This window comes from Pseudomonas fluorescens NCIMB 11764, from assembly GCF_000293885.2.
GTDB classification, from domain to species: Bacteria; Pseudomonadota; Gammaproteobacteria; order Pseudomonadales; family Pseudomonadaceae; genus Aquipseudomonas; species Aquipseudomonas fluorescens_B.
On record NZ_CP010945.1, the window covers coordinates 6,302,406 to 6,416,714 of the forward strand.

111 protein-coding genes, 4 tRNA genes and 2 pseudogenes (2 of these 117 running past the window's edge) are annotated in these 114,309 nt (G+C 60.4%); 34 read left to right on the top strand and 83 right to left on the bottom strand.

All coding sequences use genetic code 11. From position 1 onward, the window contains the following. Positions 1-358: the end of an NAD(P)-dependent alcohol dehydrogenase gene (locus tag B723_RS28595; RefSeq protein ID WP_017340083.1), read on the top strand. Its footprint begins 695 nt before the window's first position; the window shows 358 of its 1,053 coding nt (coding positions 696-1,053); the start codon falls outside the window, past its left edge; the stop codon is at positions 356-358. Here the strand turns inward: B723_RS28595 and B723_RS28600 are convergent. The 6 genes from B723_RS28600 to B723_RS28625 form a co-directional block, all read right to left on the bottom strand. Then, positions 355-1,158, bottom strand: coding sequence for an IclR family transcriptional regulator (locus B723_RS28600; protein ID WP_008152270.1), 804 nt, complete (start codon positions 1,156-1,158; stop codon positions 355-357). The two genes, B723_RS28595 and B723_RS28600, sit on opposite strands and share 4 nt — an antisense overlap. A gap of 60 nt (positions 1,159-1,218) precedes the next feature. Then, positions 1,219-2,529: an MFS transporter gene (locus B723_RS28605; protein ID WP_017340084.1), complete on the bottom strand. Its 1,311-nt coding sequence runs from the start codon at positions 2,527-2,529 to the stop codon at positions 1,219-1,221. A gap of 191 nt (positions 2,530-2,720) precedes the next feature. Continuing rightward, positions 2,721-3,869, bottom strand: coding sequence for a galactonate dehydratase (gene dgoD, locus B723_RS28610; protein WP_008152275.1), 1,149 nt, complete (start codon positions 3,867-3,869; stop codon positions 2,721-2,723). 49 nt (positions 3,870-3,918) lie between these two features. Beyond that, positions 3,919-4,539, bottom strand: coding sequence for a 2-dehydro-3-deoxy-6-phosphogalactonate aldolase (locus tag B723_RS28615; protein ID WP_017340085.1), 621 nt, complete (start codon positions 4,537-4,539; stop codon positions 3,919-3,921). 19 nt (positions 4,540-4,558) lie between these two features. Then, positions 4,559-5,551 (bottom strand): 2-dehydro-3-deoxygalactonokinase, encoded by a 993-nt coding sequence (locus tag B723_RS28620; RefSeq protein WP_017340086.1) that lies wholly within the window; start codon positions 5,549-5,551, stop codon positions 4,559-4,561. Between the two features lie 175 nt (positions 5,552-5,726). Then, positions 5,727-6,209, bottom strand: coding sequence for a GNAT family N-acetyltransferase (locus B723_RS28625; protein ID WP_031319060.1), 483 nt, complete (start codon positions 6,207-6,209; stop codon positions 5,727-5,729). 320 nt (positions 6,210-6,529) lie between these two features. Here B723_RS28625 and B723_RS28630 point away from each other — a divergent pair, with 320 nt between their 5' ends. From B723_RS28630 to B723_RS28645, 4 genes are all read left to right on the top strand, one after another. After that, positions 6,530-7,732, top strand: a complete 1,203-nt coding sequence (locus tag B723_RS28630) for an MFS transporter (protein ID WP_017340088.1) — start codon at positions 6,530-6,532, stop codon at positions 7,730-7,732. Positions 7,733-7,816: 84 nt separating this feature from the next. Continuing rightward, positions 7,817-8,155 (top strand): hypothetical protein, encoded by a 339-nt coding sequence (locus B723_RS28635; protein ID WP_017340089.1) that lies wholly within the window; start codon positions 7,817-7,819, stop codon positions 8,153-8,155. A 46-nt stretch (positions 8,156-8,201) separates the two neighbouring features. Beyond that, a complete protein-coding gene (locus tag B723_RS28640; RefSeq protein WP_017340090.1) occupies positions 8,202-8,456 on the top strand; it encodes a hypothetical protein in 255 nt (84 codons plus the stop codon). A 101-nt stretch (positions 8,457-8,557) separates the two neighbouring features. Further along, entirely contained in the window at positions 8,558-8,938 is a 381-nt protein-coding gene (locus B723_RS28645) for a Rho termination factor N-terminal domain-containing protein (RefSeq protein WP_017340091.1), read from the top strand. A 128-nt stretch (positions 8,939-9,066) separates the two neighbouring features. On the opposite strand, the gene B723_RS28650 is transcribed toward B723_RS28645, so the two are convergent. From B723_RS28650 to B723_RS28780, 27 genes are all read right to left on the bottom strand, one after another. Further along, entirely contained in the window at positions 9,067-9,996 is a 930-nt protein-coding gene (locus B723_RS28650) for a PfkB family carbohydrate kinase (RefSeq protein WP_017340092.1), read from the bottom strand. Further along, positions 9,989-11,455 (bottom strand): purine-cytosine permease family protein, encoded by a 1,467-nt coding sequence (locus tag B723_RS28655; RefSeq protein WP_017340093.1) that lies wholly within the window; start codon positions 11,453-11,455, stop codon positions 9,989-9,991. The genes B723_RS28650 and B723_RS28655 overlap by 8 nt, the downstream gene beginning before the upstream one ends. Positions 11,456-11,615: 160 nt before the next feature. Further along, entirely contained in the window at positions 11,616-12,614 is a 999-nt protein-coding gene (locus tag B723_RS28660; RefSeq protein WP_017340094.1) for an ADP-ribosylglycohydrolase family protein, read from the bottom strand. Next, complete coding sequence (locus tag B723_RS28665) at positions 12,611-13,324, bottom strand: GntR family transcriptional regulator (RefSeq protein ID WP_017340095.1); 714 nt, start codon at positions 13,322-13,324, stop codon at positions 12,611-12,613. The genes B723_RS28660 and B723_RS28665 overlap by 4 nt, the downstream gene beginning before the upstream one ends. Before the next feature lie 115 nt (positions 13,325-13,439). After that, positions 13,440-14,408 carry an L-arabinose ABC transporter permease AraH gene (gene araH / locus B723_RS28670; RefSeq protein WP_031319061.1) on the bottom strand — a complete coding sequence of 323 codons (969 nt, stop codon included), beginning with the start codon at positions 14,406-14,408 and terminating at the stop codon, positions 13,440-13,442. Positions 14,409-14,420: 12 nt separating this feature from the next. Further along, positions 14,421-15,965: an L-arabinose ABC transporter ATP-binding protein AraG gene (gene araG / locus B723_RS28675; protein ID WP_017340097.1), complete on the bottom strand. Its 1,545-nt coding sequence runs from the start codon at positions 15,963-15,965 to the stop codon at positions 14,421-14,423. A 64-nt stretch (positions 15,966-16,029) separates the two neighbouring features. Next, the gene (locus tag B723_RS28680; RefSeq protein ID WP_017340098.1) at positions 16,030-17,034 is read right to left on the bottom strand and encodes a substrate-binding domain-containing protein; all 1,005 of its coding nucleotides are present in this window, start codon (positions 17,032-17,034) and stop codon (positions 16,030-16,032) included. A 115-nt stretch (positions 17,035-17,149) separates the two neighbouring features. Beyond that, positions 17,150-17,968, bottom strand: a complete 819-nt coding sequence (locus B723_RS28685) for an SDR family oxidoreductase (protein WP_017340099.1) — start codon at positions 17,966-17,968, stop codon at positions 17,150-17,152. A gap of 198 nt (positions 17,969-18,166) precedes the next feature. Next, complete coding sequence (locus tag B723_RS28690; protein WP_017340100.1) at positions 18,167-19,042, bottom strand: SMP-30/gluconolactonase/LRE family protein; 876 nt, start codon at positions 19,040-19,042, stop codon at positions 18,167-18,169. Positions 19,043-19,167: 125 nt separating this feature from the next. After that, positions 19,168-19,884 (bottom strand): FadR/GntR family transcriptional regulator, encoded by a 717-nt coding sequence (locus B723_RS28695; RefSeq protein WP_017340101.1) that lies wholly within the window; start codon positions 19,882-19,884, stop codon positions 19,168-19,170. Between the two features lie 96 nt (positions 19,885-19,980). Continuing rightward, complete coding sequence (locus B723_RS28700; protein WP_017340102.1) at positions 19,981-20,541, bottom strand: DUF1285 domain-containing protein; 561 nt, start codon at positions 20,539-20,541, stop codon at positions 19,981-19,983. Positions 20,542-20,556: 15 nt separating this feature from the next. Then, the gene (locus tag B723_RS28705; RefSeq protein WP_017340103.1) at positions 20,557-21,165 is read right to left on the bottom strand and encodes a DUF4823 domain-containing protein; all 609 of its coding nucleotides are present in this window, start codon (positions 21,163-21,165) and stop codon (positions 20,557-20,559) included. Positions 21,166-21,348: 183 nt separating this feature from the next. After that, positions 21,349-22,317 carry a GTP 3',8-cyclase MoaA gene (locus B723_RS28710; protein WP_017340104.1) on the bottom strand — a complete coding sequence of 323 codons (969 nt, stop codon included), beginning with the start codon at positions 22,315-22,317 and terminating at the stop codon, positions 21,349-21,351. A 138-nt stretch (positions 22,318-22,455) separates the two neighbouring features. After that, the gene (locus B723_RS28715) at positions 22,456-23,094 is read right to left on the bottom strand and encodes a TetR/AcrR family transcriptional regulator (RefSeq protein WP_008031613.1); all 639 of its coding nucleotides are present in this window, start codon (positions 23,092-23,094) and stop codon (positions 22,456-22,458) included. A gap of 395 nt (positions 23,095-23,489) precedes the next feature. Next, the gene (locus B723_RS28720; RefSeq protein ID WP_017340105.1) at positions 23,490-24,281 is read right to left on the bottom strand and encodes a TatD family hydrolase; all 792 of its coding nucleotides are present in this window, start codon (positions 24,279-24,281) and stop codon (positions 23,490-23,492) included. Between the two features lie 15 nt (positions 24,282-24,296). Continuing rightward, entirely contained in the window at positions 24,297-24,653 is a 357-nt protein-coding gene (locus B723_RS28725; protein ID WP_017340106.1) for a PilZ domain-containing protein, read from the bottom strand. 42 nt (positions 24,654-24,695) lie between these two features. Further along, entirely contained in the window at positions 24,696-25,682 is a 987-nt protein-coding gene (locus B723_RS28730; protein ID WP_017340107.1) for a DNA polymerase III subunit delta', read from the bottom strand. After that, entirely contained in the window at positions 25,675-26,307 is a 633-nt protein-coding gene (tmk, locus tag B723_RS28735; RefSeq protein ID WP_017340108.1) for a dTMP kinase, read from the bottom strand. The genes B723_RS28730 and tmk overlap by 8 nt, the downstream gene beginning before the upstream one ends. A gap of 19 nt (positions 26,308-26,326) precedes the next feature. Continuing rightward, entirely contained in the window at positions 26,327-27,559 is a 1,233-nt protein-coding gene (gene mltG, locus B723_RS28740) for an endolytic transglycosylase MltG (RefSeq protein WP_017340109.1), read from the bottom strand. A 3-nt stretch (positions 27,560-27,562) separates the two neighbouring features. Continuing rightward, positions 27,563-28,378 (bottom strand): aminodeoxychorismate lyase, encoded by an 816-nt coding sequence (gene pabC, locus B723_RS28745; protein ID WP_017340110.1) that lies wholly within the window; start codon positions 28,376-28,378, stop codon positions 27,563-27,565. Beyond that, a complete protein-coding gene (fabF, locus tag B723_RS28750) occupies positions 28,378-29,622 on the bottom strand; it encodes a beta-ketoacyl-ACP synthase II (RefSeq protein WP_017340111.1) in 1,245 nt (414 codons plus the stop codon). The genes pabC and fabF overlap by 1 nt, the downstream gene beginning before the upstream one ends. A gap of 108 nt (positions 29,623-29,730) precedes the next feature. Beyond that, positions 29,731-29,967: an acyl carrier protein gene (gene acpP / locus B723_RS28755; protein ID WP_003175607.1), complete on the bottom strand. Its 237-nt coding sequence runs from the start codon at positions 29,965-29,967 to the stop codon at positions 29,731-29,733. Positions 29,968-30,158: 191 nt separating this feature from the next. Continuing rightward, a complete protein-coding gene (fabG, locus tag B723_RS28760) occupies positions 30,159-30,902 on the bottom strand; it encodes a 3-oxoacyl-ACP reductase FabG (RefSeq protein ID WP_007942004.1) in 744 nt (247 codons plus the stop codon). Positions 30,903-30,918: 16 nt separating this feature from the next. Next, on the bottom strand, positions 30,919-31,857 hold the full coding sequence (gene fabD / locus B723_RS28765; protein ID WP_017340112.1) for an ACP S-malonyltransferase: 939 nt from the start codon (positions 31,855-31,857) through the stop codon (positions 30,919-30,921). 126 nt (positions 31,858-31,983) lie between these two features. Beyond that, positions 31,984-32,994, bottom strand: a complete 1,011-nt coding sequence (gene plsX, locus B723_RS28770; protein WP_080995167.1) for a phosphate acyltransferase PlsX — start codon at positions 32,992-32,994, stop codon at positions 31,984-31,986. A gap of 4 nt (positions 32,995-32,998) precedes the next feature. Continuing rightward, complete coding sequence (gene rpmF, locus B723_RS28775; RefSeq protein ID WP_003179396.1) at positions 32,999-33,181, bottom strand: 50S ribosomal protein L32; 183 nt, start codon at positions 33,179-33,181, stop codon at positions 32,999-33,001. A gap of 13 nt (positions 33,182-33,194) precedes the next feature. Further along, complete coding sequence (locus B723_RS28780; protein ID WP_017340114.1) at positions 33,195-33,722, bottom strand: YceD family protein; 528 nt, start codon at positions 33,720-33,722, stop codon at positions 33,195-33,197. A 105-nt stretch (positions 33,723-33,827) separates the two neighbouring features. Between B723_RS28780 and B723_RS28785 the strand changes: the two genes are divergently transcribed. Then, entirely contained in the window at positions 33,828-34,406 is a 579-nt protein-coding gene (locus B723_RS28785; protein ID WP_017340115.1) for a Maf family protein, read from the top strand. A gap of 95 nt (positions 34,407-34,501) precedes the next feature. On the opposite strand, the gene sppA is transcribed toward B723_RS28785, so the two are convergent. Genes sppA through rluC form a run of 3 tightly spaced genes read right to left on the bottom strand, consistent with a single transcriptional unit; the run spans position 34,502 to position 37,127 of the window. Continuing rightward, positions 34,502-35,491: a signal peptide peptidase SppA gene (sppA, locus tag B723_RS28790; protein WP_017340116.1), complete on the bottom strand. Its 990-nt coding sequence runs from the start codon at positions 35,489-35,491 to the stop codon at positions 34,502-34,504. A 24-nt stretch (positions 35,492-35,515) separates the two neighbouring features. Further along, positions 35,516-36,178: an HAD-IA family hydrolase gene (locus tag B723_RS28795; RefSeq protein ID WP_017340117.1), complete on the bottom strand. Its 663-nt coding sequence runs from the start codon at positions 36,176-36,178 to the stop codon at positions 35,516-35,518. After that, positions 36,165-37,127, bottom strand: coding sequence for a 23S rRNA pseudouridine(955/2504/2580) synthase RluC (gene rluC, locus B723_RS28800; RefSeq protein ID WP_017340118.1), 963 nt, complete (start codon positions 37,125-37,127; stop codon positions 36,165-36,167). Before rluC ends, B723_RS28795 begins: the two co-directional genes overlap by 14 nt. 701 nt (positions 37,128-37,828) lie before the next feature. Between rluC and rne the strand changes: the two genes are divergently transcribed. Beyond that, positions 37,829-41,059, top strand: coding sequence for a ribonuclease E (gene rne, locus B723_RS28805; RefSeq protein WP_017340119.1), 3,231 nt, complete (start codon positions 37,829-37,831; stop codon positions 41,057-41,059). 169 nt (positions 41,060-41,228) lie between these two features. On the opposite strand, the gene B723_RS28810 is transcribed toward rne, so the two are convergent. From B723_RS28810 to B723_RS28865, 12 genes are all read right to left on the bottom strand, one after another. Further along, positions 41,229-41,825, bottom strand: coding sequence for a nucleotidyltransferase family protein (locus tag B723_RS28810; RefSeq protein ID WP_017340120.1), 597 nt, complete (start codon positions 41,823-41,825; stop codon positions 41,229-41,231). Further along, a complete protein-coding gene (locus B723_RS28815; protein ID WP_017340121.1) occupies positions 41,822-42,805 on the bottom strand; it encodes an XdhC family protein in 984 nt (327 codons plus the stop codon). The genes B723_RS28810 and B723_RS28815 overlap by 4 nt, the downstream gene beginning before the upstream one ends. After that, positions 42,805-45,126 (bottom strand): xanthine dehydrogenase family protein molybdopterin-binding subunit, encoded by a 2,322-nt coding sequence (locus B723_RS28820; protein WP_017340122.1) that lies wholly within the window; start codon positions 45,124-45,126, stop codon positions 42,805-42,807. Before B723_RS28820 ends, B723_RS28815 begins: the two co-directional genes overlap by 1 nt. Then, positions 45,123-45,593, bottom strand: a complete 471-nt coding sequence (locus B723_RS28825; RefSeq protein ID WP_017340123.1) for a (2Fe-2S)-binding protein — start codon at positions 45,591-45,593, stop codon at positions 45,123-45,125. Before B723_RS28825 ends, B723_RS28820 begins: the two co-directional genes overlap by 4 nt. A gap of 245 nt (positions 45,594-45,838) precedes the next feature. Continuing rightward, positions 45,839-46,858, bottom strand: coding sequence for a UDP-N-acetylmuramate dehydrogenase (gene murB, locus B723_RS28830; protein ID WP_017340124.1), 1,020 nt, complete (start codon positions 46,856-46,858; stop codon positions 45,839-45,841). After that, positions 46,855-47,319 carry a low molecular weight protein-tyrosine-phosphatase gene (locus B723_RS28835; RefSeq protein ID WP_017340125.1) on the bottom strand — a complete coding sequence of 155 codons (465 nt, stop codon included), beginning with the start codon at positions 47,317-47,319 and terminating at the stop codon, positions 46,855-46,857. Before B723_RS28835 ends, murB begins: the two co-directional genes overlap by 4 nt. Next, entirely contained in the window at positions 47,319-48,083 is a 765-nt protein-coding gene (gene kdsB / locus B723_RS28840) for a 3-deoxy-manno-octulosonate cytidylyltransferase (RefSeq protein WP_017340126.1), read from the bottom strand. Before kdsB ends, B723_RS28835 begins: the two co-directional genes overlap by 1 nt. Further along, positions 48,080-48,265 (bottom strand): Trm112 family protein, encoded by a 186-nt coding sequence (locus B723_RS28845; protein ID WP_007945752.1) that lies wholly within the window; start codon positions 48,263-48,265, stop codon positions 48,080-48,082. The genes kdsB and B723_RS28845 overlap by 4 nt, the downstream gene beginning before the upstream one ends. 24 nt (positions 48,266-48,289) lie before the next feature. Next, positions 48,290-49,300 carry a tetraacyldisaccharide 4'-kinase gene (lpxK, locus tag B723_RS28850; RefSeq protein ID WP_017340127.1) on the bottom strand — a complete coding sequence of 337 codons (1,011 nt, stop codon included), beginning with the start codon at positions 49,298-49,300 and terminating at the stop codon, positions 48,290-48,292. Beyond that, complete coding sequence (locus B723_RS28855; RefSeq protein WP_017340128.1) at positions 49,300-49,731, bottom strand: ExbD/TolR family protein; 432 nt, start codon at positions 49,729-49,731, stop codon at positions 49,300-49,302. Before B723_RS28855 ends, lpxK begins: the two co-directional genes overlap by 1 nt. Next, positions 49,728-50,366: a MotA/TolQ/ExbB proton channel family protein gene (locus B723_RS28860; protein WP_017340129.1), complete on the bottom strand. Its 639-nt coding sequence runs from the start codon at positions 50,364-50,366 to the stop codon at positions 49,728-49,730. Before B723_RS28860 ends, B723_RS28855 begins: the two co-directional genes overlap by 4 nt. A 98-nt stretch (positions 50,367-50,464) precedes the next feature. Beyond that, the gene (locus B723_RS28865; RefSeq protein ID WP_017340130.1) at positions 50,465-52,687 is read right to left on the bottom strand and encodes a DNA internalization-related competence protein ComEC/Rec2; all 2,223 of its coding nucleotides are present in this window, start codon (positions 52,685-52,687) and stop codon (positions 50,465-50,467) included. Positions 52,688-52,823: 136 nt separating this feature from the next. Here B723_RS28865 and B723_RS28870 point away from each other — a divergent pair, with 136 nt between their 5' ends. Next, positions 52,824-53,342 carry a DUF2062 domain-containing protein gene (locus B723_RS28870; protein ID WP_017340131.1) on the top strand — a complete coding sequence of 173 codons (519 nt, stop codon included), beginning with the start codon at positions 52,824-52,826 and terminating at the stop codon, positions 53,340-53,342. A 184-nt stretch (positions 53,343-53,526) separates the two neighbouring features. On the opposite strand, the gene B723_RS28875 is transcribed toward B723_RS28870, so the two are convergent. The 4 genes from B723_RS28875 to B723_RS28890 all read right to left on the bottom strand — a co-directional run bounded on the left by B723_RS28875 (position 53,527) and on the right by B723_RS28890 (position 56,695). Then, on the bottom strand, positions 53,527-54,306 hold the full coding sequence (locus tag B723_RS28875) for an ABC transporter permease (protein WP_008152390.1): 780 nt from the start codon (positions 54,304-54,306) through the stop codon (positions 53,527-53,529). Further along, positions 54,303-55,235 carry an ABC transporter ATP-binding protein gene (locus B723_RS28880; RefSeq protein WP_017340132.1) on the bottom strand — a complete coding sequence of 311 codons (933 nt, stop codon included), beginning with the start codon at positions 55,233-55,235 and terminating at the stop codon, positions 54,303-54,305. Before B723_RS28880 ends, B723_RS28875 begins: the two co-directional genes overlap by 4 nt. 133 nt (positions 55,236-55,368) lie before the next feature. Continuing rightward, positions 55,369-55,992 carry a glutathione S-transferase family protein gene (locus B723_RS28885; protein ID WP_017340133.1) on the bottom strand — a complete coding sequence of 208 codons (624 nt, stop codon included), beginning with the start codon at positions 55,990-55,992 and terminating at the stop codon, positions 55,369-55,371. Between the two features lie 43 nt (positions 55,993-56,035). Then, the gene (locus tag B723_RS28890; protein ID WP_017340134.1) at positions 56,036-56,695 is read right to left on the bottom strand and encodes a transglutaminase-like domain-containing protein; all 660 of its coding nucleotides are present in this window, start codon (positions 56,693-56,695) and stop codon (positions 56,036-56,038) included. Between the two features lie 244 nt (positions 56,696-56,939). Here B723_RS28890 and B723_RS28895 point away from each other — a divergent pair, with 244 nt between their 5' ends. Further along, positions 56,940-59,387, top strand: a complete 2,448-nt coding sequence (locus B723_RS28895; RefSeq protein WP_017340135.1) for an acyl-CoA dehydrogenase — start codon at positions 56,940-56,942, stop codon at positions 59,385-59,387. Positions 59,388-59,461: 74 nt separating this feature from the next. After that, on the top strand, positions 59,462-59,869 hold the full coding sequence (locus tag B723_RS28900; RefSeq protein ID WP_017340136.1) for a PA2817 family protein: 408 nt from the start codon (positions 59,462-59,464) through the stop codon (positions 59,867-59,869). Positions 59,870-59,950: 81 nt separating this feature from the next. Here the strand turns inward: B723_RS28900 and B723_RS28905 are convergent, their stop codons facing one another. Then, positions 59,951-60,949: a LysR family transcriptional regulator gene (locus B723_RS28905; protein ID WP_017340137.1), complete on the bottom strand. Its 999-nt coding sequence runs from the start codon at positions 60,947-60,949 to the stop codon at positions 59,951-59,953. 91 nt (positions 60,950-61,040) lie between these two features. Between B723_RS28905 and B723_RS28910 the strand changes: the two genes are divergently transcribed. The 3 genes from B723_RS28910 (at position 61,041) to B723_RS28920 (ending at position 63,172) form a co-directional block, all read left to right on the top strand. Beyond that, entirely contained in the window at positions 61,041-61,667 is a 627-nt protein-coding gene (locus B723_RS28910) for a hypothetical protein (protein WP_017340138.1), read from the top strand. A 91-nt stretch (positions 61,668-61,758) separates the two neighbouring features. Continuing rightward, positions 61,759-62,529, top strand: coding sequence for a 2OG-Fe(II) oxygenase (locus B723_RS28915; protein ID WP_017340139.1), 771 nt, complete (start codon positions 61,759-61,761; stop codon positions 62,527-62,529). 1 nt (position 62,530) lies between these two features. Beyond that, positions 62,531-63,172: a LysE family translocator gene (locus B723_RS28920; RefSeq protein ID WP_017340140.1), complete on the top strand. Its 642-nt coding sequence runs from the start codon at positions 62,531-62,533 to the stop codon at positions 63,170-63,172. A gap of 114 nt (positions 63,173-63,286) precedes the next feature. On the opposite strand, the gene B723_RS28925 is transcribed toward B723_RS28920, so the two are convergent. The 4 genes from B723_RS28925 to B723_RS28940 form a co-directional block, all read right to left on the bottom strand. Then, positions 63,287-63,362: transfer RNA gene (locus B723_RS28925), tRNA-Gly, on the bottom strand. 3 nt (positions 63,363-63,365) lie between these two features. Further along, positions 63,366-63,441, bottom strand: a tRNA-Glu gene (locus B723_RS28930). Positions 63,442-63,545: 104 nt separating this feature from the next. Then, a tRNA-Gly gene (locus B723_RS28935) sits at positions 63,546-63,621 on the bottom strand. Positions 63,622-63,625: 4 nt separating this feature from the next. Next, positions 63,626-63,701 (bottom strand) — tRNA-Glu (locus B723_RS28940). Between the two features lie 393 nt (positions 63,702-64,094). Between B723_RS28940 and B723_RS28945 the strand changes: the two genes are divergently transcribed. Continuing rightward, on the top strand, positions 64,095-64,853 hold the full coding sequence (locus B723_RS28945) for a hypothetical protein (protein ID WP_017340142.1): 759 nt from the start codon (positions 64,095-64,097) through the stop codon (positions 64,851-64,853). 564 nt (positions 64,854-65,417) lie between these two features. Here B723_RS28945 and B723_RS34230 read toward each other — a convergent pair. The 4 genes and pseudogenes from B723_RS34230 to B723_RS28960 all read right to left on the bottom strand — a co-directional run bounded on the left by B723_RS34230 (position 65,418) and on the right by B723_RS28960 (position 70,367). Beyond that, complete coding sequence (locus B723_RS34230; protein WP_414885171.1) at positions 65,418-66,299, bottom strand: methyl-accepting chemotaxis protein; 882 nt, start codon at positions 66,297-66,299, stop codon at positions 65,418-65,420. Then, positions 66,279-67,382 (bottom strand): annotated as a pseudogene (locus B723_RS34235) (HAMP domain-containing protein); the annotation flags it as partial. The gene B723_RS34230 and the pseudogene B723_RS34235, both read right to left, overlap by 21 nt. A 108-nt stretch (positions 67,383-67,490) precedes the next feature. Further along, a complete protein-coding gene (locus tag B723_RS28955; RefSeq protein ID WP_017340144.1) occupies positions 67,491-68,873 on the bottom strand; it encodes a PLP-dependent aminotransferase family protein in 1,383 nt (460 codons plus the stop codon). A 732-nt stretch (positions 68,874-69,605) separates the two neighbouring features. After that, a complete protein-coding gene (locus tag B723_RS28960) occupies positions 69,606-70,367 on the bottom strand; it encodes an SDR family oxidoreductase (RefSeq protein ID WP_017340145.1) in 762 nt (253 codons plus the stop codon). A gap of 236 nt (positions 70,368-70,603) precedes the next feature. On the opposite strand from B723_RS28960, the gene B723_RS28965 reads away from it, so the two are divergent. Continuing rightward, positions 70,604-71,608, top strand: a complete 1,005-nt coding sequence (locus tag B723_RS28965) for an NADP-dependent oxidoreductase (RefSeq protein ID WP_017340146.1) — start codon at positions 70,604-70,606, stop codon at positions 71,606-71,608. Between the two features lie 139 nt (positions 71,609-71,747). On the opposite strand, the gene pyrF is transcribed toward B723_RS28965, so the two are convergent. Next, positions 71,748-72,446, bottom strand: a complete 699-nt coding sequence (gene pyrF / locus B723_RS28970) for an orotidine-5'-phosphate decarboxylase (protein ID WP_008029289.1) — start codon at positions 72,444-72,446, stop codon at positions 71,748-71,750. 293 nt (positions 72,447-72,739) lie between these two features. Between pyrF and B723_RS28975 the strand changes: the two genes are divergently transcribed. The 3 genes from B723_RS28975 to xopAW all read left to right on the top strand — a co-directional run bounded on the left by B723_RS28975 (position 72,740) and on the right by xopAW (position 75,330). Continuing rightward, a complete protein-coding gene (locus tag B723_RS28975; RefSeq protein ID WP_017340148.1) occupies positions 72,740-73,498 on the top strand; it encodes a response regulator in 759 nt (252 codons plus the stop codon). After that, positions 73,498-74,547: a sensor histidine kinase gene (locus B723_RS28980; protein WP_017340149.1), complete on the top strand. Its 1,050-nt coding sequence runs from the start codon at positions 73,498-73,500 to the stop codon at positions 74,545-74,547. Before B723_RS28975 ends, B723_RS28980 begins: the two co-directional genes overlap by 1 nt. Positions 74,548-74,685: 138 nt before the next feature. Next, positions 74,686-75,330, top strand: a complete 645-nt coding sequence (xopAW, locus tag B723_RS28985) for a XopAW family type III secretion system calcium-binding effector (protein ID WP_017340150.1) — start codon at positions 74,686-74,688, stop codon at positions 75,328-75,330. Positions 75,331-75,482: 152 nt separating this feature from the next. Here xopAW and B723_RS28990 read toward each other — a convergent pair whose 3' ends face one another. The 5 genes from B723_RS28990 to B723_RS29010 form a co-directional block, all read right to left on the bottom strand. Then, on the bottom strand, positions 75,483-76,538 hold the full coding sequence (locus tag B723_RS28990) for an AI-2E family transporter (RefSeq protein ID WP_017340151.1): 1,056 nt from the start codon (positions 76,536-76,538) through the stop codon (positions 75,483-75,485). A gap of 69 nt (positions 76,539-76,607) precedes the next feature. Then, on the bottom strand, positions 76,608-77,414 hold the full coding sequence (locus tag B723_RS28995; protein ID WP_017340152.1) for a DUF4892 domain-containing protein: 807 nt from the start codon (positions 77,412-77,414) through the stop codon (positions 76,608-76,610). An 8-nt stretch (positions 77,415-77,422) separates the two neighbouring features. Continuing rightward, positions 77,423-78,082, bottom strand: coding sequence for a glutathione S-transferase family protein (locus B723_RS29000; protein ID WP_017340153.1), 660 nt, complete (start codon positions 78,080-78,082; stop codon positions 77,423-77,425). A gap of 50 nt (positions 78,083-78,132) precedes the next feature. Further along, complete coding sequence (locus B723_RS29005; RefSeq protein ID WP_017340154.1) at positions 78,133-78,987, bottom strand: alpha/beta hydrolase; 855 nt, start codon at positions 78,985-78,987, stop codon at positions 78,133-78,135. Further along, the gene (locus B723_RS29010) at positions 78,984-79,790 is read right to left on the bottom strand and encodes an alpha/beta fold hydrolase (protein WP_017340155.1); all 807 of its coding nucleotides are present in this window, start codon (positions 79,788-79,790) and stop codon (positions 78,984-78,986) included. The genes B723_RS29005 and B723_RS29010 overlap by 4 nt, the downstream gene beginning before the upstream one ends. Positions 79,791-79,994: 204 nt before the next feature. Here B723_RS29010 and B723_RS29015 point away from each other — a divergent pair, with 204 nt between their 5' ends. Further along, positions 79,995-82,976: an RHS repeat-associated core domain-containing protein gene (locus tag B723_RS29015; RefSeq protein WP_017340156.1), complete on the top strand. Its 2,982-nt coding sequence runs from the start codon at positions 79,995-79,997 to the stop codon at positions 82,974-82,976. A gap of 30 nt (positions 82,977-83,006) precedes the next feature. On the opposite strand, the gene B723_RS29020 is transcribed toward B723_RS29015, so the two are convergent. The 5 genes from B723_RS29020 to B723_RS29040 all read right to left on the bottom strand — a co-directional run bounded on the left by B723_RS29020 (position 83,007) and on the right by B723_RS29040 (position 87,139). Next, on the bottom strand, positions 83,007-83,450 hold the full coding sequence (locus B723_RS29020; RefSeq protein WP_017340157.1) for a hotdog fold thioesterase: 444 nt from the start codon (positions 83,448-83,450) through the stop codon (positions 83,007-83,009). 32 nt (positions 83,451-83,482) lie between these two features. Next, positions 83,483-85,150 (bottom strand): AMP-binding protein, encoded by a 1,668-nt coding sequence (locus B723_RS29025; RefSeq protein WP_017340158.1) that lies wholly within the window; start codon positions 85,148-85,150, stop codon positions 83,483-83,485. Between the two features lie 146 nt (positions 85,151-85,296). Next, positions 85,297-85,749 (bottom strand): phosphohistidine phosphatase SixA, encoded by a 453-nt coding sequence (gene sixA, locus B723_RS29030; protein WP_017340159.1) that lies wholly within the window; start codon positions 85,747-85,749, stop codon positions 85,297-85,299. Further along, positions 85,746-86,093, bottom strand: a complete 348-nt coding sequence (locus B723_RS29035; protein ID WP_017340160.1) for a DUF4389 domain-containing protein — start codon at positions 86,091-86,093, stop codon at positions 85,746-85,748. The genes sixA and B723_RS29035 overlap by 4 nt, the downstream gene beginning before the upstream one ends. 20 nt (positions 86,094-86,113) lie before the next feature. After that, positions 86,114-87,139 (bottom strand): NAD(P)H-dependent glycerol-3-phosphate dehydrogenase, encoded by a 1,026-nt coding sequence (locus B723_RS29040; protein ID WP_017340161.1) that lies wholly within the window; start codon positions 87,137-87,139, stop codon positions 86,114-86,116. Positions 87,140-87,336: 197 nt separating this feature from the next. Here B723_RS29040 and B723_RS29045 point away from each other — a divergent pair, with 197 nt between their 5' ends. The 6 genes from B723_RS29045 to B723_RS29070 all read left to right on the top strand — a co-directional run bounded on the left by B723_RS29045 (position 87,337) and on the right by B723_RS29070 (position 94,875). Next, on the top strand, positions 87,337-89,460 hold the full coding sequence (locus B723_RS29045) for a TonB-dependent receptor plug domain-containing protein (protein ID WP_017340162.1): 2,124 nt from the start codon (positions 87,337-87,339) through the stop codon (positions 89,458-89,460). Continuing rightward, positions 89,461-90,393 (top strand): ABC transporter substrate-binding protein, encoded by a 933-nt coding sequence (locus B723_RS29050; RefSeq protein WP_017340163.1) that lies wholly within the window; start codon positions 89,461-89,463, stop codon positions 90,391-90,393. Next, positions 90,390-92,291, top strand: coding sequence for an ATP-binding protein (locus B723_RS29055; RefSeq protein ID WP_017340164.1), 1,902 nt, complete (start codon positions 90,390-90,392; stop codon positions 92,289-92,291). The genes B723_RS29050 and B723_RS29055 overlap by 4 nt, the downstream gene beginning before the upstream one ends. A 247-nt stretch (positions 92,292-92,538) precedes the next feature. Further along, the gene (gene fabA, locus B723_RS29060; protein WP_003179264.1) at positions 92,539-93,054 is read left to right on the top strand and encodes a 3-hydroxyacyl-[acyl-carrier-protein] dehydratase FabA; all 516 of its coding nucleotides are present in this window, start codon (positions 92,539-92,541) and stop codon (positions 93,052-93,054) included. Positions 93,055-93,065: 11 nt separating this feature from the next. Next, positions 93,066-94,286: a beta-ketoacyl-ACP synthase I gene (gene fabB, locus B723_RS29065; protein WP_017340165.1), complete on the top strand. Its 1,221-nt coding sequence runs from the start codon at positions 93,066-93,068 to the stop codon at positions 94,284-94,286. Positions 94,287-94,686: 400 nt separating this feature from the next. Then, the gene (locus tag B723_RS29070) at positions 94,687-94,875 is read left to right on the top strand and encodes a hypothetical protein (RefSeq protein ID WP_017340166.1); all 189 of its coding nucleotides are present in this window, start codon (positions 94,687-94,689) and stop codon (positions 94,873-94,875) included. 70 nt (positions 94,876-94,945) lie between these two features. On the opposite strand, the gene B723_RS29075 is transcribed toward B723_RS29070, so the two are convergent. From B723_RS29075 to B723_RS29110, 8 genes and pseudogenes are all read right to left on the bottom strand, one after another. Next, positions 94,946-95,488 (bottom strand): DUF2058 domain-containing protein, encoded by a 543-nt coding sequence (locus B723_RS29075; protein ID WP_017340167.1) that lies wholly within the window; start codon positions 95,486-95,488, stop codon positions 94,946-94,948. Between the two features lie 28 nt (positions 95,489-95,516). Continuing rightward, on the bottom strand, positions 95,517-96,350 hold the full coding sequence (gene mazG / locus B723_RS29080; protein ID WP_031319065.1) for a nucleoside triphosphate pyrophosphohydrolase: 834 nt from the start codon (positions 96,348-96,350) through the stop codon (positions 95,517-95,519). 121 nt (positions 96,351-96,471) lie between these two features. Further along, a complete protein-coding gene (gene relA, locus B723_RS29085; RefSeq protein ID WP_017340169.1) occupies positions 96,472-98,715 on the bottom strand; it encodes a GTP diphosphokinase in 2,244 nt (747 codons plus the stop codon). Positions 98,716-98,839: 124 nt separating this feature from the next. Further along, a complete protein-coding gene (gene rlmD, locus B723_RS29090; RefSeq protein ID WP_017340170.1) occupies positions 98,840-100,192 on the bottom strand; it encodes a 23S rRNA (uracil(1939)-C(5))-methyltransferase RlmD in 1,353 nt (450 codons plus the stop codon). Next, entirely contained in the window at positions 100,192-101,094 is a 903-nt protein-coding gene (gene cysM, locus B723_RS29095; RefSeq protein WP_017340171.1) for a cysteine synthase CysM, read from the bottom strand. The genes rlmD and cysM overlap by 1 nt, the downstream gene beginning before the upstream one ends. A gap of 127 nt (positions 101,095-101,221) precedes the next feature. Then, positions 101,222-101,553, bottom strand: a pseudogene (locus B723_RS29100) (DUF1016 N-terminal domain-containing protein); the annotation flags it as partial. Positions 101,554-101,830: 277 nt separating this feature from the next. Beyond that, positions 101,831-103,255 carry a sensor histidine kinase gene (locus B723_RS29105; protein ID WP_017340172.1) on the bottom strand — a complete coding sequence of 475 codons (1,425 nt, stop codon included), beginning with the start codon at positions 103,253-103,255 and terminating at the stop codon, positions 101,831-101,833. Next, a complete protein-coding gene (locus B723_RS29110; RefSeq protein WP_017340173.1) occupies positions 103,242-103,964 on the bottom strand; it encodes a response regulator transcription factor in 723 nt (240 codons plus the stop codon). The genes B723_RS29105 and B723_RS29110 overlap by 14 nt, the downstream gene beginning before the upstream one ends. 213 nt (positions 103,965-104,177) lie before the next feature. Between B723_RS29110 and B723_RS29115 the strand changes: the two genes are divergently transcribed. The 4 genes from B723_RS29115 (at position 104,178) to B723_RS29130 (ending at position 108,905) form a co-directional block, all read left to right on the top strand. Further along, positions 104,178-106,931: a response regulator gene (locus B723_RS29115; protein WP_031319067.1), complete on the top strand. Its 2,754-nt coding sequence runs from the start codon at positions 104,178-104,180 to the stop codon at positions 106,929-106,931. Between the two features lie 65 nt (positions 106,932-106,996). Then, positions 106,997-107,989 (top strand): 2-hydroxyacid dehydrogenase, encoded by a 993-nt coding sequence (locus tag B723_RS29120; protein WP_017340175.1) that lies wholly within the window; start codon positions 106,997-106,999, stop codon positions 107,987-107,989. A gap of 77 nt (positions 107,990-108,066) precedes the next feature. Next, the gene (locus tag B723_RS29125) at positions 108,067-108,501 is read left to right on the top strand and encodes a hypothetical protein (protein ID WP_017340176.1); all 435 of its coding nucleotides are present in this window, start codon (positions 108,067-108,069) and stop codon (positions 108,499-108,501) included. Further along, on the top strand, positions 108,501-108,905 hold the full coding sequence (locus tag B723_RS29130) for an META domain-containing protein (protein WP_017340177.1): 405 nt from the start codon (positions 108,501-108,503) through the stop codon (positions 108,903-108,905). The genes B723_RS29125 and B723_RS29130 overlap by 1 nt, the downstream gene beginning before the upstream one ends. Positions 108,906-109,072: 167 nt before the next feature. Here B723_RS29130 and B723_RS29135 read toward each other — a convergent pair whose 3' ends face one another. Further along, a complete protein-coding gene (locus B723_RS29135; RefSeq protein ID WP_017340178.1) occupies positions 109,073-109,540 on the bottom strand; it encodes a TlpA disulfide reductase family protein in 468 nt (155 codons plus the stop codon). Positions 109,541-109,654: 114 nt separating this feature from the next. On the opposite strand from B723_RS29135, the gene arsC reads away from it, so the two are divergent. The 3 genes from arsC to B723_RS29150 are packed head-to-tail and all read left to right on the top strand — an operon-like array spanning position 109,655 to position 111,028. Beyond that, positions 109,655-110,008, top strand: a complete 354-nt coding sequence (gene arsC / locus B723_RS29140; RefSeq protein WP_017340179.1) for an arsenate reductase (glutaredoxin) — start codon at positions 109,655-109,657, stop codon at positions 110,006-110,008. Then, complete coding sequence (gene wrbA / locus B723_RS29145) at positions 110,005-110,601, top strand: NAD(P)H:quinone oxidoreductase (protein ID WP_017340180.1); 597 nt, start codon at positions 110,005-110,007, stop codon at positions 110,599-110,601. Before arsC ends, wrbA begins: the two co-directional genes overlap by 4 nt. 1 nt (position 110,602) lies before the next feature. Then, positions 110,603-111,028 (top strand): DUF2069 domain-containing protein, encoded by a 426-nt coding sequence (locus B723_RS29150; RefSeq protein WP_017340181.1) that lies wholly within the window; start codon positions 110,603-110,605, stop codon positions 111,026-111,028. A 99-nt stretch (positions 111,029-111,127) separates the two neighbouring features. Here B723_RS29150 and B723_RS29155 read toward each other — a convergent pair whose 3' ends face one another. Both B723_RS29155 and ttcA read right to left on the bottom strand, forming a co-directional pair. Further along, entirely contained in the window at positions 111,128-111,802 is a 675-nt protein-coding gene (locus tag B723_RS29155; protein ID WP_017340182.1) for a DNA-3-methyladenine glycosylase I, read from the bottom strand. A gap of 67 nt (positions 111,803-111,869) precedes the next feature. Then, the gene (gene ttcA / locus B723_RS29160) at positions 111,870-112,694 is read right to left on the bottom strand and encodes a tRNA 2-thiocytidine(32) synthetase TtcA (RefSeq protein ID WP_017340183.1); all 825 of its coding nucleotides are present in this window, start codon (positions 112,692-112,694) and stop codon (positions 111,870-111,872) included. 422 nt (positions 112,695-113,116) lie between these two features. On the opposite strand from ttcA, the gene B723_RS29165 reads away from it, so the two are divergent. Both B723_RS29165 and B723_RS29170 read left to right on the top strand, forming a co-directional pair. Next, positions 113,117-113,719, top strand: a complete 603-nt coding sequence (locus B723_RS29165) for a Yip1 family protein (protein WP_017340184.1) — start codon at positions 113,117-113,119, stop codon at positions 113,717-113,719. A gap of 148 nt (positions 113,720-113,867) precedes the next feature. Next, a protein-coding gene (locus B723_RS29170) for a SprT family zinc-dependent metalloprotease (protein ID WP_017340185.1) crosses the window boundary here: on the top strand, positions 113,868-114,309 show its 5' portion. Its footprint extends 53 nt past the window's final position; 442 of the gene's 495 nt are visible here — the first part of the coding sequence; its start codon is at positions 113,868-113,870; its stop codon lies beyond the right edge, outside the window.

Genomic DNA, 114,309 nt, shown 5'->3' on the forward strand with positions numbered 1-114,309 from the left:
GAAGGCAGCAGCAGGCCATTTCGACTTTCTGCTGGACACCATTCCGGTGCAGCACGACCTCAATCCCTACCTCGACACGCTACGTTTCGACGGCGTGCACATTCTGGTCGGGCTGATCGAACCGGTCGATCCAGCGGTCCACGCCGGCAAACTGGTGATGAGCCGTCGCGTACTGGCCGGCTCGCTGATCGGCGGCATCGCCGAAACCCAGGAAGTGCTGGATTTCTGCGCCGAGCACAACATCACCTGCGACATCGAAATGCTCGACATCCGCCAGATCAACGAGGCTTACGCCCGCATGATTGCCGGTGACGTGAAGTACCGTTTCGTCATCGACATGGCGACGCTGAAGGTCTAAACCTTCGCACCCAGTTCTGCCGAAAGCCGGGCCGTGACCCCTTTGATCAGGGGAATCAGCTCGGCCATTTTTTCCAGCGGCATGTACGGCACGGTGCTGGCGATGCTGATGCCGGCAACGATGCGCTTGCTGGCATCACGAATCGGTGCCGCCACGCAGCGGATCGACGGTTCGTTATCTTCCAGATCGAAGGCGTAGCCGCCCGCCACGTACTCGACCATGCGCTGCTGAAACTGCTCCCAGGATTGCTCCGGGTGCTGCGGCCAGAACTGATTTTTCCCACCCGCAGGCAAACTGACTTCGTACAGCCGTTGCCATTCTTCCTGCGTGTCATCGAGCATCAGGGCCTTGCCGATCCCGGTGCGCGCCAACGGCATGCGATGGCCGACCCGCGAGCGCATTTCCGGGCCATTGCGCCCCGGATTCTTGTGCAGGTACAGGACCTCGTCGCCCTCGCGAATCGCCAGGTGGATGGTGTCGCCGGTCAACGCCGACAACTCATCCAGATATGGCCCGGCCAACGTCACCAGCGGCAATTCCTCGCGAGCCTGAAAACCCAACTCAATCAACTTCGGCCCCAACAGATACCCGACTTGCGGCACCACGCGCAGATAACGCTCGTCCACCAGGCAACTGGCCAGACGATGGGTGGTGCTGCGCGTCGTGCCGATCAGCCGGGCGATTTCCTTGAGATCGCGGGCGCCACTGGCCACGGCCTGAACCACACCCAGACCGCGAAGCAATGTCTGGGTGCCGGTCGGCGCGGCGTCCTTGGCGATTTTTGGGGCGTCTTCCTGCATATCCAGCCTTTACCGTTGAGCGAGGGAACGGGCGGCATTATGGTCGCCCGACGGCTGCAACTACAACTTGATACGCTCAACCTTCCCGACCAGCAGAATGTAGGAAAGCGCACCGATCAACGCTAGAACCGAGATGTAGGTAATCGCCGGGGCGAACGAATCACCGGTGGCGAGGAAACCGATGACAATCGGTGTGGTGATCGCCGACAGGTTGCCGATGAAATTAAACACGCCGCCGGTCAGCCCCAACAACCGTGCCGGTGCCAGCGTTGAGACCAGCGACCAAGTGATCGAAGCCAGACCATTGCCGAAGAAGGCCAGTGCGAGGAAGGCAATTACCAGCGGCGTCGACTCGACGAAGTTGGCGCCAATGATCGAGGTGGAAATCAGCAAGCCGCCAATGATCGGCAACTTGCGAGCGAAACCCACCGTGTACCCGCGGCGGATCAGGAAGTCGGAGAAAAACCCGGAACAGAGCACGCCGACGAAAGCCGCGAGAAACGGCAGCGACGCCAACAGGCCGGACTTGATGAAGTCCATGCCGCGGTATTTCACCAGGTAGGTCGGGAACCACGTCAGGAAAAACCACAACGTCGAGTTGAGGCAGAACTGACCGAGGTAGATGCCCCACAACTTGCGTTTGGTCAGCACGATGCCAAGGTCGGTCCAGCTGAATTTAGCCTTGACCTTCGCTTGCTCAGCCTGGATATCCACCAGCCCGCCGCCTTCGCGAATCAGCTCGATTTCAGCGTCATTGGCACCTTTGAAATCCCGTGGTTCGCGATACACCAAGTACCAGATCACCGCCCAGAGAATGCCCACCGCGCCGGTGCTGACAAACACCATGTGCCAGCCAAACTCATGCTGCAACCACGCGAGTACCGGGGTAAGGAACGCCAGGCCAACGAACTGGCCGGAGGTGTAGAAACCAATGGCTGTGGCGCGTTCGCGTTCGGGAAACCAGGTAGTGACCACGCGGCTATTGATCGGATACGCCGGGGCTTCCAGGGCACCGACTGCCATGCGCAACACGAACAGCGCGATGAAGCTGGCGGCGAAACCGAGCATCACCGTGGCGATCGACCACAGCAGCAACGCGACGCTGTAGAGAATGCGCGGCGGGACGCGATCCACCAGCCAACCGCCGGGGATCTGCATGGCGGCGTAGGTCCAGCCGAACGCCGAGAAAATCAGCCCGACGTGGATCGGGTCGATGCCCAGTTCGCTGGTCAGCGCCGGGGCGGCGATGGACAGGTTGCTGCGGTCCAGGTAGTTGATCACCACGGTGATGAACAGCAGGACCATGATGAAAAAACGCTTGCGGCTGGGCGCCACCAACGACGCCTGCCCGGTGAGGGTTTGCGGTTGCATGGGGATTGCCTCTTCTTATGTTTATTGAGGTCGATGTGAAACTGCAGATCTCCGTGTCCATGGAGATCAAACTGTGGGAGCCAGCCAGCCTGCTGGCGATCGCGGTGTATCAGTCACCATCCATGCCGGATGTGCTGACCGAATCGCCAGCAGGCTGGCTCCCACAGGGGTTGCGATGGGTCAGACAGAACTCACCACTCGGCAAAACTGCCATCGGCATGCCGCCAGATCGGGTTGCGCCAGCGGTGCCCGACCGCCGCGCGTTCGATCACGTACTCCTCGTTGATCTCGATGCCCAGGCCCGGACCATTCGGAATCTTCACGAAGCCTTTGTCGTAATCGAACACCCGCGGATCCTTGACGTAATCCAGCAGGTCGTTGCTCTCGTTGTAGTGAATGCCCAGGCTCTGCTCCTGGATGAACGCGTTGTAGCAAACCGCATCCAGTTGCAGACACGCCGCGAGGGCAATCGGGCCCAGCGGGCAATGCAGCGCCAGCGCGACGTCGTAGGCTTCGGCCATGTTGGCGATCTTGCGGGTTTCGGTGATGCCGCCAGCGTGAGAAGCATCGGGCTGGATGATGTCGACGTAACCTTCGCTGAGCACGCGCTTGAAATCCCAGCGCGAGAACAGGCGCTCACCCAGGGCGATCGGCGTGCTGGTCAGCGGCGCCAGTTCTTTCAGCGCTTCGTAGTTTTCGCTGAGCACCGGTTCTTCGATGAACATCAGCTTGTACGGATCGAGCTCCTTCATCAGCACCTTGGCCATAGGCTTGTGCACCCGGCCATGGAAGTCCACGCCGATGCCGACGTTCGGCCCGACCGCGTCACGCACGGCTGCGACGTTGGCCAGGGCGAGGTCGACTTTCTCGAAGGAATCGAGGAATTGCAGCTCTTCGGTGCCGTTCATTTTCACCGCAGTGAAACCACGCTCCACCGCCTCTTTCGCTGCACGCGCGGTGTCTGCCGGACGGTCACCGCCGATCCACGAATAGACACGAATCTTGTCCCGCACCTGACCACCGAGCAGATCGCTGACCGACACACCCAACGCCTTGCCCTTGATGTCCCACAACGCCTGATCGATACCGGCCAGGGCACTCATGTGGATCGCGCCGCCCCGGTAGAAGCCGCCGCGGTACAGCACGGTCCAGATGTCTTCGATGTTGCGTGGGTCTTTGCCGATCAGGTAGTCGGATAATTCTTCAACGGCCGCTGCCACGGTGTGGGCACGGCCTTCGACCACGGGCTCGCCCCAACCGGTCACGCCCTCGTCGGTTTCGACCTTGAGGAAGCACCAGCGCGGCGGAACGATGAAAGTGGTGAGTTTGGTGATTTTCATCTCTTCTCTCTCTCTTGTTAGATGCAGCGCGCTCGGCGCCAAAAAAGTCTTAACGCAGAGCGTTCCATGCAGCGACGTAGGCTTTGGCGTTGGACGCCACCTGCTCCGGCGTCATGCCCGGTTTGAACAGCCCGGACCCGAGACCGAAGCCTTTGACGCCGGCGTCGATAAACACCTGCATATTCTCCGGGGTGATCCCGCCCACCGGCGCCAGAATGGTTCCGGCGGGCAACACCGCCAGCCAGGCTTTTACAACCGCCGGCCCCATTTGCTCGGCCGGAAACATCTTCAGCACATCCGCCCCTTCGGCCAGTGCGGCGAAAGCTTCGGTCGGTGTCGCAACGCCCGGCGACAGGAACAGCCCCGCCGCTTTCGCTGCACGAAGCACCTTGGGATCGCTGTGGGGCATGACGATCACCTGCCCGCCGGCGGCTTTCACTTGCTCGACCTGCTCCGGCGTCAGCACCGTGCCGGCACCGATCAGGCAATCGGCGGGCAAAGTACTGCGCAGGATGCGGATGCTTTCGTACGGTTCGGGGGAATTGAGCGGCACTTCGATGACGCGAAATCCGGCTGCGTAAAGGACTTCTCCGATAGCCGCCGCTTCCTGCGGGCGCAGGCCGCGCAGGATTGCGATCAGGCCGTTTTGCGCCAGGGCTTGCTTGAGCATGTCAGACCTCCAGTCAGGTTTAACGGGATGGATGTGGGGTGACGAGTCCGGCAGCGAGCGCCAACTGCCACAGCCCGCGTTCGGTGGCGTGTTCGGCCAGCGTCACGCGAGCAAAACCGCAGGCGTCGAGGGCCCGGCTGTAGCGGGCACACAGTTGTGAGTTACCGATGAGGATGATTGCCGGCAGATGGACGCTGTTGCGCCGACGCCGCTGAACAGTGGCCAGCGCCGACAGCTCATGACCGATCAATAGGCCGGACAGATAGTCCGGTTGCGCGCTGCCGCTCAACTCGCCGGTCAGCCCGAGGCTGCGGGCGCTGAACAGCGTCGACAACGGGCCGACCTCGCCGTCCACCGACAGGGCCACTTGCACACCGCGGTCGAACGCGTCGCCATCGAAGGATGCGCCGCGCTGCTGAGTGCGTCCCAGAATGCTGTGTTCACTGAGCACGGCGAAGACTTCACCGGTCATGAAGGTATCGAAATGCACGATGCAGCCGTCGGCCACTTCCACCCATTTCGAATGACTGCCCGGCAGGCCGATCAACAGATCGCTGCCCGCCCCGCTCGGCAGGTTTTGCAGCACGCCGAGTACCTGGGTTTCTTCACCACGCATCACGTTCGGCAGCCGCGAACGTTGAATCACGCCCGGCACGATGTGCACATCGACACCGCGAAGACTGCGAATGGTTTGTAGGGAAGTTCCGAGATTGGCGACGTTCGCCGGTGTATCGCGGTAGGCCGCTTCGCGCCAGCCCTGCGCGCTGCCAACCATACCGCAGGCAATCACCGGCAAAGCGGGTTGTTCATCGAGCCAGTCACCGCAAGCCTCGTCAAAGGCCAGTTCAAAACCGTCTGTGCATACCTGACCGTTAATGATTCGCGGCGTCCGGGGCAGTTGCATGATCCCCGATGACAGCGAACGCTGTTCGAGCACCTGGCCACCCGCGGCGAGTTTGTAAGCACGTAATGAGGTTGTCCCCCAATCGAGCGCGATCAATTGCGCCAGCATCGCTTCACCTGTTTTGTTTATTGGCAGTGAGTGAGCTGGACTATAAACCCGAAAGCGGGAAAATCTCAATATATAAATATACATCCCATATTTTGGGATTCTGGCAAAAAAAGATCGCAGCCTCGATAGCGCCTACACCGGTAGGCGCTGCCGAAGGCTGCGATCTTTTAAGGATTCAATTGCCCGCGGCAAAATCCCTTAATACCGCGCCATCCATCCGGTACCGAACCCACTCTTCCTGCGGCTGCGCCCCCAGGGATTTATAGAATTCGATGGCCGGCTTGTTCCAGTCCAGCACGCTCCACTCGAACCGACCGCAATCATTGGCGCAGGCGATTTTCGCCAAGTGGCGCAGCAAGGTTTTTCCCGCGCCGCCGCCACGCTGTTCGGGGGTGATGTAGAGGTCTTCGAGGTACAGGCAGTTACTGCCGAGCCAGGTGGAGTAGCTGAAGAAGAACACCGCAAAACCAATCGGCAAACCGTCCCGCAGGCAGATCAGTCCGTGGGCCGTGGCGCCTTCGCTGAACAGACTGCGCTCGATGTCGGCGACGCTGGCGATGACTTCGTGGCGGGCACGTTCATAATCGGCCAGTTCAGTGATGAACCCGAGGATTTGCGGTGCATCGCTGGGGGTCGCCGGGCGGATTTCGATCGTCATGGACGTGCCTTCGTCAAAAGTGGAAAACGCCATACTAAGTCGGCTCGCAGTCTGTGGCGAGAGAGCTTGCTCCCGCTGGACTGCGCAGCAGTCCCTTCCCAGGTCGACCCCTGCCTGCCTGAAAGACCGCGTCGCTTGTTTTAGGGCTGCTTCACAGCCCAGCGGGAGCAAGCTCCCTCGCCACAAAAGCTACAAGGCGATCATGTACAGGCATTACTCCGGCCAGCACTAACCCTGAAATCGACAACCTCGGACCTAACATCCGCGCCTCGCATGATAGACAGATGACACTCACCGTTATCGGGTCAAGGAACCGCGTCATGTCCATCGCACCACCTCAAGTCTCCAGCAAGCTGTTCGGCCTGTTTTGCCTCGCCAGCTATTTGCTGTCGCTGTCTTACGGCGCGACGTTTTTGCTGTCGTTGCTGATCGGCTCCCGTGGCGGCAACGAACACGATGCCGGCAGCGTGATTTCGGCGGCGATGCTCAGCACGTTTGCAGCGGTGATTGTCTCTGGGCATTTGTCTGATCTACTCGGGGCGGCCCGTTCGATTGCGCTGTTCGGCGTGCTGCTGGTAGCGGCCAGCCTGGGCTTTGCGCTGACGCCGGGCTTCGGCCCTCTGCTGCTCCTGTTCGGGTTGCTGCTGGGGTTGGGCTGGGGCGTTTTCTACACGCTCGGGCCGATCATCGTCGCGAGCCTGGTGACGCCCGCGCAGCGTGCCAAATATTTTGCGCTGCTGTCGGGCAGCATGATGACCGGGATCGGCAGTGGCCCTCTGCTGGGGCGCGCAGCCAGTGCGCTCGGCTATCCGGTGACGGCGGCGTTTTACCTCGCAGCACTCGCCAGCCTGATCGGCGTTGTACTGTTCTGGCGCCTGGATGCGCAACTGAAAAAGGCACCTTCGCCCACCGCCTCGGTCGCGCGTATTTCCTGGCGTGCAACGGTTCAAGTGCTGTCGTCCAGAGCGGTGTTCCCGATCATCATGGTCGGCCTTGGCGGTTGCGTGTTCGGTGGCCTGTCGAGTTTTCAAACCAGTTACGCGGCGTCTCGCTCTCTGGATTACTCGCTGTTCTTTTTCGGTTTCATGGGCGCGGCGATCAGCAGTCGGATGTTGATTGCCGGGTTGGTGGTCAAGCGCGATCCGTTCCGCACATCCTGCCTGTTGTCGGGGCTGATGACAGGCTCGATCGTGATGTTCGGTTTCGTGGTCGACAGCGGCTTCAGCTACGTGCTGGCCGCGGTGATGCTGGGCGTCGGTTACGGGCTGACGTATTCGGTGATCAACGGCCTGGCCGCGAACGAAGCGCCGAGCGGCACCACTGCGCAATCGTTGCTGTTGTTCAGCCTGTCGTACTTCATCGGCGTGTTCGGTTTTCCGTTGCTGGCCGGACAGATCATCGTTGAATACGGGATGACCACACTGTTGCTCACCGTTCTCTGCGTCGCGCTGCTGAACTGGCTGATCACCGTGGGCCGCTTGCTCTGGCGCCGCTTCAGGGTCAAGACGCCGCAGCAGGCCTGAACCGTTCGTCGTTCATCAGGCACCAACCCGATGGGGGGGCGGACCAATATCAGGTAAGGACTCTAATTAAATGGAGACGACACCATGATCATGTCCCGACTGACCGCCCTCGCTCTCGCTACCCTGCTGTCCTCTGCTGCCCTTGCCGCGAACACCGCCTCCGGTACCGGCCCGACCGACCCGGTGGAAAAACCCAAATCCCCCGCCATTCAAAGCGCACCCGGCATCAACACCAATGGTTCCGGTGTCGATAGCAGCCTGCCGCCGTCCACGGGCACCGACCCGCGGATCCAGGGAAACGACGCGGGCCGTCAAGGTGGCATGAACATGCCCGACACCCAGACACCCGATAACGCCGGCACCGGCATCGGCTCGAAAACCACCACCGGTGGCTCGGGTTCCGAAGGCGGCGCCAGCCAATAAATCGCCCACGCGAGCTGTACCTGTCCACATCCATGAAGAGGTAACCATGAACGTCGATAAAAACCTTGAGAAAGAAGTCCTGACCCGTCTGCTGCACGCCCACCCGAACGGGTTGGGCAAGGAGGTTCTGGACAATTACCGGGGGGAGAAAGTCGTGGCCAGTGCCCTTGCCACGCTGCAGGATCGCGGGTTGATTCAACATGGGCATGTGATCTGCGACGAGACCGGCGAGCACTCGTTGAATTTGCCGATCAAACTCAGCGCGGCCGGGGTTGAGGCGGCGCGCAAGCTGGACGTCTAACCGTGTAGGAGCTGCCGCAGCCTGCGATCTTTTGACGTTGATTCAAGAAGACCAAAAGCTCGCAGGCTTCGCCAGCGCCTAAGAGCAGCAGGAGAAATCCCATGCCTCGTGGAAGCAAAGACAAATACACCGCCGAACAAAAGCGCAAGGCCGAGCACATCGAAGAGAGCTACGAGCACAAAGGTGTCTCGAAAGAGGAAGCGGAGGCCCGCGCCTGGGCGACGGTGAACAAGCAGTCGGGTGGTGGTGAGCGCAGCGGTGGTTCCGGGCGCAAGAAACCGGCGAGTGCGAAGGCCGAAGACCGCAAGGGATCTTCGCGGCGTGCGGTAGCCAGTCGTGAAGGTCACCCGCGTAACAGCAAGGCGTCGCGGCAGACGCAGACGGTGGACAGTTTGAGGAAGGAAGCCACGGCGAAGAAGATTCCGGGGCGTTCGAGTATGCGCAAGCAGGAATTGATCGAGGCGTTGCGCAAGGCTGGGTAAGGGTCAAAATTTATTCAATGTGCGGGACCTATCGCTGGCAGGCCAGCTCCCACAGTGATTAAGGTGTTCACAGTTTTTGTTTACACCCCGAATCCTGTGGGAGCTGGCCTGCCAGCGATAGAGCCAGATCAGCCGCAGAATGTTTTGCTGATCAGTGCATCCACCTCATCCGCCCCCGGCGAAGTCGCCGGCCCCCAGCGAGTCACTGCGAGTGCCGCCGCCGCATTCGCCCGCCGCGCCGCCTCGCCCGCCGACAGCCCTTGCGCCAACCCAGCCACAAATACCCCGGCGTGCGCATCGCCCGCGCCATTGCTGTCCACCGCCTCGACCTCGAAACCCGGCACAGGCTGACGCTCGCCATGCTGACTGATCCAGCAACCTTGGGGCCCATCGCGAACCACCATCAGCACCTCGGCGGGCAGATAATCGGTCAACCGATCCAGCGCCTCCCCGATGTCCGACGCCCCGGTAAACCGCAGCGCTTCGACACTGTTGCTGGTCCAAATATCGATGCGCGGCAACAAGGCCTGCATCAACGGCGCATCCGGTGACTCCACCAACGGGCCCGGATCGAACACCACGTTAATCCCGGCCGGCAACGCCAGCACCCAATCCACCAGCGCCTGAGCCTTGCCGACATGCAGCAGGCTGTAGCCGCTGACGTAGACATAATCGCCCGCCTCGGCGGGCACACTCGCCAGGTCCTCGGCAGTCACTTCGCCTTCGGCGCCAATGTAGGAAACGAAACTGCGCTCGGCCGAGGCGTCGGTGATCGCCACGCACAATCCGGTATCGCGCTCCGCGCTGTGAGCAATGCCTATGTGGATGCCTTCAGCCTTCATCGCCTCCCGCGCCAGATCACCGAAACGGCCGGTGCCATGCCGGCCGAGGTAAACCACCGGCAAACCATTACGCTGCGCCGCAGCCATCACATTGAAGCCGCCGCCCGCTTCGAAACTGGCGGACTGCGCCAGTACATCGCCGCCGGGCTGCGGCAGTTTATCCACGGCCATGACCAGGTCGATGATGACCTGGCCGGTGTGCAACAGCTTAGGCATGAGCATTCTCGAGCAATGCGGCGCGGCGATCCCTGGCGCCACCGAGTACGAAGTAAATCCCGCCAGCGACCAGGAACGTCACGATCCAGCCGAGGCCGTTGTGGCCCAGCCACGAATCGGAGAGGAACCCGCGGAACCAGACGGTTTGTTCGGTGGTGCCGATGGTGGTGAAGCTGAAACCCAGCACGATCGCCACCGCCCACGCACCGAAGGCGCGCCACTCGACGCCGCCGCGGTACCAGTAGGCGCTGCTCGGGCTGACGTCCAGCAGATCCTTGGGGCTGTAGTAATGACGGTGGATCAGGTCGACGACGAAGATCCCGACCCACGCCGTGATCGGCACGGCCAGCAAGGAAATGAAGGTAATGAACGGGCCGTAGAAACTGTCGGCGATCAGCATGAAGTAAATCGAACCGGCGAAGATCGCAACGATGTCGACCACCACGGCGTAGACGCGCTTGACCTTGAGGCCCAGGGTCAACGTGGTCAAACCGGCGGAGTACACCGACAGGTTGTTCGACAGCAGCAAGCCGCCGAAGGCGGTGATCAGGTAAGGCACGGCCATCCAGGTCGGCAGCATGTCGCGGATCGCAATGATCGGGTCAGTGGCCGACGCCAGGTCATTGTTACCCACCGACAGCAAGCCGCCGAGGGTGATCAGCAACACCAGCGGAATCCCCGCACCGAATGCGGCCGAGGCCACCAGGCGCACGGCTTTGACGCTGCGATGCTGATAGCGCGACATGTCGGCACCGGCGTTGGCCCAACCGATCCCGGTGCCGGCGGCCATGGTGCCGACGCCGATGATCATTGCGCTAAGCGGTGCAGGCGTGGCGTTGAACACGGCACTCCAGTCGATGGTGGCGCAAAGGAAACCGCCGACCAGAATGTTCAGCGCGCCGAACACGTAGGTCGCCCACTTCTGAATCACCAGCAACGTCGCGTGCCCAAGGCCAGACACCGACAAAGTCAGCAGCACGAAAATCGCGATGAACACCAGGGTCAACATCGGCGCACTTTTGGCCTCCACCGGAGAGCCGAACAGGATCGAGCACAACGACAACAACACGAAAGCGGCGGTGGTGGTATTGACGGTTTCCCAACCCAGCCGCGACATCAACGAAACCAGGGTCGGGCCGATATTGCCGCGCACACCAAAGATCGCCCGCGACAGCGTCAGGCTCGGTGCGCGACCACGGCGACCGGCGATGGAAATGATCCCGACCACCGCGAAGGATCCGGCCGCGCCGAGGATCGCGACGATGATCGCCTGCCAGATCGCCAACCCGCGAAACGCTACCAGCGTGGCGCCCAGCGGCAGGCCGAGGATGGAAATGTTGGCAGCGAACCAGACCCAGAACAGTTGCAGCGGATGACCGTTGCACTCTGCTTCCGGCACCGGTTCGATGCCACGGGTTTCCAGTTGCCCGGCACTTTGCCCGGCGTTCGATGAACTCATGTGAAATGCTCCTGTTGCCTTTGTTGTGGTTATGGGCAATGACGGAAGACGAAAACAACAGCCCGGCTGTCCTGGCCAAGTCAGTGCGATCCATTGCGGGTGAAAAATTCAAACAAGCGGCGCAGCCATCGCCGGCAAGCCAGCGATGGCGCCAGTCCGGTCAGCGAAGAGCCAACAGGCCTTTTACCAACGGTTCCAGCTCCAACGAGTTAACGGCTTTGACCTTGTCGATCATCCCGACAGGCCAGCTCTCAAGCCCCAGACAGGCCCCCAGCATGGCCCCCAGAATCGCCGCGATGGTGTCTGTGTCGCCGCCAAGACTGGCCGCCATGCACACAGCTTCGAAGGCATTCATCTCACCGATGGCCACTTGTTGGGCCAGGGCAAACGAAACCACCACCGACTCCTGTGACGCCACCGAAGTGCCGATCACGTCGTACATCAAGTCCGCCAGCAGCGCCTTGTCACTGTCGACGCTGATCGTCCGCGCCCAACTGATGCGCGAGGCGATGCGTCCGCCCGCGACCCAGTGGCCGTGACTTTCCGCTTGCAGAGCGATCTGCTGGCCGAGGTTCAGCGCTTCGCCCAGGTCCATGCCGTTGATGCCGGCGGACACCACCGCCGCCACCGCCGCCGCGCTGGAAATGCCCAGCGTGGTGTTGTGAGTGACCTGGCAGGCCTGCACCACGGCGCTGATGAAACGCTCGGGATCGCTGACATCCGCCGAAATCCCGACCGGCGTAATGCGCATCGCCGCGCCGTTGGTGGTGCCATAGCGTCCCGCTTCTTCCGGCGACTGGCCGGCGAGAATCATCTCGATCGCCCGTTTGGTCGATGGGCCGAGCAAATCCTGTGAGTCCTTGGCCTGCATCGCGGCTTCCCATTCGATCAACCGCTGGGCCAGCACCGACGGTTCGATCTTGCCTTTGCCGTCGATCAACAACTGACCGACCAGAATGGCCTGTTCGGTGTCGTCGGTGATCGAGCCTTTGGGCATGTTGGCCGCGATGGGTTGATCGGGACCAGCGTCTTGCAGATCGGTGATGTCGCCAAAGCGCGCCTTGATTTCAGCGCGGCTCAGGGATTGGGTCGGCATGCCCAGCGCATCGCCCAGGGCCAGTCCGTAAAACGCGCCCAGGGCACGATTGAACGCGGTCATTGCGGGTTTCCAAATTGCAGGTGCAGGCGAAAGTGCACCGGATCAAGCAGGCTTTCGACTTGCTCCATGAAGCGGTTTTGCCGGTCGTATGTGGTGCGCAAGGCTTTGAGGAAAACCGTACCGACCGGGCGGCCGAGCAGTTCGGCGTCTTCGGCGTTCAAGGGTTCGGCGCCGATCCATTGATCGCCGCGCTCGCCGATGTAGCCGTACGCCGCCAGGGTGATGGTCAGGGAATTGTCGATCAGGCCGACACGCGGCAGGCTTTCCAGGCCTCCGGTGGCGGGCATCAATGAGCGTTCGAGGGAAACCAGCTTGCCGTCGGTGGAACGACGTCGGCGGTCGAGGGTGATGAACTGGTCGGTGCCGAAACGCGGAAGCAGGTCAGGACGGGTTACCGCCTCGAGCCGCAGCACTTCGGTATTGATCAGCGCCCCGTTGTCGGCCAAGGCCTGCGCCCAGCCGCTGCGCTGATCAAGCACCACGCCGTCGAAGGTGACGATGGAACCGACACCGCTTTGCGTCGCGATGTAGTGGCGCCGTTTCAACTCGGCCAGGGCTTCACGCAGCGTGCCGCGGCTGACTTTGAATTCTTGAGCCAACTGATGCTCGCCCGGCAGTAAAAAACCGTCCTCCAAGAGGCCGCTTTCAATGCGCCGGATGAGTTCGTCGACCACCCGTTGTTTCTTGTCAAATCGTACCTGTCTAATCATGTACAAACTGATAACCGAAACGGGTTGTAGCAGGCAAGAAATATTTAGGGGAAGTGACGGAAGGAATGCATAACCGTGGCGAGGGAGCAAGCTCCCTCGCCACGAGAGACGGGTGTCAGCGTTGTTTGAGGCGGTCGATGACCACGGCCAACAACAGGATCGAACCGCGAATTACATACTGATAAAACGTATCGATGTTCTTCAGGTTCATCGCGTTCTCGATGATTGCCAGAATCAACACCCCCGCGATCACATGCCGGATCATGCCGATCCCGCCACTCAGCGACACCCCGCCGAGTACGCAAGCCGAGATCACCGTCAGCTCGAAACCCTGGCCGATCATCGGCTGTCCCGAGGTCATACGCGAAGCCAGGATCACCCCGGCCAATGCCCCGATCACGCCATGCACGGCGAAGATGATGATCTTGGTCCGGTCAACGTTGACCCCGGCGAGCAGCGCCGCTTCCTGGTTGCCGCCGATGGCCATGGTGTTGCGCCCGTAGGTGGTGTAGTTCAGCAGCCAGCCGAAAAACAGGAAGCAGACGATGGTGATCAGAATCGGCACCGGCACCCCAAACAACTGGCCGTTACCGAAGACGAAGAACGACTCTTGCGACACGCCCACTGCTTTGCCATTGGCAAAAATGTAGGCCAGACCGCGAACGATCTGCATGGTCGCCAGCGTGGTGATCAACGCATTGACCCGCAACTTGGCGATCACGATCCCGTTGATCAGCCCGACGATCAGCCCCATGAACAGCGCCGCCACCACGCCGAGAAAAACGCTGTCGGTGTCGCGCATCACCACTGCCGCCACCACGCCGGCGCAGGCAATCACCGAGCCCACCGACAAGTCGAAATGCCCGGACGCCAGGCAATACAACATGGTGCACGCTGCGATCCCGGTGGTCGAAATCGCCAGGCCCAGCCCGCGCATGTTCAGTGGTGAAAGGAAGTTGTCGATCAGCAAAGTGCAGAGCACAAAGATCCCGACAGCCGCCAGCAGCATGACCCAGTCATCGAGAAAGCGCCGCAGGTCCAGAGGTTTGCGCTGGGTGGGCAGAGCGTTGTTTTGGGTTGTCATCATAGTCACCTCTCAGTTCGCCACGCCGTCAGCGCGTTGGCGCGGCAAAGCCAGTTGCAGCAGGTTGGATTCGTTGGCCTCGTCACGGGACAGTTCGCCGCGCATCGCCCCTTCGCAGAGCACCAGGATGCGGTCGGAAATACCCATCACTTCCATCAGGTCGCTGGACACCACGATCACCGCGATACCGCTTTCAGCGAGGTTATGGATGATCTGGTAGATCTCGGCTTTCGCACCGATGTCGATGCCCCGAGTCGGTTCGTCGAGCAGCAGGATTTTCATCGGCATCGACAGCCAGCGGCCGAGAATCGCCTTCTGCTGATTGCCGCCGGACAGGTACATGATTTTCTGTTCAGCGCTCGGTGTTTTTACTTTCAGCGCCTTGATCTGCTTGTCGGCGTTGCCTTTCTCCCACAGTCCGCGCAACAGGCAACCGAAGGTGGAGTGGGCGCCGCGTGCGCTGATGTTGATGTTCTCGGCGACGCTGGAGAGCGGCATGATGCCCTCCTTCTTGCGGTCTTCGGGGCACAGCAGAATCCCCGCCGCAATCGCATCCCGGGGGGAGCGCAGTTTCAGTTCATGCCCGCGCAATTCCAGGCGCCCGGCGGTGTTGCGCTCAAGGCCGCTGAGTATGCGGAACAGTTCGGTACGACCGGCACCGACCAGGCCGAACAACCCCAGAATCTCGCCTTTGTGCGCGTCGAAACTCACCGGCTCACGCAAGCCCGGCCCGAGCAGACCGTCGACCCTCAGCGCCACGGCGCCTCGCTTGCGCGGGCGATAATCGTAGATGTCCTGAATGTCGCGACCGACCATGCACGTGACCAACTGATCATGGGTCAGCTCGCTCATGTCCTCGAAGGTGCGTACGTAGCGGCCGTCCTTGAACACCGTCACCGCGTTACAGATGCGGAACACTTCTTCCATGCGATGGGAGACGTAGAGCACCACTTTGCCTTCGTCGCGCAGGCGCCCGATGATCGCCATCAAGCGATCGATCTCCCGCGCCGAAAGGCTGCTGGTCGGCTCGTCGAATGCGATCACATGCGCGCCACGGGACAACGCCTTGGCGATTTCCACCAGTTGCCGTTGCCCCAGGGACAGACGCCCGACTTTCTCTTGCGGGTCGATTTCATCGGCCAGCCCTTTGAGGCAGGCCAACGCTTGCTGACGCAGTGCGCCGCGATTGATCAGGCCGAAACTGGCGGGCAGATGACCGAGGAACAGGTTTTCCGCCACGGTCATTTCCGGGACCAGGTGCAACTCTTGATGGATCACCGCCACCTTGTTGCCGATGCTGTCGGCGGTGGACTTGAAGACCATCGTTCGCTCGCCGATCTGCAGGTCACCGCTGCTCGGCGTATAGGCGCCGCCGAGGATCTTCAGCAACGTCGACTTGCCGGCACCGTTCTCGCCCATCAAGGCATGAACCTGTCCCGGATGGGCAACGAAGCTGATGCCGTCCAGCGCCTTCACCCCGGGAAAGGTCTTGCCGATCCCGTTGAAGCGCAGGCTGCCGCCGACGCTGTCGTGTTGTGTCTGTACTTGCGCGTGCATAACCCACCTCATCAACAGATCAGGCAACCCCGTCGCCAGGGCTGCCGATGAAATCAACCGCGCCTCAGTTCCAGAGGCCGATCTTTTCCAGTTCCTGCTTGAAGTTGTCGCGCGTGATCAGGGTCACGTCGTCCATGGCGGTGTATTTCGGCGGTTCTTTGCCGGTGGTGACCCACTCGTACATCATGCTCGCGGTGTTGTAGCCCTCGATGTGTGGGCTCGGCAGCATCGAACCGAAGAAGCCGCTGTTGGGCTTTTTCAGTTCGCCGATGGCGTCGGTGCCGTTGATGCCGATGCCAATCACGTTGGCGGCGGCAAAACCGGCACTCTCGGTAGCGCGCACGCCGCCCAGTACGGTGTTGTCGTTCATGCCACCGATGATCAGGTTTTTCGCCGCGCTCGGCAGTTTCACCAGCGCCGAGTTGGTGGCGTCCATGCTGCCCGGCACGTCTAGGGTTTTCAGCGCCGAAAACAGGATGTGGTCTTTCGGCATGCCGGCGTCTTCCAGCGCCTTGACCGAACCGTCGGTGCGCTTCTTGCCGGTGTCGAGTTCGTTGTAGGTGTTGATGACCGCGTAGGTGTCTTTCCAGTCCCAGCCGCGTTTTTTCGCTTCAGTGGCCATCGCCGCGCCCTGCTTCTGGCCGACTTCGAACGCTGCCATGCCCAGGTACGGGACGTCTTCCATGAACTTGCCGCTGGCATCGACAAAACGGTCATCCACGGCAATCACTTTCAAACCGTTGAGCTTGGCTTTGGCCATGATCGCCGGACCGAGGGACACGTCCGGCGGGCAGATCACGAAACCCTTGGCGCCGTTGGCGGCCAGGCTGTCGATGGCGGAAAGGGTCTTCTCGCCGTCCGGTACGGCGATCTTGATGACTGTGAAGCCTTTCTCTTTGCCGGCCTTTTCGGCGAAGGCCCATTCGGTCTGGAACCAGGGCTCTTCCGCCTGCTTGACCAGAAAACCGATCTTCACTTCCTCGGCCGCCAGCAACGTACTGCTCAGGCTGACCGCGGTGACCGCCAAAGCGGCACAGCACAGGGAACGGATCCCACGACGACGATTCATAAGCTGACTCCTTGTTATTTTTTTTGAGCGTTAATTTGAAAGCCGGTGCAGCAAATAGTCATATCATATGATGATTGGATTTCAAGCGGAATTCCGCGCCTGAAATGCGTTTTGCCTAGTCGTGATACATCACCGAGCGACCTCCATCGATAGTGATGCACGATGCGTTGATAAAGGGCGCTTCGTCGCTGGCCAGGAAAACCGCAGTCATCGCCACTTCAATCGGCTGGCCGATGCGCCGCGGTGGATGCAGATCGAGAGCGCGTTGGCGCTCGGCGTGCGGGTCGGCAAAACCGTTCCAGTAATCGACGTTCAGTTGGGTTTCGATGTAGCCCGGTGCGATGGCGTTGACGCGAATGCCCTTCGGCGCATATTCGATGCCCAGCGCGCGGGTCAGGCCCAGCAGGCCGTGCTTGGCCACCGGGTATGGGAAGCAGCCCGGAATGATGTGCGTGGAATGGGTAGAGGCAATGTTGATGATGCTGCCGATGCCCTGCTCGATCATTTGCGGCAGCACCGCTTTACAGCCGAACCAGGCGCCGTCCAGGTCAATGGCGAAACAACGACGCCAGTCTTCTTCGGTCATTTCCAGCGGATCGCGGAACACGTTGACCCCGGCGCAGTTGACCAGCACGTCGATGCGGCCGTGCAGGTCGACTGCCAGTCTGGCCATGGCGTGCAAGTCTTGCTGATTGGACACGTCAGCCTTTATCGCCTGAACATCAAACCCCTTGTCTCGCCAATGCGCCGCGACGTGTTCGACTTTCTCACCCTGGATATCACTGATGATCAGCCTGGCCTGCTGGGAGGCGAAGGTCGCGACAATCGCCTCGCCAATGCCCTGAGCCGCGCCGGTCAGCAACACGACCTTGTTTTTCAGGCGCTCACCCTTCGGTGGCTCGGGCACCGCTGGCAGGGAAAGAGGTTCACCCATGAATCAGAACTCCTTTTCGCGGGCACGACAAAAACCGGGCATCTGTCGATGTCCGGCCAAAAAGCTTTGTGGAAAATAGCTGCATCACTTCACCTGTTTTGTTTTTTTAAGTGTGAGTGCGTGTAACTGATGGAGCCGACTATAAACCCGACCGCCAAATAATCTCAATATATAATTTTACATCCCATATTTTGGGATCTAACCAGCAAATTTCGTACAGGTTTTTCCGGACACATCGACCTGAAGGGACAACACCGCCCCGTCCAGCGGATGGTTGAGCGGGCTCGCAGCGCTGGTGATGTAGAGGGTTTTCAAGTCCGGACCGCCAAACACACAACTGGTGGGGCGGCTGACCGGCAGCTCGATCACGCGATCGACCTGACCATCTGGCGTCAACCTGAGCAGGCAACTGCCGTCCCAGCGAGCATTCCAAAGGTAACCCTCGGCATCCATCGCCGAGCCGTCGGGTCCGCCGCGTTCATGGGGGCCGAACCAGACTTGCGCGGGCTCGAGGCCGCCGTCGGTGCGAATGAAATGCTGATAGAGCGTGCCATCCAGGCTGTCGGCGAAATAAAGCGTGGTGGCGTCGTCACTCCATAACAACGTGTTGGGAATGCCCAATCCGCGAAGCAGCGGCGTGACCCGGGCATCGCGGTCAATTCGAAACAAGCCGCCGGACCGTCGCACGATGGGCAGGTCTTCGCCGTTTTCGCCGATGTTGTTCTGCATGGTGCCGAGCCATAGCCGGCCCTGCGCATCGCAACGGGCTTCGTTGGCGCGATTGCCGGGTTGCGGGTCGGCGACGCAGCACAAGCTCAATCGTGGCTCAAGTCCCGGTGAATCGAGATCGAGCCGGTACACACCACTACTCAACGTCACCAGCGCATCGCCGCTTTCGCAGGGAATGAAGGCTGACACGTGCTCGGGCATCTGCCAGATTTGCACGTTGGCGCCGACCAGGCGCAACGCTTGTTTACCGGCAATATCCACCCAGTACAGCGCCTGCGTCGGCGCATCCCAGAAGGGGCCCTCGCCCAGGTGTGCACGGTGCTGGGTAACTGCGGTCCACTCCATGAAACCTCCTTCTTATTGCTTTTATGTGGGAGCGAGCCTGCTCGCGATTGCGGTGGGTCAGGCGAGATCAATATTGAATGTGCCAGCCTAATCGCGAGCTGGCTCCCACAAGGGGTCTGTGTTTTTTATCCGGCCTTTTTATCGGCCATGACTTTTGGGTAGAAACGTTTGATGGCCAGGTCGGCGTTGTCGATGAGCGTCATGCAGGCCCACACACCGCGCGCGGCATCGCGAGCGGCGATGGCATCGGCCATGTCTTTGTGAATCGGTAATGTGCGGCGCAACTCGTCCGGGTCAGCCGCGGAGACTTCGAAAGACACCGCCAGCAACGCGCCGAGGGCCGGGACCATTTGTTCGATGAATTGATTGTGGCTGGCCGCGAGAATGCACTCGTGGAAGAACTGGTCGGCGCGGTTGTAATCGATGCCGCTGTCTACCGCTCGCTCCAGCGCGTTGTAGGCCTGAAGCACTGCTTGCACCTGTTCGACGGTCGCTCGCTCGCAGGCCCAGCGCACGGCCATCGGCTCGATGGTGCGGCGCAGGTCGAGCAGGTCGTCGACGAAATTTTCCGGCAAGCCGCTGCGGGAAAGCCAGCCGACGACTTGCGGATCGAAGAGGTTCCAACGCCGCACCGGCAATACTCGCGTGCCAACCTTGGGCCCGACTTCGAGCATGCCTTTGGCGACCAGGGTTTTGATGGCTTCGCGGATGACCGTGCGACTGACGCCGAGTTGCTCGCCCAGATCGGCTTCGACCTTGAGGGTTTCGCCGGGTTTTACCTGGCCCGTCGCAATCCAGCAACCCAGCCAATCGACCGTCGATGCGTGAAAACTGCTGGACATGGGCACCTCAAAGCCGTTCGCAATGGGTGCCCACGCTAATCATCATACGATTGGGTGTCAATTTGATTTTCAGGGAAAAGCAAAATCTTGTGTGTGTTACGGCTCCAGGCCGATGGGGAAGAAGATGCCGCCGCTCCACACGCCAAGCCAGCGCTGCCCATCGATCTCGCGGGTCACCGCCAGTTCCACCAATTGGTAAAACACATTGCGATGGATCAGCGCTTCAAGGTTGGTGCGCACATGCACATACGGCGCAGGCTCTTGTGTCACCGGATCAATCACTACACGGATCGCATGTTCCGCACCGGCCTCGGCGGTTTCATCGACGTTGGTGGTAAAGCGCAGGACTTGTGCTTCGCCCTCGCCTTCCACCTCCACGGCGATCGCCACGAACGGTGCATCGTCGACCTTGATGCCGACCTTCTCGACAGGGGTGATGAGGAAATAATCATCGCCGTCGCGGCGAATGATGGTGGAGAACAGTTTGACCATTGGCTTGCGTCCGATCGGCGTGCCCAGGTAATACCAGGTGCCGTCGCGGGCGATGCGCATGTCGATGTCGCCGCAGAAGTCGGGGTTCCACAAGTGGACCGGTGGCAAGCCTTTGGTCTTGGGGATCTGCCCCAGAAGGTCGTTGGCTTTTTGCGGGCCACTCATGGCGTTCTCCTTGGATTACTGGTCGCTGAGCCCCAGCAGGCTGCGCGCATATTGTTCCAGCGGCGGGCCCATCAGGTCTTCTGGCTTTTTGTCGTGGAACGTCAGTAAACCGCCACGACTCTTGATACGTGCAGTATCAATCAAATACTGGGTACTGGTCTCGATCAACATGATCTGAATCACGCCGGTGTCGATGCCGAGGCGATCCACGGCTTCCTGATCGAGCCATTCGTCCGAGTTGCCGATGCGGTCATCCGACTTGGCGAAACGGGTATAGAGCAGGTAATGCGCGCCGACTGCACGGGCTTCGCCCATCGCCTGATCGAGGCCTTCCGGCGCACGCGCACGGCGGACCATCGGGAAATATTCGATAAAGCCGTCGAAGGCGACTTCGGCAATCACGTTAGGACGCGGGTAAACCGCGCTGCCCGGCGGAGCAAAGGCGCCCTGGGCGATATAGACGAACGAGTCCGGTTGAATGCGCAGATTGTTCACGCGGCGACTATCGCTGTGGTCGAGCAGACCCGCGTCACTCATGTGGTAGCGAGTCCCTTCAGCCAGATCGCTGACATTCATGCAGCCACCAAGCGCCAAAACGGCCAGCAGCAAAACCAGGCTACGCATCCTACCCTCCAGAGGCCGGTGACGGAAAACCGGCGAATGGCCATGGGATGCAGCTTCCGCGCCAGTCTTCAGGAGTGCGAACATTTGTGGCGAGGGGATTTATCCCCGTTGGGCAACGAAGCGGCCCAAAAAAATGGGACTGCTGCACAGTCCAACGGGATAAATCCCCTCGCCACAGCCCGATCAGCCGCCGATAATTTTCATGATGGTCGCCCCACCCGAGAACGCCACTTCCTGCTTGTCACCCAAGGCTTTCACCAGAAGACGCTGCAACGCCGGCAACGCCTGATGGCGCGGCTTGTCCAGCAGATCACCGACATAGTGACGATTGCTCGACGACAGACAGCCATGCAACCAGCCCGTCGACGACAAACGCAGTCGCGAGCAGGTACGACAGAACGGCACGCTTTCGTTGGCGATTACGCCGAAATAGCCCTGACCTGGAATTTCATAGCGCACCGCCGTCGCGTCGACGGGTGCATCGGCCTGCAGGTACTCATAACGATCACCGATCAGGCTCAGCAACTGCTGAAGGCTGACGAACTGTTGCAGAAAAGCGTTGTTGTCACTGGCCAGGTGCCCCATGCGCATCAGCTCGATGAAGCGCAGCTCGTAACCTCGCTCCAGGCAGTAATCGAGCAGCGGCATCACCTGATCGAGGTTTTGTCCGCGCAACGGCACCATGTTGACCTTGATCTTCATGCCGGCGGCACTGGCCTGATCCATGCCGTCGAGCACAGTCGCCAGATCACCGCCGCGGGCAATGCTGCGGAATGCACCGGCATCCAGGGTATCGAGGGAAACGTTGATGCGCCGGATACCGGCGTCGACCAGCAGGGGCAGTTTTTTCGCCAGCAGTTGACCATTGGTGGTCAGGCTGATGTCTTGCAGGCCCATCTGCCCGACGGCGGTCATGAAGGCTTCGAGTTTGGGGCTGACCAGCGGCTCACCGCCGGTGATGCGCAGTCGCTCGATCCCCGCCGCTTCGATGAGGTAGGCAACGCCGCGTGCCATGGCTTCGGCCGACAGTTCGTCCTGCGCAGCGACCAGCCGCTTGCCGTTGGGCACGCAGTAGGTACACGCGTAATTGCAGGCTGAGGTCAGGCTGATTCGCAGATTGCGGAAACGCCTGCCTTGACGGTCAACGATCATGGTCACTCCGGCACAAGGAAATCGGACGGCGTAAAACTTGACTTACAAATCAAGTTTTAGCAAGTCCCATGCCTGAGTATATTCCTGAGGTACTGCGCCATGTTGCGAAATAATGGCGCAATAAAGCAACTGAATGGCTTAGCTGCTTGGCGTGTCGGTGTCGCGCTTGCGCTTGTTGCCCATGCGCACGCCGATGTCCATCAGGAACTGGAAGAAACCTTCCTGATCTTCCAGCACGTTGCTCCAGAACGGCGAGTGGTACAGCGCCACGGCGCCGTGCACCAGCGCCCAGGACGCGCAGTAATGGAAGTAAGGCGGCACGTCTTCGAGCTTGCCTTCGCTGATCCGACCCTTGATCAGCAGGGTCAGGCGTTCAAAATTCGAGGCGCGGATCTTGTGCAGCTCCTCGATCATCTCCGGCACCTGGTTGCCCTTGACCACCTTTTCTTCGAGGCGATCGAACAAGCGGTAGCGTTGCGGATCGCGCATGCGGAATTCGAAGTAGGCCCGGGACAGGGCTTCCTTGTCCTTGTCGACGTCTGCCGAATGCAACAGCTCGTTCAAATCACGCTCGTAATCGAGCATCAGGCGCAGATAGATCTCCGCTTTCGATTTGAAGTGCTTGTAGATTGTGCCTTTGCCGATACCGACGGCATCAGCAATCATCTCGACGGTGACACTGTCTTCACCTTGGTCGAGGAACAGCTTGAGCGCGGTATCGAGAATTTCTTGCTCACGGCGACGAAATTCACGGACCTTACGAGGTTCTTTATGCATAAGAAAAGGTCTGTCGGGGTCAAAATTCGAAGCCGCGTATTATGCCTAACTTGCGGCAAAATGCACGGATCATCCATCCATATCTGTGTTTCTTGATGAATTCTGGAAGCGCCGCCATTTAATGAGAACGCTTCCGAAGCGCACGTATTCCAAAATTGTTTAAAAACCTCGACCGGTAAACTGGACTCGGCGCAATACTGATCAATACTTCAACTGTCGGCGGGGCATCTCCCCCAAGTGCCGCGTCGATATTGGTACCAACGGACCGCGTACCATTGTTTTACTCCTAATGGTCTTAACCCGGATTCACCCCCCAGAACCCGGGTTTTTTTTGCCTGCAATTCAGGGGGCACCGCCCCCGCAGGAGCTGCCGAAGGCTGCGATTTTTTCCGGCGTTATGCCGATGCCCTGACGTGCGCCAACGGAAACAGCCGTTTAAAGTTCTCGGTGGTCTGCTCGGCAAATCGTTCGTAGGACTCCCCCCGCAACATCGCCAGAAACTCTGCCACTTCCCGCACATACTGCGGCAGGTTCGGCTTGCCGCGATAGGGGATCGGCGCCAGGTACGGCGAATCGGTTTCCACCAGCAAGCGGTCCGCGGGCACCTTGCTGGCCACGTCACGCAGCGCATCGGCATTGCGGAAGGTGACAATGCCGGACAAGGAGATGTAATAACCCATGTCCAGCGCCGCTTTGGCCATGTCCCAATCTTCGGTGAAGCAATGCAGGACGCCGGCCTGGGGCAGCGCGGCTTCACGCAACAGGTTCAAGGTATCGGCCCGGGCGCCACGGGTGTGAATGATCACTGGCTTGCCGGTTTGCTGCGCAGCTTGCAGGTGCAGGCGGAACGATTCCTGCTGCAGCTCTGCCGCCTCAGGCTCGTAGTGATAGTCCAGGCCGGTTTCACCGATCGCCACCACACGCGGGTGGTTGAGCTCCCGCAATAGCCAGTCCAGCGCCGGGGCAGCGCCCGGCTGCACGTCCAGCGGATGCACGCCGACGGAACAGTCGACATCGTCGTAACGTTCGGCCAGGGCCTTTACGTCGGCTGCGTTGTCGACGCTGACGCCGATACACAGAAAGTGCCCTACCCCGCGCTGCCGGGCCGCATCGAGTGCGGCATCCAGAGAGCCGTCGTGGGCGGCGAGGTCGAGGCGATCAAGGTGGCAATGGGAATCTACGAGCATAAAAAGGGCTGCAACTTACATCGTATGGGTGGGACGGTCGGACTTCAGGGCTCCGGCCAGATGGGTTTCGATTCGACTGCGGGCGGTATCGTCGCCGTCGTTGAACTGCACGCCGACGCCGGCGGCGCGGTTGCCTTGAGCGCCTTTGGGCGTGATCCAGGCGACCTTGCCGGCCACCGGAATCTTCTCCGGCTCATCCATCAGGCTCAGCAGCATGAATACCTCATCGCCCAACTTGTAGCTTTTGTTGGTCGGGATAAACAGACCACCGTTCTTGATGAATGACATATAGGCCGCGTATAGCACGGACTTGTCCTTGATGGTCAGGGACAAAATACCGTTGCGCGGCCCCTGGTTGACGGCTTCATTCATGCTGACCTCCACTGCAGATGTTCAGAGGATAGGCCCAGTCGGTCACTTCTGGGTAGGCAATGACGCCCATTGCACCAGCAGCGCTTCGAGCAACAGCACCCGATTGAGGTTGGCCTTGCTCATGACTTTCTGGCGCTGGGCGAGGATCCAGTCCTGAATGTTCAGCACTTTGTCCTGAGCGGTTTTCTGCGCCAGGTACTGAATCACCTTGCGCATATCGGTCAATCCCAGACCTTCTTCATCCTGGGTCAGCTGATAACGCAGGATCAGGCTCGACCAATCGCAGAACCAGTCGAACAGCAGCAACAGCGGAATTGCGTTCCAGCCTTCGGCCAGTTGCGTCGGCGATTGCTGTTGCTTGAGCAATTTCTTCACACCATCGACCACCAACGCTCGCTGCTCGCGCACGCCCTGAGCCTGCAAGCTGACGGCAGCCAGCGGCGAACCGGCAGCGAGGGTCAGCAACTCGATGCGCTCTTCTTCGGAACAGTCCGGCAGCGCCTTCGCCAGCCACGCCAGGCTCACGGCCTCACTCGGCAGCGGGCAGGCCTGCTGCACGCAGCGGCTCTTGATGGTCGGCAACAGACGGCTGGTCTGATGGCTGACCAGCAATAACACCGTGTCGCCGGACGGCTCTTCAAGGCTTTTGAGCAAGGCGTTGGCCGCGTTGATGTTCATCGACTCGACCGGCTCGATCAGCACCACTTTACGGCCGCCCATCTGCGAGGTCTGCACCACGAAGCTGACCAGATCCCGCACCTGATCGACCTTGATCGCCTTGTCGGCTTCTTCCGGTTCCAGGATGTAGTTGTCGGGATGGCTACCGGCCTTCAGCAACAGGCAGGATTTGCATTCACCGCAGGCGTCCTCGGCTGTCGGACGCTGGCAGAGCAAGCTGGCCATCAGCCGTTCGGCCAACGCGCGCTTACCGATCCCGGCCGGACCATGCAGCAGATAGGCGTGTGCATGTTGCTTGCGACCCGCCAGTTGCTGCCAGAGGCTGTCCTGCCACGGATAGGCTTCAGCCACGGGTCAGCTCCAGCAAGCGTGGGAGCAAGGCGTCCAGCGACTGCTGAACCTGCGCCAGCGGTTGAGCGGCATCGACCAACACATAACGCGCCGGATCGGCTTCAGCACGCTTGAGGAACGCGCTGCGCACCGCATCGAAAAACGCCCGGCCTTCCAGCTCGAAGCGATCCAGGCGACCGCGAGCACTGGCGCGTGCCAGACCCACTTCCACCGGAAGATCAAAAATCAGGGTCAGGTCCGGGCGCAGATCGCCCTGGACGAACGTTTCGAGTGTCGCGATGCGCTCCAGCGACAAGCCGCGACCGCCGCCCTGATAGGCGTAGGTCGAATCGGTAAAACGATCACACAACACCACCGCCCCACGGGCCAGCGCCGGACGGATCACGCCGGCCAGGTGTTGGGCACGCGCGGCAAACACCAGCAGCAACTCAGTGTCCGGGTCCATGGTTTCATCGACCGGCGCCAACAGCACCTCGCGAATTTTCTCGGCCAGAGGCGTGCCTCCCGGCTCGCGGGTCAACACCACTTCGATACCGGCGGCGCGCAGGCGCTCGGCCAGGTATTCACGGTTGGTGCTCTTGCCGGCGCCTTCGGGACCTTCCAGGGTAATAAACAAGCCAGTCACAGGCAGTCCTTAGTCAGAATCATTGCGGGCTTTGCGGCGCGGTTGCGTCTGGTTCGGGCGCAGGCGCAGCAGCGGGCTGTTTGACAGGTTCTTCAGCCGGTTCGTGGGAGGGCTCTTGAACCGGTTCTTGCGGCGTCACTGGCGGCAAAGCCTCGGGGGCTGTGTCGGGCGAAGCCGCCGGGATCGGCGCCTGCTCATCCGTCGCTTCGGGTGCGGTGGCCGGTGCCGGGCTGGAGCGATAATCGGCGCGGCGCTTGAGCTGGAACTCGCGCACCGCGTTGTTATGGGCGTCCAGATCATCCGAGAACACATGGCTGCCATCGCCGCGTGCGACAAAATACAGGCTGTTGCCAGCCACCGGATTCAACGCTGCGTGGATCGCCTCGCGGCCGACCATCGCAATCGGCGTCGGCGGCAGGCCGGCGATCACGTAGGTATTGTAAGGGGTCGGTTCCTTGAGGTGCGCGCGGGTCAACTTGCCGTTGTAACGATCGCCCAGGCCGTAGATCACGGTCGGATCAGTCTGCAACAGCATGCCCATTTCCATGCGCCGCACAAACACGCCGGCGATCTGCCCGCGCTCTTGCGGTACGCCGGTTTCCTTTTCCACCAGCGAAGCCATGATCAGCGCTTGATAAGGTTCGGTATACGGCACGTCGGCTGCGCGCTGCCCCCACTCCTTGGCGAGGACCTCATCAAGGCGATCGTAAGCTTTTTTCAGCAGCTCGGCGTCCGTCATGCCCCGCACGAACCGGTAGGTGTCCGGAAAGAATCGCCCTTCCGGAAAGATCCCGGGGTGACCGAGCTTGTCCATCACTTCGCTATCGCTCAAGCCGTTCAACGTCTGCTCGAGCTTTTCATCCTTGGCCAGGGCCAAACGGACCTGATGGAAATTCCAGCCTTCCACCAGCGTCAGGCTGTACTGAACCATCTCGCCACGCTTCCACAGGTCGATCAGGCCTTCAACGGTCATGCCGGGCTGCATGCGGTACTCACCTTTGTGCAACGGCTGCCCGGCCAGATTGAAGCGCCAATACACGCGCAACCAGAAAGCGTCCTTGATGACGCCATCGGCTTCGAGTCGATAGAAAGTGCGAGTGGGTGTCGTACCTTTGGGCACGTCCAGCAGTTCTTCCTGGGTAATGTTCAGCGGCTGTTCCAGCGCCGAATGGATTTTCCAGGCCGCAGCGCCCAGACACAGCCCTGCCAGAACCAGGCCGGTTTCCAGCAACAGCAAGAATTTACGTCTCACGTATCAAGCATCCAGTAGCACACGGGCAATGGTTTGGAGTTTACGGGTGAGCGGCCCAATCGACCAGCTCAGTGCTGCGTAGGCGCGCACCGGCCAAACGCCATACACGCTATTGCAGACAAAGACTTCGTCAGCCCATTGCAGCTGATCGAGGCTGATGTCGGTGATTTGCGTGGGGATCCCCAGCGACTCGGCTTGAAACAATAATTCGGCACGCATCACGCCGGCAACGCCGCAGCGTTTGAGATCAGCGGTGATCAACACGCCATCACGGATCAGGAACAGATTACTGAACACGCCTTCGATCACGCGCCCGGCCTGATCAAGCATCAAGCCTTCGGCATGCTCGGTGTCTTGCCATTCGGAACGGGCGATGACTTGCTCAAGACGGTTCAGGTGTTTGAGCCCGGCGAGCAAGGGTTGTCTGGACAGTCGCGTGGTACAGGGGAAGAGGCGAACGCCGTGCTCTCCATGAACCGCAGGATAAGCAGCAGGACGATTGCCTTGCAGAATGCGTCGGGCCCGGGCGGCAGGATCAGGGGCGTAACCGCGCAAGCTGTCGCCGCGAGTAAGGATGAGTTTAAGCACGCCCTCACCCAGAGCTGCGGCGTAGGCCAGCAGTTCACTGCGGATCAGCGCATGGTCGGCCGTGATCGCCAGGCGCAAACAGCCATCGGCCAGACGCGCCAGATGCCGGTCCAGCAACAGCGGCTGCCCGCCGCGCACGGCGATGGTCTCGAACAGACCATCACCGTAGGCCAGGCCGCGATCCTTCAGCGACAGAGTGTCAGCCGGCTGACCGTCGACCCAGCTGTCCATCAGTCAGCGAACCGGCGGAACACCAGCGAGCCGTTGGTACCGCCAAAACCGAAGGAGTTGGACAACACCACGTCGATATCCATGTTGCGCGCAGTGTGCGGCACGAAATCGAGGTCGCAGCCTTCGTCCGGCTCATCGAGGTTGATGGTCGGCGGCGCCACCTGGCTGTTGATCGCCAGCACACTGAAGATGGCTTCGACCGCGCCTGCCGCACCCAGCAGGTGACCGGTCATGGACTTGGTCGAACTGACGGCCAGCTTGTAGGCGTGATCGCCGAACACCGACCTGATCGCACAGGCTTCGGCGAGGTCGCCGGCAGAAGTCGATGTGCCGTGGGCGTTGATGTACTGAACCTGATCGACATTGACCTTCGCGTCGCGCAGGGCATTGGTGATGCAACGTGCAGCACCCGCACCGTCCGCCGGCGGCGAAGTCATGTGGTAAGCATCGCCACTGGTGCCGAAGCCGATCAGTTCGGCATAGATGGTCGCGCCGCGAGCCTTGGCGTGTTCCAGCTCTTCCAGCACCAGCGCACCGGCACCGTCGGACAGGACGAAGCCATCACGACCCTTGTCCCACGGACGGCTGGCGCGGGTCGGCTCGTCGTTGCGGGTCGACAGTGCACGGGAGGCGCCAAAGCCACCCATGCCCAGGCCGCAAGCGGCCATCTCGGCGCCGCCGGCGATCATCACGTCGGCTTCGTCGTACATGATGTTGCGTGCCGCCATGCCAATGCAGTGCGTACCGGTGGTACACGCGGTGGCGATAGCGTAGTTAGGTCCCTGTGCACCCAGGTGGATCGACAGGAAACCGGAAATCATATTGATGATCGAGCCAGGCACGAAAAACGGAGAGATCCGCCGTGGACCGGAATCATGCAGGGTGCGGCTGGTTTCTTCGATATTGGTCAGACCGCCAATACCCGAACCCATGGCCACGCCGATGCGTTCACGGTTGGCGTCGGTGACTTCAAGCCCTGCATTACGCACAGCCTGGAAACCGGCGGCCAGACCGTACTGAATGAACAGGTCGAGCTTGCGAGCTTCCTTGACCGACAGGTATTCCTCGACATTGAAGCCCTTTACCGAGCCGCCAAAACGGGTGGAATAGGCAGAAAGGTCGGTGTGTTCGATCAGACCAATGCCACTGCGGCCAGCCAGAATGCCCTGCCAACTGCTCGGCACATCCGTGCCCAGTGGCGACAACATACCCATACCGGTGACTACGACGCGTCTACGCGACACAGCACTCTCCTTTTTCAAATGACGACTTTGCATCAGGCCTAAAGAAAAAACCGCACGCCATGATGGCAGTGCGGTTTTTCCATGACAGCAAGCAACGATTACAAACTATTACGCCTGGTGGCTAGTAACGTAGTCGATTGCAGCTTGTACAGTAGTGATCTTCTCAGCTTCTTCGTCAGGGATTTCGGTCTCGAATTCCTCTTCCAGAGCCATCACCAGCTCAACGGTGTCAAGGGAGTCGGCACCCAGGTCTTCAACGAAGGAAGCAGTGTTGACCACTTCTTCTTCTTTAACGCCCAGTTGCTCGGCAACGATTTTCTTGACGCGCTCTTCGATGGTGCTCATACCTTGTTTTCACTCCTAATGGACAAATTCAGGCAGCTGGCCAGTGGGTAAGTGTATAGAAAGACTTTTCAGTTTTTCAACTGAAAGCTTCACTCCTCAAACCCTGCGGCCCTCTGCCTATAAATAGATTGCAGCTTTATAACGGATTTTAGACAGCTCGTATGACATTTTTTTGAAGCAATCCGTCACATTTAACTCATGTACATCCCGCCGTTCACCGGGATTGTAGCCCCAGTAACGTAAGCCGCACCGTCGGACGCAAGAAAAGCGACCACAGACGCGATCTCTTGAGCTTGCCCCAGACGGCCCAGCGGAATTTGCGTCTGCAAGGCTTCACGCTGTGCCTCGGGCAGTTCGCGAGTCATATCGGTGTCGATGAACCCAGGGGCCACCGAGTTTACCGTAATCGAACGCGAACCGACTTCACGCGCCAGTGCGCGGCTGAAACCTTCCAGACCGGCCTTGGCGGCAGCGTAGTTTACTTGGCCTGCGTTGCCCATGGCACCCACTACGGAGCCAATACTGATAATTCGTCCCCAACGGGCTTTCGTCATGCCGCGCAAAACGCCCTTGGACAGGCGGAACAGACTGTTCAAGTTGGTATCGACGACGTCATGCCATTCGTCATCTTTCATGCGCATCATCAGGTTATCGCGGGTGATACCGGCATTGTTGACCAGGATCGCCGGCGCACCGAACTGCTCCTGGATGCTCGCCAGCACCGCCGCAACGGATTCGTCGCTGGTGACATTGAGTTCCAGGCCAGTGCCTTGAATACCGTTTTCCTTCAGGGTAGCGGCGATGCGTTCGGCACCCGAAGCAGATGTCGCGGTGCCCACAACGATGGCACCCTGACGACCCAGTTCCAGGGCGATGGCCTGGCCGATACCGCGGCTCGCACCGGTGACCAGTGCAACTTTACCTTGCAGACTCATGCAAGCTTCTCCTGATTCAGGCCAGCGCTGCGCGGGCGGCAGCAAAGGCGTCTGGGGTATTGAGGTTGGATGTCGACACGCCTTCGGCGCAGCGTTTGTTCAAGCCTGCCAGCACTTTGCCAGGACCGCATTCGACCAACTGGGTCGCGCCCTTGGCAGCCAGCGCCTGGACCGATTCGACCCAGCGCACAGGCTTGTAGAGCTGTTCAAGCAGATCGCGCTTGAGGGTTTCCAGATCCGCCGGTACGCCGGCGCTGACGTTTTGCACCACTGGAATCTGCGGTGCCTGCCAATTGATCGCAGCGATCGACTCGGCGAAGCGCTCGGCAGCCGGACGCATCAGCTCGCAGTGGGACGGCACGCTGACCGGCAATGGCATGGCGCGCTTGGCACCACGTGCCTTGCAGCCTTCGATGGCGCGCTCGACCGCAGCCTTGGCACCCGCGATAACCACCTGGCCCGGCGAGTTGAAATTGACCGCGCTGACCACTTCGCCTTGCGCCGCTTCGGCACAGGCCGCCAGTACGTCGGCATCGTCCAGACCGAGGATGGCAGCCATGCCGCCCTGCCCCGCTGGAACGGCTTCCTGCATCAACTGACCACGACGCTCTACCAGTTTGACGGCGTCGCCCAGGCTCAGACTGCCCGCCGCCACCAGAGCGCTGTATTCGCCCAGGCTGTGACCGGCAACATAAGCCGGACGCGCGCCGCCTTCAGCCAGCCACAGACGCCACAGGGCGATCGAGGCGGTCAGAATGGCCGGCTGGGTTTTATCGGTTTGATTGAGTTGCTCTTCCGGCCCCTGCTGGGTCAGTGCCCACAGGTCGTAACCGAGAGCGTCGGATGCTTCTTTGAATGTTTCAAGGACTACAGGATGTTGCGCGCCCAACTCGGCCAGCATGCCGAGGGACTGCGAACCCTGTCCTGGAAAGACGAATGCGAGGGAAGCAGACATGTAACAAGCCCCTAATGATCTTGTCGTCGGAGAATTGACGTCCCGCTTGGAGGACGCAAGAAACTGACAGTTTGGATGGCCAATTGAACTGAGCGGTCACATTTAAGCATTGTCCGACGAAAATGCCTAAAGCAACAAATCCTCCAGACGACCGTGAATCCGTTCCGGCAGGTTTTCCTGAATCTCGATCAAGGCTCGCGAGATGGCGCTCTGGAAACCCTGAACCCCTGCAGAACCGTGACTTTTCACCACAATCCCCTGCAAACCCAGAAAGCTTGCACCGTTATGCCGCGCGGGCGCCAGGTCCGCTTGCAGGCGTTTCATCAGTGGCAGCGCCATTGCACCGATTACTTTTGAGGCCAGGTTTTTTTTGAACAGGGCTTCGATCCGAGCCGAGATCATGGTCGCCAATCCTTCGCTGGACTTGAGCAGGATATTGCCGACAAAGCCGTCGCACACCACCACATCCGCTTCGCCCCGGTACAAGCCGTCACCTTCGACAAAACCGATGTAGTTGATGCCGCGAGCACTTTGCAACAAAGTTGCCGCCAGCTTGACCTGCTGATTACCCTTGATGTCTTCGGTGCCGATGTTCAGCAACGCAACACGCGGGCGAACGATGCCGAGGGTTTCTGCAGCGACCGACCCCATGACCGCAAACTGCAACAGATGCTCGGCACTGCAATCGACGTTGGCCCCCAGATCGAGCAACTGGCAATAACCCTTCTGCGTCGGAATCGCCGCGACCATGGCCGGCCGATCAATGCCCGGCAAGGTCTTTAGCACAAACCGCGACAAAGCCATCAGCGCGCCGGTATTGCCGGCGCTGACGCAGGCCTGGACCTTGCCGTCACGCAACAACTCGAGCGCCACGCGCATTGACGAATCGGGCTTGCCGCGCAAGGCCTGGGCAGGCTTTTCATCCATGGTGATGACTTCGGACGCCGGTGCAATCGACAGGCGCGAGCGATCCACAGCCGATTGGCCAGCGATCAATTCTTCAAGAAGGGAGGGTTGACCGACAAGGGTCAGGTGCAGCGAGGGCGTAGCATTCAGACAAGCGAGGCTGGCCTGAACAATGCTGCGGGGACCGAAGTCCCCGCCCATTGCGTCAATCGCGATGACTTGAGCGGACAAGTGATTACTCGTCAGCGCCCTTGTCGATCACTTTACGGCCACGGTATACGCCTTCTGGCGATACGTGGTGACGCAGGTGAACTTCACCGGTGGTTTTTTCTACAGACAGGGTGCTAGCCTCGAGAGCGTCGTGCGAACGACGCATGTCACGGGCAGAGCGGGATTTTTTGTTCTGCTGAACAGCCATAATTGATTAACTCCTAAACGTTTGGGTCACGCTTTAACTGCGCCAATACACTGAACGGGTTGGACCGCGTTACCTCGTCCTCGCTCGGTTCGGCCTCTTCGAGACCCCCCGGCTGCTGGCATTCTTCCGGATGATGAGCAGGCACAATGGGCAAGGCGAGCAGAAGCTCCTCCTCGATCAGTGACTGCAGATCCAATGGATCTTCGCCCAGTTCCAGCACGTCATAACCTTTCGGCAACGACTGGGTATTCGCACCCTCCTTCACCACAGCATAACTGCATTCGCTGTGGATCGGCAGGGTGACCAGCTCAAGACAACGCTGGCAAACCATTTTGACTTCGGTGTCGATAAAACTGTGGATTACCACAGACTTACGTTCATCTCGTTCAAAAACGAATTTAGCCTGCACCGTACCGACAGTATCGGAAAGCGGGTCGCAGAGTCTCTCCAAATCGGCCAGCAGCAGTTCACCTTGAAGGGTGGTGCCACGGTCAGCCAATTTGCGCGGGTCAACGTGAGGTGGAATCGGGTCATTCAACATAGGCGCAGCATTATAGGGATGCACCCGGCCATGTCAAAGGAAATTCAGCCCTGTCCGTCACCTGGAAGCCTCGCTAGAATTCGCGCCTGTCTTCTGGAGATGCGCATGCTGCCTTTATTACTCGCTTCAAGCTCGGTGTATCGCCGGGAATTGCTGGCCCGCTTGCAGCTGCCATTCACTTGCAGCTCGCCGGATATCGATGAAAGCCATCGTCCGGGAGAGCCCGCCATCGAGCTGGTAAAACGCCTCGCCAAAGAAAAAGCCCAGGCCCTGGCCGGCGACCATTGCGCTCATCTGATCATCGGTTCCGATCAGGTTGCGGTGCTCGGCGACAGAATCATCGGCAAGCCCCACACCTTCGAAAAGGCCCGTGAACAGTTGCAGGCTTCGAGCGGCGCCAGCGTGACCTTCCTGACTGGCCTCGCCCTGCTCAATAGCCAGACCGGACACTGCCAGGTCGACTGCGTGCCATTCACCGTACACATGCGCACACTCGACACCGCGCGCATCGAACGCTACCTGCACGCCGAACAGCCCTACGATTGCGCTGGCAGCTTCAAGGCCGAAGGTTTAGGGGTGAGCCTGTTTCAAAGCACCGAAGGTCCTGACGCCACCAGCCTGATCGGGCTGCCGCTGATTCGCCTGATCGATATGCTATTGGCCGAAGGCGTGCAAATCCCCTGAAAAGCAAAAGATCGCAGCCTTCGGCCGCTCCTGCAGGTGGACGTTAATCCATGCAGGAGCTGCCGAAGGCTGCGATCTTTTACGCGAGCGGGCAGTCAGCGCAGCGACGGACCGTGAAAACCCATCCACATCGCCAACTGCTCAGCCACACTGGCGCCAAGTTTCTTCGAGAAGCGATCGAACGGCGACTCCTGAACGGTGAAGTCAACGAGCTCCTTCTCGCCAATCACGTCACGCGCCACCGAACTGGCATTGCCCAGACCATCGATCAATCCCAGAGGCAACGCCTGCTCACCAGACCAGACCAACCCGGAGAACAGCTCCGGATGCTCCTTGTCCTTGAGGCGATCGCCTCGACCCTTCTTGACGCTGCTGATGAACTGCTGGTGCGTCGTATCCAGCACGCCCTGCCAGAACCGGGTCTCTTCGGGCTTTTGCGGCTGGAACGGATCGAGGAACGACTTGTGCTCGCCCGACGTGTAGGTCCGACGCTCGACACCCAGCTTCTCCATGGTGCCGACAAACCCGTAACCCGCCGCCGTCACACCAATGGAGCCCACCAGACTCGCCTTGTCGGCGTAGATCTGATCCGCCGCACTGGCGATGTAATAAGCACCGGAAGCGCCCAGATCCGAGATCACCGCGTAAACCTTGGTGTCCGGGTGCAAGCCACGCAACCGGCGGATCTCGTCATAAACGTAACCCGACTGCACCGGACTGCCGCCCGGACTGTTGATGCGCAGAATGACACCCTTGACCTTTTCATCCTCGAAGGCGGCACGCAGGCTGCCGACGATGTTGTCAGCGCTGGCGGGCTCCTTGTCGGCGATAATGCCCGTCACGTCGATCAGCGCAGTGTAATTGGCGCTGCGCGTGGCAGCTTTTTCCATGTCCATCAGCGGCGTGAACAGAATCAGCGCGCCAAACAGATACACAAAGGTCAGCAGCTTGAAGAAAATCCCCCAACGCCGCGACCGGCGCTGCTCCTGCACGCTGGCCAGCAGGGTCTTCTCCAGCAGCTTCCAGCTCTTCTCGTCACCGCTCTCTGCGCTCGCCTTGGCGGGCGCTTTCCATTCGTCGGTCATGACATCTACCCCAGCAAAAATCTATTAGGCCCGCTGACTCAGCCAGGCATGCAATTCTGAAAAACGATCGATGGCCAGTGCCGGTTCAAACAGTTTCAGCGCATCGATTGATTGCGCGCCGTAGCTGACCGCCACCGAATCCATGCCGGCATTGCGCGCCATCTGCAGGTCGAAGGACGAATCGCCAACCATCAACGCTTGCTCCGGGCGAACCTCGCAATGGGCGAGGATCTGCTCAAGCATCAGCGGATGGGGCTTGCTGGCGGTTTCGTCGGCCGCACGAGTGATGTCGAAATAATCTTCCCAACCGTGCGCCTGCAGCACGCGATCCAGCCCGCGACGCGCCTTGCCGGTCGCAACCGCCAAGTGATAACCCTCGGCGCGAAACGCCTCCATCGACTCGACGACACCTTCAAACAACGGCGAAGGCACGGCTTCCGAAGCGATGTAGTGATCGGCATAGTGCTGACGGAAAGCCACCAGTTCGTTGTCACCGATTTCCGGATACAACGTACGAATAGCCTCCGGAAGGCCCAGGCCGATGATGCCTTTGACAGCAAAATCATCGCGCAACTGGAAGCCGGAACGCTCGGACGCGACGTGCATCGCCTCGACAATCCGACCAATGGAGTCGGCGAGCGTGCCGTCCCAATCGAAAATCAGCAGCTTGTAATCAGAGGGGTGCACTCAGGCGCTCCACGGTTTTGGCCCACATCTCGTCGACAGGCGCCTGCAACTTCAGCTCGCCACCGTCCGGCAGAGGTACGGTCAGCATGTAGGCGTGCAGAAACAGACGCTTACCGCCCAGGTCGCGGATTTCCTTGCTGAAATCGTCGTCGCCGTACTTGGTGTCGCCGGCGATGCAGTGCCCGGCGTGCAAGGTGTGAACACGGATCTGGTGAGTCCGGCCGGTGATCGGCTTGGCTTCGATCAGGGTGGCAAAGTCGCCGAATCGACGCAGGACCTTGAACACGGTCACAGACTCCTTGCCCTCCTCCTCGTCGACCTCGACCATGCGCTCGCCGGAGCGCAGATTGCTCTTGCCGAGTGATGCACGAACCTGCTTGATCGAGGCCGCCCAGTTACCACGGACCAGCGCCATGTAGCGCTTATCGACGCCATCGCCGCGCAATGCCGTGTGCAAGTGACGCAGCATGCTGCGCTTCTTGGCGATCATCAGCAGGCCGGAGGTGTCACGGTCGAGACGGTGAACCAGCTCGAGCTCCTTGCAATCGGGACGCAACTGACGAAAGGCTTCGATCACACCGTAAGTCAGGCCGCTTCCGCCGTGAACCGCAATGCCGCAAGGCTTGTTGATCACGATCAGCCCCTTGTCCTCAAAGACAATCGAGGCTTCGAGGCGTTGCAGCAGACCCTGGGCCAGGGGCACCGGTTCGTCGCGCTCCGGCACGCGAACCGGCGGCACGCGCACGATATCGCCCGCCTGCAGCTTGTATTCGGGCTTGATCCGACCTTTGTTCACTCGCACTTCGCCCTTGCGCAAAATGCGGTAAATCAAGGTCTTGGGCACGCCTTTGAGCCGAGCGAGAAGGAAGTTATCAATACGTTGGCCGGCATATTCCGGCGAGACCTCCAGCAGTTGTACGGCTGGGGTCGAAGGGGCAGTAGTCGTCATGCCGCGGATGATATCAATTTTTTATGGAATTGAAGCACTTAATCATTACTGCTATAGTCGCGAACGCCGCCAAAAGCGGCCTGGACAGCGGACCAACGGTCAAAAACCGGCCCTGACCAATGCAATTCACCAGGACGCGAGGCCGTCCTACGGGGCTTTCGCTACGTAACGGTGGAGTTTGCAGGTGTAACGAGCGCAGGTGACATAAGGCCTGAATCACGCCGCAAAGCAGAGTTTTCACTCGCTACGCGAGCCAATATTCACGGCCAGTTCACAAAGTGCAGTCAGCTGCGAATGACCCCGAGCGAACGCTTCGGAAACACCGCCTAAATTAGCCATGATGCGTGACCTCCCCTTTCGGAGCTCACGGTAAATGCCAACCCGCTGCGGATTCTGCGCGCGGCAGCACCCGAATTATCAGGGATACGTGTAGGGTGGAGATGCACAACCGCTGGACTGTGTAGCAATAGGCTTTATCAAGACGCTTCATCTCGTCCACAGCCACTGGTTGATTCCTCCTCCTGACTGAGTGCTTAAGTAGCCACAGCAAGCAGGACGCGTACGTCGCGATGAAGGCCCACATTGGCCGGACTTCGCTGGACACGGGAATGGCCAACCACTCCCGACGCACCTGACACCGACCGTGAGAAGTCGTGTGTGCCGAACGCCGTTTCCGGCAGCCCGGAAACCGACGGTACTACATGAAAAGAATGCTGATTAACGCAACTCAACCCGAAGAGTTGCGTGTTGCACTGGTAGATGGCCAACGCCTCTACGACCTGGACATCGAATCCGGTGCACGCGAGCAGAAGAAGGCCAACATCTATAAAGGCCGGATTACTCGCATCGAACCAAGCCTTGAGGCTGCCTTTGTCGATTTCGGCTCCGAGCGCCACGGCTTCCTGCCCCTCAAAGAAATCTCCCGCGAATACTTCAAGAAAGCCCCTGAAGGCCGCGTCAACATCAAGGACGTCCTGAGCGAAGGCCAGGAAGTCATCGTTCAGGTCGAAAAAGAAGAACGTGGCAACAAGGGCGCCGCCCTGACCACCTTCATCAGCCTGGCCGGTCGTTACCTGGTGCTGATGCCGAACAACCCGCGTGCCGGCGGTATCTCCCGTCGCATCGAAGGCGAAGAGCGCAACGAACTGCGTGAAGCCCTGAACGGTCTGGTTGCCCCGGCCGACATGGGCCTGATCGTGCGCACTGCCGGCCTGGGCCGCAGTAGCGAAGAAATGCAGTGGGACCTCGATTACCTGCTGCAACTCTGGACCGCCATCAAAGAAGCCTCGCTGGATCGTTCCGCGCCATTCCTGATCTACCAGGAAAGCAACGTGATCATCCGCGCCATCCGCGATTACCTGCGCCAGGACATCGGCGAAGTACTGATCGACAGCGTTGAAGCCCAGGACGAAGCCCTGACCTTCATCCGCCAGGTGATGCCGCAGTACGCGAGCAAGATCAAGCTGTACGAAGACAGCGTTCCGCTGTTCAACCGTTTCCAGATCGAAAGCCAGATCGAGACCGCTTTCCAGCGCGTCGTTGAACTGCCTTCCGGCGGTTCCATCGTTATCGATCCGACCGAAGCCCTGGTGTCCATCGACATCAACTCGGCGCGCGCCACCAAAGGCAGCGACATCGAAGAAACCGCCCTGCAGACCAACCTTGAAGCCGCCGAAGAAATCGCCCGTCAGTTGCGCTTGCGTGACATCGGCGGCCTGATCGTCATCGACTTCATCGACATGACCCCTGCCAAGAACCAGCGCGCCGTGGAAGAGAAAGTCCGCGAATGCCTGGAAGCCGACCGCGCTCGCGTGCAAGTCGGTCGCATCTCGCGCTTCGGCCTGCTGGAAATGTCCCGTCAGCGCCTGCGTCCATCGCTCGGCGAAAGCAGCGGCATCGTCTGCCCGCGCTGCAATGGCACCGGCATCATCCGTGATGTTGAATCGCTGTCGCTGGCGATCCTGCGCCTGATCGAAGAAGAAGCACTGAAAGACCGCACCGCCGAAGTCCGCGCCCAAGTGCCGATTCCGGTTGCAGCCTTCCTGCTCAACGAAAAACGCAACTCGATCACCAAGATCGAACTGCGCACCCGCGCCCGCATCGTCATTCTGCCGAACGATCACCTCGAGACGCCGCACTTCGAAGTTCAGCGCCTGCGTGATGACAGCCCGGAAGCCGCGGTCGGCCAGTCCAGCTACGAAATCGCTGCTGCCGCAGCCGAAGTCGAAGAAGTCCAGCCAGCCGCTGCGACCCGCACCCTGGTTCGCCAGGAAGCCGCGGTCAAGACTGCTCCGGCCCGCGCCAACGCTCCGGTTCCGACCGAAGTCGTCGCCGCTCCGGTGGCTGCGCCGGCCGTCGCGCCAGAGCCAAGCCTGTTCAAGGGCCTGGTGAAGTCGCTGGTCAGCCTGTTCGCTACCAAAGAAGAGCCTGCCGCTCCGGTTGTGGTTGAAAAACCGGCGACCACCGAGCGTCCGGCCCGCAACGAAGAGCGTCGCAACGGTCGCCAGCAGAGCCGCAACCGTAACGGTCGCCGCGATGAAGAGCGCAAGCCTCGCGAGGAACGTGCACCGCGTGAAGAACGCGCACCACGTGAGCCGCGTGAAGCCCGCGAAGAAACCCCGGCAGTCGCTCGCGAAGAACGCGCTCCACGTGAAGAACGCGCACCGCGCGCCCCTCGTGAAGAACGTGCACCGCGCGCACCGCGCGAAGATCGCAAGCCACGTGGCGAGCGTGAAGAGCGGGTTCGTGAACTGCGCGAACCTCTGGATGCCACGGCTCCGGCCGCTGCGGCTACCGCTGAAGAGCGTCCAGCCCGTCAGCCACGCGAAGAACGTGCCCCACGTCCACCGCGTGAAGAGCGTCAACCACGTGCAGAGCAAGCCGCTGCCGCTGTTGCCGAAGAAGAACTGACCGGCAACGAAGAGCAACTGCAGGAAGACGGTCAGGAAGGCGCCGAAGGCGATCGTCCACGCCGCCGCTCCCGTGGCCAGCGTCGTCGCAGCAACCGTCGCGAGCGTCAACGCGATGCCAACGGCAATGTGATCGAAGGTTCGGAAGAATCGGAATCCGCTGAAGGTAGCGAAGCGGGCGAAAGCCGCGAAGCGCCAAGCGCTGACGATCTGGCCGCCGGCCTGGCTGTAACCGCAGCCGTTGCCAGCAGCGTGATCAGCGCTCCGGCCGAAGCACAAGCCAACGAGCAAGCCGAACGCGCCACTGCTGCCACACTGGAAACTGCTCCAGAAGCGCCAGTCGTTGAAGCAACGACACCTGTTGAAGCAACTTCCGCTCCGGAAATCGAAGTGGCACCCGCTCAAGAAGCACAGCCTCAGGTTGAAGCTGCCGCGGAACCGGCCTTCGTTGCTGAAGCGCCTGCCGTGGTTGCAGAACCGGTTGCTGAAACCGTTGCTGAAACCGTGACCGAAACGGTTCGTGAAGTTCGCGAAGAGCAAACTGCGTTCAACTGGGTTGCCGAGCCAGCTGTTGCCGAAACGCCAGCTCCAGCGCCAGTCGCTGAGAGCGAAACGACTGAAGCCACGGTTTCCGAGCCAGTAGTGGCTGCTGCCGAACCCGCTCCAGTGGTTGAAGCGCCAGTTGTCGCTGAAGTGGCTGCTCCCGCCGCTGAAGCTGCTCCTGTCAGCGCCCTGACGCCAAGCGGCCGCGCGCCAAACGACCCGCGTGAAGTGCGTCGTCGCAAGCGTGAAGAAGAGCGCCTGCAGAAGGAAGCCGAACAGGCTGCCGCTGCTGCTCCGGTCGCTGTCGAAGTGGCACCTGTTGTGGCTGAAGTCGCCGAGGCTGCTCCTGCCCCGGCTGCTGAAGTCACTGCCGAGCCCGTTGACTCCGTGATCGCTGAAGCACCACGCTCCGTTCAGGAAGCGGTAGAGCAACACGAGCAAGCCCTGGAAAAAGAACACGAGCCTAAACCCCTCGTCTGATTCCATCGGCCACTAAAAAGCCCCGCCTGGTGATCCAGGCGGGGCTTTTTTTTGTCTTCGAATCCACCGCCCCCTGTGGGAGCGAGCCTGCTCGCGATTGCGATTTAACATTCAACATTGATGCAAGCTGACCCACCGCCATCGCGAGCAGGCTCGCACCACAGGGGATTTATGCAGGTTTGAAAATCAGTGATTCAGGCACATCCACATCCCACAACACACCGGGATCATCGACTGTCACTTCCCATACTCGCCCCTGCGCAAACAGCGGCCGGGCTCCATGATCACCGGACAACGCCATCAGCCCCGGTCCGAAGTTGCGACCGAAGCCCACCGGATGCCCATACTCACCTTGATGCACCGGCACACTGACAGAGTCATCCGCAATCCCCGCCACCACCTGCGCGATACTGGAAGGCAAAATAAACGGCATATCCCCCAATACAATCAACCAGCCATCGAGCTGCGAGCACGCTGACACCCCGGCCGCAATGCTGTCGCCCATGCCGGTCGATTCGATCAGCACAACCTCGACACCATAAGCCTTGGCCAAGCGAATCACTTGCGGGCGGTCTGCGGTAGTGACCAGAACGCGCTTCTCAAGGCTGGCTGGCAAACTCACCAGCACCTGCTCGATTACCGAACGAACGGCGCCATCGCGTCCCGTACAGTCCGCCAACAGCTTATCCTTGTCGGCGCCCGCCACCTGCCGAAACCGGTCGCCCTGCCCCGCCGCCAACACGATGGCGCCGATTGCCTCACTCATACCTCCTCCCGCAGCGGCTTCTTTTGTTTCAGTTCGACGCCGTTCTTGATCGCCACGATTTCGGCTAGCAACGACAAGGCGATTTCCGCCGGGGAATGGCTGCCGATGTGGAGACCGATCGGCCCGTGCAAACGCTCGATGGCCTCTTGTGACAAGCCTAGCTGAGCCAGGTTATCCCGGCGCTTCAGGCTGTTGACCCGCGAGCCCAGCGCGCCGACATAAAAGGCCCGGGAGTCGAGGGCCGTGAGCAACGCCATGTCATCCAGGCGCGGATCGTGGGTCAGCGCAACGATGGCGGTGCGTTCATCGGTCTGGATGTTCAACACCGCTTCGTCGGGCATGCCGGGGACAAAGCGACCGTGCTGTTCTTCCCAGCCGTAGACGAATTCGGTGCGTGGGTCGCAGATCAGCACTTCGAAATCCAGCAGCCGCGCCATCTCGGCGACATAGCGGGACAGTTGCCCCGCACCGATCAGCAACAAGCGCCAGCGCGGACCATAGATCGCACGCAACGTGTGACTGTCGAAACTCAGCACATCGCTCTTGTTCGCCGGCTGTAACACCACCTCGCCGGTCGCAATATCCAGCGAGCGCGCAACGATTTCATGGGCCTCGCAACGCGCCAGCAATTGGGCGACCCAGGCGGGGTCACCGACGCGTTCCTCGGTGAGGCGCAAGGTGCCGCCACACGGCAAACCAAAGCGTGCGGCCTCCTCGCGGGTAACGCCGTACGTGATCAGTTGCACCGGCGGCCCGTCAGCCGGAATCCGCCCATCGTGCAACCGGGCAATCAGATCATCCTCGACACACCCGCCGGACACCGAACCGATCACCACGCCATCTTCGCGCAAGGCCAGCATGGCGCCAGGTGCCCGGGGCGCGGTGCCCCAGGTCTGGACCACGCTGTACAACACCACCCGCTGACCGGCGCGGCGCCATTCCAGCACGCTGCGCAGGACGTTCAGATCGACGCTGTCCATCAGGCCTCAGCCTTCTGCCAACCCTGCAACTGATAGCGAACCGGCAGGTTGCGGATACGTTTACCGGTGGCGGCAAAGATGGCATTGCACAGCGCGGGCGCGATCGGCGGCACGCCCGGTTCGCCGACACCGCCCAGCGGCACATTGCCCGGTGGCGTCACCAGATGCACGGCGACTTCCTTCGGCGCCAGGGACATGCGCGCCACTTCGTACATGTGGAAGTTGTCCTGCTGGACCTTGCCGTCCTTGAAGCTGATTTCGCCCAGTACCGCGTTGCCCAGGCCCATCACGCAGGCACCTTCGAACTGCGAGCGAATCCGCTCGGGGTTGATCTGCGGGCCGCAATCCACGGCAATATCGGCCTTGTGCACGATCAATGTGCCGTCGTCTTTGACTTCGACCTCGATCACCGCCGCCACATAGGTGACGAAGCTGTAATGCACCGCCAGCCCCAGGCCTCGACCCTTCGGCAACTGCCGTCCCCAGCCCGCGGCTTTGGCAGCGGTTTCCAGCACCGTGCGCATGCGCCCGGTATCGATCGGATAGCGCTCGGGCGACTCGCCGTAGTTCCACTCTTCACTCAAGGTGCGCGGATCGATCTGACGGTCCGGGCCGAGCAAGCTGATCTGGTACTTCAGCGGATCTTCGCCAGCCTTGTGCGCCAGTTCATCGACAAAGCTCTGAATCGCAAAGCCATGAGGGATGTTCGACACCGAGCGATACCAGCCAACCCGCGTATGTATCGCCGCTTCCGGATTCTCCAGGCGCACGTTGGGAATCGCGTAAGCCATGTTGGTAAAACCCATGCCCAGCTCGAAAGCGGCCTCGTGGTTCATGCCCGGTGCGAACAGCGCGGTGATGCTCGGCGCCACAGTACGATGCAGCCAGCCGGACGGCAGGCCGTCCTTGTTCAGACTGGCTTTCAGGTACTCGGCCGACACAGTGTGGAAATAGGAGCAGTGGATGTCATCTTCACGCGTCCACTGCACCCGCACCGCCTTGCCGGGGAATTCCTTGGCAAGGATCGCCGCTTCGATGATGAAGTCCGGCTTGGATTTGCGACCGAAACCACCGCCAAGCAAGGTAACGTTAAAGGTGACGTTATCGAACGGAATGCCCAGGCGCTCGCCGATTCGTTCACGGGTGACCTGCGGCGCCTGGCTCGGTGCCCAGGCTTCGCACACGCCATCTTTGAAGCGTGCGATGGCGACCATCGGTTCCATCGGCGCTTGCGTCAGGTGCGGCAGATAGTAGGAGGCTTCGAGGGTGCTGTTGGCGCTGCCCATGGCCTCATCGATGTTGCCGGTATTGCGCACGACTTTGCCGGGTTTGAGCGACGCGGCTTCAATTTCCTTACGGTAGGCGATCGAGTCGTAACTGGCGTTGGGGCCGTCGTCCCATTCGATTTTAAGCGCGTCGCGGCCCTTGATTGCCGCCCAGGTGTTGCTGGCCACCACGGCCACGCCACCCAACGGCTGGAACTCCGAGGGCAGCGGACGGCCTTCGATCTGGATGACCTTGATCACCCCCGGGACTTTCAGCGCGGCGCTGTCATCCACGGATTTGACCTTGCCGCCATAGACCGACGGACGCGCGATGGTGGCGTAAAGCATGCCGTCGAAATGCACATCGGCGCCATAGATTGCGCGACCATTCACGATGTCTGCACCGTCGATGGCTTTGGTGCCTTCCTTGCCGATGTAGCGGAACTGCGAAGGCTCCTTGAGCCGCAAACTGTCGCGCGCCGGTACCGCCAACGCACCGGCAGCCGCGGCCAGCGCGCCGTAACCCAGCTCACGCCCGGTCGGTTTATGGATGACTTTGTGCAGTTGCGCATGGCATTCGCCAACCGGGACTTTCCACTGCTCGGCGGCGGCTTGTTCGAGCATGGTCCGCGCGGCGGCACCGCAACGGCGCATCGGTTCGTACCAGTGGCGCATGCTGCGTGAACCGTCGGTGTCCTGGTTGCCGAAACGCACTTCGTCGCCCGGCGCCTGCTGTACTTTCACCAACGCCCAGTCGGCGTCCAGCTCATCGGCCACCACCATGGTCAGACTGGTGCGCACGCCCTGGCCCATCTCCGAGCGGTTGCAGACCACCGTCACCGTGCCATCAGTGGCGATGCTGACGTAAACCTTCGGATCATCGATCCAGCCGTTGGGCATGCCGTCGGCGCCGAATTTCTTTTCTTTCTCGGCAGCAAAGGCGTCCTGCCAGCCCCAACTCGCGGCGATGACCAGCGCACTGGTGGCGCCGACGCCTTTGAGAAAGCCACGGCGACTGAGGTTGCTCAGGGCGAAATCATTCGGTAACTGGCTCATGCCTTGGCCTCCTTCAGGTGGGTGGATGCCTGGCGGATGGCGGTCTTGATACGGTTGTAAGTGCCGCAGCGGCAAATATTGCCGACCATCGCCTCTTCGATCTGTTCGTCGCTTGGGTTCGGGTTGGTCTTGAGCAGTGCAGTGGCGGACATGATCTGCCCGCCCTGGCAGTAACCGCACTGGGCGACAGCAGTATCGAGCCAGGCTTGCTGGACGATTTGCCCGACCGGGTCCGCGTGCAGATTGTCGATGGTGGTGACGTTCTGGCCGATCACCGAACCGATCGGCGTGATGCAGCTGCGCGCCGGGGCGCCTTCGATATGAATGGTGCAGGCGCCGCACAGGCCCATGCCGCAGCCGAACTTGGTGCCGTTATAACCAGCCACGTCGCGGATAGCCCAGAGCAGCGGCATGTCCTCGGTGACATCGAGTGAGTGGTCTTGACCATTGAGCTTCAGGGTAATCATGGGCACGCCCGCATATTTATAGGGTGATGGGGTCGAGCAATCTGCCGCTGGGAAATGAACGGTTGGCATCACGCAGATCGACTCAGGCTAATGAGGCTCTCTTATGCGAACAGGAACGTCTGCATCGGGCCTTTGGTGAAGCAAATACTTGCATCGTTAGGTGGCTAAGTTAACCCAGCATTAACAAAAAAGCCCTGCACAATCGAAGATGTGCAGGGCTTTAAATGACTCTTGAAAGCTTAGCCTCAATACCGATTAGGCTCCATTTCCAGATCCACGTGGAAGCGTTCGGAAATGTCTTTTTGAATGCGTTGTGCCAGGTTCAACAACTGCAGCCCGGTCGCAGCCCCGTAGTTGACCAGCACCAGCGCCTGCAATTTATGCACGCCAGCGTCGGCCTCGCGAAAACCTTTCCACCCTGCCCGTTCGATCAGCCACCCTGCGGCCAGCTTCATTTGCCCGTCGGGTTGCGCGTAGGCCACCAGATCCGGGTATTCGCCTTTGAGCTGAGCGACCAGCGCAGCCGAGACCAAGGGGTTCTTGAAGAAGCTGCCGGCATTACCAAGCACCGCCGGATCCGGGAGTTTTTCATTGCGGATGCTGCAAATTGCGCGGCTGACGTCGGTGGCGGTCGGGTGATCGATGCCTTGCTCGGTCAAGCGCTGACGCACCGGGCCGTATTCCAGATGCAAAGGCGCGGCGCGGTCGAGGGCGAACCGGACCCGCAGGATCAACCAGCGTCCCGGCTCCTGTTTGAACAAGCTGTCGCGATAAGCGAAGTTGCACTCGGCCAGCGTGAAGTCCCGCAACTCGCCGGTCTGGCGATCCAGAGCCGTCAGACCGGCGAACACGTCCTTGATCTCCACGCCGTAGGCACCGATGTTCTGCATCGGCGCAGCGCCGACGGTGCCGGGGATCAGGCTGAGGTTTTCCAGCCCCGACAGACCCTGTGCCAGCGTGTGTTGCACGAACGGATGCCAAGGCTCGCCGGCCTCGGCTTCGATCACGACCTTGCTGCCGTCGTCGCTCAGGATACGAATCCCGCGTGTCGCCATGCGCAGCACCAGCGACTGGATATCGGCAGTCAGCAACAGATTGCTGCCACCGCCAATCACCAGCAGCGGCACGTCATGCTCCGCCGCATAGGCCAGCGCCTCACGCACGTCGGCATCGCTGCGGGCTTCGGCAAACAAGCGCGCCTGAACGTCCACGCCAAAGGTATTGAACGGTTTGAGCGAAACCCGGGGTTTAACCTGCAGACTCATAACCGGCCCTTCAATTCGATCACCAGCAAGTCGGTCGCGCGCTCGATCAGATCCAGCACGTACTCGAACCCCTGGTCGCCGTCATGGTAGGGATCCGGCACTTCATCGACATCCGACTGGTAGCGACGCAGGAACAGATCCAGCTCGGCCTTGCCCTTGGCCGGTTGCATCGACTTAAGGTTGTGCAGGTTACTGTGGTCCATCGCCAGGATCAGATCGTACGTGGCGAAATCGGCGCGGGTCACTTGCTGGGCGCGCTGCATGGACAGGTCGTAACCGCGCAGTTTGGCCGCCGCCTGGCTGCGCTGGTCTGGCGCCCTGCCGACGTGCCAGTCGCCGGTGCCGGCGGAGGCCACTTCGACCTGATCGGCCAGCCCCGCTTCACGCAATTTATGTCGCAGCACACCTTCGGCCGTCGGTGAACGGCAGATGTTGCCCAGACAGACGAACAAAACCCGCATCAGGCCTCCAGCAGGCGACGAACGCGCTCGAGGTCTTCGACGGTGTCGACGCCGGTAGGCGGCGCGATCAATGCGTCGGCGACGTGAATTCGCACGCCGTGCCACAGAGCACGCAACTGTTCCAGGGATTCGGTATTTTCCAGCCAGCACGGGCCCCAGCTGACGAAGTCATGCAGGAAACCGGCGCGGTAGGCATAAATGCCGATGTGGCGGCGATACGGCACGCCTTCCGGCAGCGCATCGCGACTTTTCGCGAACGCGTCCCGGGCCCACGGCAACGTCGCGCGACTGAATGTCAACGCAAGGCCATCGAGGTCGCTGACGACCTTGACCACGTTGGGGTTGAACAGGGTTTCAACGTCTTCGATCGGCTCGGCCAATGTGGCCATGCGCGCTTCGCTGTGGGCGGCCAGGTTGGCGGCAACCTGATCGATCACGCTCGGCGGGATCAACGGTTCGTCGCCCTGAACGTTGACCACGATGGCGTCAGGCGCCAAGCCGAGTTTTGCGGCGACTTCGGCCAGGCGATCAGTGCCGGAGTTGTGATCTTCGCGGGTCAGCACCACTTCGGCGCCAAACGCGTTGCACGCCTCGACAATGCGCGCATCGTCGGTGGCAACCACCACGCGCTCGGCGCTGCTTTTGCTCGCCTGTTCCCAGACGTGCTGGATCATCGGCTTGCCGGCGATCAGCAACAGCGGTTTACCCGGCAAGCGGGTGGAGGCATAACGCGATGGAATGACAACGGTGAAGGCTGTGGTCATTTATCCAGACGCTCGTCAGTGGTCAGGGTGCGGGCTTCGGTTTCGAGCATCACCGGGATGCCATCGCGAATCGGGTAGGCCAGGCCGGCGCCCTTGCTGATCAGCTCGGTTTTGTCGGCGCTGAGCTTGAGCGGGCCTTTGCAGACCGGGCAAGCGAGGATGTCGAGCAATTTGGTGTCCATGAGCATTCCCTGGAAAAAAACGGTTTAAGGCAAAAGACGAGCCGGCAACAGGCGCATCAGCTGCGTATCGAACCAGGCCACGAAGGCCGGCGATGGCGCAGCATCGACCGCCAGGTACCACCAATCGGCGGCGGCGAAGGCACGGCACTTCACCGCGTCCTTTTCGGTCATCACCAACGGCAATGACGGTGTGAAATTCAAGGCCTGCACGCTGTACTCGGCGTGGTCGGCAAATGCATGCGGGACTGGCTGCCAGTGTAGCGTTTCGAGGGTCGTGAAGAAACGCTGCGGATTGCCGATCCCGGCCACGGCGTGCAGCGCCTGGCCTGCGGGAAAGTGATCGAGGGCGCACCGTTCGCCGCTGCGCAGATTGACCAGTTCGGTGGGCTGCAACTGAAAGGCAAAACCGTCCGGGCGATCATCGGAGGCGCCGTTGTACAGCAAGGCGTCAACGCTTTGCAGGCGCTCGACCGGCTCACGCAACGGCCCGGCGGGCAGGCAACGTTTGTTGCCCAGGCCACGGGCGGCGTCGATCAACACCAGTTCAAGGTCCCGCGCCAGCCGGTAATGCTGCATGCCGTCATCAGACAGAATCAGGTCCAGCGGCTCGCTCGCCAGCAGCGCTTTGACCGCGCTGCTGCGATCCGGGTCGATCATCAACGGAACGCCGGTGCGCTGGACGATCAACAGCGGTTCATCGCCTGCCACATCGGCGCTTTGTTCGGCCTCGACACGCCACGGCAGGTGTGGCGGTTTGGCGCCATAACCACGACTGACCACGCCGACCCGCAAACCGCTGCGCTGGCAATGCTGAATCATCCACAGAATCAGTGGGGTCTTGCCTGTACCGCCCACGGTGATGTTGCCGACCACGATCAACGGCACCGGCGGCTGATAAATTTCGCCCTCACCCGCGAGAAAGCGTTTGCGCTTGTTCATGACCACGCGGCGATACAGCCACTCCAATGGCTGCAACAGCTTCAGGGCCGGATGACCGGCGTACCACGCGGCGAGCAAGCGATCGGACATGGCCATCAGGGCGCGGGCGGCGCCGCCTCGACTGTGGTCATGCGCAGGTGACTGAAACCGAGTTTGCCGGCGGCGTCCATGGCGATGATGACCGATTGATGCTGGGTCTTGCCGTCCGCACTGATCGACAGTGGCAGGTTGGTGTCACCGTTGGATTCTTTCTGCAAAGCGTCCATCAGGGTCGCCAGATCATTTTTCGGCAACAACTGATTGTTCACCGAGAACACGCCTTCGGCATTGATGGCGACATCCAGGTGTTTGACCTGCTGGTCTTCGGCAGGCGAACCGCTGACCGCTTCCGGCAGATCGACGCGCAACTGGGTTTCACGGGTGAAAGTGGTGGTCACGACGAAAAACAGCAGCAGGATAAACACCACGTCGATGAGCGACGCGAGGTTGATGTCGACCGTTTCCCGCGGTTTGCGGCGGAATTTCACGCTCTTTTGCCCTCAGCCAGGTCCACGTCACGATCACCCTGCACCACCTCGACCAACTTGATCGCTTCCTGCTCCATGCCCACCACCAGCTCATCGATGCGGCGTTGCAGGAAACGGTGGAAGAATACCGCCGGGATACCGACCATCAGGCCTGCGGCCGTGGTGATCAAGGCCTTGGAAATACCACCGGCCAGCACCGCAGCGTTGGTGCCCATGCCCGTGCCCATGAACGCGCTGAAAATATCGATCATGCCCAACACCGTGCCCAACAGCCCGAGCAACGGCGCCATCGCGGCGATGGTGCCGAGGGCGTTGATGTAGCGCTCGAGCTCGTGAATCACCCGCGCAGCGGCTTCTTCGATGCACTCTTTCATGATCTCGCGACCATGTTTGGAGTTGGCCAGGCCCGCCGCCAGAATCTCGCCCAGCGGCGAGTTGGCACGCAGTTCCTTGAGTTTTTCTTTATTGAGTTGCTTGTCCTTGATCCACACCCAGACCTGCCCGAGCAGATGCTCCGGGGTCACACGGCTGGCACGCAGGGTCCACAGACGCTCGGCGACGATCGCCATGGCCGCGATGGAACTCAGAATGATCGGCAGCATCATCCAGCCGCCGGATTTGACCAATTCCCACACAGTGACAGTCCCCTCGAAAAAGTGCGCCACTCTAACATAGGGGGGTGGCGCACCGAAGACCGTGATGTCGCATCCGGTCGGGCTTTAATAACGTGCGGTTATGGCAGGGAGCGCCAGAAACGCCGTTCCTGACGCATTGTCCATGCTGGCGTGAAGCGTCCGAGGTGCAGACGAATGGCGCCTTGCTCGGCGCTGTCATGGATCGCCATGCCGCGTTTTTTATAACGGGCCATGACCGTAGGATGCGGATGACCGAAGGAATTGCCGTTGCCGCGCGAGATCAGCACCGCTTTGGGCTGCAACGCGGCAAGCAGCGCCATCGACGACGAACTGCGGCTGCCATGGTGCGGCGCCTGCAACCAGTCGGTGGGCACGGCCAGCGGACTGTCAAGCAGGGCCCGTTCGGCGGCGCTGTCGATATCCCCCGTCAGCAGCATGCGTTCGCCATTGGCTTCGATCTGCAGGACACAGGATTTTTGATTGCTGTCCGAGGCAGAAGGCCATTGCCAGAGCTGAAACCTCACGTCGTCCCACGTCCATTGCCGGCCACTCTCGCAGGCCTCGGCGTGCAATTCGACGGGCAAGGCCACGGGGTCGCCGCTGAGCACTCGCGTCACCGGCAAGCCCAGGGCAACCGCTCGCGCACCGCCGGCGTGATCGGCATCGGCGTGGCTAAGCAACATCACGTCGAGTCCGTCCACGCCCAGTTTGTGCAAGGTGGGCAGCACCACTCGCTCGCCGAGGTCGAAGTCGCCGAAGCGCGGGCCGGTGTCATACAACAGCGTGTGATGGCGAGTCCGCACCAGGATAGCCAACCCCTGACCGACATCCAGTTGCCAGACTTCGGCGATCCCCTCTGGCAACAGTGGCCGGGGTGGCAAAACCAGCAACAGCAACAGCGGCCAACCCAGCGGGCGCAGCGGTACGCCACGCGGCATCAACAACAGAAACGCGCCAAGGGTGCCCAATGCCCATGTCCCCAATGGAATTGCCACGGGCACCCACGCGGGCAATTGGCCAGCCATCAGCCCAAGGCCCTTGAACAGCCAGTCGATCAACCCGCCCGCCAGCCACAGCAACCCCTCGCCCACATAAGGCAGCGGTAACAACAGGGTCCCCAGCAACGCCGGCGGCAAGACCAGCAAACTGATCCAGGGCACTGCAAGCAGATTGGCGACCGGCCCGCTGAGACTGATCGGCAGTCCCAGCACCAGCAGCAGCGGGCCCAGGCCGATTGCGATCAGCCATTGGGCACGGGTCCAGGTTTGCCACCACCGCCAAGGGCCTAGGCGCCCGCCGAAGGTGAAGATCAACACCGCCACCGCCGCGAAGGACAACCAGAAACCCGGTTGCAGACTCACCAGCGGATCCAGCAACAACACCGCGTTGAGCGCCAGCAACAACGGCCACCAGGCACCGAGGTGGCGAAATCGAAGGCGCCACAACAGCACCAGCCCGATCATTACGCAGGCTCGCCGCACCGGTACTTCGAATCCTGCCAGCAGTCCGTAACCAAGGGCAGCGACGAATGCCAGTCCGCACGCCCATGGCAGCCACGGCAAGCGATTCGGCCACATACCGTAGCGAGCCAGCCCGGCGATCAGCAGATACACCACGCCTGCCAGTAGACCGACGTGCTGCCCGGAAATCACCAGCAGATGCACGGTGCCGGTGTCTTGCAACACCTGCCAATCCTCGCGACCAAGCCCGGCGCCATCCCCCAGCACCAGCGCCGTCAGTGCACCGGTTCGCCCCTGAGCGTCCACGGCTTGCAAGCGTTGGCGGATGCCGTCACGCCAGGCCCACCGGGCTTCGGCAAGACGCTGGCCATCCTTGACGGTCCCGGTTGCACCGATGCGTTGCGCCAGAAGCCAGGCGTCGTAATCGAAGGCATGGGGATTGAGCAGCCCGGCAGGACGCTTCAATTTCACCGCCAGCCGCCAGCGTTCGCCACTGTTGACCGGTGATCCGTCGTACCAGGCCAGGCGCATCAGTGAAGGCACTTTTGCCTGTCGCGACCGGGCGTCCACCAACTCGAAACGCACAACACCTTCATTATTCTGCGGTAATCCCGTCACCCAGCCTTCGACCCAACGGGTTTCGCCATCGAGATTCGCCGACAGTCGATCATCCAGCGCCCACTGCGCATTCGCGCCCGCCCAACTGAAGCCGAACAGGAAAAACGCCACTGGATACGTCCGGAACGGAAGCACCATCAATCCCACTACAGGCAACACCAGCCATAACCAGACCGGCGGTAACACCGGCAAAAAACGCAGGGCCAGCAGACCCAACGCCAGCGCCATCATCCCTGTGCGCATAAGCCCGTCCTTGAGAGTCCACACCCTAGGCATAGCCGGCTCATGGCACGCGCATCGTTATTAATTGTCACAAAGTCTGAATGGGCGGCTCATAGAATCCAGACATACTTGCCGCCTTAACCGACCGAGAAGCCCTATGCCCCGGCGCTTATTCAAACGTTACATGCCAGACCCGACCAGCATCAGGGAACACAAATCCTTACGCTTTCTCGGCACTCTGCTGCATGACCCGAACCTCTGGCACCTCAACCGTCACTCGGTCGCGCGGGCCATGGCGGTGGGTTTGTTCGCGGCGTTCCTGCCCATTCCATTGCAGATGCTGGTGGCGGCCGTCCTCGCCATCGTCGTGCGGGGCAACATGCCGATTGCTGTCAGTCTGGTGTGGCTGACTAACCCGATTACCATGCCAGCGGTGTTCTTTTGTACCTATCAGACTGGGGCGTGGCTGATGGATGTGCCGGCTCGTCATTTGCCGGATGAGTTGACCTGGGAATGGATCAGCGGCGAACTCTCTACGCTCTGGCAACCGTTTTTGCTGGGTTCGGTGGTGGTGGGGCTGGTATTGGGCGCCCTCGCCTATTGCCTGGTGATGATGTATTGGCGGTGGTGGGTGGGTCGGCAGTGGGCTCGGCGGAAGAAAAAGCGGATGCAATGAATGTTAAAAGGCCTCCGTGTTGGGAGGCCTTTGTTGGTGGACTGGCTTGGGGTACATATCCGTTTCTTCGGTAATGGCTGCTATTGGTTCCGCCTTTACGGCGGGTTACTTGGAAAAGCGCCAAGTGACTCGCCGTAAGGGCGAAACCGTAATCAGCCGTTACCGCAGCAACGGATATGTACGCTTAAGTACGCATCCCCCGCCCACTCACCAACAATCGCGCACACCCGATATACAGCACCACCGTCGCCACCAGCATGAACGTGATCGCCACACTGATCCGGATATCCGAAACCCCAAGAATCCCGTAGCGGAACGCATTGACCATATGCAGCACCGGATTCGCCAACGACACCGTCTGCCAGAACGGCGGCAACAACGAGATCGAGTAAAACACCCCGCCCAGGTAAGTCAGCGGCGTCAGCACAAACGTCGGGATGATCGAAATATCATCAAAATTGCGCGCAAACACCGCATTGATGAACCCCAGGAGAGAGAAGATCGTTGCCGTCAGCACCACCACCAGAATGGTCACGCCCAGGTGATGCACCTGCAACTGAGTGAAGAACAGCGACAACAGCGTCACGATCAGCCCGACCATCAACCCGCGCAGCACGCCACCCAGGGTATAGCCGATCAGGATCGTATGCGGCGACACCGGCGACACCATCAACTCTTCGATGGAACGCTGGAACTTGCTGCCGAAGAAACTCGACACCACGTTGCCATAGGAGTTGGTGATCACCGACATCATGATCAGCCCTGGCACGATGTATTCCATGTAGGTGAAACCACCCATGTCACCGATCTGACGGCCAATCAGGTTACCGAAGATCACGAAGTACAAAACCATCGTGATCGCCGGCGGCAGCAGCGTCTGCGGCCAGATCCGGGTGAAGCGTTTGACCTCACGGTAAACGATGGTATTGAGCGCGACGAGGTTGGGTTGCAGCTCCGAACTCATACCGCCACCTTCGACAGATTTTTCTCCACCAGGGACACGAACAACTCCTCGAGGCGATTGGTTTTGTTACGCAGGCTCAACACTTCGATGTTCTGCTGCGCCAGTTGAGTGAACAGCGCGGTGATGCCCATGGACTTGTCGACCTGGACCTCAAGGGTATGAGCGTCGAGCAACCGGGTCGGGTAACCCAGCAACTGCGGCGCAACGCTCAATGTGTTTTTCGTGTCGAGCAGGAAGGTTTCCACATGCAACTGGCCGAGCAGCTGTTTCATGCTGGTGTTCTCGACGATGGTGCCGTGATCGATGATGCCGATATTGCGGCACAACTGCTCAGCCTCTTCCAGATAGTGCGTGGTGAGGATGATGGTGATGCCCTTCTGGTTCAGCTCTGTCAGGAACGTCCACATCGAACGACGCAGTTCGATATCCACCCCCGCCGTCGGTTCGTCGAGGATCAGCAGGCGCGGTTCGTGAACCAGCGCGCGGGCGATCATCAGTCGACGCTTCATGCCACCGGACAGCGAACGCGATGGCACATCGCGCTTGTCCCACAGCCCGAGCTGGGTCAGGTACTGTTCGGCGCGTTCCTTGGCGATTTTCGGCGGGATGCCGTAGTAACCCGCCTGGGTCACGACGATGTCGAACGTTTTTTCGAACTGGTTGAAGTTGAATTCCTGGGGCACCACGCCAATGCAACGCTTGAGCGCCGCCGGCTCTTTGTCCAGGTCGTGACCGAAGACGTTCACCGTGCCGCTGGTCTTGTTCACCAGGGTCGAAAGAATGCCGATGGTCGTGGATTTGCCGGCGCCGTTCGGGCCAAGCAAAGCGAAAAAGTCACCTTCGGCGACGTCCAGATCGATACCACTCAGGGCCTGGAAACCGTTGCCGTAGGTTTTGGTTAGCTGCCGGATGGACAGAGCGGAACTCATATCGGATTTATGCACCAAGAAGGGAAGAAAGGGATCAATAAGGGCGGGCGGCGAACAATGCAACCGCGGCGCATGAGCGCAATGGTGCTTGTCACCGCCACACAAGTACAGTCAAGCGTGTCGATAGTGAGTATTAAGTCAACGCGGTCATGACGGCTTTCCTGTACGCCGGACGCTGCTTCAGTCGCGCATACCAGGCCTCCAGATGAGGCTGTGACGCACGCTCGATCGGCATCTCGAACCAGGCATAAATGAAGCTGCCGAGAGGAATGTCGCCCATGCCGATTTCATCGCCTGACAAGTACGGTTTGGCCGCCAGTGCCTGATCGGCCATCGCCAGCAAACCTTCGCACTCTTTGATAGCGGCGTTGATTGACGGCCAGTCCTGCTGGTCTTCCGGCGTGCGCAAGACACCCCAGAACACAGTACGAAACGGGCCGGAAAAACTTGAAGTGGTCCAGTCCATCCATTTGTCAGCTGTAGCGCGGGCTTGAAGATTTTCCGGGTACCAGGCAGTGCCGCTGGCGTGCAGAGCCATCAGGTAACGAACGATGGCGTTGGATTCCCACAGCACAAAACCGTCGTCCTCGATGACCGGCACACGGCCATTGGGGTTCATCGCGCGGTACTCCGGCGTGTCGACGACCCCAAAGGCGCCGCCCGCATCGATGGCCTCATAGGCCAGGCCCAGTTCCTCGGCGGCCCACAAAGGTTTTCTGACATTCGACGAATTTTTCCGACCCCAGATTTTCAGCATGACCGCCTCTTTATGGATGAATGCGCAGGCAGCATACGCCGGATCAGGCGCGACTCAAATCGCTCTGCATGTCACCCAGCAGCGGCGGCAGCTGTTCGCTGAACAGATGCGGGTAGCACTTTTCCAGGTGCTCGAAAAAGAACGTTTCCGGCACGTCGGTGAACTGGCCGTGATCGATCAGGTATTCCATCAATTGCTCGCCGTCGCGATTGAAGGGGTGGAAAACACTGTCGTTGATCCCGTCGAATTCCAGCGGCGCCACGTTGAACAGTTCGCAGAGCTTCTGGTTGAACGCCGGCGTAGCTTTGACCCAGCGATCGTTCAGGTACAACTCTGTATAACCATGCATGGCGAACACGTCGCTCTTGAGCAATTCCAGCAAACGCGGGGTCGACAAATGATTGCGCACATCTGCCAGACCGATCCGCGCGGGAATCCCGCAGTGCCGGGCCGCACCGGCCAGCAGCGTGGCTTTGGGCACGCAATAACTTTCACCGGCCTCCAGCGCATAACTGCCACGCAAGGTGTCTGGATCGCGGCTGAACGTATAGGGGTTGTAACGTACGGCCTCGCGCACCGCGTAATAAAGATTGATCGCCTGCTCGAGGGGGTCGCGGTGACTGCCACGATGTTTTTCGGCGAACTCCACCACCGACAGGTGGTCACTATCGATGAAGCGGCCGGGACGCAGATACTCGTGCATGAGAACAATCTCCTGGGGAAGCCACGAGTCTAACGACAGGTTCAGCACAGAGATAACGACGTTTCGGCCAAACATGGACGCTTAGCCGCCCGCCCAACGAACGATCCGGACCGGTACCAACCGGTCCTGCAAAGCTCATCGAAGTTTCCCAAGATTTCAATCACATCGCTCTGACCACCCTGTTTTGCGGATGCCGTCTAAGCTCTGAAGGTTGTTTTTGCCCTTGTTTCACGGAGGATTAAATATGCTGCTGTTGTGGATACTGGTTCTGGTTGTCGGGATTGCGTATTTAGCCCACCGCCGTATCGCCCCGCTGCCCGCCCTGTGCATCGTCGCCGTTTATATGGTGGCGATGGGCGCCTTCAGCCGCGCGCCAGGCTGGTTACTGCTGGTGCTGTGGGTGTTGATAGCGGCTGTCGCGGTGCCCTTGTTGCTGCCCGACCTGCGCCGTAAATACTTCAGCGCGCCGCTGTTCAGCTGGTTCGAGAAAACCCTGCCGCCGATGTCGGAAACCGAGCGCGATGCCATCGACGCCGGCACGGTCTGGTGGGACGGCGAGCTGTTCAGCGGCCGGCCGGACTGGGACAAACTGCTGTCCTATCCAAAAGCTCAATTGACTGAAGAGGAACAGGCCTTCATCGATGGCCCGACCGATGAACTCTGCGCGATGGTCAGCGACTGGCAGATCGGGCAAGACATGGACCTGCCTGCCGAAGCCTGGGCCCACATCAAGGAAAACGGTTTCTTCGCCCTGATCATTCCCAAGGAATACGGCGGCAAGGGTTTTTCTGCCTACGCACACTCCCAGGTGGCCATGAAACTGGCCACCCGCAGCGGTGACCTTGCGTCCACCGTGATGGTCCCCAACTCCCTCGGCCCGGCCGAGCTGTTGCTGCATTACGGTACCGACGAACAACGCAACCATTACCTGCCACGTCTGGCACGCGGCGATGACATTCCGTGCTTCGCATTGACCGGGCCACTGGCCGGCTCCGATGCCGGTTCGATGCCCGACACCGGAGTGATCTGCAAAGGCGAATGGGAAGGCAAGGAAACCCTCGGTCTGCGCCTGAACTGGGAAAAGCGTTACATCACCCTCGGCCCCGTGGCCACCCTCCTCGGCCTGGCATTCAAGGCGTACGACCCGGATCACCTGCTGGGCGATGAAGAAGACCTGGGCATCAGCCTGGCGCTGGTTCCGACCGATACCGCCGGTGTTGAAATCGGCCGTCGTCACTTGCCACTGGGCGCAGCCTTCATGAACGGCCCGAATTCCGGCAAGGACGTGTTCATTCCGCTGGATTTCCTCATCGGTGGCCAGGAGATGCTTGGCAAAGGCTGGATGATGCTGATGAACTGCCTGTCGATCGGGCGCTCGATTTCGTTGCCCGCCGTCGGCACCGGCGCGGCGAAGTTCACCAGCCTGGTGACCGGTCAGTACGCGCAGATTCGTGAGCAGTTCAATGTGCCATTGTCGGCGTTCGAGGGTATTCAGGAAGCCATGGCGCGCATCGGCGGCAATGCCTGGATGATGGACGCGGCGCGGATGCTCACCGCCAACGCGGTGGACCTGGGCGAGAAACCGTCGGTGTTGTCGGCGATTCTCAAATACCACCTCACCGAGCGCGGCCGCGAATGCATCAGCCACGCCATGGACGTTCATGGCGGCAAGGCGATCATCATGGGGCCAAACAATTACCTTGGCCGCAGCTGGAATGGCGCGCCGATCTTCATCACCGTGGAAGGCGCGAACATCCTCTCGCGCAACCTGATGATCTTCGGCCAGGGCGCGATTCGTTGCCATCCCTTCGTCCTGAAAGAAATGGCCCTTGCCGGGCGTGAAGACAAGGATCAAGCCCTCATCGAGTTCGATGGCCTGCTGCTCCAGCACATCGGTTTTGCCGTGAGCAATGCGGCCAGCACGCTGGTGCTGAACCTGGGTTTCGGTCACTTCGAACATGCTCCGGGAGACAAGCTCAGCCAGGGTTACTTCCGTGCGCTCAACCGGCAGGCCGCTGCGTTTGCCATGCTCGCCGACTTGAGCATGATGTTGCTCGGCGGTGAACTCAAACGTCGCGAACGCCTGTCGGCGCGTCTGGGAGATGTGCTCAGCAACCTGTACCTCGCTTCCGCCGCACTCAAGCGCTATCACGACCTTGATTCACCCGGGCACATGGCGCCCCTGTTCACCTGGGCCATGGAAGAAAGCCTTGGTCAGTCGGAACGGGCACTGGATGAGTTGCTGACCAATTTCCCGAACAAGGTGCTGGGCTGCCTGTTGCGGGTGATCGTGTTTCCGTTCGGTCGCCGCCATAAAGGGCCGTCGGACAAACTCGGCGCCGAAGTGGCCGCAGTGATTGGCCGGGCCAAGGGCGATCCGACCCTCGAAGAATTGCTCGGTGGTTGTTTCCGTCCGCAATCGGCGGATGACGCCGTGGGTGCCCTGCAACACGCCTGCGACCTGCTGGACGCGGCACAGGCCGTGCAGAAAAAACTGCATGTGGCGCTCAAAAGCGGTCAGGTCAAACCGGTTGCCGGGGAAAACGTCATCGATGCCGCGCTGGAGGCTGGCGTGTTGCAACCCGTGGAGGCGCAAAAACTGCGTGAGGCGGAAGTGGCGCGGCGCAAGGTGATCGATGTCGATGATTTCGACAAAGAGGAGCTGACGCTGGCGGCAGGAAAAGTCCGCTGATCCAGCCAGTCATGTAAAAAGGTGCGCGGGCGCTTTATACTCCCGCGCCCGTTTTGCTCTTGAGGACTTATCTCGTGTCCAACGTCGTTGCCGATCATCTCGTCTTGCTTGACCACTTGCGCAGCATCCTGGTCGCCGTGGGTGAGGCCGAACAGGTTCCCGAAGAAAGCCATGCCTTGTTCCTGGAGCGCTTCGACGAACTGCGTGCGTTGCTGCCGGTCGACCCGATCGAAAGCCAATACCTGGGCCAGGACATCCTGTGTCAGGTGATTACCCGCTACCCGCAAATCGCCCACCTCGTCCCGCGCGACCTGCTGTGGTACTTCGCCGGTGACTGCCTGCATTACATGCCCGATGATGAAATCGACTTGTATCAGGCGCTGGAAGAGCGTCGCTTCGAAGCGGAACAGAACGATGAACCGTTCGACTGGAATCAGGAAAAGCAATTGCTGGCAATGTCGAACAATGACAGCAAGCACTGATTGCTGATCAGAAATGCAAAAGGCCCGCATGGTTGAACATGCGGGCCTTTTTTTAGATCACAAAAATCAAAAGATCTTGCTTTAAAGCAACCCATCACTCTCCGGCAACTCATACTCCGCTGCAACCTTACCCAGCGCACCAGGCTTGCCCGGTTTGCTCAGCGTCGGCTCCTTCTCCAGACACTCCACCAGATAATCGATCAACACCCGTAGCTTCGGCGGCAAATAACGTGTCGGCGAATGCAGCAGCCACGCACCGCCGTGGTATGACGCCAGAAACGTCCAGTCCGGCAGCACCTGCACAATCAAGCCCTGCTCCAGCGCATAACGCGCCGTGAAGTACGGCAAACTGCCAATCCCGATGTGCTGCAACACCGCGCCCAATCGCACGCCGGTGTGATTGGCGGCATAACGCCCGCGCACACCGACGGTGACAGCCTTTGTGCCTTTCTTGAATTTCCAGCGTGCATCACTCGGCGTTTCACCCAGGTAAATGCAGCTGTGGTTGAGCAAGTCGTGGGGATGAGTCGGCGTGCCGTGCTCGGCCAGGTACTGCGGCGTTGCGCAGAGCAGGTGGTCGATCGTCAGCAATTGCCGCCCCACCAGGCCAGCCGGCGGACGGTCGGTAATACGGATTGCCAGATCGACGTTGTCATCGATCAAATCCACCTGACGGTCTTCGAGCAACAGTTCCACATCCACTTTGGGATAACGCCGCAGAAACTCCGGCATATGCGGGTGAATCACGAAACGCCCTACGGCTTTGGGCACGCTGACGCGCACCAGTCCTTCCGCTTCATGGGTGAACTGACCACTGATTTCCATTACCGATTTGGCCGCGCTGACCATCTCCTGGCAGCGCTTGAAGACTTCCTCGCCACCGTCGCTGAGCCGCAGCTTGCGCGTGGTGCGTTGCAACAAACGCGTGGCGAGCGCCTTTTCCAGACGCGAAATGCTGCGACTGACCGCCGACGGAGAAGAGCCCAACTGACGCGCTGCTTCGGAGAAGCTTCCGGTCTCGACAACCTTGACGAAAATCGCCATTTCACCCAGCAACGGCAGTGGAAGATTTGTGCTCACAGTGCAACAGTCCTTTGATGTTTGAACGGATTATCACGCAATTCCACGCTTCATATAATAAAAAACAGAATCTTTAATGAGGGCATGGAATATGACGCTTCGCCTCTTTTTCCATAGTGATGACCTCAAGGCCAACGTGGAAGTACTGGAATGTACGCCTCACGAGAACGAGTTCGCCGTGGAGCTGCGCGCAACACTGTTTCACCCTCAAGGCGGCGGGCAGCCGTTTGACACCGGCTGGATCGGCGACAGCCAGGTGTTGCGCGTGGTGCAGGATCCGGACCGGATCATTCACTTCGTCGACCGTCCCGCACCTATCGGCATGATCCAGATTCGTGTTGATGAGCCACGTCGTCAGTTCAATACGCGAATGCATTCCGCCGGCCATTTGATCGGCCATTTCGTACAAGCCATGGGCTGGATGCCGATCAAGGCTCATCACTGGCCGGGGGAAGGACGTGTGCAGTTCAAACCGACGGACTCCGCACAGGAAGTCGATGCCCAAACCGTCGGGTTCGGTATTGAACAGTGGATCGCCCACGACCTGCCGCGCCTGACATCGCTGCGCGAAGGCGCCCGGGAAATCGGTTTCGGTGAACTGCCCGCCTACGGCTGTGGCGGCACCCATGTACGTAGCCTGAAGGATTTGGGCACGGTCACGATCGCTTCTGTTTCGCAGAAGAAAGGAACGCTGTCAGTCCACTACAGCGTGGATTGAGCAACAGGGCGATGCCGGACACGGCCTCGCCCGGCGCCGGGGAGCCTGCACTCGCAGGTTCCGTTGACTATCCGATAGATGGACCTGAACCATGATGCTTGACGTCGAGCGTCTCGATGAGACGTGCATAAAAAAACTGGCCAACGAAGAAGTCCTCGCCATCCGGGTCAAAGGCTTCCTGGCCCCGCCGCTGGCGATACAGATCGGCGACAAGATTCTCGCGCCCGGCTTTGAAGGCTATATCAACGCGCCGAGCATCGGTCGAATCGGCATGGCGTTTTATGAAGCGGAAAACCAGCCACTGCTGATCGAGGATTATTTCGAGCGCGCCACACGCAACATCGCGGAATTACGCAACCGATGCGCACCCTATTCGTCGCCGGTCGACACCTTGCGTTGCATGCTCGATGAGTCCTGGCCGGCAGGTGCGCATCTGGAAAACCTCTACGGTCGCAAGATGTATGTCGGACTGTCCCGGGTGGTGAAACCCGGCGTGTGTTTTCTGGCCCACCACGACATTTTCGCCAAGGACGCCCCGGACAGTTTCCAGGCCAAAAGCCTCGAGGCGCAGTTCGCCTGCAATGTTTATCTGAACATGCCCACCGAGGGCGGCGCGCTGCAGATGTGGAACCACGACATTTCCCCGGACCAGTTCGACGAAATGCGCGGCGACAGCTACGGCATCGATCCGGCGTTACTCGGCACTCCAGCTCTGGAGGTCTGCCCCGAGCCGGGTGACTTCATCATGTTCAATTCGCGCTGCATGCACTCGGTAACGCCGGGTGTGGCCGATCCGCGCTTGAGTCTTTCATTCTTTGTCGGCTATCGCGGCAATGCTTCACCCCTTACGTTCTGGAGTTGAGATGCAGTATTCGAATTACCTGGGCGAGTTTCTGGCGCTGGCGACTATCCATTTTCTGGCTGTGGTCGCACCTGGGCCGGACTTTGCGGTCACCATCCGCCAAAGTGTACGTTTCGGTCGAGGGGTGGGGATCTGTACGGCGCTGGGCATCGGCGCGGGCATTTCCGTGCATGTGCTTTACACCCTGCTCGGCGTCGGCGCATTGATGCACACCACGCCCTGGCTGTTGACGGTGGCCAAGATCGTGGGTGGCGCCTACATCCTGTATCTCGGCGTCAGCCTGTTGCGCAGCCAACCCAAATCGGTGCTGGAGGGTGAAAAGGAAGCAGACGAACCGATGGTCGAGCAAACGCTGCTGAAAGCGTTCACCACCGGCTTCCTGACGAATGCCACCAATCCCAAGGCCACGCTGTTTTTCCTGGCGATCTTCACCACCCTCATCAGTGCCACGACACCGCTCAACATTCAAGCGCTCTACGGCGTCTGGATGTGTTTCGTGAACGCGTTGTGGTTTGTGATCGTCGCGCTGTTTTTTTCCAGCGTCCGGGTGCGCGTGCTGTTCATGCGCATGGGGCACTGGTTCGAACGGACCATGGGGGTGATTCTGATTCTGTTCGCCGGGCGCCTGATTCTGTCGATGTAAGGACCGCCCATGAAAAAGGCCCGCTCAGTCTGACTGGCGGGCCTTATTTTCTGGCTCGGATACACATCGCGCACAAACAAAAACGCCGCTCAATGAGCGGCGTTTTTGTGAATTTGGAGCGGGAAACGAGACTCGAACTCGCGACCCCGACCTTGGCAAGGTCGTGCTCTACCAACTGAGCTATTCCCGCAAATGGCGTCCCCTAGGGGACTCGAACCCCTGTTACCGCCGTGAAAGGGCGGTGTCCTAGGCCACTAGACGAAGGGGACACGCTGCCCGGAACACATGGTGTGTGTTTCGGTGCCCAGAGCCGTATCCGAAGACTTGGTTCTGGTTTCACTCAGCCCTGCCCGAAAGCAACGCTGTTTAAAATTGGAGCGGGAAACGAGACTCGAACTCGCGACCCCGACCTTGGCAAGGTCGTGCTCTACCAACTGAGCTATTCCCGCATATTGGCGTCCCCTAGGGGACTCGAACCCCTGTTACCGCCGTGAAAGGGCGGTGTCCTAGGCCACTAGACGAAGGGGACACACGTACAACATTCACTCCCTACCGCGTTTCGCTGTGTGCTTTACGCTGTAAGTGGCGCGCATTCTATGGATGGATTGAAGGGTCGTCAACCCCCAGATATAAATTTATTTAAATCAATGACTTCGCCCTGCTTTGAGCGGTGAATACGGCTTTTTGCTCGCCCGGGGTTTGACGCCTATATTCTGACACCCGCCAAGACGTTATAGTCCACCCACGTAGCAGATGATGGCAATGTGCACCTCACACGCTATTACTTATATAAGCAGCGTTGCGGTCGATACAGACTGAAGGATGTTCGATCCAACCCGTCGAGCGGCCCTATGCGCCCCCAAGCCAAGCCACTACACTCGCACGCGAATCCCATAAAGAGGTCTTACCGGTGACACCACTCATGATCACCCTGCTAGTCGTAGCCGGGATCGCACTATTGATCGCCATTGGGTACATGAACCATGTGGTGGAAAACAATAAACTGGAAAGGGCCCGCACCAAGGTTGAACTCAACGACCGCCTGCGTCGCTGCGGCGAAATCACCGAGACCTTTCCCGGCCAGCTGATGACACCGGCCCTCAAGCTGCTGCTGACCCGTCTTGAGCTGAACGTCTGCCAGCGCCTGTTGAACCTCGAAAAGTCCAGTGCCAACCTCAAGGTGCGAATCAGTGAACTGACCACCTTGGTCGCCCAAGGCGAATCGATCCCGGTCAACAACCCGCCGGCACCGATCCAGACCGAAGCCAAAGCGAAGGACGTACGCTTCCTGCTCGAAGCGCTGCACGGCCAGATCACCCGCGCCGCACAGGATGGCTTCCTGCCAACCAACGAAGCCAAACGCTGGATCCGCGAAGTTCGCCACATCCTGGTGCTGCTGCACATCGAATTCTTCAACAACCTCGGCCAGCATTCCCTGCAGCAGAACCAGCCTGGCCAGGCTCGCCTGGCCTTCGAACGCGGCGTGCAGTACCTGCGTAAACAGCAGGAACCGCAGATCTACGCCGAACAGCTCGAATACCTGGAAAAACTCCTGGCCCGTGCCAACGCACAAGTCATGGACAACATTGCACCGGTTGAAGGCGAAGTGAACCAACTGACCGAAGGCCTCAAAGACGTCGAGGCGGATGCGGACTGGAAGAAGAAAGTGATTTACGACTGATCGGAACTGTTTTGAAGAAACCACCTGAAGAGGTGGTTTTTTTTGCGTTGAGTTTGATGGGTAATTACATCGAGAAAAATGATCGGCTGTCAGGCCGCCATCGCTGGCAGGCCAGCTCCCACAGGGTCGAGGACACCCACGAAAATCAGGTCGGCTGTCAGGCCGCCTTCGCTGGCAAACTCAGCTCCTACAAGAGCAGATCGGCGCACCCCCACCAAACCACGAGGCCGAGCGTTAGCTCGCCTTGCGCTATTGATCTGCCCGCCCCTTCGGGAGGCTGAGCGGAGGTTCTGCGCAGTGGGCAACCCGGCATGGATGCCGGGTTAGCCGCGCACGGCCATGGATGGCCGATCGCGGCGGGCCCACGGAGCAGGACCGGAGCGAAGGAACGCCGAGCCTAAGCGAGGGGCCGGACGCCGGGGCGAAGCGTTTTGCTTACTTTTGGGCGTCTGCAAAAGTGAGTCGCCGTAAGGGCGAAACCGCCAGCCGCCGTTACCGCAGCAATGGATATGCACACCACCACCAAGAACCTGGTCGGCTACCAGGCCGCCAAGTCCTCAAGCCTCAGAGCCTGAAATGCCCGACCATCCCCTTCAACTCAACCCCCAACTGCGCCAACTCGATACTCGACGCCGCATTCCCCTGCATCGCCAAGGAAGACTGATCCGCACTGGCCCGAATACTGGTCACACTGCGGTTGATCTCCTCAGCCACCGAACTCTGCTCCTCCGCAGCCGCCGCGATCTGCTGGTTCATCTGCTGAATCAACGACACCGCCGCCGCAATACTGCCCAAGGCACTTTCGGTCTGTAGCGCATCACTGACCGCCAGCTTCACCAACTCGCCACTGCTCTGAATCTGATGCACCGACGACTGCGCTGCCGAGCGCAAGGCACTGACCAGTCGCTCGATTTCCTCGGTCGATTGCTGAGTCCGCTTCGCCAGGGCCCGCACTTCATCGGCAACCACCGCAAACCCCCTGCCCTGCTCGCCGGCGCGCGCCGCCTCGATGGCCGCGTTAAGCGCCAACAGGTTGGTCTGTTCGGCCACGCTTTTGATGACACTGAGCACCGTGCCGATATTCTGGATTTCCGCACTCAGACTTTCGATGCTCGAACTGGCCGACGACGCCGAGTCCGCCAGTTGCTCGATCCGCGCCATGCTCTGACGCACCACCGCCTGGCCACTTTCGACCTTGCCGTCCGCCGTTTGCGCAGCCTGGGCAGCCTCCTCCGCGTTACGCGCAACGTCGTGCACGGTAGCGGTCATTTGATTCATCGCCGTAGCGACCTGCTCGGTTTCTTCCTTTTGGCTGCTCACTTCAAGATTGGTCTGCTCAGTCACCGCCGACAGCGACTGAGCCGAACTGGCCAACTGCTCGATGCCCGCCTGCAGACCGCTGACAATACTGCTGAGCCCCGCGCCCATCTGCTGCATGGCCTGCATCAATTGGCCGATCTCATCACGACGGGTCACTTCAACCGTCGCACTCAAATCGCCCGCGGCAATTTGCTGAGCGACGCGAATCACACTGCGCAGCGGTCCGACGATCAATCGGGTAATCACCCAAGCCGCGATCAGCCCGACCAGCAAGGCCAGGGCCGACGAACCGATAATCAGCAATGAGTTCTTTTTCAGCTCGGCCTGCATCGACTGGTCTTCGGCGACGTAGGCCTGGTCCACCCGCTCCACGACCTGCGCGGCGCGTTGATGCAACTGCTCGTAGACGGTTTTTTCCTGAGCCAGCAGGCCGGTGTATTCCGCCAGTTTTTCGCTGAAACCGCCGATATGCCCAACCACTTCATTGAGGACAGTCAGGTAGCCTTCATCCTTGACCGTGGTTTTCAATTGCTCGGCCTGAGTCAACGCCTGGTCGGCCTGCTCGATCTTGCCTTGCCCGGCGCTGTCGTCGCCCTTGCGGCTCTGGTCCAGGCGCACACGCGCTTCGTTCATGGCTTGCAGCATCAGCCGCGATACCTGGCTGACCTGATTGGCTTGCTCGATGAACTGGGAACCGTCCTTGCCTTCGGACTCCTTCAGGGCATAGGCGCCATCATCGGCGAGCCCGGCCTGCAACACGTCAAGATTATTGGCCACGCTGGAGACCGACCAACTGGCCATTTCCAGTGCAAGGTCCTTGGCCTGGCTCAGCGAGACAAATTCGTCAAACGCTTTGCGGTAAGCCCCCAATGACTGTTCGACGTCGCTCATCACGGGTACGTTGGCCGGCGATTGCGCCTTCAGCTGATTCGCCAGGACGACCAGGCCATCGACACCTTCGTGCAAGGCCGTGACAATTTTCGGGTTGCCGTGCAAGGCGTACTCCTGCTCGAGCAGGCGCACCTTGAGTAAGCCACTGTTGAGCGACGACATCTGTTTGAGCCCGTCGAAGCGATGGCTAATGGTTTGCAGGGACCATACGCCGATGGCCGCCACCAGGGCTGTCAACAACAGCACCAGCACAAACCCGACACCCAGTTTTTTTGCCATACCGAGGTTGGCAAAACGTCCTTGCACGGCCGAAATCATTGCACTTAGTCCCCTGACATAGTCTGTTGACGCAGATTCGCAACCGGCCTGTGTCAACACAAGTCTCTGGCGTCGGAATAATGGCAAAAAGCTACGCCTACGTCGTTTTCAGAACGCTTGAGGTCGATCCGGAGCGGTGGCCTGAAAAAACGCCCGGGCTCGCGGATCACAGGCGCAAGCCACATTGATACGCTGCCAGTCACTGGCCTCACTGGCGGGGCTGAATGCCGTCGTGGAAGACAGCAGGACGCCGAAGCGCCGTGCCTGTATCCGCACGTGAGCGTAGTCGGACTTGCGCGATCGCGCCCAGATGAACAAACCGCCGACGGGTTTGCCGAAAACCTCCCACTCGGCATCTTCCAGCACCTGCAATGCGGCTTCTCGGTCATGTCTCAGACGCTGCCGCAGCCGCAGCACCAACTTGCGGTAAGCACCGCTGGCCAGCAGGCGGGCCAGTACCGACTCACAAAATCCGGAAGCACCCAGACTGCTGATCCGCTTGACCTCGGCCAGTCGCGAAATAACCTCGGCACCGGCCACTACAAAGCCGACCCGCAATGAACTGCTGAGGGTTTTGGAGAAGCTGCCGACGTAGATGACGTTGTCATCAGTATCCAGCGCGGCGAGCCGCGTACCGGGGCCACTGTGCAGATCCGCGTAAACGTCGTCCTCAATCACCAGCACGCCGTGGTTTTTGGCCAGATGCAGAATCCGCTGCGCCACCACCGGCGTCAGGTTGCTGCCAGTAGGGTTGTGATAGAAGCTGTTGATGAACAACGCACGGGGCTTTTTCTCAAGCAGCAGTGACTCAAGCACCTCGATGTCCGGCCCGCGCGGGGTGCGCGGGACTTCGATCATCGAGACGCCATGCAGCCTGAGCAGCTCGAACAGCAAGGAATAACCGGGACTTTCGACCACGACGCAATCACCCGGTTTGAGCAAGGTACGCACGATCAGGTCGAGCCCCTGACTGGCCCCTGCTGTCGTCATGATCCGGTTTTCTTCTGCGTCGATATCCAGCGGGCTCAAGCGTTTGATGATTTGTTGACGCAACGCAAGCAGCCCCAGCGGCGAGCTGTAATTGAACAGACCAGCCATGTCGGTACGGCTGACCTCCCGGATTGCATAAGTCAGATCATCCGTTTCGCGCCAGCTTTCGGGGAGCCCTCCCCCCCCCAGATTCAGCCCGCCCGCAGCGTTGAATGGCTGCAACTCCGCGCCCTCGAACCAGGGTGAATCCGCAGCGGCCAACGTGGGGGCAGCGACAATGAATCCGGCGCCATGACGCGACGCCAGCACCCCTTGAGCCACCAGCCGCTCGCACGCTTCAACGACGCTGGACAGGCTGAGTAAATTGGTCCGCGCGATTTGCCGTGCAGACGGCAAACGCGTCCCCGGTTCTATGTCGCTCTGACGCAGCCAGCACGCTAACGCGTCGACGACTTGCTGTACGACCGGCACCAAGGCCTGTCGATCGATTCTCAATTCCATGAGCAAGCAAACTCCTGTTCGTTTGACGGAATCAGTTAATCACAGGCGCGCTCGATGAGCTGTGCGACAACGCCGTCAAAACTCGTGGTTCTAACCATTTGAAACACATTGCCTGGCACTTTCACGGAGCAAAAAACGGGGGTTGGGTTGGGGTTGGGGGGTACATATCCATTGCTGCGGTAACGGCGGCTATTGGTTCCGCCCTTACGGCGGGTTACTTGGAAAAGCGCCAAGTAACCAAGCGCTCTCGCCCCTGACGTACGGTGCCTCGCCTAGGCTCGGCATGCCCTCGCTCCGGTCCTGCTCCGTGGGCCCGCCGCCATCGGCCATCCATGGCCGGGGGCGGCTAACCCGGCATCCATGCCGGGTTGCCCACTGCGCAGAACCTGCGCTCGGCCTTCCGACGGGGCAGATCAAGATCAAAAACAGAGCGAGGCGGCCTTGTAGCCGACCTGAAGTCCACCAAGATCATCGGCGGTGAACACACATTTCATTTCTGCCAAAAATCACTGTGGGAGTTGGCTTGCCAGCGGAATAGGCCGGGCGGTAGCCACCCCGGCCATGGATGGCCGATGGCGTCGGGCCCACGGAGCAGGACCAGAGCGAGGCACCGAACGAAAGGCGCAAGAGCGCTGGGTTCCTGGGCGCGTTTCCAAGTGACCTGCCGTAAGGGCACAACCAATAGCCGCGGTTACTGCGGAAAAGGATATATCCACCAACAACCGCCGCGAATCAGAACGCGGTAACGCCCCCATCCACTGCCAGCGAATGACCGGTCGTAAACGCAGCACCATCGCTGCACAGATACAGCACTGCACTGGCGATCTCTTCAACCTTGCCAATACGACCCACCGGATGCATGGCGCTGGCGAACTCGCCCTTCTTCGGGTCGGCTTCATAGGCGCGGCGGAACATGTCGGTGTCGATGACCGCCGGGCACACCGCATTCACGCGGATTTTTTTTTTGGCGTATTCGATGGCCGCCGATTTGGTCAGGCCGATCACTGCGTGTTTCGATGCGGCGTAAATGCTCATCTTCGGCGCAGCGCCCAGGCCGGCGACCGAAGCGGTGTTGACGATTGCGCCACCGCCTTGTGCCAGCAACAGCGGCAGCTGGTACTTCATGCACAACCAGACGCCCTTGACGTTAACGCCCATGATCGCGTCGAACTCGTCGACCGTGCCTTCGGCCAGTTTGCCTTTTTCAATCTCGATGCCGGCATTGTTGAAGGCATAGTCGAGACGGCCGTAGGACCTCACCACCTCGTCCATCAGATTTTTTACATCGCTTTCCACGGTGACGTTGCAACGCACGAAGGTCGCTTCGCCGCCTGCCGTGCGAATCAGCGCCACGGTGCCCTCGCCACCAGCCGTATCCATGTCGGCCACCACCACTTTCAACCCTTCGGCGGCGAACGCCTGGGCGGTCGCGCGACCGATACCATTGGCAGCGCCCGTTACGACGGCGACCTGGCCGGAAAACGTCATGCTCATTGTTTTGTCCTCGAAGAGAAGAATGCGGGGTTTCGCTTGCGCCCAGTCTAGCCACAGGCGCTACCGCCACGGCAGCACTATCAGAAGGCCGGTTGGGCGCCCATGAGTTGCAGTGATAGAACCGCCACACTGACTATCACTGCACTGGATCGATGTGCATTCGCCGCATCAGCCAAACTTGCGGGGCGGTCCATGAAGGTCTATCAACAAGACTTCATTCATCTTGAGTGCCTGTCATGACTACCCAGACCAATCGCCAGTTCCTGCTTGCCAAACGTCCGGTGGGCGCGGCTACCCGCGAGACGTTCACCTATCAGGAAGTACCGGTCGGAGAGCCGGCCGCGGGTCAGATCCTGGTCAAAAACGAATATTTGTCCCTGGACCCGGCCATGCGTGGCTGGATGAACGAAGGCAAGTCCTACATTCCGCCGGTTGGTATCGGCGAGGTCATGCGCGCATTGGGCGTAGGCAAAGTCGTGGCGTCGAACAATCCAGGTTTTGCGGTCGGTGACTATGTCAATGGCGCCCTGGGGGTGCAGGATTATTTCCTTGGCGAGCCGCGCGGTTTCTACAAGGTCGATCCGAAACTGGCACCGCTCCCGGTTTATCTGTCCGCACTGGGCATGACCGGGATGACCGCCTACTTTGCCCTGCTCGATGTCGGTGCGCCAAAAGAAGGCGACACGGTGGTGCTGTCCGGTGCAGCCGGGGCGGTGGGCAGTATTGCCGGGCAGATTGCCAAGATCAAAGGTTGCCGTGTGATCGGCATCGCGGGCGGCGCGGACAAGTGCAAGTTCCTCATCGACGAACTGGGTTTTGACGGCGCCATCGATTACAAGAACGAAGATGTCGTCGCCGGCCTCAAGCGTGAATGCCCGAAAGGCGTCGACGTTTATTTCGATAACGTCGGCGGCGATATCCTCGATGCGGTGCTGAGTCGCCTGAACATGAAGGCACGGGTGGTGATTTGCGGCGCCATCAGCCAGTACAACAACAAGGAAGCGGTCAAAGGGCCCGCCAACTACCTGTCGCTGTTGGTGAACCGCGCACGGATGGAGGGCTTTGTGGTGATGGACTATGCCGCGCAGTTCGCCGCTGCCGGACAGGAAATGGCCGGCTGGATGGCCAAGGGGCAGCTCAAGAGCAAGGAAGACATTGTTGAAGGGCTGGAGACGTTCCCGGAGACGCTGATGAAATTGTTCAGCGGAGAGAACTTCGGGAAGTTGGTGCTGAAGGTTTAACGCAGTTACCGAAGTGTCCACAAAAAAATGTGGGAGCGAGACCGGCTCGGCGATAGCGGTATATCAGACAACATTGATGTCGACTGATACTCCCTCATCGCGAGCAGGCTCGCTCCCACATGGGATCTTCAGCGTTTGGTCAGGCGATTTCGGCCACTACGTCTGCCAACGCCTTGGCCGGATCCGCCGCCTGGCTGATCGGACGGCCGATCACCAGGTAGTCGGAACCGGCATCCAGCGCCTGACGCGGGGTCAGGATGCGGCGTTGATCGTCCTGGGCGCTGCCCGCCGGACGAATCCCCGGGGTCACCAGCTGTAACGACGGGTGAGCCGATTTCAAGGCCTGGGCTTCCAGTGCCGAGCACACCAGACCGTCCATCCCGGCTTTTTCCGCGAGTGCCGCCAGGCGCAGCACCTGCTCCTGCGGTTCGATGTCCAGACCAATGCCTGCCAGGTCTTCACGCTCCATGCTGGTCAGCACGGTCACGCCGATCAGCAGCGGTTTCGGGCCGCTGCGCTGGTCCAGCACTTCACGGCAGGCAGCCATCATGCGCAGACCGCCGGAGCAATGGACGTTGACCATCCACACGCCCATTTCCGCCGCAGCCTTTACCGCCATGGCGGTGGTGTTCGGGATGTCGTGGAACTTGAGGTCGAGGAACACTTCGAAACCCTTGTCGCGCAAGGTGCCGACGATTTCCGACGCGCAGCTGGTGAACAGTTCCTTGCCGACTTTGACCCGGCACAGTTTCGGGTCCAACTGATCGGCCAGCTTCAGTGCGGCGTCACGGGTGGGGAAATCCAGGGCGACGATGATAGGAGTCTGGCAGACGGACATGTGCGGGCTCTCAGGCAGGACGAAATCGGCGCGCATTGTAGCGGAACCAGCGCGGCTGCGGGACCCGATGATCGGTAAATCGTCGTCGGCGCTCAGCCAAGACTAGCCCGTTCGCCGATTGTGTCGAGACCGATACACACACGACACGCCCGCAACACCCTTGTCCGCTACCCTCGGCAGCCGCAACACGTCCTTACAGCACTTCCCGCCTCAGGGCCGGACGCCTATGCTGAAGCCACAACCTCGCAGCCTATCTTTGTGGTTGGCAGCCTACCTGGCAGATGAACGCACGCATGCACAGCACCCAAGCCCCCTTGAACGACGATCAAAAAGCGCCCGGCGACGACAAGCGCTGGAGCATTCGCGCGCTGATCGTCGACGATGACGTCCCGATCCGCGAACTGATGATCGACTACCTGGCCCGGTTCAACATCCACGCCAGCGGCGTCACCGATGGCGCCGCCATGCGTCTGGCGCTGCAAGCCGAGCATTTCGACGTGGTGGTGCTTGACCTGATGCTGCCCGGTGAAGACGGTCTGTCACTGTGCCGCTGGCTGCGCGCCGAATCGGACATCCCGATCCTGATGCTCACCGCACGCTGCGAACCCACCGACCGGATCATCGGCCTGGAACTCGGCGCCGACGACTACATGGCCAAGCCGTTCGAACCCCGAGAACTGGTCGCGCGGATTCAGACCATTCTGCGGCGAGTGCGCGACGACCGCACCGAACAGCGTGCGAACGTTCGCTTCGACAACTGGCGCCTGAACAGCGTCCTGCGCCAATTGATCGCGGCGGATGGCCTGGTGGTTCCGCTGTCCAACGCCGAATTCCGCTTGCTGTGGGTGTTCATCGAACGGCCGCGCCGGGTGCTCAGTCGCGAACAGTTGCTGGATGCAGCGCGTGGTCGCTCGATCGAAGCCTTTGATCGCAGCATCGACCTGCTGGTCTCGCGTCTGCGCCAGAAACTCGGGGACGACCCGAAAGCCCCGCAGTTGATCAAGACCGTTCGCGGTGAGGGTTACCTGTTCGACGCCCGAGACATCGGCTGATGCGTGCGCGCTTCGATACGCTGTTCGGCCGCCTGTTTGGCGTGCTGCTGGTGGCGATTATCCTGGCGCATCTGCTCGCGTTTGCCTGGTTTCATCATTACGGCCCACCTCCGCCGCCGCCACCGCCGGAGTTCTCCCAAGGTCTTGACGGACAACGCCCGCCGATGGACCCGCGATTCGACAAGCGGCCACCGCGGCCCTGGTTCGGCGGGCCGCTGGTGCCACTTACATTCCAGCTGATTTCGCTGATCATTGCGGCCTGGTACGGCGCAAAACTGCTGAGTCGGCCGATCCAGCGCCTGAGCGACGCCGCCGAGCGCCTGAGCGAAAACCTCGACAGCCCACCGCTGGACGAGTCCGGCCCACGGGAATCCCGGCAGGCGGCCTACACCTTCAACCTGATGCAAAAACGCATCATCGAACAGATGCAGCAGCGTTCGCGGATGCTCGGCGCGGTCTCCCATGACCTGCGCACGCCGCTGTCCCGGCTCAAGCTGCGACTGGAACAGATCGACGACAACAAACTGCAAGGTCAGATGCGCCAGGATCTGGACGACATGATCAGCATGCTCGACGCCACCCTCACCTACCTGCACGAACAGCGTACCAGCGAGGCCCCGCAATGGATGGACGTGCAGGCGCTGGTCGAATCCCTGAGCGAAAATGCCCAGGACCAGGGTTCTGATGTCCAGGCCAACGGCCACTGCGCACCGTTGCAGGTCCAGCCGATGGCCCTGCGCTCGTGCATCAACAACTTGCTGGACAACGCCCTGCGTTATGCCGGGCAGGCGCAGATCACGCTTGAAGACCATCGCGAACACCTGGTGATTCGGGTGATCGACCATGGACCGGGGATCGCCGCGGATAAACGCGAAGCCGTGTTTGAACCTTTCTTTCGCCTCGAAGGTTCGCGTAATCGCAACTCCGGTGGTGTCGGGCTGGGGATGACCATTGCGCGCGAGGCGGCTGAACGGCTGGGTGGGCAATTGACGCTGGAAGAAACCCGAGGTGGCGGTTTGACCGCGGTTATCCGTCTGCCTCGCACCTGAGCCAGACACAGGGTCTGTGTCTGGCCGCAGACCTGTGTGTAGCACTCGGTACAAACTCCACATACCCACGACAACTTGCTCCCTGACGCTGCATAAGCCGGTGCACCCGCCGGCTTTCCATTCCAGGGAGTGAGCCCAATGATCGGTAGCGTCAGCAACTACACGAGCTATAACAGCACCGCCAGCACCACTACCAGCAGCGCCCGCAGCCAGCAATTCCAGAAAGAACTGCTCGCCAAACTCGACACCAACAGCGATGGCTCGGTGGATCAGGACGAGCTCAAAAGCGCCCTGTCGGAGAAGTCCGATGACGGTTTGCTGGTCAGCCTGAGTAAAAACTTCGCCGACCTGGACAGTGACGACAGCGGCAGCCTGAGCAACGAAGAAATAGCCGCGATGGCGCCTCCTCCGCCACCGCCGCGTGATCAGGCACCGGCCACCGAACTGGCCGATGCGCTGGTCAGTGCTCTGGACGCCGATGGCGACGGCGCCATCAGCGGTGACGAACTGAGCAGCGCGTTGCAGGCCAGCGACAGCACCTCATCGACAAGCACCGACACCAGTGCTGCGTTGTTCAAGGTCTTGGATAGCGACAGCAGTGGCGGCGTCAGCAGCGACGAATTGAACGCTGCCTTGCAGGCCGGTCGCGAGAAAAATGGCGACAGCTCCACCGATCAGGCGAACGTGACGGAAGCGCTGAACAAAATGATCGCCAACCTGAGCAAGCAGTACTCGCTCGACAAGGTGGCGACGGTGGGCAAGTACCTGAACGTGGCGACTTAAAGTCAAAAGTTTCGCGGGCAAGCCCGCTCCCTCAGATTTCGTAGTGCTCACAGATGATGTGTTCACCTCGATCCTTGCGGAAGCGGGCTTGCCCGCGAAGGGGCCATTCGCCTCGACTCAAGGCTTAAGGCTTAAGGCTTAAGGCTTAAGGCTTAAGGACGGCGATCTTCCACCCGCGCCTGACTCTTGCTCCAGTCGGTCAACAGGCTATACGCCACGGCCAACAACGTCGGCCCGATAAACAGGCCGATGAAGCCAAAAGCGATCAACCCGCCAAACACCCCCAACAGCACGATCACCAACGGCAAATTCCCGCCGCGACTGATCAGGTAAGGCTTGAGCACATTGTCGACCCCGCTGATGATGAAGGTGCCCCAGATCCCGAGGAATACTGCCATCCCGTACTCGCCCTTCCAGGCCAGCCAGGCGGTCGCCGGTATCCACACCAACGGCGGCCCCATGGGAATCAGGCTGAGCATGAAGGTGACAATGCCAAGCACCAGCGCGCCAGGCACTCCGGCAATCAGGAAGCCGATCAACGCCAGCACCGCCTGGGCAGCCGCCGTCCCGATCACACCATTCACCACCCGCTGCACCGTACCCGCCACCAATTCGATGTAGTAACCGGCGCGATCCCCGATCAACCGCTGCAGCAGGCTGTGGACAAACGCCGCCAGTCGCGGCCCGTCCCGGTAGAAAAAGAACACGAACACAATGCTCAGCGTCAGCTCGAGAATGCCGCCGCCAATCTGTGCACTGCGCGCCAGCAGCCAGTTACCGACCTGCCCCAGATAAGGTTTGAGCGCCACCATCATTGCCGCGCCTTGCTGATCGATGCTGTTCCAGATCGCCACCAGCCGTTCGCCTACAAGAGGAATACTGCCCAGCCAGGTCGGAGCCTCGGGCAAGCCATCCATTTGCACATCCTTGATGAACGCCGTGGCGTCTCGCACATGGTCTGCCAGGTTGAAACCCAGCCACACCAGCGGCAACGCCACCACCAACATCCAGCCCAGGGTCAGCAATGCCGCCGCCAGGGATTCGCGACCTTTGAGCCAATGGGTCAGCAAACGCATCAGCGGCCAACTGGCGAACGCCAGCACCGCGCCCCAGAACATGGCCGACCAGAACGGGGCCATCACCCAGAGGCTCGCGCCAAACAGCACCAGGAGCAGGATCTGCACCAACAGCCGATCGTTATTGATCATCCGAATCTCGAAAAATGTCAGTTCGCAAAAGAATAGGCGAACGCGGCCAGCGCGTTCGCCTGATACAACTTATCGCAACAGCTCGATGTGCAAGCCAGAGCCTTCGACGCTGCCCGTCTCCATTCGCGCCGACCGTACGCCCTGGCTCATCAATGCCTGACGCCAGGCTTCGGCATTGGGTCCGGAAACGCTGACCCGCAGGGTCGTATCCAGGTTCAGGCCGCGCGAGAGCAAGCGCAGCCAGGTCTCGTCAGGCGCATCGGTCAATTTCGGAAAGTCGAGTTCACCAGTGCTTTTGAGCTCTCGCAACAACGTTGCGGAGGTTGGCAGCAGATCGCCCAGCGGTGCAGCCGCGTCGAACTGTTCGACGTGCAGATAGGCTTTGCGATTGCCGCGAGTGATGCTGTACAGCGCCACGAGGGTGTTGTCCTTTGGCGCGGCCAACCGCAACAGCAGATAGGCCTGCTGATCATCAGCGCCATAGAGCTTGGCATTGCCGAAGACTTCATTGGCCCACAGGCTGCTTTCACCGCAATCACGGGCCTGGCACCAGAACAGCAACTGCGCGTCCTGCTTCTGCAAGGCTTCGCGAGCGATGGTAAACGCTTCGATTGACGAATGCTCCGGTGGCAACTCGTAGGTCACCGAAGTGGTTTGCCCGCGGGCGCTGACCTGGCCGTCGAAACGCAGCTGGCCGCTGATCTTGCGGATTGAACCGAGCGGATAGATCCGCTCGAGTTCGACCGCCGGGCGATAGTCGACGATCTGCGAATCGGTCACCCGCGGCACGATCGGCAGGTCCTGACTGCCCGGCACATCGGCGGCAAACACCAGAGGACTGAAACAACACAGCGCCAGCAGACTGATTGAACGCATGGATAAACTCATCGGATCAGCATGGCCTGGGCACCCTTGATGACGCTGGCATCGTCGATGCGTTCGGGAACGAGCAAACCTCGCTGCACCGCCGGACGCGCTTCCATAGTCGCCATCCAGCCCTGCAGGGCCGTCAAGCCGTCCACGGCGACACCTGACCACTCGTGGCCGCGCACCCATGGATAAGTGGCGATGTCGGCAATGCTGTAATCACCAGCCAGAAATTCCACGTCTTGCAGGCGCGTGTCGAGCACTTCATACAGGCGACGGGTTTCATGCTGATAGCGGTCGATGGCGCCCTGGAGTTTCTCCGGAAAGTAACGGAAAAACACGTTGGCCTGACCCTGCATCGGGCCGATTCCCCCCATCTGGAACATCAGCCACTGCAGCACCACCGAACGCCCCTTGGGGTCCAGAGGCAGCAGTTTGCCGGTCATTTCAGCGAGGTAGATCAGGATCGCGCCGGATTCGAACACGGCAAAATCGCCGTTGGCGCGGTCGACAATCGCCGGGATGCGCCCATTGGGGTTGATCTTGAGGAAGTCCGCGGACTTCTGTTCCTTCTTGTCGAAACTCAAGGCGTGCACCGTGTAGGGCAGGCCGAGTTCCTCGAGCACGATAGAGACCTTGTGGCCATTCGGGGTCGCAGCGGTGTAGAGATCTATCATGGTTGTCTCCCATTTCAACCCGCCCAGCCTCGACAGTTGCCCGGCGCAAGTCAAGGAACGGCGAAGAACCGATTGAAACAGTCTGCGACAAGGTCGGCACCGGATTCGTCATTCAGGTGCAAATGATGACCGCCAGGCAGCTGTTCATGGCTAAAGGGTAGACGCTCCAGCAGCTCGGGATGTTTGGCGAGCATGCCGTCACCCGCGACGACCAGCAGCGCAGGACAGCTGACCCGCTGGACGAAGGCCATGGCCTGTTCAGTGGTCAGACGCAGCGGCGACGGCAGCGTCAGACGGTTGTCGGTCCGCCAGGTGTAGCCGCCCGGCACTGGCATCAAGCCACGCTGGGCCAGCAGTTCGGCGGCTTCGCGGCTGACGGCGACCAGCCCTTTCATGCGCGCTTCGATGGCGCGGTCGAGGGTGTTGTAGACCGGTTTGCGTTTTTCCCGCAGATCCAGTTGCGCTTGCAGGGCCATGCCCATGCGCTCGGCTGCATTTTCGCCTTTGTCTGTAGGAGGAATGATGCCGTCTATCAAGGCCAGATGGGTGACACGTTCCGGTAGCGAACCGGCGATGATCAACGAAGCGATTGCGCCCATGGAGTGCCCCATCAGCGCAAAACGCTTCAAGCCAAGCTGTTCGGCGACTTGCAGCACGTCGTGGGCGTAGTCCCACATTGCATAACCGGCGCCGGGCGGCCGATGCCCGGAATGACCGTGACCGGCCATGTCCAGCGCAATGATGCGCAGCCCTTTGAGCTTCGGCGCCAACCGGGCAAAGCTGTTGGCGTTGTCCAGCCAGCCGTGCAAGGCAATCACCGGCAAGCCGTCTTCGGGGCCAAACAGGTGCGCTGCCAGCTCGATGTGCGGCAGGCTCAGGCGGACTTCTTCAACGACATGACTCATGCGTGATCCTGCTGCCGGCGACCTTCCCAGCGGCTGAACAGGTTTTTCAGCAGCGTGGCGGTGTCCTGTGGGCGTTCGAGGGGAAACATGTGCCCGCCGGGCATGGTCAGGGATTCGCCCAACGGCATGCGCCCGACGGAACTGGCGTGATGGCGCATCACAACCCGACTCTTGTGGCCACGCACCACCGCCAGTGGCACTTTCAGCTGCCGTGCCCGGCCGGGGCTGGTGTGGGGCACGCCACGGTAGATGCTGATTTCCGTGGCAGGGTCGAAACGCAGGCGCAGTTTGTCGCCAACCTTGTGCAGACCGTGTTGCAGGTAAGCGTCGAAACATTCCGGGTCGAAGCTGCGAAACAGGGTTTTTCCAGCGAAATACAATCGGGCAGCTTCCAGATCGGTGAACTCTTCCCGCCGCCCCAACGTCCGACCGGCCGGGGTCAGGCGGTCGATAAAACCGAAGCGCTTGGCGGCACGGATGACCCATTGATCGGCACGGGTCAGCACCGGCGAATCGAGCATCACCACGCCACGATACAGTTCGGGGCAACGCAACGCCGCGTGCAGGTGCAGCACGCCACCAAAGGAATGGCCCACCCCCCACACCGGTTCCGGCTGCTGCTCCAGGTGATGAATCAGCTCGTCCACCAGGTTGCTCCAGTTGTCGTCCGCCGGGAAACGCGGGTCGTGGGCGTGCTGCTGCAAGTGCGCGACCTGATACTCAGGCGCCAACGCCGTGAACAACTTGCCGTAGGTTCCCGAGGGAAAGCCATTGGCGTGGGCGAAAAATATCTGCTGCGACATACCGGCCGATCCATCAACGAAAACAGAGCTCGATTGTCCGCAAGCCCGCCGGGATCCGCAATGACTGTAACTGCCAGGAATGATGACAGTCGCGCCATGCCTATAACCCCTGTTCTTGCCTGTACCTGTTATTTCTGACAGTTGACTATCGGGCCCCATGACGAGGATAAAAACGGAATCGCCAAACCTCAGACAACGCCCGCCATGACTCATGCAAACACACCCGCCATCGAAGTGATCGACGCTCGGAGACTGGGCGTGCGCGAAGTGGCGTATCACCGGCGCGACGGTGCGCAAGCGCCGGAAAGCTGCATCACCCAGCAGATCCACAGCGTTGCCGGGCGTGCAGTACTAAGCCGCGATCCACGGCTGTTTCTCTTGCACCTGGAAGGCCGGTCGGCAGCCAATCAACTCAATGTGGTCAGTTTGTCGGGGGCCGTGCTGCTGTCCGAAAACGGTGATGCTGGATGGCGTCTGGGATTGCTCGGCGAAGATGGGCAAGGCGTTGAGGGTTGGGATCAGAAGCTCAGTCAAAGCCAGGTGCGTTACGACGGGCAACGTCGGCCAATCGCCGCATTTGAAAGCGCCCACGGTGGACCACAACGTTGCATCGCGAGGTATGCCTATGCCGACAACAGCGCCGATGAATCACATAACCGGCGCGGTCAGTTGATTCGACAGGACGACACCGCAGGTTCTTTGCGCTTCATTGAATTCGGCCTCGCCGGCACGCCGCTGGTACACAGCCGTACGTTTGTCGACGATCCGCTATGGTCCGTGGACTGGCCCGAAACCGAGGACGAGTGCGATGCTTTTCTTGAGGATGAATCCGCTGTCACCCGCATTCACTGCAATGCGGCAGGCGAGCCGGTCAGGCAGACCGATGCGAAAGGCAATGTTCAGGCATCCAGTCAGAACTGCGCCGGCGAGCTGAAGGAAATCCGCCTCACGCTGACCGGGCAGACCAAAGAAAATACGCTGGTCAGCGACATCCAGTACAACGCCTTCGGCCTGGTCGAACACCAACGCGCAGGAAACGGTGTCATTTCGTGCGCGACGTTTCGGCACGAAGATGGCCGACTTGACCGGCTGAAAGCATACGTGGAGGGCCAGCCAGCCCTGCAACAGGTGACCTACGAGTATGACGCGGTGGGCAATATTGTTTGTCTGACGGATGCTGCCAATCTGATTCACTATCACCGCAACCAGCGAATCGAACCCACTGATCGCTACCGCTACGACAGTCTCTATCGACTGATAGAAGCCAGCGGCCGGCAGCTTCGCAACGCCCCAGGCGGGCCGCAATTACCGGCCTTCCAGCCCGTTCCGGATCCGGGGCAACTGGAAAACTACACACGCCTCTACTCCTACGACAAGGCCGGCAACCTGGAGGTCATGCAGCATCAGGCGGACAGTGGAAACCGTACCGAACGCACGGCCATCGCCCGTTCCAATAATCGCAATCTGCCGCAAAAAGCCAATGGCGAGCTGCCCGACGAGAACGAGATTGCCGCCGGTTATGACGTCAACGGCAACCGCACCAGTCTTCAACCGGGACAAGGTCTGCGTTGGGATCCGGGCAATCGGTTGCGCCAGGTAGACCAAGTGGTGCGTGAGGATGAGCCAGACGACATCGAGTTTTACCTCTACGACGGCAGCGGCCAACGCCTGCGCAAAATCCGCCAGGCCTACACCGGCACATTGACCCGTACGCACGAAACCCGCTACCTGCCGGGTCTGGAAATTCGTACGTCCCCTGACGAAATTCTCCACGTCATCACGGTCAAGGCCGGGCGCGGCACGGTGCAGGTGCTTCATTGGGAGAAACGACCAGCATCAGATATTCCCCAGCATCAGCATCGCTACAATTTCACCGATCATTTGAACTCCAGCACCGTCGAGGTGGATGGAGCCGCCAGACTGATTGCATGGGAAAGCTACTATCCCTTCGGCGGAACCTGCTGGTGGGCCGGGAGGAACAAGCTGGAAGCCAGTTATAAAACGATTCGTTATTCGGGGCAGCAACGGGATGCCACAGGGCTGTATTACTACGGGTATCGTTATTACGTGCCGTGGTGCCAGCGGTGGCTGAATGCGGATCCGAGTGGTGTCGTCGATGGGTTGAACCTGTTCGCCATGGTCCATGGCAATCCGGTGGGGCACGTCGATCTTCAAGGATTGATCACGTCAAATCAGGTGACTGGCGCAGCAGCGGCATCGTTCGGACGAGATTTTTCAGCCTCTCTTGTTGGCGGTTTTGTTCGATGGGGAACGGCAATGGGAATTGCTGAATTGGCGAGCAGTGAAACGGAGGGCTCGGATGGCCGAAGTGTCGATCCTGGTGTCAACCTCGCCATGACGGTGCTGGGCACCGGTGTAGGAGCGATGGCTTGGGGATCCATGGGGATGGGGGCAGGAAGCCAAATGGCGTCCCGTTACACAAACAATCGAACCACTCAACGGGTGGCAGCAGGCCTGGGAGGGTTGGTGGGAGCAGTGTTTGGAGGCGCTATCCCTCTTTATGCATATTGGAGTGATCCGGGCGAATTGAACACGACCGCAATCGCTTTCATTACTTCTGCATCGGGGAACCTCACGAGAGAGGCTGCCCAGAGAACGAACGCGGAACTGGGCCCGCGAGTGACGTTGCCACCCTCCGCACTTAGCGCGTTTTTCCGTGCATTGGTTTATGGATCCGCACTGTTCGGCACAGGAGCAGCTCGAGCCGAAACGTCGGCCGTGGTAGGACTGTTCATCAGTGCTACCGTCGAAGGTATCGACGCAGCTTCCACCATCACAATCAATGCGTTTTTGGGCGGAACCTATACCCGGGGAACAAATCGACTGCAAGTGCCAAGGCTTTGGGAGTTGATGTACGGACTCTTTACCCGTACAGCCGCAACGAGTGTTACAGCTTCGCTGACGTACTTATCATCACCGCTGACTGATTCTATAACGAACCCCAACCTCACTATGGGGTTGCAGAGCACCTTGAGCGCGTATACCACCGTTCGAACATTGCTAGGTCAGCATGTGCAGCGCGGCACCGCTGAACTGTTCCAAATTGGTGACGGTGACTTCACTCTGGACAACTTCACCCCGGCGATCGGTGAGAGCTACCATCCCGATCTGCCCAACGGCCATGACATTCCCATGACGATCAGACACAGAGGCTCGTCGAGTTAATGACCAGCCCATCCCGTGTGGATCCGCAGGTTATTTTCCTGGCGGCGTGTCCCCCAACGCCACCACCGCCATGGTCAACCGCGACACACAACTGGCCTTGCCCTCATCGCTGGTCAGCCGTATATCCCAGACATGCGTGGTGCGCCCGATGTGAATCGGCTTGGCCACCGCAGTCACCCGCCCGCTGCGCAGCCCACGCAAATGGTTGGCGTTGATTTCCAGGCCCACGCAGTAAAACTTGCTCGCGTCGATGCACAGATAGCTGGCCATGGAGCCGACGGTTTCAGCCAGCACCACCGAGGCCCCGCCGTGCAGCAGGCCGTAAGGCTGGTGGGTACGGTGGTCGATGACCATGCTCGCCGTCAGCGACTCTTCATCGAAGGCTTCGAAGCGGATATCCAGCACTTCGCCAATGGTGTTTTTCTGGATTGCGTTCAACTGCTCGATGTTGGGAGTGGTACGCCACAAACTCATTGCTGACATCCTTTGTTGGTTTTATTGGTGGTTCAATCCTGCCACAGCACCGCTTCGCTGCGCTCGCTCCATTCTTCGAACCGGGTACCGTAAGCCGCTTCGATCACGTTGCGCTTGATCTTCAGGGTTGGCGTCAGGAAGCCGTTTTCCACGCCCCAGCTGTCTTTGACGATCACAAGACGGTGCAGGCGCTCATGCTTGTCGAGCGCGTGGTTGACCTCCTCCAGCAGTTTTTCCAGGCTTGAATGCAGACCGGCGCGCGCGCTTCCGTCCGCGTCCTGCTGCCCCATCGCCGAGAGCACGCACAGTCCCAGCGGCGCGCTCAAACCGTCGCCGACCACGCACACCTGTTCGATCCGAGAATGGACTGCCAGGCGGTTTTCAATCGGTGCCGGGGCCACGTATTTGCCTTTGCTGGTCTTGAAAATCTCCTTCAGCCGTCCAGTCAGGCGCAGGTTGCCTTCGGCGTCTTGCTCGCCCTTGTCACCGGTCCGCAGGAAGCCGTCCGCCGTAATCGTGTCGGCGGTTTTTTCCGGTTCCTTGAAATACCCGAGCATGGTCGCGCCGCTGCGCACCATGACCTCGCCCGATTCGGCGATCCGCACTTCAACCTCTGGGCAAGGCTTGCCAATCCAGCCAGGCTTGTTTTCGCCGGGCCGGCCGATGTGGGAATAACCGCAGCTTTCGGTCATGCCGTACACCTCCAGAACGTCCAGCCCGAGCTTTCGATACCACAGCAACAAGGTCTGCGGCACCGGTGCCGCGCCGGACAGCGCGACGCGCAAGGCGTCCAGCCCAAGCCCCACGAGCACTTTGTGCCCTACCCGCTTGCCGATGAGGGGCAGTCCGAGCAGGAACTCGAGGCGTTTCGCCGGGATCTTGCTGTACACGCCCATCTGGAACTTGGTCCAGATGCGTGGCACACCGAACAACGCAGTGGGCCGCGCGCGCCGCAAATCGGTCAGAAACGTATCGAGGCTCTCGGCGAAGAACACGGTTTGCCCGGTATAGATCGAGGCCAGTTCAACGAACATTCGCTCGGCCACATGGCACAGCGGCAGGTACGACAGCAGCCGATCCGACTCATTGAGGCCGAACAACTGCGTGCCGCGGGTGGTGGCGAAGCCCAGATTGCCAAAGCTGTGCATCACGCCTTTGGGCATGCCGGTGGTGCCGGAGGTGTAAATGATGGTCGCCAGTTGGTCGGCGGCAGGTGTCGGGTTGTCCTGGATCGGTGAACAGGCTTGCAGGTCGGCCCAGCTGAAATCGAAGCTGCCCGGCGGATGCAGTGGCAGGCTGATGGTCGGCAGGTCGGGGCTGACGCCGCGGGACATGCCGGGCCAGTCATCGAGTTTGCCGATAAACGCCAGCGCCGCTTCGGAGTGTTCGAGGACTTGCGCGACGGATTCGGCGGTGAGGTTCGGGTACAACGGCACCGAGACGTGCCCGGCCATCCAGATCGCCAGGTCGGCGATGATCCAGTGCGCACAGTTTTTCGAGATCAGGGCGATGTGGCTGCCTTGCGGCAATTCCCGCGCGCGCAGCCAGTGCGCGGCGCAACGGGCCTGGTGACCGACGTCTTCCCAGGTCAGGGTTTCGACCTGGCCTCCACCCACCGGTTGAACCAGAAAGCGCTGACGGGGATGACGGGCCTCACGTTCGTAAAAAACGTCCAGCGGCAAACGAAAAGCAGCAGACATGCGACTCGCTCCTGTGTTTTTTGTTCTGGAGCAAGCGTAGTCAACCAAGCGGTTGCTTGGTTGACTATTTCACACAAAGAAACAAACAAACGGCGCGACCCCGAGGGAGCTTGCTCCCTCGCCGCAGAAACCTCTTCTGCCTGCCGCTACGGGTGCTTGATGCTGTTGAGCTTCATCGCCCCGGCCTGTGGCGAATCCCCTTCCAGCTCGGCGAGACCGGCGGTGGCAACCCTTTCCGGATCTTGCACATGACCGTGTTGCAGATAGCCCAGCAAATTCCCTACCAGCGGGTTGTGACTGACCAGCAGCGCGTGATCTACAGACACCAACTGTTCAGCCACTGCTTGCGGGCGGCTATCGGGAGTCAGCCAATCGACGGTGCGAATCTCCGGCGCGAAATTCAACGCTGTACGCACGATTTCTGCAGTCTCCTGCGCTCGCAGGTATGGACTGGCATAGATCGCGGTCAGCGGCTTGCCGGCCAACTCGGCGGCGGTGCGCAACACTTCTTTACGGCCGTGGTCGGTCAATGCCCGCTCGGAATCAGGACCTTTGCCATGTGGCTCGGCCTCACCATGACGCAATACCCAGAGTTTCATAGCTTGGGTTCCTCATCTCGGGCCGGATGCGGCGCAGGTGCCACGACGTGTGGCGCTTCACCCTCCGGCGTACGCGGCGTCGGCCAGTCGGCGAACGGCCAGGGTTTCTGGTCGCTGTGGAACGTGCCGAAACGACCGATCTGCGCCAGGAACTGGCTCAGGCTGTCGCCGAAATTCATCAGGCTGGCGCTCGGGGCGCCATAAAACAAACGATAGACCAGTTGCACCAGCACCACGGCGCCGAGGATGAATTGCGCCACCTGCCAGACCAGCAGGAAGACAATCATCCACAACACCCGCAGCAGGATGGATTCGTATTGGGCTTCTGTTTTCGGCTCGTTCATGTCTCGCTCTCCCTGATGAATCAGTTGAAACCACTGGTGGAAATAAAGTCGACGTCGGTTTTCGGTTCGCCGCGCATCAACAATTCAATCACCTGATTCAGCGTGCGCCCTTCGAACAGAATCGCGTGCAGCCCGGCGACCAGCGGCATGTAAACGCCCACTTCATGGGCCTTGGCCTTGAGCACTTTCAAGGTATTCACGCCTTCCGCGACTTCGCCCAGGCGCGTTACCGCATCTTCCAGGCTCAAACCTTGACCAAGGGCGAATCCGACCTGGTAATTGCGGCTTTTCGGCGACGAACAGGTCACGATCAAATCGCCCACGCCCGCGAGCCCCAGGAACGTCATCGGGTTGGCACCCTGATTCACCGCAAAGCGGGTCATTTCCGCCAGCGCCCGGGTAATCAGCATGCTCTTGGTGTTTTCGCCCATGCCCAGCGCCACCGCCATGCCGGCGATGATCGCGTAGACGTTTTTCAGCGCCCCGCCCAACTCCACGCCGAAGCGATCGGCGCTGGCGTAAACGCGAAAGGTGCGGCCGTGCAGCGCTTCCTGAACCCGTTGGCAGAGTTCTTCGTCTTCGCTGGCGACCACAGTGGCGGTCAGTGCGTGCTCGGCGATTTCACGGGCCAGGTTCGGCCCTGACAGCACGCCGATGCGCGCTTGCGGGGCGATCTCTTCGAGGATCTCGCTCATCAGTTTAAACGTGTGGGCTTCGATGCCCTTGGTCAGGCTGACCAGCAGCTTGCCGCTCAAGCGTTCGGCGTGCGGGGCCAGTACCGAGCGCAGTGCGCTGGACGGCAGCGCAACGAAGCACAGGTCGCAAGCGTCCAGCGTGGCTTGCAGGTCAGTGACCGCTTCCACTCCGGGGAGAATCTTGATGCCTTTGAGGTAACGCGGGTTTTCGCGATTGACCCGAATGGCTTCTGCCTGTTCAGGGTCACGCATCCACTGCCGGACCTGATGCCCGTTCTCGGCCAGCAGGTTAGCCACGGCGGTACCAAAACTTCCGCCTCCCAGGACCGCAATCGGGCGCTGTTCAGTCATATGCAATCCGTTAATCCATACCAGTGGCGATGCCGGCATTATACGGAGCGGCCCAGTGGCGGCCAGCCCCCGCGTCAATTACCGGCACTTGTCTGAAGAAGACCAATAAATCCGAGGAAAATGCCGTCATCGTGACTGGAAAAGTCGACCGGCTCGGTTAACATGCGCGCCAGTGAAATTGCTATCAAGGATGTGTTGTGTCGTTTGGCTCTGCTTCACCCCACTCGCCGCTGCTTCTGGCGCTGATCGTCAGCCCGCCATTGCTGGCCGACGACCTGTTTCTCGACAGTGAGCCACTGCCGCAGGTACTGACGGCTACGCGCCTGAAACAGTCGCCAGCCGCGGTGCCGGGGAGCATGACGGTGATCGACAGCGAACTGATCAACGCCAGCGGCGCCCGGGACATCAGCGAGTTGCTACGCCTGGTGCCAGGAATGATGGTCGGCAACATCACCGGCAATCAGGCCGCCGTGAATTACCACGGCACCAACGCCAGCGAAGCGCGGCGCATGCAGGTGCTGATCGATGGCCGTTCGGTGTATCGCGCCGGCCTGGCCACAGTGGACTGGAGTGACATTCCGGTGGCCATGGAAGACATCGAGCGCATCGAAGTCTTCCGCGGCCCGAACACCGTCAGCTATGGCGCCAATGCGCTGATGGCGGTGGTCAATATCATCACCCGCAATCCGGCCGACAGCCACGGCACGCGGTTGAAGGTCACCCGCGGTCAGCGCGGTATCGACGATTTTTACGCCAGTCAGGGCGTGGGTTGGGACGGTGGCGACATGCGCCTTTCGTTATCCGGCCAGCAGGACGATGGCTTCGACTCAGACCGCAAAGGCGCCGATTATCGCGACAGCCGTCGCCTGAACCGCTTCAACCTCGCCGTCAGCCAGACACTCAACGAACAGCAAAGCATCGACTGGCAGTTAAATGCCAAGGACGGGAGCAATCAGCGGCCTTATACCTACCGCCCGGTGTTCTCGGGGATTACCGCCGCCGGGAACAATTCCGACGTCGTTGCCAAAGACTACGCCGGCTCCTTGCGCTGGAACCTAGACCTCAATCCCGATCACAGTCTTTATATTCAAGGCTCGGCCCAGCACTGGGATCGGCAGCAAACCTGGCGCGCCTGCGACGCCGAAGTCTCGTTCAGCCCCGAACTGACCGAGCTCTGGCAGCTCAACCCGAATTACACCGAACGCCTGGCACGCAACATCGAGCGCTACCTCGGTCCCGGCGCACCGACCGGCACGGCGGCGGAGCAAGCCCTGGCCAATCAAGTGCTGGACCAGTGGCGAAACGGCGCCCGGCGAACCCTGTGCGGCGACATTGACCAAAGCACCCGTGAATCGCGCTACGACCTCGAGCTGCAAGACACCCTCAGCCTGTCCGACAGTCTGCGACTGGTCAGCGGCCTGAACTATCGTTACGACCGGGCCGATTCCGAGACCTATTTCAATGGCACGCTCGACGACACTACGTGGCGCGCATTCGGCCAACTCGAGTGGCGAGCGACCGAACACTGGTTGTTGCAGGGCGGTGCGATGTTCGAAGACACGCAATTGACCGGCAGTTCGCTGACCCCGCGGGTGGCGGTCAACTACCTGATCACTCCGCGCCACGGTTTGCGCGCGGTGTATTCGGAAGCCATTCGTTCACCGGACATGTTCGAGAACAACGTCAACTGGAGTTACCGGGTGACCAACCTGCAACCCGCCGCCTATGGCCAGAACAGCGCCCGTTACTTCGTCAGGACCCGCGGCCCCGGCAACCTTGAGCAGGAACACATGCGCTCCAGAGAACTGGGCTACAACGGCTTCTTCGCCGAGTGGGGACTGGCGGTGGACGTGAAGGTGTTCCACGACGAGATCACCGGCATGATCAGCGAGCCGTTGCGCAACAATCAGTACATCGCCAGCAACGCCAACAGCTCGCGCTTCACCGGGGCGGAAACCCAGCTCGACTGGCACCTCGGCAGTGCCGACCGACTGCGCCTGACCTACGCCTGCGTCGATGCCCAGGCGAGCAATCCGCTGGATGCGCAACAGACCGCGCGCAACAGTGGCTCCGCCGGCTGGCTGCGCAACTGGGGCCACGGCTGGAACAGCGCACTCTTCTATTATGGTGACGACGCGCTCAACGGCTATCGCTTCGAACGGGTCGACACACGCATCGCCAAACGCATCGGCCTGGGCAAGGCCAGCCTGGAACTGGCCGGTGTGCTCCAGCAACGTCTCGACAATCAACCCATCACGTTCGTCGATAACAACTACGACCAGCGACGGGTGATGTACTTCAGCGCGGAGCTGGTGTTCTAGATGCCGCGGTGTCCGTCGCGCAAGACGCCAATCCTTGGCCGCCTGTTGGCCGGGTTGTGCCTGGTGTTTGCCGGTGGGCTGGTGAGCCTGTCGGTCAGCGCCGAGGACATTCTGCTGACCGGTGCCGACGACAGCCCCGGCATGCAGGCGTTCGCGACGGTCCTCGGGGAATTGCGCCCTGGCGACACGGTGCGCTTCCAGCCATTGGCCGGTCTGCCGGCACCGAGCAAATTGCCGACCGGCATTCGTTTGATCCTGCTGGATCTGCCCAGCCTCGACTGGCGCCTGCAAGAGCCCCAGGGTCCGGCGACGCTGGTGCTGCGCATCAGTCGTCTGCAAGCCCGTCAACGCCTGGGCACTGCCCTGCCAGCCCGTTTAAGTCTGCTCTGGAGTGATCCGCCGCCTGATCGGCAACTGCGCCTGGCCCAAATCCTGCTGCCCCAGGCCAGACGAATCGGCGTGCTGTACGACAACCATAGCGAGTTTCTTCTGAATGAACTGCGCCAGGCGGCTCAACCGCTTGGCCTCGAAATTGTCACCGAACGCTGGGACAACACTAATGACAGCCGCCCCTTGCAAGCCTTGCTGAAAAACAGCGACGTGTTGCTGGGCCTCGATGATCCCGACCTGTATAACCCCAAAACCGCAAAAAACCTGCTGCTCAGCAGCTACGCACGGCAAACCGCGCTGATCGGCCCGAACGCCGGCTTCGTCAAGGCCGGAAGCCTGGCCAGCAGCTACAGCGACCAGAGTGACTGGCTGGCGATTCTCGACGAACTGCTCGACCAGCCACCGGCCACCTGGCCACGCACGCATTATGCCAATCGCTTCAAAGTCTTGAGTAACCCTCAAGTGGCTCGTTCATTAGGCATTGAACAGATCAATGAAGCGTTGGTCGCAACACAGTTGGCCGAAGGAGAAAGCCGCCCATGACTTTCCATCGTCGCTGGGACATCAATACCCGCACCCAGATCATCAGCCTCGGCCCTGCCCTGCTGCTGACCTTGCTGCTGATCAGCTTCTTCACCTTCGTGCGGATCCAGGACTTGCGTCAGGAGCTCAACCACACCGGTCAACTGATTGCCAACCAACTGGCGCCGGCCGCCGAATACGGGGTGATTTCGGGTAACAACGAGGTGCTCGAAAGTCTGCTCAAGGCCACCCTGGCCACGCCCAATGTGCGCTTTCTGGAAGTGCAGGACAGCGCCAACCGGATTCTGGTGTACGTCGAGCACCCGTCGGAAACCCACACCCGCTCGCAACAGGTCGAAGTGTTCCAGGCGCCGGTGCGCTTGCAACGGATCGCGCTGCACAATGACTTCTTCCAGGGCGCCAACGCCGCCAGCACCGCCCCCGCCGAGGATTATCTGGGGCGGGTGATCGTCGGTCTGTCGAATGACGCCTTCAACAAGCGCCAACAGGAAATCCTGTTCAAGGCCGGCGTCCTTGCGCTGTTCGCTCTGTTATTTACCTTCCTGATCGCCCGACGCCTGGCCGGCAGCCTGTCGCAGCCGATCCGCGATATCGGCAACGCGGTCAAGGCGATCCAGAGCGGTGACTACAAGACGCCACTGCCGATTGTCGACGACACCGAGCTGGGCGCGCTTTCGCAGCACATCAACAACCTCGCCAGCGGTCTCGAACAGGCCAGTCGTGAACAGCATCAGGCCATGGCGCAGTTGATCCAGACCCGCGAAGAAGCGGAAAAGGCCAACAACGCCAAATCCGATTTCCTGGCGATGATGAGCCACGAACTGCGCACACCGATGAATGGCGTGCTCGGTATGCTGCAATTGCTGGAAACCACCGAGATGACCGAAGAGCAGGTCGAGTACGCGGCGCTGGCTTCGGAGTCCACCGAACACCTGCTCAAAGTCATCAACGACATTCTCGACTTCTCGCGCATCGAGCGTTCGGAACTGGAGCTGGAACACATTCCGTTCAATCTGGCGGACTTGATCAGCAGTTGCGCCCAGTCGTTCCAGCACAGCGCCTTGCAACGCGGGCTCGATCTGACGTTGCTGATCCCCGAAGACATGCGTGCGTTGCAGGTTCAGGGCGACCCGACGCGGATCCGGCAGATCCTGGTGAACCTGGTGGGCAATGCGCTGAAGTTCACCGAACAGGGCCGCGTCACCATCGAACCGCAATGGCAGTCGCTGGATCACGAATTGTTGTGGTTCACCTGCACTGTGCGCGACAGCGGAATTGGCATCCCGGCCGAAAGCCTGGAATTGATGTTCAATGCGTTTCAGCAAGCCGACAGTTCTATTTCAAGGCGTTACGGCGGCACCGGACTGGGACTGCCGATTGCCCGCACCCTGGCGGAACGCATGGGCGGCACCTTGCGCGCCCAGAGCGAGGAAGGTCGCGGCTCGGCGTTCACCCTGGAAATCCCGCTGGCGCTCTATAAACAGACGCTGCCGGTGCGCACGCCACGCGCGCAGTCCGGCAGTGGCGATGGCGAAGGCCGCAATGTGCTGCTGGTCGAGGACAATCCGGTCAACCAGACCGTCGTCGAAGCCATGTTGCGCAGCCTGGGCTTTACTGTCAGCGTCGCCACCGACGGCGCTCAGGCGGTACGCAGCGCCGAAAGCCTGATCTTCGAAGCCATTCTCATGGATTGCCGACTGCCGATCATCGATGGCTACGAAGCCACCCGACAGATTCGCCAACTGCCCGGTTGCACCGACCTTCCGATCATTGCGCTGACCGCCAACGCCTTGCAGGGCGACCGTGAAGCCTGTCTATCAGCGGGAATGAACGATTACCTGGCCAAGCCGTTCAAACGCACGGATTTGCAGCAAATTCTGCAGCGATGGGTGCAGTAGTGCAGGCCTTTCGACCATCTGCGACTGGCGTGAAAGGCGAAAGTGCGGCAGTCTTAGGCACCCGAACAGGCCCGAAAAGGGGCTTGAATAAAAATTTCAGTGCACAAGTGTACATTCATGTCCTTGGTGCTGTGACTTTCACCACAACGCAATAGTCTATGAGTAGGCTGCTGACTCGAGGCATGAACGCTTCGATCGGCCGGGAAGATTTGCCCCACCTGCCGCATGGGACTATTGAGGAGCTCGCATGACCAAACAAAACGCCTTTACTCGGGAAGACCTGCTGCGCTGCAGTCGCGGTGAGCTGTTCGGCCCGGGTAACGCGCAACTGCCCGCCCCGAACATGCTGATGGTGGACCGCATCACCCTGATCAGCGAAGAAGGCGGCAAGTACGGCAAAGGTGAATTGGTCGCCGAGCTGGATATCACTCCGGATCTGTGGTTTTTCGCCTGTCACTTCGAAGGTGACCCGGTGATGCCAGGCTGCCTCGGCCTCGACGCCATGTGGCAACTGGTCGGCTTCTTCCTCGGCTGGCAAGGCCTGCCAGGCCGCGGCCGCGCCCTGGGTTCGGGCGAAGTGAAGTTCTTTGGTCAGGTTCTGCCGACCGCGAAGAAAGTGACCTATAACATTCATATCAAGCGCGTCCTCAAAGGCAAGCTGAACCTGGCCATCGCCGATGGTTCGGTGACTGTCGACGGTCGCGAGATCTACACCGCCGAAGGCCTTCGGGTCGGCGTTTTCACCTCCACTGACAACTTCTAAGGGTTATCCGCATGCGCCGCGTCGTTATCACTGGTCTGGGCATCGTTTCGTGCCTGGGCAATGACAAAGAGACCGTCTCCGCTAACCTGCGTGCAAGTCGCCCTGGCATCCGGTTCAACCCGGAATATGCCGAAATGGGTCTGCGTAGCCAGGTTTCCGGCTCCATTGACCTTCCCCTCGAGGAGCTGATCGATCGCAAGATCTATCGCTTCGTCGGCCATGCGGCGGCTTACGCCTACCTGGCCATGAAAGACGCCATCGCCGACTCCGGTCTGACCGATGAGCAAGTCTCCAACCCGCGTACCGGCCTGATCGCCGGTTCCGGTGGCGCCTCCACGCTGAACCAGATGGAAGCGCTGGACATCCTGCGCGAGAAAGGCGTGAAACGCGTTGGCCCATACCGTGTAACTCGGACCATGAGCAGCACTGTTTCCGCGTGCCTGGCCACCCCGTTCAAGATCAAGGGCCTGAACTACTCCATCGCTTCTGCCTGCGCCACCAGTGCTCACTGCATCGGTACCGCCATGGAACAGATCCAGATGGGCAAGCAGGACATCGTGTTCGCCGGCGGCGGTGAAGAAGAGCATTGGAGCCAGTCGTTCCTGTTCGACGCCATGGGCGCACTGTCCAGCCAGTACAACGAAACCCCGGAAAAAGCTTCCCGTGCCTACGACGCCAAGCGTGACGGTTTTGTCATCGCCGGCGGCGGCGGCATGGTCGTGGTCGAAGAGCTGGAACACGCTCTGGCCCGCGGCGCGAAGATCTACGCGGAAATCGTTGGCTACGGCGCGACTTCCGACGGCTACGACATGGTCGCCCCAAGCGGCGAAGGCGCCATCCGCTGCATGCAGATGGCCATGTCCACCGTTGACGCACCGATCGACTACCTGAACACCCACGGCACTTCGACTCCGGTCGGCGACGTTGCGGAAATGAAAGGTGTGCGTGAAGTGTTTGGCGACAAGGCCCCGGCCATCAGCTCCACCAAGAGCCTGTCGGGTCACTCCCTGGGCGCCGCCGGCGTTCACGAAGCGATCTACTGCATGCTGATGATGGAAGGCAACTTCATGGCGGGTTCCGCCAACATCGACGAACTGGACCCGGAAGTGGCAGACATGCCGATCCTGACCAAGACTCGCGAAGACGTTGCCTTCAACACCGTGATGAGCAACAGCTTCGGTTTCGGTGGCACCAACGCGACCTTGGTACTGCAGCGCTGGCAGGGTAAATAACACCCCGCCTACGCCGCACATAAAAACGCCCCGACTGGTTCGGGGCGTTTTTTTTTGCTCAAAAATTGGCCAACACACAGAACCCTGTTGGAGCGAGCCTGCTCGCGATGACGGCATCACATTCGCCATTCCCGTATGAACAAGACCGCTATCGCGAGCAGGCTCGCTCCCACAGGTTTTGTGTGAAGCCAGGCATTTTCCTCAATGGAAACATGAAGCTTTTGTCATGAAACTCAGCGCCCTGCGACCGAATGCCGCGTATTACGCGGGCTGCAGGACTTTCTTCATTTTTGCAAAAATCCGTTACCAAACTCTGTCGTTTACTTAGCAAGCTAACCAAACATATAACAGAGTCCTGCACACGCCTTGCTGCAGATATCACAGAGATTGGAGCTAGCAGATGACTGTAAAAGTAACTGAACGCGACGATTCACATAAGTCCCACGAAGGCGTAGCCGCCGGTATCCGGATCTGGGACGTGCACCAACAAGACTTGCTGGTGGGCATGTTCCACTCCGAAACCGATGCCCACAGCTACAAGGCCGAACTGGAAAAACTGGAGCAGCAACGAGCGCTCCGATCCGCATAAGCAATGACAGCATTGAAAACGACAAACCCCGCCATGAGCGGGGTTTGTCGTTGTGGCAGCCGTTAACTGCTTACCACATCAGATCATCAGGAATCTGATAGGCCGCATATGGATCGTCTTCAGCCGCCGCTTCTTCGGTTTGCACGTTCAGCTGCACGATGCGTTGCGGATCGCGCTCCTGGATCTTCAGGGCCGCCTCACGGGGGATTACTTCGTAACCGCCAGCATGGTGCACGATCGCCAGCGAGCCGTTGCTGAGCTTGTTGCGCATCAACGTGTTGACGCAAAGGCGCTTGACCTTCTTGTCGTCGACGAAGTTGTAGTAGTCCTCGGTGGTCAGCTTCGGCAGGCGCGAGACTTCGATCAATTGCTTGACCTGCGCGGCACGGGCCTTGGCCTCGGCCTTCTCCTGCTGCTGGCGGTTCAGCTCCTGGTCGCGCTTTACCTTTTCGGCCATGGCTTCCTGGGCCGCACGCTGCTGGGAATCATCGAGTTCGATCTGGCCTTTATGGGCCAGGCGCTGTTGTTTCTGCTTCTCTTTGCCGACCTGTTTGGCCTGCTTTTGGTTGACCAGCCCTGCCTTTAGCAACTGGTCGCGAAGGGAAATGCTCATGGTGCTTATTTCTCACTTAGGCCACTGCTCATCCGCAGCTGGGCAAATTCTTTTCCTGACGTTTGGCTTCGCCCCACAAGGCGTCCAACTCTTCAAGGGTGCAATCTTCTATGGGACGGTGGGTGTCGCGCAATGCCTGTTCGATAAAACGGAAGCGTCTTTCAAATTTGCTGTTGGCGCCGCGCAAGGCGGTTTCCGGATCGACTTTAAGATGACGCGCCAGATTGACCACGGAGAACAGCAAGTCGCCGACCTCATCGGCAATCGCTGCCGAGTCATTGTCGGCCATCGCTTCGAGCACTTCATCGAGCTCTTCGCGGACCTTGTCCAGCACCGGCAAGGCGTCCGGCCAGTCGAAACCGACCTGCCCTGCGCGCTTCTGCAACTTGGCGGATCGGGATAACGCCGGCAGCGCGGCGGGTACATCATCGAGCAAGGACAACTGTTCCGGCGCCGCGGATTTCTCGGCGCGCTCTTCGGCCTTGATCTCTTCCCAGCGCCGTTTGACCTGTTCCTCACTCAGTCGCGGAACGTCCAGCGGCGCGTACAGATCGCCTGTGGGGAACACGTGGGGATGACGACGGATCAGCTTGCGGGTGATGCTGTCGATGACACCGGCGAATTCGAAGCGCCCTTCTTCCCGGGCCAGTTGGCTGTAATAAACCACCTGGAACAGCAAATCGCCCAGCTCACCCTGCAGGTGATCGAAGTCGCCGCGCTCGATGGCGTCGGCAACTTCGTAGGCTTCCTCAAGGGTGTGCGGGACGATGGTCGCGTAGGTTTGCTTGATGTCCCACGGGCAGCCGAACTGCGGATCGCGCAGTTGGTTCATCAGGTGCAGCAAATCTTCAAGGCCGTACATCATTTATCTCTCACCACAAAACCTGTGGGAGCTGGCCTGCCAGCGATGGCATCACCTCGACTCTACTGAAAGACCGAGGTGCCTGCATCGCTGGCAGGCCAGCTCCCACACGGGGGCATCTTCAAGGGGTACGGTTACGCCGGGTTTCGATGATGTTCGGCAACTGGGATATTCGCCCCAGCAACCGTCCCAATGCATCCAGCCCCGGAATCTCGATGGTCAGGGACATCAACGCCGTGTTGTCCTCTTTGTTCGAGCGGGTGTTGACCGCCAGCACGTTGATCCGTTCGTTGAGCAGCACTTGCGAGACGTCACGCAGCAAACCGGAACGGTCGTAGGCGCGAATGATGATGTCCACCGGATAGGTGAGCACCGGCACCGGGCCCCAGCTGACCTGGATGATCCGCTCTGGCTCGCGTCCGGCCAGTTGCAGCACCGAGGCGCAGTCCTGACGGTGAATGCTCACGCCACGGCCCTGGGTGATGTAACCGACGATCGCATCGCCCGGCAACGGCTGGCAGCAGCCCGCCATTTGGGTCATGAGGTTGCCGACACCCTGGATCTGTATATCGCCGCGCTTGCCCGGCTTGTAGCCGGTGGCCTTGCGCGGAATCAGCTCCAGCTGTTCGTTGCCGCGTTCCGGCTCGACCAGTTGCTGCGCCAGGTTCACCAGTTGCGCCAGGCGCAAATCGCCTGCGCCCAACGCGGCATACATGTCTTCGGCGGTTTTCATGTTGGCCTTGTCGGCCAGCTTGTCGAAATCCACCGCAGGCAAGCCAAGGCGACTGAGTTCGCGCTCGAGCAAGGTCTTGCCGGCCGCGACGTTCTGGTCGCGGGCCTGCAATTTGAACCAGTGAACGATCTTCGCCCGCGCCCGGGACGTGGTGATGTAGCCCAGGTTCGGGTTCAGCCAGTCGCGGCTCGGGGTGCCGTGCTTGCTGGTGATGATCTCTACTTGCTCACCGGTTTGCAGGCTGTAGTTGAGCGGTACGATGCGCCCGTTGATCTTCGCGCCACGGCAGTTGTGACCGATTTCGGTATGCACGCGGTAGGCGAAGTCCAGCGGCGTCGCGCCTTTCGGCAAGTCGATGGCGTGACCGTCCGGCGTGAAGATGTACACCCGGTCCGGTTCGATATCGACCCGCAGTTGTTCCGCCAAACCACCAATGTCGCCCAGCTCTTCATGCCACTCGAGAACCTGACGCAGCCAGGAGATTTTCTCTTCGTAGTGGTTGGAACCGGATTTGACGTCGGTGCCTTTGTAGCGCCAGTGCGCGCAAACGCCCAGCTCGGCTTCTTCGTGCATGGCGTGGGTGCGGATCTGCACTTCCAGCACCTTGCCCTCAGGCCCGATCACCGCAGTGTGCAGCGAGCGGTAGCCGTTCTCTTTCGGGTTGGCGATGTAGTCGTCGAATTCCTTCGGGATGTGCCGCCACAAGGTGTGGACGATGCCGAGCGCGGTGTAGCAGTCGCGCATTTCCGGCACCAGCACGCGCACGGCGCGCACGTCGTAGATCTGGCTGAACTCCAGACCCTTGCGCTGCATTTTGCGCCAGATCGAATAGATGTGTTTGGCCCGGCCGCTGATGTCGGCCTCGACGCCAGTGGCCTGCAATTCGACTTTCAGCTGGTTCATCACATCGGCGATGAAGCGCTCGCGATCCAGACGCCGTTCGTGCAACAACTTGGCGATCTGTTTGTACTGATCGGGCTCGAGGTAACGGAAGGACAAGTCCTCCAGTTCCCACTTGATGTGACCGATACCGAGACGGTGGGCGAGCGGCGCGTAGATGTCGAAGACTTCACGGGCGACGCGGTTGCGCTTCTCGTCGTCTGCGGTTTTCACCGCGCGGATCGCGCAGGTGCGCTCGGCCAGTTTGATCAGCGCGACGCGCACGTCGTCGACCATGGCCACGAGCATCTTGCGCAGGTTTTCGACCTGGCCTTGCGTGCCCAGCACCAACGATTGACGCGGGCTCAGGCTGGCGCTGATCGCCGCCATGCGCAACACGCCGTCGATGAGTTTGGCGACCACCGGACCGAAGCGCTGGCTCACGGCCGGCAGTTCGATCTGGCCTTCGCGCACGCCGCGGTACAGGACCGCGGCGACCAACGAATCCTGATCGAGTTTGAGGTCGGCGAGAATTTCGGCGATCTCAAGGCCCGTGCGGAAACTCGAGGTCCCTTCGGACCATAGATTCTTCGCCGCATTGGCTTGTTGTTCGGCGGTGCGAGCGAACTCGCACGCGTCCTTCAAGGCTTCGCGATCCAGTGCCAGATCGACACTGACCGCATGATCGAGCCAAGCCTCGAGGTTGATGCTGCCGTCCGTGTTGATCGGCTGGTGTGCTCTCACCTGTACCATCTTGCTTTACCTTCCCTACGACGCAGTTCAATGCGTCAAATCGCTGACCTTCGTTGCCGGGGATGCACTCGCGGGGCCAGGACGAGTGCTGCACGGGCGGGTCAGTCGGACCAGACGAGCCGTCCTAGCTCGCTTCAAATAACGCCATGGCCTCGACATGTGCCGTCTGAGGAAACATATCGAGAATCCCGGCACGTTTTAACCGGTAGCCCTGCTTGATCAATTCGACCGTGTCGCGCGCCAGAGTTGCAGGGTTGCACGACACATACACCAATCGTTCGGCGCCCAGGGCCTTGAGCTTGCGCACCACCTCGAAAGCACCGTCACGCGGTGGGTCCAAGAGTACCGCACAAAAGCCTTCCCGCGCCCATTCGGCATCGGTCACAGGCTGGGATAAATCGGCCTGAAAAAACGTCGCATTATGCAGATTGTTGCTAGCGGCGTTTGCGGCTGCCCGCTCGACCATAGCCTGCACACCTTCGACCGCCACCACTTCGCGAACGGCTTTGGCCAGCGGCAAGGCAAAGTTGCCCAACCCACAGAATAGATCGAGAACACGTTCATCCGCTGTCGGCTTCAGCCAGTCCAGCGCCTGGGCGACCATGGCTTCATTGACCGCCGCGTTGACCTGAATGAAATCTCCCGGCCGGTACGCCAGGTTCAAATCCCACTGTTCAAGGCGATAGCCCAACGACTGATAGGCCTCGACCGGTTGCGGTTCGCCTTCGCCATGCAACCACAATTGAGCTTCATGAAACGCGCAGAAATCCTTGAGGATCGTCATATCGGCGTCGGACAACGGCGCCATGTGTCGCAGCAACACCGCCAAGGACGAACCACTGAACAATTCCACATGCCCCAGCGCCTGAGGTTTGCTCAAGCGCCGCAACATCTCGGGCAAGCGGGTCATGATCGGTTGCAAGGGCTGTACCAGCACCGGGCATTCGTTGATTGCAACGATGTCCTGGCTGCCCGCCGCGCGGAAACCGACTTCGAGCTTTTTCGCTTTCATGTCCCAGTGCACCGCTACACGGGCGCGACGGCGGTAAGCGAACTCCGGACCGCTCAACGGCGCTGCCCACTCTTCAGGTTCGACACCAGCGACCTTGGACAATTGCTCGGCAAGCATGCGCTGTTTCAGGGCGAGTTGTTCGGTATGAGGCAGATGCTGAACACTGCAGCCACCACAGCGACCGGCATGCGGACACGGCGCCGGGCGACGCATTTCGCTGGCCTGGAAAACGCGCTCGGTGCGTGCCTCGACCACTTTGCCGTGGGCCCCCAACACGCGCGCCTCGACTTCTTCACCGGCCAATGCGCCGAGAACGAACCAGGTACGACCTTCGAAAAACGCGATGCCGCGACCGTCATTTGCCAGGCGCTCGATGGTCAGGCGCTGCTTTTTGCCGGTCGGAATTTGCGGGGCCTTGCTGCCGCCGGTGGGCTGGAAGCGCAGGCCTCTCTCATGCTTGGCCATCAGTTGGGCGCGTCGAAAATGCCGGTCGACAAGTAACGGTCGCCACGGTCGCAGATGATCGCGACGATCACCGCGTTTTCAACTTCTTTGGACAGGCGCAGCATGGCTGCCACGGCACCGCCCGAGGACACGCCGCAGAAGATGCCTTCTTCGCGGGCCAGGCGACGGGTCACGTCCTCGGCTTCGCTTTGCGCCATGTCGACGATGCGGTCCACGCGATCGGCCTGGTAGATCTTCGGCAGGTATTCCTGCGGCCAGCGACGGATGCCCGGAATCGCCGAGCCTTCCATCGGTTGCAGACCGACGATCTGCACGCTGTCACTCTGCTCTTTCAAGTAGCGCGACACGCCCATGATGGTGCCGGTGGTGCCCATCGAACTGACAAAGTGAGTGATGGTGCCCTCGGTCTGGCGCCAGATTTCCGGGCCGGTGGTGGTGTAGTGCGCTTCCGGGTTGTCCCCGTTGGCGAACTGGTCCAGCACCTTGCCACGGCCTTCGGCTTCCATTCGCTGAGCGAGGTCGCGAGCGCCTTCCATGCCTTCTTCCTGGGTCACCAGAATCAGCTCGGCGCCATAGGCCGTCATCGCGGCCTTGCGCTCGGCGCTGGAGTTGTCCGGCATGATCAGGATCATCTTGTAACCCTTGATCGCGGCGGCCATGGCCAGGGCGATCCCGGTGTTGCCCGAGGTCGCTTCGATCAGCGTATCGCCGACGTGGATCTGCCCGCGCAACTCGGCACGGGTGATCATCGACAGCGCCGGACGGTCCTTGACCGAACCCGCCGGGTTGTTCCCTTCGAGCTTGAGCAAAAGGGTATTGCTGGTGGCACCGGGCAAGCGCTGCAAACGGACCAGCGGAGTGTTGCCGACGCAATCGGCGATGGTTGGGTACTGCAAGGTCATGGCGTATTCGCAATCCAGACTGCGGGGGCGCCTATCATACCGGCAAACGTTGGAAGGCCATATCACGCAAAGTGCGGTGCTTATGGCTTATGGGAATAAGCGGCTGGCTCAGTACTGGCCTGCCTGCGCAACTTTCGCGGCCAAGCTCGATCAGAAATTCCTTGAGGCGTGCCGGCAAGCCCTGATGCAGATCGGTTTCGACATGGGTACCGGGCATGTAGTGTCGCGGAATATCTCAAGTGCCAAGGGGTGGGTTTGTTTCAGTACGGCGGAGACTTTTGCCGGTTGGGTGACGCTTCGCTCAATCAGGGCAGCCTTGAACTGTCGCTCAAGCTCGCGCTTCGACCATTTCTCCTGTACTGCCATGCGCAGGTAGAACTCGCGTTCTTCCGGGTGTTCACTCTGGCTTAGGACAATCATGTTATGAGTCCAAGGCAATTGCCTCACCAGTGGTGCAATGTTGTTCACTTAAGAGTGTCTTGAATCAAAGGAAACTTGTGGCGAGGGAGCTTGCTCCCGCTTGAGTGCATAGCACTCACAAAACTCGGCAATAGTTGTCAGATTTTTGGGGCCGCTACGCAGCCCAGCGCGAGCAAGCTCGCTCGCCACAAAGGTATGCACGATCCAAGAGCGCGCTTAAGTGAACAGCATTGCACCAGTGGTGAGACTTTTAAAATATCGGCGGTGGCTGGCGGGTTCTTCGCAAGCAGGCTAACTCCCACAGGAATAGCGCTACTCACACAATGTGTGGCCGACCCACATCCACTGCGGGAGCGGGCTTGCCCGCGATGGCGCCATCACTGATAACACCCTCATCGGCCAGGAGCCGCATGTTCAGTCGCAACCCGGCCCCGCTGTTCTCCGCCCAAAGCCGCCCGCCCTGCCGCTGCACCGCATTGCGCGCAATGCTCAGCCCCAACCCGAACCCACCATTCCCGGGCCGCGACCCATCGAGCCGGGTGAAGGGCGAGAAAATCCGCTCCAGATCCTCTTCCGCCACCCCGCCCCCCTCGTCCTCGAGCCACAGGTGCCAGTGATCCCCCTCGCGCCGCCCATCCAAACGCACAACGCCGCCTTTGGGAGAATGACGAATGGCATTGCGCAGGATGTTTTCCAAGGCTTGCGCCAGGGTATTGAGATTGCCGCGCACCCAGCAGGAGGAATCCACCGCACATTGCAACTGGCCCAACGGGCAACAACTTTCATAGCAGGCGTTTTCCGTGAGCATTTCCCACAGCGCCTGAATCTGGATCGCTTCGTCGGGTAGCGGTGAGCGCTCGGTGTCGAGCCAGGCCAGTTGCAGCGTGTCCTCGACCAGACGCTGCATGCCATCGACTTCGCGGCCAATGCGTTCGCGCAGTTGTGTCAGGCTTTGCTCACCCTCGCTGGCCACCCGCAAACGGCTCAACGGCGTGCGCAACTCATGGGACAGGTCACGCAGCAACTGTTGTTGCAGGGCCACCGTACTTTGCAGGCGTTCGGACATGTGATCGAACGCGCGGCCCAGCTCACCCAGTTCATCTGAACGATTGGTGGTGCGATGTGACAGACGCACGCCCAGTTGATCGGCACGCCAGGCATTGGCCTGCTCGCGCAGTTGATTGAGGGGAACCACCAGCAATCGATACAACCCGACACACAGCAACAAGGTGAACAGCCCGGGAATCACGCCGTTGGTGATCACGCGCCAGAACACTCGGTAACGCCCAGGCATGAAACGCTGGGGCAATTCGATCACCAGGCTGCCGGCCGACGAGTCGCCGGGAAACGGTACGCGCAACCAAGGCAAGCGTTTTTTGTGAATAGGCCAATCGAGACCGCGCAGGAAGGTCAGGTGCTGGATTTCCGGGCCCGTCAGCGGCTGGCTGCTCAATGACTGTAAATCACCACCGATAACGCCCGCCCAACCCGCTTCACGCTGGCGCATTTCCTGTAGCCAGGCATCGACACCGGCACTCTGCCCCTGTTGCCACGCCTGCTCGGCTTCGGCGGCATAACGCGCCAGTGTGCGTCGGGCTTCGTCCGACAAAAACTGGTTGCGCTCTTCCATGTAGCGGCCCCAGGACCAGCTCAACCAGATCATCAGCAGACAGAACGCCACCAGCAGACAGGCGAGTTTCCAGAACAGCGAATGCCGGCCCGGCAGGTCAGACCATTTCATCGGCGGCACTCAAGACATACCCCTTGCCCCAGACCGTGCGCACTTCCCGCTCGGTGTAGCCGATGGCCTTGAGCTTTCTGCGGATCTGGCTGACGTGCATGTCGAGGCTGCGGTCGTGGGCCGCATAGCCCCGTTGCAGCACGTGTTGATAAAGGAAGGCCTTGCTCAACACTTCATCGCCGTTGCGGTTGAGCGTGTCCAGCAAGCGGTACTCGCTGCGGGTCAGGCCGGCGGCGTGTTCACCATAGAACACCTCGGAACATTCATCGTCGAAACGCAGGCTGTCTGCCGCCAGGGCAACAGGCGCGGGCGCGGGGCGACGATCCAGTGCGACGCGGCGCAGGATCGCTTCGATACGCACGCGCAATTCGGCCATGCTGAAGGGCTTGGGCAAGTAGTCATCGGCGCCGAGACGGAAACCGCTGATGCGATCCGCCTCGGCCCCCAGCGCCGACATCAGCACCACCGGGGTGGAATGGCTCTGGCGCAATTGGGTCAGCACGTTCAGTCCGTTCATGCCCGGGAGCAGAATGTCCATCAACACCACATCGAAGGCTTGTTTACGAGCCATCGCCAGCCCCTCCTGCCCGTTCTGGCACCAGGTCACCTGAAAACCGCTGCGGCCCAGCTGCTCGTGAACATAGGCACCGAGCACCAGATCGTCTTCGATGGAAAGAATGCGGGGATGGACGACAGAAATGGGAGTCATGAGTATCTGCAAATAATTCTCAGTTGGCGATTATTCAAGATTGCCTCGCCGGGGGCAACCCAAGGTTTTCCCACGACGCCAAAGCATTGAACGGCCCGACGAATGACGTCATCAATTTTACGAAGATTGCCCGCAAGCAAATCGCTACACTGCGCAAGTGGCGCGTGCCGGATGTACGCGCAGGTCCTAAATGGCTGGATGCAGGAGAAAGGCGTGCTCAAGAAACTGGGAATTAAAGGCCGCGTGCTGTTGCTTACCTTGCTTCCGACCAGCCTGATGGCCCTGGTGCTGGGCGGTTATTTCACCTGGATGCAGCAGTCCGACCTGCAGACCCAACTCATGCAGCGTGGCGAAATGATCGCCGAACAGCTCGCGCCTCTCGTGGCCCCGGCCATGGGTCACAAGGACACCGAACTGCTGGAACGCATCGCCACGCAATCCCTGGAAACCGCAGACGTGCGCGCGGTGACGTTCCTCGCCCCGGACCGCACGCTGCTTGCCCATGCCGGTCCGACCATGCTCAATCAGGCGCCATTGGGCAATGGCTCGCAGATGCTGCGCCGCAGTGGCAATGATGCGACGCGTTACCTGCTGCCAGTGTTCGGCAAGCATCGCAATCTGGCCGGCGACCTGATTCCCGAGGAAGCCGACCGCCTGCTGGGCTGGGTCGAACTCGAACTGTCCCATAACGGCATGCTGCTGCGCGGTTATCGCAGCCTGTTCGCCAGCCTTTTATTGATCGGCGCGGGCCTCGCCGGTACGGCGCTGCTGGCGCTGCGCATGGGCCGGACCATCAACCGGCCGCTGAGCCAGATCAAGCAAGCGGTGGCGCAACTCAAGGACGGCCATCTGGAAACCCGCCTGCCGCCGCTCGGCAGTCAGGAGCTGGATGAGCTCGCGTCCGGCATCAACCGCATGGCCGGCACCCTGCAAAACGCCCAAGAAGAATTGCAGCACAGCATCGACCAGGCCACCGAAGACGTGCGCCAGAATCTGGAAACCATCGAAATCCAGAACATCGAGCTGGACCTGGCGCGTAAAGAGGCCCTGGAAGCGAGCCGGATCAAATCCGAGTTCCTGGCCAACATGAGCCATGAAATCCGCACGCCGCTCAACGGCATTCTCGGTTTCACCCACCTGCTGCAAAAAAGCGAGCTGACCCCGCGCCAGCTCGATTACCTGGGCACCATCGAGAAATCCGCCGACAGCCTGCTGGGGATCATCAACGAGATCCTCGACTTCTCGAAAATCGAGGCCGGCAAGCTGGTGCTCGACCATATTCCGTTCAACCTGCGCGATTTGCTCCAGGACACCCTGACCATCCTCGCCCCGGCCGCCCACGCCAAACAGCTGGAGCTGGTGAGCCTGGTGTATCGCGACACGCCGCTGTCGCTGGTCGGCGATCCGTTGCGACTCAAGCAGATCCTCACCAACCTGGTGAGCAACGCAATCAAGTTCACCCGCGAAGGCACGATCGTCGCCCGCGCCATGCTCGAAGAAGAACACGAAGACAGCGTGCAGCTGCGCATCAGCATTCAGGACACCGGCATCGGCCTGTCGAACGAGGACGTGCGGGCGCTGTTCCAGGCTTTCAGCCAGGCCGACAACTCGCTGTCCCGGCAACCCGGCGGCACCGGTTTGGGATTGGTGATTTCCAAGCGTTTGATCGAACAGATGGGCGGCGAGATCGGCGTCGACAGCACACCGGGCGAAGGCTCCGAATTCTGGATCAGCCTGAGCCTGCCGAAAACCCGTGACGATGCCGAAGACCTGCCCGGTCCGCCGCTGCTCGGGCGTCGCGTGGCCGTGCTGGAGAACCACGAACTGGCGCGTCAGGCGTTGCAGCATCAACTGGAAGACTGTGGCCTGGAAGTGACGCCGTTCAACACCCTGGAAAGCCTGACCAATGGCGTGACCGGCGCGCACCAGACCGATCAGGCGATCGATCTCGCCGTGCTCGGCATCACCAGCAACGACATGCCGCCGGAACGCCTGAACCAGCACATCTGGGACCTCGAACACCTCGGCTGCAAGGTGCTGGTGCTGTGCCCGACCACCGAACAGACGCTGTTTCACCTTTCGGTGCCCAACCCGCACAGCCAGCTTCAAGCCAAACCGGCCTGCACCCGCAAGCTGCGCCGGGCCTTGTCCGATCTGGTCAATCCGCGCCAGCAACGCAGCGACCCCGGCGAACCGGTGTCCAGCCGTGCGCCGAAGGTGCTGTGTGTGGACGACAACCCGGCCAATCTGTTGCTGGTGCAAACCCTGCTTGAAGACCTGGGCGCCAAGGTTCTCGCAGTGGAAAGCGGTTACGCCGCGGTCAAAGCGGTGCAGACCGAGACGTTCGATCTGGTGTTGATGGACGTGCAGATGCCCGGCATGGACGGGCGCCAGAGCACCGAAACCATTCGCCAGTGGGAAAGCGAACGGCATTGCACGCCATTGCCGATCGTGGCCCTCACCGCCCACGCCATGGCCAACGAAAAACGCGCGCTGCTGCAAAGCGGCATGGACGATTACCTGACCAAGCCGATCAGCGAACGGCAACTGGCGCAGGTGGTGTTGAAGTGGACCGGCCTGGCGCTGCGCAATCAAGGGCCGGATCGTTCCAGCGACAGCCATGGCGGCAGCCACGAGTTGCAGGTGCTGGATCACGAAGAAGGGTTGCGCCTGGCTGCCGGCAAGGCGGATCTGGCAGCGGACATGCTGGCGATGTTGCTGGCGTCCCTGGAAGCCGACCGCGAAGCGATCCGCGTGGCCCGCGAGATCAACGACCACAATGCCTTGATCGAACGGGTGCATCGCCTGCATGGCGCGACCCGTTATTGCGGCGTGCCGCAACTGCGCGCGGCCTGCCAGCGCAGCGAAACCCTGCTCAAGCAACAAGACCCGAAAGCGCCCGGCGCACTGGAAGATCTCGACCGCGCCATCAATCGCCTGGCGGCTCATGCCCGTATAAATGCTTGACGCAGCGCAAGGAGGCCGGACACCACTGCGCCAGGCTCCCACAGGATCGGGACAAGGAGAAAAATATGCGTACGATTCTTTTCAGCAGCCAGACCTACGACCGCGACAGTTTTCTCGACGCCGACCTCCCCGCCGGCATCGAGCTGCACTTTCAATCCGCGCGACTGAGCCTGGACACGGCGGCGCTGGCGGAACATCACGAGGTGGTCTGCGCTTTCATCAATGATGACCTCAGTGCGCCGGTGCTCGAACGTCTTGCGGCCGGCGGCACACGCCTGATAGCCCTGCGTTCGGCCGGGTACAACCATGTCGACCTTGCGGTAGCGAAGCGTCTGGGGTTGTCGGTCGTGCGGGTTCCGGCCTACTCGCCCCATGCCGTGGCCGAGCATGCGGTGGCGTTGATCCTGGCGCTCAACCGGCGCCTGCATCGCGCCTACAACCGAACTCGCGAAGGGGATTTCAGCCTCCATGGGCTGACCGGGTTTGACCTGGTGGGCAAGACGGTCGGCGTAGTCGGCACGGGGCAGATCGGCGCGACCTTCGCGAAAATCATGAACGGTTTCGGCTGTGAGCTACTGGCTTACGACCCTTACCCCAATCCGCAGGTCGAAGCCCTCGGCGCACGTTATCTGAGCTTGCCGCAGCTGCTGGCCGAGTCGCAGATCATCAGCCTGCATTGCCCGCTCAACGCACAGAGCAAACACCTGATCAACCGCGAATCACTGGCGCACATGCAACCTGGTGCCATGTTGATCAACACCGGGCGTGGCGGTCTGGTGGACACGCCAGCGCTGATCGACGCGTTGAAGGATGGTCAACTCGGTTATCTGGGGCTGGACGTGTATGAGGAGGAAGCGCAGCTGTTCTTCGAGGACCGATCCGATTTGCCGTTGCAGGATGATGTGCTGGCACGCCTGCTGACCTTCCCGAATGTGATCGTCACCGCACACCAGGCCTTCCTCACCCATGAAGCCCTGGGCGCCATTGCCGCGACAACGTTGCAGAACATTGCAGCCTGGGCGGCGGGCAATCTGCAAAATCAGGTCGAGGCTGGCTGAACCGGATCGAAGGTCACTTCCCTGCGCGGTGCGGCGTCGATGTCCGTGCTAGCATGCCGCGCATATTTGGAGGACCCATGGTCGAACACGATTTCCGCTATAGCCTGATGAACCCGCAACACACCCTCACCGAATGCCGCGCCCTGGTGCCGGGGCGTTATCAAGTCACCGGCAACGGCGGCTCGATACGCAACAATGACGTGCTGGTCGTGACCCTCAAAGGTGCCAAGGACTTGTCCATGCGCCTGACCGTCGAAACGGTTCGCCACCTGATCAACCCGCCCGGCCAATGGGTCGCGGTGGCCAGTGGCCCGGTGTTCGGCGAACTGGCGATCCACACCTGGAAAGTCAACTGCGACAGTTGTGCCAAAGAGCTCAGCTTCGAGTTCGCGGTGGATGCCAAGCTGGGCAACAAGGCCGAAAAACCCGCCGCTACTGCGCGGATTGCGGAGTTGGGCTGGAAGTCGGTCGGCGAGAAACACCTGTGCCCGAAATGCCAGGAGCCTGCGTGATGAAACGCCTTGCCCTGACCGCGATGGTCGGCGCCAGCCTGCTGGGCTGCGCCGCTGAACCGGTGCAATTGCAGCAGAATCGCAGCTACATTCTGGAATGGATCGGCGAACGTCCGCTGATGGATTACAGCCACCTGACCGTCACCCTCGGTGAAGACGGTCGCGCCTACGGCAATGGCGGCTGCAATCACTGGTTCGCACCGTACACGCTCGACGGCGACAAGCTGAGCTTCGGCAAGGTCGGCAGTACTCGCAAGCTGTGCGCGCCAGCGCTCATGGAACAGGAAAAGCGCTTCCTCCAGGCCCTGGAAAACGTACAGCGCTGGGATGTTTCGCCAATCGACCAGATGCGCTTCTGGCCGGCTGAAGGCAAGCCGTTGCGTTGGTGGCTTGAAGAGGGGTAAATCCCCTCTGCCGAACCCAGGTGATTTACTGTGGCAGGAGCTTTTGTGGCGAGGGGATTTATCCCCGTTGGACTGCGCGGCAGTCCCTTTTTTGGGGCCGCTTCGCGACCCAACGGGGATAAATCCCCTCACCACAAAAGCCCCCTGCCCACAAATGCCCTGCGTAATCAGTTGGTCGCCTGCAACGCCTCAAGCTTCGCCATCACCCCCGCCGCCGTCTGCTCGCCCATCAGCTGTTCGCGCACCTTGCCCTTGTTATCGATGATGTACGTCACCGGCAACGCCTCGCTGCGCGGCAATTCAAACAGCTCCGCCGGATCCGACGCCAACACAGTGAACCGGATCCCCAGTTTCTCACTGGCAGTTTTCAGCTCTTCGCCCTGCACATTGTCGAAGTTGACCCCGAACACACCGATCTTCCTGTCCTTCAACTGATCGGCCAGCCCGTTCAGTTCCGGGATCTCGGTCCGGCACGGACCACACCATTCGGCCCAGTAATTGAGCACCAGCCATTGTTTGTCCAGACGTTCGGCGGCGACTTTATGGCCGTTCTGATCGATGCCATAGTCGTTGCCGCAGCCCCCCAGTATCAGCGTTCCGAAGATCGCCAGTGCCGCTGCCAGTCGCCTTGTCATGTCGTGATCCTTGTTCAAAATTGAATGCGCCTGCGACCCATCGCCTCCCAAGGTTCTGGATTACGCGCTGCACAGTTAGAATAGCCGCCACCTTACGCAAGATGCGACCCGCCCATGACCGATCTGACGCTTTATCACAACCCGCGCTGCTCGAAATCCCGCGGTGCGCTCGAACTGCTCGAAGCCCGTGGCCTGACCCCGACCGTGGTCCGCTACCTCGAGACCCCGCTGGACGCCCCGCAATTGCAGGGCCTGCTGAAAAAGCTCGGCCTCAACGCCCGGCAACTGCTGCGCACGGGTGAGGACGAGTACAAAACCCTCAACCTCGCCGACGCCAGCCTGAGCGAGGCGCAATTGATCGCCGCCATCGCTGCACACCCGAAACTCATGGAGCGGCCGATTCTCGAAGTCGGCGACAAAGCCATCATCGGCCGTCCGCCGGAGAACGTGCTGGAGTTGCTGCCGTGAGCGCGCCGTACATTCTGGTTCTGTATTACAGCCGCAGCGGCTCGACCAATGAAATGGCCCGGCAGATCGCCCGTGGTGTCGAGCAGGCCGGGATGGAAGCGCGCCTGCGCACCGTGCCGGCAATCTCCACCGAATGCGAAGCGGTGTCACCGGACATTCCGGACGAAGGCGCACTGTACGCCAGCCTCGACGACCTGAAAAACTGCGCCGGCCTGGCCCTTGGCAGTCCGACGCGCTTCGGCAACATGGCTGCACCGCTCAAGTATTTCCTCGACGGCACCAGCAACCTGTGGCTGACCGGTGCCCTGGTGGGCAAACCGGCCGGTGTGTTCACCTCCACCGCGAGCCTGCATGGCGGCCAGGAAACCACGCTGTTGTCGATGATGCTGCCGTTGTTGCACCACGGCATGCTGATCACCGGCCTGCCTTACAGCGAATCCGCGCTGCTGGAAACCCGTGGCGGCGGCACGCCGTACGGCGCCAGTCATCACGCCGGCGCCGATGGCAAACTCGGTTTGAATGAACATGAAGTGGCGCTGTGCCGGGCCTTGGGTCTGCGGCTGGCGAAGACTGCACAAAAGTTGGTGGGCTGACATGGCCAAAAAGCCGAAGGTGCTGCCTTCCATTGAATGGCTCGAACCACGGGTTCGGGCGATGCGCGTCATCAGTCTGCTGTGCTACTTCGGTCTGGTGGGATTGCTCTGCGTCTACTACCTGATGGTCGCTGACCTGCATGGCGCGCGACCGTGGGTGATTTTGCTGATCGAACTGGTGCCGCTGCTGTTGCTGGCGCCGGGGATGATCATCGGCAGCGCGCGCGGGCATTCGTGGATGTGCTTTGTGGTGAACCTGTATTTCATCAAGGGCGCACTGGCCGCGTATGACCCGAACCGACAGCTGTTCGGCTTGCTGGAGATGGGCGCGAGCCTGGCGGTGTTTTGTTCGGCGCTGCTGTATGTGCGGTGGCGGTTTCAGTTGAACCGCAAGTTGGCGGGTGAAGGCGAGACCTCCGCCGCCTGACAGATAGCAATCGCCAGCAGGCGGGCTCTCACATTGGATCTGTGGCGTACACAAGTCCCCTGTGGGCGCCAGCCTGCTGGCGATGGCAACAACTCGGTCTCAATGATTGACGGTGTAAGCCAGCATCATTGAAATCTGGCTCATCGGCCGCCCACCGCTTTCCTCATGCCACTGATTGAACACCCCCTGCACCGTCGCCAGGTCCCGCAGGCTGGTCGGTACCTTGTCGACGATCTTCTGCGCGTTCAACGCCGCCACCACATCGTAGCTCGGCACAAACGTGTCCTTGCCGACCATCCGCAAGAACCGCGGTGCCGACAACCCACCCAGTTGATGCCCGCGTTTTTTCAGGTACGTCCACAACCCGACGATATCCATCACCGGCCAATCAGCGATCAACGCGCCAAAGCTGCCCTGCTCATGCGCCACGTCCAGCACGAACTGCGCATTGCGCGGCACGCTCTTGAGTTTGCCGAGGTGGCGGATGATTCGCGCGTCCTGCATCAGGCGTTCAAGGTGTTCGGCGCTCATCAGCACGACTTTTTCCGGGTCGAACTTGAAGAACACGTCTTCGAAGGCCGGCCACTTGGCGTCCACCAGGCTGTGCTTGAGCCCGGCGCGGAACACGCGCAGCGCCATGGTCGAGAGGTAGCGGTCGTCGCTGATCTTGCGCAATTGCGCCGCGGTCTTGGGAACGGGCAGATGGGCTTCCAGTTCAGCTGCTGAACCGAAGCGGTTCAGACAGTATTCGTGCAGCCACTTGTAATCGCGCATGCCCTCTCCTGAGGAATTGACTCAAAACCTGTGGCAGCCAGCCTGCTGGCTGCCACAGTGATGGTGTTTAGAGGTTAACAACGTTGACGAAGCGCGAAGCCGCCGTTTCATCGATCTTGAGGCTGGTGAAGTCGAACAGGTTGCGGTCCGCCAGTTGCGACGGGATCACATTCTGCAGGCTGCGGAATATGCTTTCGGTACGGCCCGGCGTCTTGCGCTCCCAGTCCTGCAGCATTTCCTTGACCACCTGACGCTGCAGGTTTTCCTGAGAACCGCAGAGGTTGCACGGGATGATCGGGAACTGCTTGAAGTCCGAGTAGGCCTGAATGTCTTTTTCGTTGCAGTAGGCCAGCGGGCGGATCACCACGTTGCGGCCGTCGTCGGCACGCAGCTTCGGCGGCATGGCCTTGAGCGAGCCGTTGAAGAACATGTTGAGGAAGAACGTCTCGACGATGTCGTCGCGATGATGACCGAGGGCCATTTTGGTCGCGCCGATTTCATCGGCAAAGGTGTAGAGCGTGCCACGACGCAGGCGTGAGCACAGCGAACAGGTGGTCTTGCCTTCCGGGATCAGCTCCTTGACCACCGAGTAAGTGTCTTTCTCGACGATGTGGTATTCGATGCCCAGGGTCTTGAGATAAGCCGGCAGCACGTCTTCAGGGAAACCCGGCTGCTTCTGGTCCATGTTCACGGCGACGATCTCGAACCTGATCGGCGCGACCTTCTGCAAATGCATCAGCACATCGAGCATGGTGTAGCTGTCCTTGCCACCGGACAGGCAGACCATGACCTTGTCGCCGTCTTCAATCATGTTGAAATCGGCAACGGCCTCACCGGCCTGACGGCGAAGGCGCTTTTGCAGTTTGTTCTGGTTGACCGTGAGAGTGCCCATGACGCGAAATCCGTGAGGTGTGACGAAAGGCCGGCATTTTACGCAAAAACCCGCTTTCGGCGAATAGCCTGAACCCAGCATACCCCTCTGTGGTGAGGGAGCTTGCTCCCGCCGGGTCGCGCAGCGGCTGCAAACCATCCACCCTCGTTGTGTCAGGTATACCGCGTCGGCAGTATTTACGACTGCTGCGCAGCCGAGCGGGAGCAAGCTCCCTCGCCACAGGAGGGTGTACAAGTCCCAGCGGCAATTAACAGCTGTGTTTACAGCGCGATTTGCTCTAACGCCTCTGCACTATTGCAAGTAACTCCTTTCTATACTGCGACATAAGGTCGCACACATATCCAGACCTTTACTTACTTGGCCACTTTGGCCTGTAGGCGCTCCGCTGGGGGGCGACGGTAAAAACAAGAGGAGTGACTGGCATGATCCATCACGTAGTGGGGCTCTTCACCCACCCCGACCAGGAATGGAAAGAAATCCGTGGCGACCAAGAGGAAAGCATCAGCCACATGTACCTGACCCACACGCTGATTCTGGCGGCGATCCCCGCCGTGTCGGCGTTTATCGGCACCACACAGGTCGGCTGGGTCATCGGCAATCGAGCGCCGGTGATGTTGACGACAGAAAGCGCGCTATGGATGACGATCATGTCGTACCTGGCGATGCTCGGCGGCGTTGCCGTGATGGGTGCGTTCATCCACTGGATGGCGCGCACCTATGACGCCAATCCGAGCCTGGCCCGTTGCGTTGCGTTTGCGACCTATACCGCGACCCCGCTGTTCATTGGCGGCCTCGCGGCGCTTTACCCACACATGTGGCTGGGGATGATCGTCGGAACGGCAGCCATCTGCTACACCGTGTACCTGCTGTATGTGGGGCTACCCACTTTCATGAACATTCCATCAGACGAGGGATTCCTGTTTTCAAGTTCGGTGCTCGCCGTAGGGCTGGTGGTGCTGGTGGCCATTATGGCGTTCACGGTGATTGTCTGGGGACTCGGCGTGGGGCCGGTCTATACGAATTAGCAACACACCACCCAAAAACAAGATCTGCCAACTCAGGCCGCCGCAAGGCGGCCTTCTAATGCGTGGGGGGAACGACCACTCGGCACCTGAGCGATTCGCAAGCCACGAAGGTTGCGGCATACTCGACGTCTCTGGAGATCCATCAAGCATGCCCGAGCAACTCAATACCCGCGTCGAAGACTGTTTCCAACAAGCCGAATCCTTTTTCAAACGAACCTTCAAACGCCCCGTGGTGAGCCTCAAGCTGCGCGGGCAGAAAGCCGGCGTCGCGCATCTGCACGAGAACCTGCTGCGCTTCAATCCGCAGTTGTACCGGGAAAACACCGAAGACTTCCTCAAACAGACCGTGGCCCATGAGGTCGCACACCTGATTGCTCATCAACTGTTTGGCGATCGTATTCAGCCTCACGGTGAGGAATGGCAACTGATCATGCGCGGCGTGTATGAATTGCCGCCCAATCGTTGCCACACCTATGACGTCAAGCGTCGCAGCGTGACCCGCTATATCTACAGGTGCCCGTGCGCCGGCAGTGATTTTCCGTTTTCGGCGCAGCGGCACAGCCTGGTGCGACAGGGGCGGCGGTATTTGT

Coding starts and splice junctions, on each gene's coding strand:
- B723_RS28600 (WP_008152270.1), bottom strand. CDS start 1,158: ATGCAGGAAGACGCCCCAAAAATCGCCAAGGACGCCGCGCCGACCGGC.
- B723_RS28605 (WP_017340084.1), bottom strand. CDS start 2,529: ATGCAACCGCAAACCCTCACCGGGCAGGCGTCGTTGGTGGCGCCCAGC.
- dgoD (WP_008152275.1), bottom strand. CDS start 3,869: ATGAAAATCACCAAACTCACCACTTTCATCGTTCCGCCGCGCTGGTGC.
- B723_RS28615 (WP_017340085.1), bottom strand. CDS start 4,539: ATGCTCAAGCAAGCCCTGGCGCAAAACGGCCTGATCGCAATCCTGCGC.
- B723_RS28620 (WP_017340086.1), bottom strand. CDS start 5,551: ATGCTGGCGCAATTGATCGCGCTCGATTGGGGGACAACCTCATTACGT.
- B723_RS28625 (WP_031319060.1), bottom strand. CDS start 6,209: ATGACGATCGAAATCCGCCCGGCGACCCCCAGCGATGCACCGCAAATC.
- B723_RS28630 (WP_017340088.1), top strand. CDS start 6,530: ATGTCCATCGCACCACCTCAAGTCTCCAGCAAGCTGTTCGGCCTGTTT.
- B723_RS28635 (WP_017340089.1), top strand. CDS start 7,817: ATGATCATGTCCCGACTGACCGCCCTCGCTCTCGCTACCCTGCTGTCC.
- B723_RS28640 (WP_017340090.1), top strand. CDS start 8,202: ATGAACGTCGATAAAAACCTTGAGAAAGAAGTCCTGACCCGTCTGCTG.
- B723_RS28645 (WP_017340091.1), top strand. CDS start 8,558: ATGCCTCGTGGAAGCAAAGACAAATACACCGCCGAACAAAAGCGCAAG.
- B723_RS28650 (WP_017340092.1), bottom strand. CDS start 9,996: ATGCCTAAGCTGTTGCACACCGGCCAGGTCATCATCGACCTGGTCATG.
- B723_RS28655 (WP_017340093.1), bottom strand. CDS start 11,455: ATGAGTTCATCGAACGCCGGGCAAAGTGCCGGGCAACTGGAAACCCGT.
- B723_RS28660 (WP_017340094.1), bottom strand. CDS start 12,614: ATGACCGCGTTCAATCGTGCCCTGGGCGCGTTTTACGGACTGGCCCTG.
- B723_RS28665 (WP_017340095.1), bottom strand. CDS start 13,324: ATGATTAGACAGGTACGATTTGACAAGAAACAACGGGTGGTCGACGAA.
- araH (WP_031319061.1), bottom strand. CDS start 14,408: ATGACAACCCAAAACAACGCTCTGCCCACCCAGCGCAAACCTCTGGAC.
- araG (WP_017340097.1), bottom strand. CDS start 15,965: ATGCACGCGCAAGTACAGACACAACACGACAGCGTCGGCGGCAGCCTG.
- B723_RS28680 (WP_017340098.1), bottom strand. CDS start 17,034: ATGAATCGTCGTCGTGGGATCCGTTCCCTGTGCTGTGCCGCTTTGGCG.
- B723_RS28685 (WP_017340099.1), bottom strand. CDS start 17,968: ATGGGTGAACCTCTTTCCCTGCCAGCGGTGCCCGAGCCACCGAAGGGT.
- B723_RS28690 (WP_017340100.1), bottom strand. CDS start 19,042: ATGGAGTGGACCGCAGTTACCCAGCACCGTGCACACCTGGGCGAGGGC.
- B723_RS28695 (WP_017340101.1), bottom strand. CDS start 19,884: ATGTCCAGCAGTTTTCACGCATCGACGGTCGATTGGCTGGGTTGCTGG.
- B723_RS28700 (WP_017340102.1), bottom strand. CDS start 20,541: ATGAGTGGCCCGCAAAAAGCCAACGACCTTCTGGGGCAGATCCCCAAG.
- B723_RS28705 (WP_017340103.1), bottom strand. CDS start 21,165: ATGCGTAGCCTGGTTTTGCTGCTGGCCGTTTTGGCGCTTGGTGGCTGC.
- B723_RS28710 (WP_017340104.1), bottom strand. CDS start 22,317: ATGATCGTTGACCGTCAAGGCAGGCGTTTCCGCAATCTGCGAATCAGC.
- B723_RS28715 (WP_008031613.1), bottom strand. CDS start 23,094: ATGCATAAAGAACCTCGTAAGGTCCGTGAATTTCGTCGCCGTGAGCAA.
- B723_RS28720 (WP_017340105.1), bottom strand. CDS start 24,281: ATGCTCGTAGATTCCCATTGCCACCTTGATCGCCTCGACCTCGCCGCC.
- B723_RS28725 (WP_017340106.1), bottom strand. CDS start 24,653: ATGAATGAAGCCGTCAACCAGGGGCCGCGCAACGGTATTTTGTCCCTG.
- pabC (WP_017340110.1), bottom strand. CDS start 28,378: ATGGACAGCTGGGTCGACGGTCAGCCGGCTGACACTCTGTCGCTGAAG.
- acpP (WP_003175607.1), bottom strand. CDS start 29,967: ATGAGCACCATCGAAGAGCGCGTCAAGAAAATCGTTGCCGAGCAACTG.
- fabG (WP_007942004.1), bottom strand. CDS start 30,902: ATGAGTCTGCAAGGTAAAGTTGCACTGGTCACCGGTGCGAGCCGCGGT.
- fabD (WP_017340112.1), bottom strand. CDS start 31,857: ATGTCTGCTTCCCTCGCATTCGTCTTTCCAGGACAGGGTTCGCAGTCC.
- rpmF (WP_003179396.1), bottom strand. CDS start 33,181: ATGGCTGTTCAGCAGAACAAAAAATCCCGCTCTGCCCGTGACATGCGT.
- B723_RS28780 (WP_017340114.1), bottom strand. CDS start 33,722: ATGTTGAATGACCCGATTCCACCTCACGTTGACCCGCGCAAATTGGCT.
- B723_RS28785 (WP_017340115.1), top strand. CDS start 33,828: ATGCTGCCTTTATTACTCGCTTCAAGCTCGGTGTATCGCCGGGAATTG.
- sppA (WP_017340116.1), bottom strand. CDS start 35,491: ATGACCGACGAATGGAAAGCGCCCGCCAAGGCGAGCGCAGAGAGCGGT.
- rluC (WP_017340118.1), bottom strand. CDS start 37,127: ATGACGACTACTGCCCCTTCGACCCCAGCCGTACAACTGCTGGAGGTC.
- rne (WP_017340119.1), top strand. CDS start 37,829: ATGAAAAGAATGCTGATTAACGCAACTCAACCCGAAGAGTTGCGTGTT.
- B723_RS28810 (WP_017340120.1), bottom strand. CDS start 41,825: ATGAGTGAGGCAATCGGCGCCATCGTGTTGGCGGCGGGGCAGGGCGAC.
- B723_RS28815 (WP_017340121.1), bottom strand. CDS start 42,805: ATGGACAGCGTCGATCTGAACGTCCTGCGCAGCGTGCTGGAATGGCGC.
- B723_RS28820 (WP_017340122.1), bottom strand. CDS start 45,126: ATGAGCCAGTTACCGAATGATTTCGCCCTGAGCAACCTCAGTCGCCGT.
- B723_RS28825 (WP_017340123.1), bottom strand. CDS start 45,593: ATGATTACCCTGAAGCTCAATGGTCAAGACCACTCACTCGATGTCACC.
- murB (WP_017340124.1), bottom strand. CDS start 46,858: ATGAGTCTGCAGGTTAAACCCCGGGTTTCGCTCAAACCGTTCAATACC.
- B723_RS28835 (WP_017340125.1), bottom strand. CDS start 47,319: ATGCGGGTTTTGTTCGTCTGTCTGGGCAACATCTGCCGTTCACCGACG.
- kdsB (WP_017340126.1), bottom strand. CDS start 48,083: ATGACCACAGCCTTCACCGTTGTCATTCCATCGCGTTATGCCTCCACC.
- B723_RS28845 (WP_007945752.1), bottom strand. CDS start 48,265: ATGGACACCAAATTGCTCGACATCCTCGCTTGCCCGGTCTGCAAAGGC.
- lpxK (WP_017340127.1), bottom strand. CDS start 49,300: ATGGCCATGTCCGATCGCTTGCTCGCCGCGTGGTACGCCGGTCATCCG.
- B723_RS28865 (WP_017340130.1), bottom strand. CDS start 52,687: ATGCGCACAGGGATGATGGCGCTGGCGTTGGGTCTGCTGGCCCTGCGT.
- B723_RS28870 (WP_017340131.1), top strand. CDS start 52,824: ATGCCCCGGCGCTTATTCAAACGTTACATGCCAGACCCGACCAGCATC.
- B723_RS28875 (WP_008152390.1), bottom strand. CDS start 54,306: ATGAGTTCGGAGCTGCAACCCAACCTCGTCGCGCTCAATACCATCGTT.
- B723_RS28880 (WP_017340132.1), bottom strand. CDS start 55,235: ATGAGTTCCGCTCTGTCCATCCGGCAGCTAACCAAAACCTACGGCAAC.
- B723_RS28885 (WP_017340133.1), bottom strand. CDS start 55,992: ATGCTGAAAATCTGGGGTCGGAAAAATTCGTCGAATGTCAGAAAACCT.
- B723_RS28890 (WP_017340134.1), bottom strand. CDS start 56,695: ATGCACGAGTATCTGCGTCCCGGCCGCTTCATCGATAGTGACCACCTG.
- B723_RS28895 (WP_017340135.1), top strand. CDS start 56,940: ATGCTGCTGTTGTGGATACTGGTTCTGGTTGTCGGGATTGCGTATTTA.
- B723_RS28910 (WP_017340138.1), top strand. CDS start 61,041: ATGACGCTTCGCCTCTTTTTCCATAGTGATGACCTCAAGGCCAACGTG.
- B723_RS28915 (WP_017340139.1), top strand. CDS start 61,759: ATGATGCTTGACGTCGAGCGTCTCGATGAGACGTGCATAAAAAAACTG.
- B723_RS28920 (WP_017340140.1), top strand. CDS start 62,531: ATGCAGTATTCGAATTACCTGGGCGAGTTTCTGGCGCTGGCGACTATC.
- B723_RS28945 (WP_017340142.1), top strand. CDS start 64,095: ATGATCACCCTGCTAGTCGTAGCCGGGATCGCACTATTGATCGCCATT.
- B723_RS34230 (WP_414885171.1), bottom strand. CDS start 66,299: ATGCAGGCCATGCAGCAGATGGGCGCGGGGCTCAGCAGTATTGTCAGC.
- B723_RS28955 (WP_017340144.1), bottom strand. CDS start 68,873: ATGGAATTGAGAATCGATCGACAGGCCTTGGTGCCGGTCGTACAGCAA.
- B723_RS28960 (WP_017340145.1), bottom strand. CDS start 70,367: ATGAGCATGACGTTTTCCGGCCAGGTCGCCGTCGTAACGGGCGCTGCC.
- B723_RS28965 (WP_017340146.1), top strand. CDS start 70,604: ATGACTACCCAGACCAATCGCCAGTTCCTGCTTGCCAAACGTCCGGTG.
- pyrF (WP_008029289.1), bottom strand. CDS start 72,446: ATGTCCGTCTGCCAGACTCCTATCATCGTCGCCCTGGATTTCCCCACC.
- B723_RS28975 (WP_017340148.1), top strand. CDS start 72,740: ATGCACAGCACCCAAGCCCCCTTGAACGACGATCAAAAAGCGCCCGGC.
- B723_RS28980 (WP_017340149.1), top strand. CDS start 73,498: ATGCGTGCGCGCTTCGATACGCTGTTCGGCCGCCTGTTTGGCGTGCTG.
- xopAW (WP_017340150.1), top strand. CDS start 74,686: ATGATCGGTAGCGTCAGCAACTACACGAGCTATAACAGCACCGCCAGC.
- B723_RS28990 (WP_017340151.1), bottom strand. CDS start 76,538: ATGATCAATAACGATCGGCTGTTGGTGCAGATCCTGCTCCTGGTGCTG.
- B723_RS28995 (WP_017340152.1), bottom strand. CDS start 77,414: ATGCGTTCAATCAGTCTGCTGGCGCTGTGTTGTTTCAGTCCTCTGGTG.
- B723_RS29000 (WP_017340153.1), bottom strand. CDS start 78,082: ATGATAGATCTCTACACCGCTGCGACCCCGAATGGCCACAAGGTCTCT.
- B723_RS29005 (WP_017340154.1), bottom strand. CDS start 78,987: ATGAGTCATGTCGTTGAAGAAGTCCGCCTGAGCCTGCCGCACATCGAG.
- B723_RS29010 (WP_017340155.1), bottom strand. CDS start 79,790: ATGTCGCAGCAGATATTTTTCGCCCACGCCAATGGCTTTCCCTCGGGA.
- B723_RS29015 (WP_017340156.1), top strand. CDS start 79,995: ATGACTCATGCAAACACACCCGCCATCGAAGTGATCGACGCTCGGAGA.
- B723_RS29020 (WP_017340157.1), bottom strand. CDS start 83,450: ATGAGTTTGTGGCGTACCACTCCCAACATCGAGCAGTTGAACGCAATC.
- B723_RS29025 (WP_017340158.1), bottom strand. CDS start 85,150: ATGTCTGCTGCTTTTCGTTTGCCGCTGGACGTTTTTTACGAACGTGAG.
- sixA (WP_017340159.1), bottom strand. CDS start 85,749: ATGAAACTCTGGGTATTGCGTCATGGTGAGGCCGAGCCACATGGCAAA.
- B723_RS29035 (WP_017340160.1), bottom strand. CDS start 86,093: ATGAACGAGCCGAAAACAGAAGCCCAATACGAATCCATCCTGCTGCGG.
- B723_RS29040 (WP_017340161.1), bottom strand. CDS start 87,139: ATGACTGAACAGCGCCCGATTGCGGTCCTGGGAGGCGGAAGTTTTGGT.
- B723_RS29050 (WP_017340163.1), top strand. CDS start 89,461: ATGCCGCGGTGTCCGTCGCGCAAGACGCCAATCCTTGGCCGCCTGTTG.
- B723_RS29055 (WP_017340164.1), top strand. CDS start 90,390: ATGACTTTCCATCGTCGCTGGGACATCAATACCCGCACCCAGATCATC.
- fabA (WP_003179264.1), top strand. CDS start 92,539: ATGACCAAACAAAACGCCTTTACTCGGGAAGACCTGCTGCGCTGCAGT.
- fabB (WP_017340165.1), top strand. CDS start 93,066: ATGCGCCGCGTCGTTATCACTGGTCTGGGCATCGTTTCGTGCCTGGGC.
- B723_RS29070 (WP_017340166.1), top strand. CDS start 94,687: ATGACTGTAAAAGTAACTGAACGCGACGATTCACATAAGTCCCACGAA.
- B723_RS29075 (WP_017340167.1), bottom strand. CDS start 95,488: ATGAGCATTTCCCTTCGCGACCAGTTGCTAAAGGCAGGGCTGGTCAAC.
- mazG (WP_031319065.1), bottom strand. CDS start 96,350: ATGTACGGCCTTGAAGATTTGCTGCACCTGATGAACCAACTGCGCGAT.
- relA (WP_017340169.1), bottom strand. CDS start 98,715: ATGGTACAGGTGAGAGCACACCAGCCGATCAACACGGACGGCAGCATC.
- rlmD (WP_017340170.1), bottom strand. CDS start 100,192: ATGGCCAAGCATGAGAGAGGCCTGCGCTTCCAGCCCACCGGCGGCAGC.
- cysM (WP_017340171.1), bottom strand. CDS start 101,094: ATGACCTTGCAGTACCCAACCATCGCCGATTGCGTCGGCAACACTCCG.
- B723_RS29105 (WP_017340172.1), bottom strand. CDS start 103,255: ATGAAATGGTCTGACCTGCCGGGCCGGCATTCGCTGTTCTGGAAACTC.
- B723_RS29110 (WP_017340173.1), bottom strand. CDS start 103,964: ATGACTCCCATTTCTGTCGTCCATCCCCGCATTCTTTCCATCGAAGAC.
- B723_RS29120 (WP_017340175.1), top strand. CDS start 106,997: ATGCGTACGATTCTTTTCAGCAGCCAGACCTACGACCGCGACAGTTTT.
- B723_RS29125 (WP_017340176.1), top strand. CDS start 108,067: ATGGTCGAACACGATTTCCGCTATAGCCTGATGAACCCGCAACACACC.
- B723_RS29130 (WP_017340177.1), top strand. CDS start 108,501: ATGAAACGCCTTGCCCTGACCGCGATGGTCGGCGCCAGCCTGCTGGGC.
- B723_RS29135 (WP_017340178.1), bottom strand. CDS start 109,540: ATGACAAGGCGACTGGCAGCGGCACTGGCGATCTTCGGAACGCTGATA.
- arsC (WP_017340179.1), top strand. CDS start 109,655: ATGACCGATCTGACGCTTTATCACAACCCGCGCTGCTCGAAATCCCGC.
- B723_RS29150 (WP_017340181.1), top strand. CDS start 110,603: ATGGCCAAAAAGCCGAAGGTGCTGCCTTCCATTGAATGGCTCGAACCA.
- B723_RS29155 (WP_017340182.1), bottom strand. CDS start 111,802: ATGCGCGATTACAAGTGGCTGCACGAATACTGTCTGAACCGCTTCGGT.
- ttcA (WP_017340183.1), bottom strand. CDS start 112,694: ATGGGCACTCTCACGGTCAACCAGAACAAACTGCAAAAGCGCCTTCGC.
- B723_RS29165 (WP_017340184.1), top strand. CDS start 113,117: ATGATCCATCACGTAGTGGGGCTCTTCACCCACCCCGACCAGGAATGG.